Origin of the sequence: Ornithinibacillus sp. 4-3 (genome assembly GCF_040958695.1) — a bacterium.
Taxonomy (GTDB): domain Bacteria; phylum Bacillota; class Bacilli; order Bacillales; family Amphibacillaceae; genus CALAMD01.
The window spans coordinates 288,357-403,699 of sequence record NZ_CP162599.1; the positions used below are offsets into that span (position 1 = coordinate 288,357).

General features: G+C 35.4%; 104 protein-coding genes, 5 tRNA genes, 1 pseudogene and 1 riboswitch (2 of these 111 cut by a window edge). Of the genes and pseudogenes, 67 read left to right on the plus strand and 43 right to left on the minus strand.

Features of this window, described 5'->3' with window-relative positions; translation table 11 throughout:
• From AB4Y30_RS01535 to tnpA, 15 genes are all read left to right on the plus strand, one after another.
• Positions 1–4,977, plus strand: the 3' portion of a protein-coding gene (locus tag AB4Y30_RS01535; protein WP_368653769.1) for a peptidoglycan DD-metalloendopeptidase family protein. It extends 138 nt beyond the left edge of the window; only the last 4,977 of its 5,115 coding nucleotides appear in the window; its start codon lies off the left edge, out of view; it ends in the stop codon at positions 4,975–4,977.
• A complete protein-coding gene (locus tag AB4Y30_RS01540; RefSeq protein ID WP_368653770.1) occupies positions 4,970–5,647 on the plus strand; it encodes a LysM peptidoglycan-binding domain-containing protein in 678 nt (225 codons plus the stop codon). The genes AB4Y30_RS01535 and AB4Y30_RS01540 overlap by 8 nt, the downstream gene beginning before the upstream one ends.
• Positions 5,611–6,615 carry a phage portal protein gene (locus AB4Y30_RS01545; protein WP_368653771.1) on the plus strand — a complete coding sequence of 335 codons (1,005 nt, stop codon included), beginning with the start codon at positions 5,611–5,613 and terminating at the stop codon, positions 6,613–6,615. Before AB4Y30_RS01540 ends, AB4Y30_RS01545 begins: the two co-directional genes overlap by 37 nt.
• Entirely contained in the window at positions 6,615–6,998 is a 384-nt protein-coding gene (locus AB4Y30_RS01550) for a DUF2577 domain-containing protein (protein WP_368653772.1), read from the plus strand. The genes AB4Y30_RS01545 and AB4Y30_RS01550 overlap by 1 nt, the downstream gene beginning before the upstream one ends.
• Positions 6,999–7,014: 16 nt before the next feature.
• Positions 7,015–7,425 (plus strand): DUF2634 domain-containing protein, encoded by a 411-nt coding sequence (locus AB4Y30_RS01555; protein ID WP_368653773.1) that lies wholly within the window; start codon positions 7,015–7,017, stop codon positions 7,423–7,425.
• Between the two features lies 1 nt (position 7,426).
• A complete protein-coding gene (locus AB4Y30_RS01560; protein WP_368653774.1) occupies positions 7,427–8,521 on the plus strand; it encodes a baseplate J/gp47 family protein in 1,095 nt (364 codons plus the stop codon).
• Positions 8,505–9,092 carry a putative phage tail protein gene (locus tag AB4Y30_RS01565; protein ID WP_368653775.1) on the plus strand — a complete coding sequence of 196 codons (588 nt, stop codon included), beginning with the start codon at positions 8,505–8,507 and terminating at the stop codon, positions 9,090–9,092. Before AB4Y30_RS01560 ends, AB4Y30_RS01565 begins: the two co-directional genes overlap by 17 nt.
• Positions 9,085–9,366 (plus strand): ketopantoate hydroxymethyltransferase, encoded by a 282-nt coding sequence (locus AB4Y30_RS01570; RefSeq protein ID WP_368653776.1) that lies wholly within the window; start codon positions 9,085–9,087, stop codon positions 9,364–9,366. Before AB4Y30_RS01565 ends, AB4Y30_RS01570 begins: the two co-directional genes overlap by 8 nt.
• A gap of 1 nt (position 9,367) precedes the next feature.
• On the plus strand, positions 9,368–11,146 hold the full coding sequence (locus AB4Y30_RS01575; protein ID WP_368653777.1) for a hypothetical protein: 1,779 nt from the start codon (positions 9,368–9,370) through the stop codon (positions 11,144–11,146).
• Entirely contained in the window at positions 11,147–11,395 is a 249-nt protein-coding gene (locus tag AB4Y30_RS01580; protein ID WP_368653778.1) for a hypothetical protein, read from the plus strand.
• A gap of 73 nt (positions 11,396–11,468) precedes the next feature.
• Positions 11,469–11,729 (plus strand): hemolysin XhlA family protein, encoded by a 261-nt coding sequence (locus AB4Y30_RS01585; protein WP_368653779.1) that lies wholly within the window; start codon positions 11,469–11,471, stop codon positions 11,727–11,729.
• A 1-nt stretch (position 11,730) separates the two neighbouring features.
• Positions 11,731–11,958 (plus strand): phage holin, encoded by a 228-nt coding sequence (locus AB4Y30_RS01590; RefSeq protein WP_368653780.1) that lies wholly within the window; start codon positions 11,731–11,733, stop codon positions 11,956–11,958.
• A gap of 48 nt (positions 11,959–12,006) precedes the next feature.
• Complete coding sequence (locus AB4Y30_RS01595; RefSeq protein ID WP_368653781.1) at positions 12,007–12,903, plus strand: peptidoglycan-binding protein; 897 nt, start codon at positions 12,007–12,009, stop codon at positions 12,901–12,903.
• Between the two features lie 104 nt (positions 12,904–13,007).
• The gene (locus AB4Y30_RS01600) at positions 13,008–13,940 is read left to right on the plus strand and encodes an AEC family transporter (RefSeq protein ID WP_368653782.1); all 933 of its coding nucleotides are present in this window, start codon (positions 13,008–13,010) and stop codon (positions 13,938–13,940) included.
• 441 nt (positions 13,941–14,381) lie between these two features.
• Positions 14,382–14,852: an IS200/IS605 family transposase gene (gene tnpA / locus AB4Y30_RS01605; protein ID WP_368652045.1), complete on the plus strand. Its 471-nt coding sequence runs from the start codon at positions 14,382–14,384 to the stop codon at positions 14,850–14,852.
• A gap of 113 nt (positions 14,853–14,965) precedes the next feature.
• On the opposite strand, the gene AB4Y30_RS01610 is transcribed toward tnpA, so the two are convergent.
• From AB4Y30_RS01610 to AB4Y30_RS01620, 3 genes are all read right to left on the minus strand, one after another.
• Entirely contained in the window at positions 14,966–15,229 is a 264-nt protein-coding gene (locus AB4Y30_RS01610) for a GlsB/YeaQ/YmgE family stress response membrane protein (RefSeq protein ID WP_368655144.1), read from the minus strand.
• Between the two features lie 45 nt (positions 15,230–15,274).
• Entirely contained in the window at positions 15,275–15,448 is a 174-nt protein-coding gene (locus tag AB4Y30_RS01615) for a CsbD family protein (protein WP_368653783.1), read from the minus strand.
• Positions 15,449–15,643: 195 nt separating this feature from the next.
• On the minus strand, positions 15,644–15,925 hold the full coding sequence (locus tag AB4Y30_RS01620; RefSeq protein WP_368653784.1) for a hypothetical protein: 282 nt from the start codon (positions 15,923–15,925) through the stop codon (positions 15,644–15,646).
• Between the two features lie 116 nt (positions 15,926–16,041).
• On the opposite strand from AB4Y30_RS01620, the gene AB4Y30_RS01625 reads away from it, so the two are divergent.
• Entirely contained in the window at positions 16,042–16,452 is a 411-nt protein-coding gene (locus AB4Y30_RS01625; RefSeq protein ID WP_368652992.1) for an HTH domain-containing protein, read from the plus strand.
• An 89-nt stretch (positions 16,453–16,541) separates the two neighbouring features.
• Here the strand turns inward: AB4Y30_RS01625 and AB4Y30_RS01630 are convergent, their stop codons facing one another.
• The gene (locus AB4Y30_RS01630) at positions 16,542–17,726 is read right to left on the minus strand and encodes an IS110 family transposase (RefSeq protein ID WP_368655145.1); all 1,185 of its coding nucleotides are present in this window, start codon (positions 17,724–17,726) and stop codon (positions 16,542–16,544) included.
• 311 nt (positions 17,727–18,037) lie between these two features.
• On the opposite strand from AB4Y30_RS01630, the pseudogene AB4Y30_RS01635 reads away from it, so the two are divergent.
• Positions 18,038–18,967, plus strand: a pseudogene (locus AB4Y30_RS01635) (IS3 family transposase); the annotation flags it as partial.
• 178 nt (positions 18,968–19,145) lie between these two features.
• On the opposite strand, the gene AB4Y30_RS01640 reads toward AB4Y30_RS01635, so the two are convergent.
• Together AB4Y30_RS01640 and AB4Y30_RS01645 are read right to left on the minus strand one after the other, a co-directional pair.
• A protein-coding gene (locus AB4Y30_RS01640; protein ID WP_368653572.1) for an IS3 family transposase occupies positions 19,146–20,299 on the minus strand; the annotation gives its coding sequence in 2 pieces (ribosomal slippage) (positions 19,146–20,047 and positions 20,047–20,299; 1,155 coding nt in all).
• A gap of 282 nt (positions 20,300–20,581) precedes the next feature.
• Positions 20,582–20,752, minus strand: a complete 171-nt coding sequence (locus AB4Y30_RS01645; RefSeq protein WP_368653785.1) for a hypothetical protein — start codon at positions 20,750–20,752, stop codon at positions 20,582–20,584.
• Positions 20,753–20,894: 142 nt separating this feature from the next.
• Here AB4Y30_RS01645 and AB4Y30_RS01650 point away from each other — a divergent pair, with 142 nt between their 5' ends.
• Entirely contained in the window at positions 20,895–21,311 is a 417-nt protein-coding gene (locus AB4Y30_RS01650; protein WP_368653786.1) for a hypothetical protein, read from the plus strand.
• 566 nt (positions 21,312–21,877) lie between these two features.
• Here the strand turns inward: AB4Y30_RS01650 and AB4Y30_RS01655 are convergent.
• Complete coding sequence (locus tag AB4Y30_RS01655) at positions 21,878–22,393, minus strand: type 1 glutamine amidotransferase domain-containing protein (RefSeq protein ID WP_368653787.1); 516 nt, start codon at positions 22,391–22,393, stop codon at positions 21,878–21,880.
• 128 nt (positions 22,394–22,521) lie between these two features.
• A complete protein-coding gene (locus tag AB4Y30_RS01660) occupies positions 22,522–23,514 on the minus strand; it encodes an LLM class flavin-dependent oxidoreductase (RefSeq protein WP_368653788.1) in 993 nt (330 codons plus the stop codon).
• 185 nt (positions 23,515–23,699) lie between these two features.
• Here AB4Y30_RS01660 and AB4Y30_RS01665 point away from each other — a divergent pair, with 185 nt between their 5' ends.
• The 4 genes from AB4Y30_RS01665 to AB4Y30_RS01680 all read left to right on the plus strand — a co-directional run bounded on the left by AB4Y30_RS01665 (position 23,700) and on the right by AB4Y30_RS01680 (position 29,748).
• Positions 23,700–24,311: a class I SAM-dependent methyltransferase gene (locus tag AB4Y30_RS01665; RefSeq protein WP_368653789.1), complete on the plus strand. Its 612-nt coding sequence runs from the start codon at positions 23,700–23,702 to the stop codon at positions 24,309–24,311.
• A gap of 509 nt (positions 24,312–24,820) precedes the next feature.
• A complete protein-coding gene (locus AB4Y30_RS01670; protein WP_368653790.1) occupies positions 24,821–26,428 on the plus strand; it encodes an ABC transporter substrate-binding protein in 1,608 nt (535 codons plus the stop codon).
• Positions 26,429–27,099: 671 nt separating this feature from the next.
• Positions 27,100–28,683, plus strand: a complete 1,584-nt coding sequence (locus tag AB4Y30_RS01675; RefSeq protein ID WP_368653791.1) for an ABC transporter substrate-binding protein — start codon at positions 27,100–27,102, stop codon at positions 28,681–28,683.
• A 90-nt stretch (positions 28,684–28,773) separates the two neighbouring features.
• The gene (locus tag AB4Y30_RS01680) at positions 28,774–29,748 is read left to right on the plus strand and encodes an AbgT family transporter (RefSeq protein WP_368655146.1); all 975 of its coding nucleotides are present in this window, start codon (positions 28,774–28,776) and stop codon (positions 29,746–29,748) included.
• Between the two features lie 94 nt (positions 29,749–29,842).
• On the opposite strand, the gene fabI is transcribed toward AB4Y30_RS01680, so the two are convergent.
• Positions 29,843–30,616, minus strand: a complete 774-nt coding sequence (gene fabI / locus AB4Y30_RS01685) for an enoyl-ACP reductase FabI (protein ID WP_368653792.1) — start codon at positions 30,614–30,616, stop codon at positions 29,843–29,845.
• A 138-nt stretch (positions 30,617–30,754) separates the two neighbouring features.
• Here fabI and AB4Y30_RS01690 point away from each other — a divergent pair, with 138 nt between their 5' ends.
• From AB4Y30_RS01690 to rocF, 12 genes are all read left to right on the plus strand, one after another.
• Positions 30,755–30,910, plus strand: a complete 156-nt coding sequence (locus AB4Y30_RS01690) for a DUF1540 domain-containing protein (RefSeq protein WP_368653793.1) — start codon at positions 30,755–30,757, stop codon at positions 30,908–30,910.
• Positions 30,911–31,063: 153 nt separating this feature from the next.
• Positions 31,064–31,135, plus strand: a tRNA-Glu gene (locus tag AB4Y30_RS01695).
• Between the two features lie 34 nt (positions 31,136–31,169).
• Positions 31,170–31,245, plus strand: a tRNA-Thr gene (locus AB4Y30_RS01700).
• Positions 31,246–31,293: 48 nt separating this feature from the next.
• A tRNA-Tyr gene (locus tag AB4Y30_RS01705) sits at positions 31,294–31,375 on the plus strand.
• Between the two features lie 27 nt (positions 31,376–31,402).
• Positions 31,403–31,477, plus strand: a tRNA-Gln gene (locus AB4Y30_RS01710).
• A gap of 107 nt (positions 31,478–31,584) precedes the next feature.
• Positions 31,585–31,657 (plus strand) — tRNA-Lys (locus AB4Y30_RS01715).
• A gap of 512 nt (positions 31,658–32,169) precedes the next feature.
• On the plus strand, positions 32,170–33,465 hold the full coding sequence (locus AB4Y30_RS01720) for a hydroxymethylglutaryl-CoA reductase, degradative (RefSeq protein WP_368653794.1): 1,296 nt from the start codon (positions 32,170–32,172) through the stop codon (positions 33,463–33,465).
• Positions 33,455–34,435, plus strand: coding sequence for a mevalonate kinase (gene mvk, locus AB4Y30_RS01725; RefSeq protein WP_368653795.1), 981 nt, complete (start codon positions 33,455–33,457; stop codon positions 34,433–34,435). Before AB4Y30_RS01720 ends, mvk begins: the two co-directional genes overlap by 11 nt.
• 19 nt (positions 34,436–34,454) lie before the next feature.
• The gene (mvaD, locus tag AB4Y30_RS01730; RefSeq protein WP_368653796.1) at positions 34,455–35,432 is read left to right on the plus strand and encodes a diphosphomevalonate decarboxylase; all 978 of its coding nucleotides are present in this window, start codon (positions 34,455–34,457) and stop codon (positions 35,430–35,432) included.
• Positions 35,433–35,444: 12 nt separating this feature from the next.
• The gene (locus AB4Y30_RS01735; protein ID WP_368653797.1) at positions 35,445–36,545 is read left to right on the plus strand and encodes a phosphomevalonate kinase; all 1,101 of its coding nucleotides are present in this window, start codon (positions 35,445–35,447) and stop codon (positions 36,543–36,545) included.
• 296 nt (positions 36,546–36,841) lie between these two features.
• Positions 36,842–38,956: an MMPL family transporter gene (locus AB4Y30_RS01740; RefSeq protein ID WP_368653798.1), complete on the plus strand. Its 2,115-nt coding sequence runs from the start codon at positions 36,842–36,844 to the stop codon at positions 38,954–38,956.
• 303 nt (positions 38,957–39,259) lie between these two features.
• Positions 39,260–40,156 (plus strand): arginase, encoded by an 897-nt coding sequence (rocF, locus tag AB4Y30_RS01745; RefSeq protein ID WP_368653799.1) that lies wholly within the window; start codon positions 39,260–39,262, stop codon positions 40,154–40,156.
• Between the two features lie 149 nt (positions 40,157–40,305).
• On the opposite strand, the gene AB4Y30_RS01750 is transcribed toward rocF, so the two are convergent.
• Positions 40,306–40,491 carry a Spo0E family sporulation regulatory protein-aspartic acid phosphatase gene (locus AB4Y30_RS01750; protein ID WP_368653800.1) on the minus strand — a complete coding sequence of 62 codons (186 nt, stop codon included), beginning with the start codon at positions 40,489–40,491 and terminating at the stop codon, positions 40,306–40,308.
• Between the two features lie 239 nt (positions 40,492–40,730).
• Between AB4Y30_RS01750 and cdaA the strand changes: the two genes are divergently transcribed.
• From cdaA to glmM, 3 genes are all read left to right on the plus strand, one after another.
• Positions 40,731–41,552, plus strand: a complete 822-nt coding sequence (gene cdaA / locus AB4Y30_RS01755) for a diadenylate cyclase CdaA (protein ID WP_368653801.1) — start codon at positions 40,731–40,733, stop codon at positions 41,550–41,552.
• Positions 41,542–42,768, plus strand: a complete 1,227-nt coding sequence (locus tag AB4Y30_RS01760) for a YbbR-like domain-containing protein (RefSeq protein WP_368653802.1) — start codon at positions 41,542–41,544, stop codon at positions 42,766–42,768. Before cdaA ends, AB4Y30_RS01760 begins: the two co-directional genes overlap by 11 nt.
• Before the next feature lie 65 nt (positions 42,769–42,833).
• Positions 42,834–44,183, plus strand: a complete 1,350-nt coding sequence (gene glmM, locus AB4Y30_RS01765) for a phosphoglucosamine mutase (RefSeq protein ID WP_368653803.1) — start codon at positions 42,834–42,836, stop codon at positions 44,181–44,183.
• Between the two features lie 357 nt (positions 44,184–44,540).
• On the opposite strand, the gene AB4Y30_RS01770 is transcribed toward glmM, so the two are convergent.
• The gene (locus AB4Y30_RS01770) at positions 44,541–45,419 is read right to left on the minus strand and encodes a TetR/AcrR family transcriptional regulator (protein WP_368653804.1); all 879 of its coding nucleotides are present in this window, start codon (positions 45,417–45,419) and stop codon (positions 44,541–44,543) included.
• A 172-nt stretch (positions 45,420–45,591) separates the two neighbouring features.
• On the opposite strand from AB4Y30_RS01770, the gene AB4Y30_RS01775 reads away from it, so the two are divergent.
• Positions 45,592–47,106, plus strand: coding sequence for a DHA2 family efflux MFS transporter permease subunit (locus AB4Y30_RS01775; RefSeq protein WP_368653805.1), 1,515 nt, complete (start codon positions 45,592–45,594; stop codon positions 47,104–47,106).
• A gap of 40 nt (positions 47,107–47,146) precedes the next feature.
• On the opposite strand, the gene AB4Y30_RS01780 is transcribed toward AB4Y30_RS01775, so the two are convergent.
• From AB4Y30_RS01780 to AB4Y30_RS01790, 3 genes are all read right to left on the minus strand, one after another.
• Positions 47,147–48,382, minus strand: coding sequence for a serpin family protein (locus tag AB4Y30_RS01780; protein WP_368653806.1), 1,236 nt, complete (start codon positions 48,380–48,382; stop codon positions 47,147–47,149).
• Positions 48,383–48,498: 116 nt separating this feature from the next.
• Positions 48,499–48,918, minus strand: a complete 420-nt coding sequence (locus AB4Y30_RS01785; RefSeq protein ID WP_368653807.1) for a universal stress protein — start codon at positions 48,916–48,918, stop codon at positions 48,499–48,501.
• Positions 48,919–48,934: 16 nt separating this feature from the next.
• On the minus strand, positions 48,935–50,371 hold the full coding sequence (locus tag AB4Y30_RS01790; protein ID WP_368655147.1) for a SulP family inorganic anion transporter: 1,437 nt from the start codon (positions 50,369–50,371) through the stop codon (positions 48,935–48,937).
• Positions 50,372–50,465: 94 nt separating this feature from the next.
• Here AB4Y30_RS01790 and AB4Y30_RS01795 point away from each other — a divergent pair, with 94 nt between their 5' ends.
• From AB4Y30_RS01795 to AB4Y30_RS01820, 6 genes are all read left to right on the plus strand, one after another.
• Positions 50,466–51,014: a recombinase family protein gene (locus AB4Y30_RS01795; protein ID WP_368653808.1), complete on the plus strand. Its 549-nt coding sequence runs from the start codon at positions 50,466–50,468 to the stop codon at positions 51,012–51,014.
• Between the two features lie 170 nt (positions 51,015–51,184).
• Positions 51,185–52,318: an IS200/IS605 family element RNA-guided endonuclease TnpB gene (gene tnpB / locus AB4Y30_RS01800; protein ID WP_368653809.1), complete on the plus strand. Its 1,134-nt coding sequence runs from the start codon at positions 51,185–51,187 to the stop codon at positions 52,316–52,318.
• A gap of 268 nt (positions 52,319–52,586) precedes the next feature.
• Positions 52,587–52,919, plus strand: a complete 333-nt coding sequence (locus AB4Y30_RS01805) for a PadR family transcriptional regulator (RefSeq protein ID WP_368653810.1) — start codon at positions 52,587–52,589, stop codon at positions 52,917–52,919.
• On the plus strand, positions 52,916–53,548 hold the full coding sequence (locus AB4Y30_RS01810) for a hypothetical protein (RefSeq protein ID WP_368653811.1): 633 nt from the start codon (positions 52,916–52,918) through the stop codon (positions 53,546–53,548). The genes AB4Y30_RS01805 and AB4Y30_RS01810 overlap by 4 nt, the downstream gene beginning before the upstream one ends.
• Positions 53,549–53,659: 111 nt before the next feature.
• Entirely contained in the window at positions 53,660–55,105 is a 1,446-nt protein-coding gene (locus AB4Y30_RS01815) for a DUF4153 domain-containing protein (RefSeq protein WP_368653812.1), read from the plus strand.
• Positions 55,098–55,847 (plus strand): isoprenyl transferase, encoded by a 750-nt coding sequence (locus AB4Y30_RS01820; protein ID WP_368653813.1) that lies wholly within the window; start codon positions 55,098–55,100, stop codon positions 55,845–55,847. Before AB4Y30_RS01815 ends, AB4Y30_RS01820 begins: the two co-directional genes overlap by 8 nt.
• Before the next feature lie 92 nt (positions 55,848–55,939).
• On the opposite strand, the gene AB4Y30_RS01825 is transcribed toward AB4Y30_RS01820, so the two are convergent.
• The 3 genes from AB4Y30_RS01825 to AB4Y30_RS01835 all read right to left on the minus strand — a co-directional run bounded on the left by AB4Y30_RS01825 (position 55,940) and on the right by AB4Y30_RS01835 (position 57,793).
• Entirely contained in the window at positions 55,940–56,458 is a 519-nt protein-coding gene (locus AB4Y30_RS01825; RefSeq protein WP_368653814.1) for a hypothetical protein, read from the minus strand.
• Positions 56,459–56,564: 106 nt separating this feature from the next.
• Positions 56,565–57,113, minus strand: a complete 549-nt coding sequence (locus AB4Y30_RS01830) for a hypothetical protein (RefSeq protein WP_368653815.1) — start codon at positions 57,111–57,113, stop codon at positions 56,565–56,567.
• Between the two features lie 83 nt (positions 57,114–57,196).
• Complete coding sequence (locus AB4Y30_RS01835; RefSeq protein WP_368653816.1) at positions 57,197–57,793, minus strand: hypothetical protein; 597 nt, start codon at positions 57,791–57,793, stop codon at positions 57,197–57,199.
• A gap of 190 nt (positions 57,794–57,983) precedes the next feature.
• Between AB4Y30_RS01835 and AB4Y30_RS01840 the strand changes: the two genes are divergently transcribed.
• Entirely contained in the window at positions 57,984–58,931 is a 948-nt protein-coding gene (locus AB4Y30_RS01840) for a threonine/serine dehydratase (protein ID WP_368653817.1), read from the plus strand.
• A gap of 173 nt (positions 58,932–59,104) precedes the next feature.
• On the opposite strand, the gene AB4Y30_RS01845 is transcribed toward AB4Y30_RS01840, so the two are convergent.
• Positions 59,105–59,977, minus strand: coding sequence for a TetR/AcrR family transcriptional regulator (locus AB4Y30_RS01845; RefSeq protein ID WP_368653818.1), 873 nt, complete (start codon positions 59,975–59,977; stop codon positions 59,105–59,107).
• 186 nt (positions 59,978–60,163) lie between these two features.
• Between AB4Y30_RS01845 and AB4Y30_RS01850 the strand changes: the two genes are divergently transcribed.
• Together AB4Y30_RS01850 and AB4Y30_RS01855 are read left to right on the plus strand one after the other, a co-directional pair.
• A complete protein-coding gene (locus AB4Y30_RS01850) occupies positions 60,164–61,633 on the plus strand; it encodes a DHA2 family efflux MFS transporter permease subunit (protein WP_368653819.1) in 1,470 nt (489 codons plus the stop codon).
• A gap of 99 nt (positions 61,634–61,732) precedes the next feature.
• Complete coding sequence (locus tag AB4Y30_RS01855; RefSeq protein ID WP_368653820.1) at positions 61,733–62,242, plus strand: hypothetical protein; 510 nt, start codon at positions 61,733–61,735, stop codon at positions 62,240–62,242.
• Positions 62,243–62,608: 366 nt separating this feature from the next.
• Here AB4Y30_RS01855 and AB4Y30_RS01860 read toward each other — a convergent pair whose 3' ends face one another.
• Entirely contained in the window at positions 62,609–63,415 is an 807-nt protein-coding gene (locus tag AB4Y30_RS01860; RefSeq protein ID WP_368653821.1) for a dihydrodipicolinate synthase family protein, read from the minus strand.
• 204 nt (positions 63,416–63,619) lie between these two features.
• On the opposite strand from AB4Y30_RS01860, the gene AB4Y30_RS01865 reads away from it, so the two are divergent.
• The 3 genes from AB4Y30_RS01865 to metA all read left to right on the plus strand — a co-directional run bounded on the left by AB4Y30_RS01865 (position 63,620) and on the right by metA (position 66,143).
• Positions 63,620–64,174 carry a LemA family protein gene (locus AB4Y30_RS01865; protein WP_368653822.1) on the plus strand — a complete coding sequence of 185 codons (555 nt, stop codon included), beginning with the start codon at positions 63,620–63,622 and terminating at the stop codon, positions 64,172–64,174.
• A 133-nt stretch (positions 64,175–64,307) separates the two neighbouring features.
• Positions 64,308–65,186: a zinc metalloprotease HtpX gene (gene htpX / locus AB4Y30_RS01870; RefSeq protein WP_368653823.1), complete on the plus strand. Its 879-nt coding sequence runs from the start codon at positions 64,308–64,310 to the stop codon at positions 65,184–65,186.
• Between the two features lie 48 nt (positions 65,187–65,234).
• Positions 65,235–66,143: a homoserine O-succinyltransferase gene (gene metA / locus AB4Y30_RS01875; RefSeq protein ID WP_368653824.1), complete on the plus strand. Its 909-nt coding sequence runs from the start codon at positions 65,235–65,237 to the stop codon at positions 66,141–66,143.
• 221 nt (positions 66,144–66,364) lie between these two features.
• Here metA and AB4Y30_RS01880 read toward each other — a convergent pair whose 3' ends face one another.
• From AB4Y30_RS01880 to modA, 3 genes are read right to left on the minus strand one after another with little or no spacing between them, the layout of a single operon-like run.
• Positions 66,365–67,009: a sulfate/molybdate ABC transporter ATP-binding protein gene (locus tag AB4Y30_RS01880; protein WP_368653825.1), complete on the minus strand. Its 645-nt coding sequence runs from the start codon at positions 67,007–67,009 to the stop codon at positions 66,365–66,367.
• A 22-nt stretch (positions 67,010–67,031) separates the two neighbouring features.
• The gene (gene modB / locus AB4Y30_RS01885; protein ID WP_368655148.1) at positions 67,032–67,709 is read right to left on the minus strand and encodes a molybdate ABC transporter permease subunit; all 678 of its coding nucleotides are present in this window, start codon (positions 67,707–67,709) and stop codon (positions 67,032–67,034) included.
• A 33-nt stretch (positions 67,710–67,742) separates the two neighbouring features.
• The gene (gene modA / locus AB4Y30_RS01890; protein WP_368653826.1) at positions 67,743–68,504 is read right to left on the minus strand and encodes a molybdate ABC transporter substrate-binding protein; all 762 of its coding nucleotides are present in this window, start codon (positions 68,502–68,504) and stop codon (positions 67,743–67,745) included.
• 158 nt (positions 68,505–68,662) lie between these two features.
• Here modA and AB4Y30_RS01895 point away from each other — a divergent pair, with 158 nt between their 5' ends.
• The 3 genes from AB4Y30_RS01895 (at position 68,663) to AB4Y30_RS01905 (ending at position 72,839) form a co-directional block, all read left to right on the plus strand.
• Positions 68,663–69,568 (plus strand): substrate-binding domain-containing protein, encoded by a 906-nt coding sequence (locus AB4Y30_RS01895; protein ID WP_368653827.1) that lies wholly within the window; start codon positions 68,663–68,665, stop codon positions 69,566–69,568.
• A gap of 75 nt (positions 69,569–69,643) precedes the next feature.
• Positions 69,644–70,084: a MarR family winged helix-turn-helix transcriptional regulator gene (locus AB4Y30_RS01900; RefSeq protein ID WP_368653828.1), complete on the plus strand. Its 441-nt coding sequence runs from the start codon at positions 69,644–69,646 to the stop codon at positions 70,082–70,084.
• Positions 70,085–70,193: 109 nt separating this feature from the next.
• On the plus strand, positions 70,194–72,839 hold the full coding sequence (locus tag AB4Y30_RS01905; RefSeq protein ID WP_368653829.1) for a calcium-transporting P-type ATPase, PMR1-type: 2,646 nt from the start codon (positions 70,194–70,196) through the stop codon (positions 72,837–72,839).
• A 52-nt stretch (positions 72,840–72,891) separates the two neighbouring features.
• On the opposite strand, the gene AB4Y30_RS01910 is transcribed toward AB4Y30_RS01905, so the two are convergent.
• Together AB4Y30_RS01910 and AB4Y30_RS01915 are read right to left on the minus strand one after the other, a co-directional pair.
• Positions 72,892–73,410, minus strand: a complete 519-nt coding sequence (locus AB4Y30_RS01910; protein WP_368653830.1) for a GNAT family N-acetyltransferase — start codon at positions 73,408–73,410, stop codon at positions 72,892–72,894.
• A gap of 17 nt (positions 73,411–73,427) precedes the next feature.
• Entirely contained in the window at positions 73,428–73,880 is a 453-nt protein-coding gene (locus AB4Y30_RS01915; RefSeq protein WP_368653831.1) for a MarR family winged helix-turn-helix transcriptional regulator, read from the minus strand.
• A gap of 153 nt (positions 73,881–74,033) precedes the next feature.
• Here AB4Y30_RS01915 and AB4Y30_RS01920 point away from each other — a divergent pair, with 153 nt between their 5' ends.
• Positions 74,034–74,660 carry a YitT family protein gene (locus AB4Y30_RS01920; protein WP_368653832.1) on the plus strand — a complete coding sequence of 209 codons (627 nt, stop codon included), beginning with the start codon at positions 74,034–74,036 and terminating at the stop codon, positions 74,658–74,660.
• 165 nt (positions 74,661–74,825) lie between these two features.
• On the opposite strand, the gene pstB is transcribed toward AB4Y30_RS01920, so the two are convergent.
• The 6 genes from pstB to AB4Y30_RS01950 all read right to left on the minus strand — a co-directional run bounded on the left by pstB (position 74,826) and on the right by AB4Y30_RS01950 (position 81,637).
• The gene (gene pstB, locus AB4Y30_RS01925; RefSeq protein ID WP_368655149.1) at positions 74,826–75,629 is read right to left on the minus strand and encodes a phosphate ABC transporter ATP-binding protein PstB; all 804 of its coding nucleotides are present in this window, start codon (positions 75,627–75,629) and stop codon (positions 74,826–74,828) included.
• Between the two features lie 37 nt (positions 75,630–75,666).
• Positions 75,667–76,551, minus strand: coding sequence for a phosphate ABC transporter permease PstA (pstA, locus tag AB4Y30_RS01930; RefSeq protein WP_368653833.1), 885 nt, complete (start codon positions 76,549–76,551; stop codon positions 75,667–75,669).
• A 1-nt stretch (position 76,552) separates the two neighbouring features.
• Positions 76,553–77,509: a phosphate ABC transporter permease subunit PstC gene (gene pstC, locus AB4Y30_RS01935; RefSeq protein WP_368653834.1), complete on the minus strand. Its 957-nt coding sequence runs from the start codon at positions 77,507–77,509 to the stop codon at positions 76,553–76,555.
• 125 nt (positions 77,510–77,634) lie between these two features.
• Positions 77,635–78,642, minus strand: a complete 1,008-nt coding sequence (locus AB4Y30_RS01940) for a PstS family phosphate ABC transporter substrate-binding protein (protein WP_368653835.1) — start codon at positions 78,640–78,642, stop codon at positions 77,635–77,637.
• A gap of 206 nt (positions 78,643–78,848) precedes the next feature.
• Positions 78,849–80,180 (minus strand): RNA polymerase factor sigma-54, encoded by a 1,332-nt coding sequence (gene rpoN / locus AB4Y30_RS01945; RefSeq protein ID WP_368653836.1) that lies wholly within the window; start codon positions 80,178–80,180, stop codon positions 78,849–78,851.
• A gap of 92 nt (positions 80,181–80,272) precedes the next feature.
• Entirely contained in the window at positions 80,273–81,637 is a 1,365-nt protein-coding gene (locus AB4Y30_RS01950) for a sigma-54 interaction domain-containing protein (RefSeq protein WP_368653837.1), read from the minus strand.
• A 248-nt stretch (positions 81,638–81,885) separates the two neighbouring features.
• On the opposite strand from AB4Y30_RS01950, the gene pruA reads away from it, so the two are divergent.
• The 7 genes from pruA to AB4Y30_RS01985 all read left to right on the plus strand — a co-directional run bounded on the left by pruA (position 81,886) and on the right by AB4Y30_RS01985 (position 92,628).
• Positions 81,886–83,433 carry an L-glutamate gamma-semialdehyde dehydrogenase gene (gene pruA, locus AB4Y30_RS01955; RefSeq protein WP_368653838.1) on the plus strand — a complete coding sequence of 516 codons (1,548 nt, stop codon included), beginning with the start codon at positions 81,886–81,888 and terminating at the stop codon, positions 83,431–83,433.
• 157 nt (positions 83,434–83,590) lie between these two features.
• The gene (locus AB4Y30_RS01960; protein WP_368653839.1) at positions 83,591–84,598 is read left to right on the plus strand and encodes a dipeptidase; all 1,008 of its coding nucleotides are present in this window, start codon (positions 83,591–83,593) and stop codon (positions 84,596–84,598) included.
• 41 nt (positions 84,599–84,639) lie between these two features.
• Positions 84,640–86,199: an ABC transporter substrate-binding protein gene (locus tag AB4Y30_RS01965; protein ID WP_368653840.1), complete on the plus strand. Its 1,560-nt coding sequence runs from the start codon at positions 84,640–84,642 to the stop codon at positions 86,197–86,199.
• Positions 86,200–86,335: 136 nt separating this feature from the next.
• Positions 86,336–87,349, plus strand: a complete 1,014-nt coding sequence (locus AB4Y30_RS01970; protein ID WP_368653841.1) for a dipeptidase — start codon at positions 86,336–86,338, stop codon at positions 87,347–87,349.
• Between the two features lie 148 nt (positions 87,350–87,497).
• Complete coding sequence (locus AB4Y30_RS01975) at positions 87,498–88,622, plus strand: IS4 family transposase (protein ID WP_368652633.1); 1,125 nt, start codon at positions 87,498–87,500, stop codon at positions 88,620–88,622.
• Positions 88,623–89,219: 597 nt separating this feature from the next.
• Entirely contained in the window at positions 89,220–90,815 is a 1,596-nt protein-coding gene (locus tag AB4Y30_RS01980) for an ABC transporter substrate-binding protein (RefSeq protein WP_368653842.1), read from the plus strand.
• A 34-nt stretch (positions 90,816–90,849) separates the two neighbouring features.
• A complete protein-coding gene (locus AB4Y30_RS01985; protein ID WP_368653843.1) occupies positions 90,850–92,628 on the plus strand; it encodes an alpha/beta fold hydrolase in 1,779 nt (592 codons plus the stop codon).
• An 86-nt stretch (positions 92,629–92,714) separates the two neighbouring features.
• Here AB4Y30_RS01985 and thrB read toward each other — a convergent pair whose 3' ends face one another.
• From thrB to AB4Y30_RS02005, 4 genes are all read right to left on the minus strand, one after another.
• Positions 92,715–93,614 carry a homoserine kinase gene (gene thrB / locus AB4Y30_RS01990; protein ID WP_368653844.1) on the minus strand — a complete coding sequence of 300 codons (900 nt, stop codon included), beginning with the start codon at positions 93,612–93,614 and terminating at the stop codon, positions 92,715–92,717.
• Entirely contained in the window at positions 93,611–94,675 is a 1,065-nt protein-coding gene (gene thrC, locus AB4Y30_RS01995; RefSeq protein ID WP_368653845.1) for a threonine synthase, read from the minus strand. Before thrC ends, thrB begins: the two co-directional genes overlap by 4 nt.
• 3 nt (positions 94,676–94,678) lie before the next feature.
• Positions 94,679–95,974 carry a homoserine dehydrogenase gene (locus AB4Y30_RS02000; protein ID WP_368653846.1) on the minus strand — a complete coding sequence of 432 codons (1,296 nt, stop codon included), beginning with the start codon at positions 95,972–95,974 and terminating at the stop codon, positions 94,679–94,681.
• Between the two features lie 232 nt (positions 95,975–96,206).
• Positions 96,207–96,698, minus strand: coding sequence for a QueT transporter family protein (locus tag AB4Y30_RS02005; protein WP_368653847.1), 492 nt, complete (start codon positions 96,696–96,698; stop codon positions 96,207–96,209).
• Positions 96,699–96,705: 7 nt separating this feature from the next.
• Positions 96,706–96,750: riboswitch (PreQ1 riboswitch) on the minus strand.
• 215 nt (positions 96,751–96,965) lie between these two features.
• Here AB4Y30_RS02005 and AB4Y30_RS02010 point away from each other — a divergent pair.
• The 3 genes from AB4Y30_RS02010 to AB4Y30_RS02020 all read left to right on the plus strand — a co-directional run bounded on the left by AB4Y30_RS02010 (position 96,966) and on the right by AB4Y30_RS02020 (position 99,805).
• Positions 96,966–97,352: a DUF4429 domain-containing protein gene (locus AB4Y30_RS02010; protein WP_368653848.1), complete on the plus strand. Its 387-nt coding sequence runs from the start codon at positions 96,966–96,968 to the stop codon at positions 97,350–97,352.
• 238 nt (positions 97,353–97,590) lie between these two features.
• A complete protein-coding gene (locus tag AB4Y30_RS02015) occupies positions 97,591–97,863 on the plus strand; it encodes a hypothetical protein (protein ID WP_368653849.1) in 273 nt (90 codons plus the stop codon).
• Between the two features lie 358 nt (positions 97,864–98,221).
• Positions 98,222–99,805: an ABC transporter substrate-binding protein gene (locus AB4Y30_RS02020; RefSeq protein WP_368653850.1), complete on the plus strand. Its 1,584-nt coding sequence runs from the start codon at positions 98,222–98,224 to the stop codon at positions 99,803–99,805.
• 114 nt (positions 99,806–99,919) lie between these two features.
• On the opposite strand, the gene AB4Y30_RS02025 is transcribed toward AB4Y30_RS02020, so the two are convergent.
• The 9 genes from AB4Y30_RS02025 to AB4Y30_RS02065 all read right to left on the minus strand — a co-directional run bounded on the left by AB4Y30_RS02025 (position 99,920) and on the right by AB4Y30_RS02065 (position 110,291).
• Positions 99,920–101,092, minus strand: a complete 1,173-nt coding sequence (locus AB4Y30_RS02025) for an amidohydrolase family protein (RefSeq protein ID WP_368653851.1) — start codon at positions 101,090–101,092, stop codon at positions 99,920–99,922.
• Positions 101,093–101,496: 404 nt separating this feature from the next.
• Positions 101,497–103,083, minus strand: a complete 1,587-nt coding sequence (locus AB4Y30_RS02030; protein ID WP_368653852.1) for an ABC transporter substrate-binding protein — start codon at positions 103,081–103,083, stop codon at positions 101,497–101,499.
• A 152-nt stretch (positions 103,084–103,235) separates the two neighbouring features.
• Positions 103,236–104,807, minus strand: coding sequence for an ABC transporter substrate-binding protein (locus AB4Y30_RS02035; RefSeq protein ID WP_368653853.1), 1,572 nt, complete (start codon positions 104,805–104,807; stop codon positions 103,236–103,238).
• Between the two features lie 127 nt (positions 104,808–104,934).
• Positions 104,935–105,777 (minus strand): peptidyl-alpha-hydroxyglycine alpha-amidating lyase family protein, encoded by an 843-nt coding sequence (locus tag AB4Y30_RS02040; RefSeq protein WP_368653854.1) that lies wholly within the window; start codon positions 105,775–105,777, stop codon positions 104,935–104,937.
• 60 nt (positions 105,778–105,837) lie between these two features.
• Positions 105,838–106,659 carry a 6-bladed beta-propeller gene (locus AB4Y30_RS02045; RefSeq protein ID WP_368653855.1) on the minus strand — a complete coding sequence of 274 codons (822 nt, stop codon included), beginning with the start codon at positions 106,657–106,659 and terminating at the stop codon, positions 105,838–105,840.
• A gap of 33 nt (positions 106,660–106,692) precedes the next feature.
• Positions 106,693–107,391 carry a DUF2848 family protein gene (locus AB4Y30_RS02050; RefSeq protein ID WP_368653856.1) on the minus strand — a complete coding sequence of 233 codons (699 nt, stop codon included), beginning with the start codon at positions 107,389–107,391 and terminating at the stop codon, positions 106,693–106,695.
• A gap of 13 nt (positions 107,392–107,404) precedes the next feature.
• Positions 107,405–108,136 carry a carbon-nitrogen family hydrolase gene (locus AB4Y30_RS02055; RefSeq protein ID WP_368653857.1) on the minus strand — a complete coding sequence of 244 codons (732 nt, stop codon included), beginning with the start codon at positions 108,134–108,136 and terminating at the stop codon, positions 107,405–107,407.
• Positions 108,137–108,161: 25 nt separating this feature from the next.
• Complete coding sequence (locus AB4Y30_RS02060) at positions 108,162–109,490, minus strand: IS3 family transposase (protein ID WP_368652467.1); 1,329 nt, start codon at positions 109,488–109,490, stop codon at positions 108,162–108,164.
• 168 nt (positions 109,491–109,658) lie between these two features.
• Positions 109,659–110,291 (minus strand): GntR family transcriptional regulator, encoded by a 633-nt coding sequence (locus tag AB4Y30_RS02065; RefSeq protein WP_368653858.1) that lies wholly within the window; start codon positions 110,289–110,291, stop codon positions 109,659–109,661.
• A gap of 524 nt (positions 110,292–110,815) precedes the next feature.
• On the opposite strand from AB4Y30_RS02065, the gene AB4Y30_RS02070 reads away from it, so the two are divergent.
• The 3 genes from AB4Y30_RS02070 to AB4Y30_RS02080 form a co-directional block, all read left to right on the plus strand.
• Positions 110,816–112,438 (plus strand): ABC transporter substrate-binding protein, encoded by a 1,623-nt coding sequence (locus AB4Y30_RS02070; RefSeq protein WP_368653859.1) that lies wholly within the window; start codon positions 110,816–110,818, stop codon positions 112,436–112,438.
• A gap of 106 nt (positions 112,439–112,544) precedes the next feature.
• Positions 112,545–113,711, plus strand: coding sequence for an NAD(P)/FAD-dependent oxidoreductase (locus AB4Y30_RS02075; RefSeq protein ID WP_368653860.1), 1,167 nt, complete (start codon positions 112,545–112,547; stop codon positions 113,709–113,711).
• 523 nt (positions 113,712–114,234) lie between these two features.
• Positions 114,235–115,343, plus strand: partial view of an amidohydrolase family protein gene (locus AB4Y30_RS02080; RefSeq protein WP_368653861.1) — the 5' portion only. It continues 106 nt past the right edge of the window; 1,109 of the gene's 1,215 nt are visible here — the first part of the coding sequence; the start codon lies at positions 114,235–114,237; its stop codon lies off the right edge, out of view.

The following is a 115,343-nucleotide window of genomic DNA, read 5'->3' on the forward strand; positions in this document are numbered from 1 at the left end:
GCAACTAAAAACTTAACAAAAATTCATAGATTTGTTCTTAAAGAGATAGCAAAGAAACATACAATGCTTGTTACATTAAGAGATCAAGCGACTAAACCTTTAAATAAACTTAATACATTTTTGAAGCGGAAAATGCCGAGGACTCACGATTTAATAGTAAAGGCACAAGATAGAACGAAAACAGTTCTTGAAAAAATACGAAAATATTTAGGAAAAAATATATTAGGTATCCACATGCTCGAAGTAGTGGCACGTGATAAAGCAATGCCTACTTTGCATAAAATAGCTAATTATGCAAAGAGAGCTTTGTCTAAGGGTTATAACTTCTCTGTCCGAGCTATCGACATAGCTACTAAAACAGTCGGTCGAATAGCTTCATTTGCACGAACATCCATACCCAAGTATCGTGACTTTTCCATAAGAGCTTTCGATAAAACTGCAAGAATAATTGGATCAGTTAAAAGAGCCTTGTTTTCTATTCCTACCGTAATCACTGTAACATTGGCTGCAGTAGGAGTCAGTAAATTAAAAGATGCTACCCTTGGTGCTTCAATGAACTTTGAAGGATACCGTACATCGATGGAACATTGGCTTGGAGGTAATACAAAACAAGCTGATGAATTGGTTACATGGATGGGTCAGTTTGCAGATAAAACACCATTTAGCTCGCCTGATTTATTCCCAGCCTTAGCAAGAGGTGTTGGATTAGCAGGAGGAAATGTTTCAGAAGCTCAAAAATTACTAACGATTGCAACGAATATGGCATCATTGACACCTGGTCGGACTGTAGAAGACGCCATGGAAGCACTTGGTGGTGCTCAAATGGGCGAATTTGAAATGCTCAAGGGTTATAACATTAAAATGAGCAAAGATAAATATGACAGTATAGGTGGATGGGATGGATTAGTTAAAGAAATAGACAGCAAATTTGAAGGTGGTGCTGAAAAGCTCTCCGCAACATCAGCTGGTATTCTTGCAACTTTAGCTGGATATCGTGGTTCTATTTTTCGTTCATTAGGTGATGGTCTTTTAGAGCCAATGAAACCTAGATTAAATGCAATTAGTGATTGGTTAGATAATAACCAAGAAACATGGGGCAAATGGAAGAAAACAGTACAGAAGGCAGGAGAAGATGCATCTGAATGGCTATTTTCCAAACTTGAAAATGCTTTCTCTCATATCCGCATTAATTATCTAGAAAATGATGACTTTAAAAAGCTGGATTTTGAAGGCAAGGTCAAATTTATCATGGATGACCTAAGTGTTTGGTGGGATAAAACTGGAAAACCGCTACTTCTTGATATATCAAAGAGTGTTGGAAAAGCTGTGTTCGATGGTGTTGTCTGGGGTATATCAGAAGGATTTAAAGGGTTAGGTAGTATGTGGGCCGATGCATTTAAGGATCCTAGTGTAGGAGGATTTACAAGTGCTGGGTTAGCTACTGCTGTTGCTGGTTCCATTCTTTCTTTAGTTTTAGGTCCATTATTTAGAGGAATAAGCGGTATATTTAAGGCTGGAAAATGGTTTTGGGATCAAGGTAAGAAGGTTGGTGGATTATTTAGTAAAGGCACTCGAAAAACACCACCAGTTGTAACTCCAGTACCTAAAGGCAAAGGCGGTAATATACCAAAAGGTGGTCCTATAGGAAAGAGAGGTAAGCCTGTTTATACACAGCCTTGGTTTGGTAAAGGAAATAAAGTTGACTTACCAAATGCTAATGATTTTAAAAATGTATCTAAACTAGGTGGCTTAGGAAAGGTTTTAGGAAAACTAAAAATACCTGTTATTGGTACAACGCTAGGTACACTATCCTTATTTGGTGCTGATAAAGGAGAGATACCAGGTATCCTTGGAGGTATGAGTGGAGGTATCGGTGGATCATCTCTAGGAGCAACAATAGGTACTGCTATAATGCCTGGTATTGGTACACTTATAGGTGGTTTATTAGGTGGCGTATTTGGATCGTTTGGTGGTGAAGCAATCACTACTTGGGTAGCTGATAACTGGTCGAACATTACAACATTTGTATCAGATGCAGGTACTTTCATCAAAGATGGATTTAGCAAAACTACTGAACTTATATCAGATACTATTTTTAATGGGTCATGGTGGTCCGATAAATGGCAAGATATTAAAAAGAAAACAGAAGGTACTGTGTTTGACGGTGCTTGGTGGACTGGCAAATGGGACAAAATTAAGGAGAAAACAGAAGGTACAATATTTGATGGATCATGGTGGAGTAGTAAGTGGGACGATACCAAAAATTGGGCATCAGAAAAATGGAGTAATGCTACCGATTTATGGAATAAAACAAAAGAAACCATAGGAAATACTTTATTTAGCGGAGACTGGTGGTCCAAAAAATGGAACAATGTAAAAGACTTTGCAACTTCTACTTTTTTAAGTGCCAGTTGGTGGGCTGAACAAGCTGGGTTTGTTTGGGGTTACCTTGAAGGTACAATATTTAGTGGAGAATGGTGGTCTGGTCATTGGGATAAAGTCAAGGAGCTTACCGAAGGAACTATTTTTGATGGAGCTTGGTGGAGTGAAAAATGGACTGCTGTAACTGACTGGGCTTCTGAAAAATGGGAAGGCGCTCAAGCAATATGGGATTCTATCACTACAAAAATTGGAGAAACTGTTTTTAACGGCGAGTGGTGGAGAGGTCACTGGGATTCTGTAAAAGCTTGGGGTCAGGAAAAATGGGACTCCGCCCAAGAAGTTTGGGATTCCGTTAAGGAAAGAATGAAAAATACCATCTTCAACGGCGAGTGGTGGCTAGGACATTGGGATTCTGTAAAAGCATGGGCTCAAAAGAAGTGGGACTCTGCACAGGAAATCTGGGATTCAGTCACTACTAAGATTAATGAAACTATCTTCAATGGTGAGTGGTGGAAAGGTCACTGGGACTCCGTAAAAGGTTGGGCACAATCCAAATGGGACGAGGCTCAGGTAATATGGGACTCAATTAAGGAAAAATGGGAAAAATCCATCTTTCATAAAGATTATTGGATAAAGAAATGGGATGACGTAACTGCTTGGACCGCTGACAAGTGGGACAAAGCCAAGGAAATTTGGGAAAATGTAAAAGAAGGTTTAGGCAACACACTATTCAGTAAGGATTGGTGGGTTGATGGTTGGAATGATGTAGTAGGCTGGACTCAGAAAACACTAGGTAAAGTAGGTGACTGGGTTGGCGGTCTAATTGATGGTGTTAAAGAAAGTTTTGCAACTGGTAGAGAAAAAGGAAAAAAGGCAGCTAAAGGAGAATCTAAACCATCTCCAAAACCGACAAGTAGTGGAATCGGAGTTGGAGCTATTTCAGGAATTTCACCTTCTAAACAATATGCTAATGGAGGTATGATTAATCGTCCACATCTTGGATTAGTCGATGAAGCAGGACCTGAGATGATTATTCCTCTATCCGAAAGTCGTAGAAATAGAGCAATGGATCTCTATAACCAAACTGGAAAAATGTTAGGTGTTCGTCCTTATGCGGATGGCGGAAAAGTTGGAGGTTCTGTTGTTACTCCTAAAGCTCAAACTTTAGAAGCGTCCGTTAATATTGGCTCGTTATCTGTTCGAAGTGTGAATAAAGAAGCTAAATTATATGGAGAAGCATTTACTGGTTCAGTTGCTAAAGGTATTAACAACAACATAATATCCTTGAACAATTGGAAGAAAAACAACATCGAAAATCCAATGCAAGGTGTTATTCAAGAAGCAGTAGGTTTCGGATCTAGTACTGTTACCTCTTTTAGTCGTGGACAAAATACAACACCTACCAAAACTAATGCATACCTGGATAAACAAGTGAGAAATCCGTTTAAAGTTATTGAAGGTGGAGCTTCAGCTCATGGGTCTAGTACAATATCCAAATTCCGTGCTGGTCAAAACGCAACACAGACTGGAACAAGACTATATTTAGTATCTAATGTGCATACTCCATTCGAGGAAACGAAAGCAAAAGGATCTGGATGGGGTTCTGGTGCAATCGGTGAATTTGTTGCTGGAATGAAGTCGAAAGCAGTTGATGTAGAAAAAACAGCTAGTATACTAGCTGAATCAGTAGAACAAGCATTTCGGAGAAAGTTAGGTATTCATTCCCCATCAAGAGTTTTATATGGACTAGGGGTCGATTCAAACCAAGGTTTTGTTAATGGATTGGGTGCAATTGATCTTGAGAAATTTGCAAATAAGCAAGTAAGTGGATTAATTGGTGTGTATGCTAGTCAAGCTCCTAATTTTGGCTCAGCGTTTACCATGTCAAGTGGATTTGGTCCACGTAAGAGCCCTGGTGGTATTGGTTCGACGAATCACAAAGGTGTAGATTTTGCTGCTTCTATGGGTACACCAATACCTGCACAAGCACCAGGAATGGTATCGTTTGCAGGGTGGCAAGGTGGATACGGTAATATAGTAAGAATTACTGGCATTGATGGTATGGAATACCTGTATGCGCATAATTCGAAAAATCTTGTTACTAGAGGAGATATTGTATCAAAAGGACAAATCATAGGATTAGTCGGAAGCACAGGAAATAGCACTGGTCCTCATGTCCATTATGAAACACGAAGAAATGGCCAAGCTATTAATCCTATGGCGATGGCTGGATTATTTAATACTTCGAAGGTGAAAGGCTATTGGACCGGAACAAGAGGACCATTGCGTAGTGGCCAAACTGCTTGGGTGGGTGAACGTGGTCCAGAACTGATTAACTTACCTAGAGGGTCTGAAGTTCTTTCAAATCGTGAAAGTAAACGTGTCTCATCTGATCACGTTGCAGCTGCTACAGGAGTGTCTAGAGGAAGGTCTTCTTCAGTGAAAAAAAGGGATATTGTTATCCAGTTTAATGGAGATAACAACTTATACAATGATCAAGATACAGACAATTTTGTAGGTAAAGTGAAGAAAGCAGTTGAGGAAATATTAACTGATGAGTACAACGAGGGAGGGGAACTGGTCATTAATGAGTAAAAGTGTATATGAAATTTGGTTATCTACAGCCGACAATAAGGAAAGACTGCGCTTGCCAGTTCTTCCTTCGTCGGTTTCTTTGTCTATTGGAAATAAAAATGAATCGGTTGATATTTCTAATTTAGGTGAAATTACTATTATTCAGGATCCAGCACCTAAAACGATTCAGTTTTCATCATTTTTCCCTGCACACAAAACACCATTAGTGGAATACAACAATTTTCCAAAACCATGGGATGCTGTGCATAAATTAGAAAAGTGGCAGAAAGATAAAAAACCGCTTCGTATTGTTGTGACTAAAACTAAAATAAATATACCAGTATCTATTGAAAGTTTTGATTACAATGAAACTGCTGGTGCGGTTGGTGATATCTCTTATGATTTATCATTAAAAGAATTTAAGTTTATTTCTATTAGAAAAATAAAAGTAAAAGTTCAGAAGCCTAAAAAGCCAAAGCCTAAACGACCTAATCCTAAACCAAAACCACGAACACATACAGTTAAGCGTGGAGACACGTTGTGGGATTTAGCAAGAAAATACTATGGAAACAGTCTAGAATGGCGAAAAATATGGAATGCCAATAAGGATATGATGGTTAAACGGGATAAAAGGAATCTAAAGCAGCCAGGTCATTGGATATTTCCAGGACAGAAGTTGAAGATACCATGATTGAATTATACCTAGTAAAACCTAATGAAATGATTGAAATTCCTACTGAATCTATTACATGGACTGGTCAGCGATACAAGGCAGCTAGAAAAATCATGGCTAATGTTCTATATACTGACAAAGGCGGTTTACAATACACGAAAGTGGAGGAAGGCAACACCGTTCTTTTTAAATGGAAAGGTAAAGAATTGTTCCGTGGAACTGTGTTTAGTAAGAATAAATCAAAAAGTGGTCTACTTAACCTTGTTGCCTATGACATGCTCCACTTTTTGCTTGTAAACAAGGATGTCTATGTATTTAATAAGCGACGTGCTGATCAGATCATTACTCGTATTTGTCGAGATTTTCAGATTCCATATGCTTCAATCGCTAATACTGGTACTGTATTAAACGAAATTCACACAAATGAAATGACATTATATGACATGGCTCTCAGTGCAATAATAAACACTGAAAAGCAGAGTGGGATAAGATATAACCTTCTTTCAGAAAAAGGAAAATTAATACTAGAAGAACAAAAGATACCTAGTGATCAATGGGTATTGGAAACAGGTGTTAATTTAATAGATTACAACTATTCCACATCGATTGAAGAAACGGCAACACAAGTTAAATTAGTCAGTGGAGATGAGAAAACCCCTATATCGGTTACAGTGACTGATAGTGATGGTCAAAAGAAATTTGGTGTATTACAGCATTTTGAGAAAGTGACTGATCAATTAAATAGAGCGCAGATGACAAGCAGGGCAAATACATTACTAAATCAAAAGAAGGGTATCCAAAAAGAGTTAGATACTACTTCCTTGGGAATCCCTGAGATTATCAGCGGGAAGCCTATCTATGTTATTGAAAATGAAATAGGTGTCAAAGGCACTCATTATGTTGACGAGGATACCCATACTTTCAAAGGGGAACATCACGAAATGCAATTGAAATTGATAACTCGAAATACAAGGGCGGTATTGTAATGGCTAGTTTAGGACAATTAATAAAAAAAATGGCAAAAGAATCTATGGAAGCGGGAAAACCATTGCAACTTGTTGAAGGTGTGATTCAATCTACATCTCCTATCACATTAAAACTGAAACAAAATGAAAAGCTGATTATTCCCAGCGATTTTATTCTTGTAGCACATCATTTAAAAAGCCATACAAGAGTAGCAACAATATCAACTTCCAGTGTTGGCGAAACAATGACAGAGGCAGGGGATCCAAATCATACACATAACATTCAATCGATAACATTGAACAATGCCCACATACAATTTGCAAGTGCATTACAAACAGGTGATAAAGTAATGGTTGCTGTCATTCAAGGCGGGCAATCATTTTTTATTATCGATAAATTTTAGATGGTGAGGTGGAAAAATGCTGTCACCAGAAATTGAGATAGAAGATTTTGATAGTGATGAATTGGAAGAAGAAACATCCAGAACATATCGAATTGATTGGGAAAAAGGGATCATCACCAATGAGTTGATATCTGGACAAGAAGCCATATTGCAATACATTTATATTTCCTTAAGAACACCAAGGTTCGCTCATTCTATTTATTCAGATGAAACTGGGTCTGAATTGGATGAACTTCTATCAGATAAAGAAGTTTCTCCTGATTTCATAGAAATGGAGATTCCAAGGATAATTGAAGAGGCTCTTATTTTTGACGAACGTATAGATAGTGTTTCGGATTTTGAATTGAAGAGAATCGATGATGAATTGCATGTTAAGTTTACTGTTACCTCCATTGAAGGAGAATTGAACATAGAGGAGGTGCTTTAATTTGGATGAAGAACAAAGTTATGAAGCTATATTAGAACGTATGCTTGAGAGAGTACCTGCAGACATCGATAAACGTGAGAATAGTGTAATATGGAATGCTTTAGCTCCAGAAGCAGCTGAATTGGCTATGGTCTATATTTGGATAAGGCAGATACTGAATTTAATATATGCAGATACAGCTGAAGGTGAATACCTAGAACGGCGAACTGCTGAATTCGGTACCAATCGTAAAAGAGCAACAGTAGCCATTAGAAGAGGATTATTTTTCGGAGAAGAGGAGATACCATTCGACATTCCTATAGGAAGTCGTTTTTTTATTGATAATTTATATTATGTGGCTACAGAAAGGTTATCATCTGGCCAATATACTCTTGCTTGTGAATCCCTAGGAGAACAAGGAAATAATCCCAGTGGTGAACTTTTATCATTAAATACTATTCCAGGTCTAGAGAAAGCTATCATGACTGATATCATTGCTGCTGGCGAGGAAGAAGAAGCAGATGAATCTTTAAGAACACGCCATTATCAAATGGTTAATGAACCAGCATTTGGTGGTAACAAATCTGATTACCGTCATAAAATCAACGCTATTAACGGTGTGGGAGGAACAAAGGTTATACCAACATGGAATGGTGGTGGAACTGTTAAATGTGTGTTGATTGGGGCTAATTTTTTAAAACCTGACCCAACGCTCATATCATCAATCCAAGAAATAATAGACCCTGAAGGTAATCAAGGGCAAGGTATTGGTGTTGCTCCTATTGGTCATGTTGTAACCATAGAGGCGGTTGAAGAAGCTCCGATTGAAATTGAAACTTCTCTAACTTTAGAAAGTGGTGTATCTATTCGGAGTGTAGAAGATAACATCAAAGAAGTATGTGAGCAATATATGCATGATCTGCGGATAACATGGCAGGATCGGGATGAGTTAGATTTAGTAGTAAGAATTAGTCAAATCGAGTCCCGAATACTAAATGTATCGGGTGTTTTGGATGTGGCTAATACACTATTAAATGGACAAGGATCTAATATTGAAGTTAGCTCAGATAATATTCCTATTTTAGAAGGAGTGATATTGAGTGAATCGACTTCTTGAGAGACTACCTATTTTTCTTCATAATCTTAGAGAATTTAAAGTTTCAACTGAGATAGGATCAAAAGAGTTTGATCAGTTAGAAGCGAAAATTAATCAAATACTTGATGATCAATTTATTGAAACATCTTCACTTGAAGCAATTGAACGTCGAGAAAATATGCTCAAAATCATTGCTGATCCATCAACAGAATCTTTAGAGAATAGACGGATAAGGGTACTAAATCGATATCAAACAAAGCCACCATTTACTAAACGATATCTGCAGCAGCAATTAGATACGTTGCTTGGTATAGCCAGATCAAATGTAACAATAAACCCAGAAGCATTCATCTTAACTGTAACTACTAGTATAGATGATGCTTTTTTATTCAAAGAAATGGAGTACACCATAAATACCGTCAAACCTGCAAATATGCTCTATCAGCAAGAAACATCGCTTAGGGATAAGATCATCATAAAAGAGTCAGCCAAGAAACAGGTGCTTACTCGTAATACAAGGCTAGGTACGACATGGAAGCTTGGAAGAACACCGTGGGCTGATAGAGGAGAAGAGGTGGTCATATTTGATTAACCATTCATTTATAAATGATGTGGCAAATTATATTGAACAACGGATATCATCTGTTCGTCTAAACAATTCTTATATTATCGATCAATTTGTTGTTAAAGAATCTCAAAATTGTTGTGTGGCCATGGAGATATTAGTTCCGTATGGCAGTGTAGATACAATTAATGTAATTGATTTGTTGGACGAAAACGGTGAGGTCATAAGTACAAACGATGTAGTAGTACCAATCACATCAGATACGGTAATATTACACGTATTTGAAGTAGAGGAGGGATAACGTGAGCTTCGAAAAGAAAGAATGGAGTTTTGATGATACACCAACTGAAGAAGATGCAAATCGTTGGGAAAAAGGGATTGATGATGCACATCAATTGGTTGAAGAACATAAGGAAGATAAAGATAATCCTCACGGAGTTACTTCTGAACAAGTAAACTTACTCAAAAATCTCCCTGAAGAAGATATTCCTTTAAGTGGATATCCATTAGGTCTTTCAACCTTTGAAAGAAGTCAGACTATATCAGGTGTAGCCTATACTTATACCTTTAATGTCACTAAAACATCAGATACAAATGGATTGATGGAAATCTTTACTTTAGATAGTGAAGGTGGCAAGCGTAGAGTATTATACAGATGGGATAATGATAACCATAGTTGGGATTTAGGCACTATGGTGTATGACCAAAAAAATAAACCAAGTAAATCTGACGTTGGCCTTGGAAATGTACAAAACTATTCAATAGCTTCACAAGCTCAAGCAGAGGCAGGGACTTCTAGTACTGTATATATGAGCCCACTTAGGACAAAGCAGGCAATTGAAGCATTAGCGACAAGTTCACTTATAACTTATATTAATACTATTCCTTTTGATGCTCCAGGCGATGAATATTCCCAAGGTATTACTTGTATGTATGCTGGGAATGGTTGGTCTACAGCATTATATAACGCTGTGGGAGCAGGAAATGTTATAAATATTGCAACTAATAATCAATATATTACTCAAATTTATTTACCTAAAAGTATAAACTCTTATAGTGATGCTCATGTTAGATATTTTGCATCTAGTCAAGAAGGAACATGGACAGAGTTTGAGCCAATTAATAAAGTCAAAAGTGTTAATGGAAAAACTGGGAATGTAACAATTAATAAACAAGATGTAGGTCTTGAAGGAGAAGGCGCAAAGAATGTGGTTTTAGGAGAGAACGCAGTTTCCTCAGCACAGGACACAGGGGTAGTGATAGGAACCGATGCCTCTACCAACAAGCGTCGCTCCATAGCGATTGGCTTTCGTGCCCAATCATTATCCGTGAATGGCGTTGCTATCGGTACTGATTCCGCTGTAGGGGATTCCTCTGTGTCGAATAGGGGAAGTGTAGCTATCGGATACAAGGCAACTTCTGATGGAGCTGGTGTTTCCCTCGGCACAAACGCATTCTCTCAGATGAATGATTCTCTTGCTCTCGGCACAGATGCGCGTGCAGAAGGAGTTGGCTCTGTAGCGATCGGTCGCCTCTCATCGACCTTGAACAACGCCGAAGGAGTACTAGGTACAGCGACAACCCCAGGAGTGAATAACTGGATTGTGCGGGGTAACCTCAATGTCAATGGCACTAAAAACTTTGAAATGCCACATCCTAAGCCAAGTAAAAGAGACACCCATGTAATAAGACATTCTGCAGTAGAATCTCCAACAGCAGGAGATAACTTATATCGCTATAAGGTTACAGCATCAACAGATAATGATATACAATACATTGACTTACCAGATTACTTTGTACACCTAAACAAAGATGTGCAGATATTTGTGACTGGTCAAGGACATTTTGGTAATGGATATGGCTTGCTTAATCGAGAGACAGAGCAATTAGAAATACATTGTCAATTACCAGGAGCATACAATGTACTTGCAATTGGTACTCGTAATGATGACCATCAATCTGTACAGGACTGGGATATTAAGGGTCTCGAGCGAGAGATAGGAGAATCATGGACAGGTGAAACGTATGTCTTTGAAGATAATGAAATCATATCAGATGAAGAAATTGTAGGAGGGTATTAAATGTCAAAAAATATTATTATAGAAAGAACAAGTATTCAATGGAAAAGTCCAGTTCCTGGAACACCCACTCGAAGAGTTCCAGATCATTATTATGGGCGTACTATCCATGCACTAGTAGACGGTGGAGAAAATGTTTATCGTTTAAAACCAGATGAAATTCCATTAGAAGCCACAGAAGAAGATATGATTAGTGTTATTGAACAACGGTTAATAGAGGAAGAACAAAATCAAGAAGAGCAACAAGAATGAGAGGAAAATGATCAGGAAAAAGAAGAACAAGCCGAATAGGCTTATTTTTTATGTCTAAAAACAGGAGGTAGAGATGCCTTATACACCAGAACAAAAATTATTAATGGATATACACGATAAAGTAGCACGTATCGATGAAAAGGTTGGACGATTAAGCGAAATTGAAAAAACAGCAGACGATGCATATCAAATTGCTAGAGATGCGAAAGCAAGTACTAGCTCAGCACATAAGCGACTAGATAAGGTAGACAAAACTATCTTTTGGGTTACGACAACCTTTATAGGAGCAATGATATTGGGCGTTGTTAATTTATTATTTGCAGGAGGTAATTGATATGAAACAAGCAATTACAAGGTTAGTAGTTTTAGTTATTTTACTAATTAACCAAGCACTTATTACGCTTGGTTGGAATCCACTACCATTTAGTGAAGAACAGGTTTATGAAGCTATATCCTCTGTGGCAATGGTAGTTGTAGCTATCTGGACTTGGTGGAAGAATAACAACGTTACGAAAAAAGCAATTCGTAATGATCAACATTTAAAAGATATGGGATTGAAATAAGAGTGGCTTAACAGCTACTCTTATTTAATTTATGGGAGGTAATTAAGCATGGTCAAAGTAATAGACAGACGTAAACAAGCTATGGGTGGTTATAGTAAACGATCAGTAGCTCAAATTAAAAATATAGCTGTACATTACAGCGCAACAACATCAGGTAATACATCAACGTTTGAGAAACATTGGAAAGGTGTACGAGGATGGCAAACAGGTGGTTATCATGAAGTAGTTTTACTAAACGGAGATGTCGAGCTTAACTATGACCCCACTGTTATTAGTAATGGCGTGTATGGTCATAATACAGAGACTTATAATATCTGTTATGTTGGTACATCTCAACCAAATGATAAACAGCTTAAATCACTACGTCAACGTGTTAAACGTGCTAAGAGTGCGTATGGTATTAAGGATAATAATATTAAAGGTCATCGAGAGTTTAGTGGTCAATCTACATCCTGCCCTAAAGTAAATGTGGCAGCAGCTATTGTAGGGGCATTGGGTAGTACGATTGTACAAGATACGATTAATAAGGTTAAACCTAAGCCTAAACCGAATGTAGATGGTTATACTGCACGCATCCAACGTTGGTTAAATGGTTATAGCTTTAATAATATTGCTGTAGATGATAAGTATGGACCATCAACACATAAAGCGCTTGTTAAAGTGTATCAGTATGAGTTAAACAAGCAATTTAATGCAAAATTAGTTGTTGATGGTATACCAGGAGCCAAAACAGATGCAGCTGCTGTTACAATCTGTAAGGGTGCTAAAGGTAACTTAACTTATGTATTACAGGCATTTCTATTTGTTAAAGGGTATCAATTAAGTGTAGACGGTATTTTTGGAGATATTACTACAGAGATGGTAGGAGCATTTCAGCGTAATAACAAATTAACTGTTGACGGTGTGTCAGGTAAGGATACTTTTAAAAAGTTGATTAGGAGATAAAAATAAGAGCGCTATTGACGTGTTTAAGAAATGATTACCTTCCTAAAATGAGTAGTAGCCGCTTTACTTTTGTATTCATATAGTAAAGCATAGGAGGGGAGTATGTGATTGTAGAATTAATTCAAGAGATGATGGTTCTTTATGGTTTTGCAATAATAGGGTTTACTGCAATGAAATTTAATATATTAAATAAAAGTAGTATAGATGTTTTGTCAAAACTAATTTTGAATGTTACGCTACCATGTCTTATAATTCACTCTTTGGATAAGACATTTACATTTACAATGTTAAAAGATTTTATTTGGTTATTGTTAATATCCTTGTACGTATTAGCCGTAGCCACTTTATTGGCTCATTGGATGGGTAAGCGATTACAGCATAATAAGAATAAACGAGCAACATACGAAAGTTTGATAATTTTTGGAAACCAAGGATTTATAGGGTATGCAGTTGTTATGGCCTTATTTGGCGAAGAAGAGATTATTTATTTAGTTATATTTAATATATTTTATTTAATTTTAATTTGGACATATGGTATATATTTATTCACAAAAAATAACGGAGAATTTACAATTAAAGGGTTATTGAACTCTGGATTAATGTCTACAATAATTGGTATTATTATATTATTACTTCCAATAAAGCTTAATTTTATAATATCAAAGACACTTGAAGAAGTGGGAAATATCACTGTCCCACTTTCAATGATATTTATTGGTAGCTTATTGGCGGTTGTGAAATATAAAGATTTATGTAGAATGATAAAAGATATTTATATTTGGTTAGCAACTATATTAAGATTAATAGCTATACCTATTCTAGTTTTACCTTTTTTATATTTATCAATCCATCCTAAATTAATAATGATTGCTTTTATTGTATCTGGTATGCCATCGGCACCCACGACATCACTATACGCACAAAAATATGGTGGAGATATACAATTCTCTTCAATAGGAGTACTACTTTCAACAGTTCTTAGTTTAATTACAATACCTTTATTAATATCGATAATTAAAACATTAATAAAGGTATAATGTTTTTTCACACTTAGATTATTCCTAAATCTATTCTCGCTGTATAACACTCCAATCCCAGGCTATACTATACCCAATAAAAGAGTCACTAATACTCTGATGGCAAAGACAAGTGACTCTTTTATATACAGCCAAGCCTGCAACAATAAGATTAATCATCATAAGCTGTAGTGTGCGAAGTGGAGTTATTTAGTCGTAACTAGTCTCCTTTGTACGGTAAACTGTCTCTAAATCCATGTTACAGCTAAAATAATTTCATTTCTCACCATGACAAAGACCGCTCAATGGCGGTCTTGTTATTTTTATGATTTTAGAAAACCCCTGGCTATGCCGGGGGTTCTAAAGAGCTTCAAGCGTGGGGTCAAAAAAAGCCTCTCTTCATGGTAAGCTAAGGTTGGTTTCCCGACCACCAAAACTCACCAAAGAAGGAGGCAAAGCCCTATGCAGGACAAGAATAGTTTAGCACATACAAAGTGGAGATGTAAGTATCATATAGTATTTGCTCCAAAATATAGAAGACAAGTGATTTATGGAAAATACAAACAAAGTATTGGAGAAATTATAAGAGAGCTTTGTGAAAGAAAAGAAGTTGATATACACGAGGCAAATGCGTGTAGAGATCATATTCATATGTTAGTGAGTATACCACCGAAATTAAGTGTATCTTCCTTCATGGGATACTTAAAAGGAAAAAGTAGCTTAATGATATTTGATCGTCACGCGAATTTAAAGTACAGATACGGTAATCGAAAATTCTGGTGTCGAGGCTACTTTGTAGATACAGTGGGAAGAAATAAAAATCAAATACAAGAATACATAAGAAATCAGCTTAAAGATGACTACATGAGTGATCAATTAACTTTATTCGAAGAATTTGATCCATTTACAGGGAAGAAAAATAAAAAGAAATAAGAGATTCTTTTAGAATCAGTGAGTAAGTGTGGTGCAAAAGGGAAACCCATTCAGTGGGCCTTTAAGGCCAAGGCCGGTAACAGAGGCTTCTAGCCGCAGAACAAACCACCAGTTCACACTGGTGGTTTTGATTTCTTAAACATATTTAAAATTATAGTGACGATTATAATCAAGATTATTGCACCTAATAGTGCTGGGATGATATAAAAATCACCAATTTCGGGTCCCCAAGAGCCTAACAGAAGTGATCCTAAATATCCACCTATAATACCTGCTAAGATATTACCAATAATACCACCTGGGATATCTTTTCCTGTAATTAATCCTGCAAACCACCCAATGATACCACCAACAATTAATGTCCAAATAACACCCAGATAGATCACATCCTTTGTATGTTGTATAGGATTTGATTATTTTAATTACTTGTCCAATTTGTCTTTTACATCACTAATTTTATCCTTAGCTTCGCCTTTTGCCTTATCTAATTTACCTTCAGCAACTTTAGCTTTATCATCAGTCATTTTACCGTATAATTCTTTTGCTTCACCTTTTACCTTATCTTTAGCACTTTCCACTTTATCTTTGAAACTCATTTAACATCACTCCTTTTGATATTTAAGGGTCTATTCCCAATTATTTCTAAATATAAACATTTTCCTGTAATAAAAAGTACCTACAGTTAATTGCATTCTAGATCAAATAAGGATTGTTGAATATATGGATATGTTAAAGTGGTTTGATTAAGGTCTAGTGATATAAATAAGCCTCTCACAATCAATGTGAAGGGCTTATTCCAATAAATTATTCTCTTTTAGTATCTGAATATGTTTTTTGAAACGTTTTTGTTGGTTAGCTGAATAAAGTGTAACTATGCTATGTCCCTTTCCACGGTGAGTAATAATAATTGTTGATAAATCTTTACTGATATACCCACCCTGTAATGCATTAAAATTATAGCCTAATTTATTAAAAATACTGTTTTTTGGGTTTTCTGAAATACCTTTTTTTATTCTGTATGCTTTATTATTCATTTTTAACATCATTCTCCTATTAGCATCTTTATTACTCATAAATAAACACTGCTTACCTATTTAAAATGTACCCTATAAGATAGACACTTTAAAAAGTCTCTCTTATGGGGTACTTTTATTTATAATGAAAGAAATTGCGAATGGGGCGGATGAAAATGTCGAAAATATTATTTACAGATCAAGAACAGTACTTATTGATGAAACATCCTTATGTAAAAGCGGTTAGTAAAAAGGCAATTACATACACGGATGAATTTAAAGCAATAGCTGTTAAAGAATATGGAGAAGGAAAATTTCCTCGTCAAATATTTGAAGATGCAGGATTTGATATTGAAATCGTTGGGATTGAACGCGCTAAATCGGCTTTAAAAAGATGGCGTACTGCCTATCAAGAAAAGGGTTTGGAAGGGCTTGAGGATTCACGTAACTCTTCTTCAAGACGTCTTCTTGCGCGTGAATTAAGTATAGAAGAAAAGTATGCTCGATTAGAAGCACAAAACGCATTATTACGCGCAGAAAATGAATTACTAAAAAAGATCGATCTAGCAGAAAGACTAACTATATAAAGTCAAGTGGAAAAGTAAAGTGATTTTTAGAAAAATGTATGGAAAAAACTCATGTCAAATAAGCATCAGATAAGCTGCCTTTTTTTCGCTTACTGACGAATTTCATAAGGTTCATTTTTAGTTAATATCGCATGAATGATGTAACAGAGTTTTCGAGACACGGCACCTATTGATGTGAGATGATGCTTTCCTTCAGACCGTTTTTTCTCATAAAAAGCTTTCAAAACAGGATCACTTCTTGAAGCGACAATGGCAGCTTGAAACAGTGCTTTTCTAAGATAAGGAGAGCCACGCTTGCTCATGACATTATGGGTTGAGTCAAATTGGCCGGATTGTGATACAGATGCATCAATACCAGCATAAGCGACTAATTTTTTAGGATTAGAAAATTTGTGAATATCACCAATTTCTCCTAATATCGTTGCACCAATTACTGGACCGATACCTGGAATCGTTTCAATAACTGAGTCAATAGATGTCATCAATTGGTTTATTTCTTCTTCTGTTTGTTTTATTTGCGTTTCTAGAAAATTGAGCTGTTCAATCATGGAGCGGAATTGGAAAGTAAATGCATCCTGTGCAAACCGAATTCCAAAGGAGTTTGAAGCTGCTTTCTTTAGCGCTTCGGCTTTAATTAACCCCACACGATTACGGCTTGCTAAACCGAGTGTTTCAGCAAGCATATCGGCTGTAATTTCATTAAATGCATCCGGTGTGGAATATTCAAGTAGAGCAGCTCTTGAAGCTTTCCCAAACACACCAACTTTAGAAAAAACGGTATCGTATTCGGGGAAGATTTGATCTAAAACAGCAATGATTTTACGTTTAAAATCACCAGCAGTTCCAACGAGGTAAGAACGATAACGCGTCAATTGACGTAAGGAGAACATATCCTCATTCGCTAAGGTAGTGTCTTCAAATGAACCGTAACGAATAAGATCGGCTATTAATACCGAATCAATGATGTCAGTTTTTCGCTTTCGAATTTCAGTCCCTTTCCTCCAACCATCAGTTTGGATGGGGTTAATGACATGGACGAAATAATTGGCTTCTTCTAGGAAGGAAAAAAGAGCGAGCCAATAATGACCGGTCGCTTCCATTCCTGTAAGGAAATATGATGGATCATCTGAAATAGCATTTAAACGAGTGAGTAATGAGTGACCGCCTTCAAGTGTGTTAGGGAAAGAAAATCCTTTTAAGACTACTTTCCCTGCATCGTCCATAACAGAAGCAACATGTGTACGTTTACCAATATCAATACCAAGATAAAACATCGCTTCACCTTCTTTACTTGTTTTGGATTGAATGCCACTCAACTGAAAAGCGTCACGACCTTGTGCTAAATACGGAGTAAGGCAATACGCCTTCAACATCTAACTCATTCGCAATCAGCTTAACAGAGAGAGGGATCAGTCTTTCGATAACGAGTTTTATCACCCAAGGTTGGAACGATCCACCTCTCAATCCATTAAGTATATTTTCTCAAATAATTGAGGAAATACCAACTTAGAAACAACTTAGGTTCATAAGGTTTTCCTTTCAAAGTCGGGAGACTAAAACCTTAAATATAATATACAAGGTTGTTGATAAAGGAAAAGAAAAACTAACTGCGGAACAGAAATTTCAGTTAGTCCAATTCGTCATTGAAAAATACGGTTTAAATCGAATGGTGAGGTATCTTTGTGAATTAGTTGGCGTCTCTAGATCAGGTTATTATCGTTATTTTTCAGAAGAAGCACAACTGAATAGACAAGCACGAGATAAAGCAGATGAAGAAGTAAAGGCAATCATTTTAAAAGCGTTCAATTTCCGCCGTCGTAAGAAAGGTGCACGTCAAATCAAAATGACATTAGAACATCAGTATCACATTACCTATAACTTGAAACGCATTCGTCGTATCATGAAAAAGTTTCAAATTATTTGTCCCATTCGAAAAGCCAATCCTTATCGAAGAATCGCGAAAGCAACGAAAGAACATAGAACACTACCGAACCTATTAAACCGTGAATTTAAACAAGGAATCGCTAGAAAAGTATTATTGACAGACATTACCTACTTGAGTTATGGAAAAGGAAAACGTGCTTACTTATCCACTATCAAAGATGCCGAAACCAATGAAATTTTAGCCTATGAAACATCTGATAGAATCACCCTAGATATTGCATTAAATACAGTCAAGAAGTTAAAAAACAGTAAGATAAAGTTGGCTGAAGACGCATTCATTCACTCAGATCAAGGAGTTCACTATACGAACCCCCATTTTCAAAAGAAGGTGAAGGTAATGGGGCTAGGTCAGTCAATGTCCCGCCGTGGAAACTGTTGGGACAATGCCCCTCAAGAATCATTCTTTGGGCATTTTAAAGATGAAACAGACTTTAAATCGTGTGAAACATTAGAAGAGGTAAAAAGAGAGATTAAGAGTTATATGATTTATTACAATCATTATCGAGGTCAATGGAACTTAAAAAAGATGACGCCTGCACAATACAGTCATCATCTTCTTCAAGTTACTTAATTCCCTAGAGTCTTTTTAAAAATGTCCTTTACAAAGGGTACACTTTAATTGTATCAGATGGGATTTATAGTGTTAAGGTTGTGTGAAAATTAGTCCATTAAAAAGCACCTACAATTAAGTAAGTGTGGACCTATGTCAATATCTTGGACACAAATAGCTTAAGTTTTTAATGATATTTTCAGCTGATATTTCGGCAGATATTTTCTACCTCTTGTGGTGTCATATAATTTATACTCCCATGAATTCTTTTGCGATTATACCAACCTTCAATATACTGAAATAACGCTATTTTCGCTGAATATTCATCTAGATACTGAACATGATTGACTTCTTCCTTTTTTAAAATGGCATGGAACGATTCAATGCAAGCATTGTCATAAGGGCTACCTTTATAGCTAAAAGAATGCTTTATGTTAAATTCGGTGATCAAAAATGCGAATTCATCGCTTGTATATTGACTACCAAGGTCTGAATGAAAGATAAGTTCTTCACAGGGTTGTTGCGTTTCATATGCATTTCGTAATGCGGTGCTTATTAATTCCGTTGTCATTGTGCGTCCAAAAGAATGGCCAACAACCTTTCTTGAATGCAAATCCAAAACAGTTGCCAGATAGCACCAACCCTGCTTTAAGGTGTGGATATAAGTAATATCTCCAACCCATTTTTCATTGATTGTTTTCGTCTCAAAATCACGCTCTAAAATATTCTCACGTTCTATTATCTTTTCTTTACTCGGTGTCGGACGGAATTTCTTCGTTGTGATGGACCTGATATTTGCCTTTTTCATCAGGCGTTGCACACGTTTTAAACTTACATGATATCCGGCCAACTCTAATAAATGGTGGATTTTTGGTGCACCATAACGTTGTTTACTGTCGTTAAAAATTCGGATGATTTCTTTTGTTAGTTGTCGATTTTCCTGTTCTTGTTTTGAGATAGAAAACGTTAATGATTGATAGTACGTGCTCCTAGGAACACCAAGCACTTCACACAATGTATGAACAGGGTAATATTCTCTTTCTTGCTCGATGAAATCCGTAATATCGTTGTCGGTTACTTTTTTGCGAATATGGCCATAGCTTTTTTTAATATTTCGTTCTCCTGTTGTAACTTAAGCATTTCTTTTTGCATCTTTGCGTAATCATCTGGTGTTACGGATGATCCATCTTCTAGCTCTACTGGATTGAATTTTTTTATCCATGCATAAATAGTTACTTCTGAAACGCCATATTCACTGCTTAATTCCCTAGCTGATTGACCTGAACGATATAAATCAACAACCATCTTCCTAAAATCATCATTGTAACGTTTACCATGTTTGTGATTTGCCATTGGACACAACCCCCTAGTAATAATTTTAAAGACTTAACTAAGTTGTGTCCATGAAACTATACTAGCATCAGTGCTTGAATCGGATCTGAGTCAATATTTTGTCATATTATTATTTTAAAATTATAAACTTAGCCTTATATGTTATAATATGCTATGGATTGAGATTATTTAGTCGTAACTGTATGCATCGACTACAAGAGATTGTTTAGTTACCTCCATGAAGCTAACTTTCTCTATATCCTGTGTTATAGCTAATATAATTTCATTCTAATGAAAGACCGCTTAATGGCGGTCTTGTTTCTTATTATTTACTTTTACTTTATTTATGTAATTTAGAGTTTCTCTACTTAACTGTAAATCTACAGTGTATTCTTCACACCATGGACAAAACCCATTCCCATTCTTCATTTTAGCAACAGCTACTTTTAACCCACAATTAATACAATACCGCATCTGATCACCTTCTTTTTACCTATTGTATCAAATAGTATTCATAGTGTTAAGGATGTGTATTTAATTATTCCCTAAAGATTCCACTTGTGATTAAGAACAAATGTTCCTATAATAAAAGAAAATATTTGAAGGTGGGAGCACTATGAGACAATTTTCAATACCAAAATATAATATTATAAGAGTGACCCCCGAACAGTTTGGCTATAAGGACAGAGGAATACTGAAATGGCAGGGAATGATACTATCTGATCATACAGATGCGCTAAAAAGAGAAAAGCTAAACGAACATTTGTCAGAAGTTGAAGCAAAAGAGGGAATGTCAGAAGAAGGCATTTCAGAGGCTTTGTACAATGCATTTGTTACAGCTACACCAGTATTAATTCAAGCCAACGTTATAAATAATGGAAGATATTACAACGATTTAGAGTGCATAATCTTAGGTTATGAAGACAATCAAATTTATTTGAAATTAAAAGATGGCCGTACAACCAATTGCACTCTAGATCAAATAAGAAATGTTGAATATATGGATATGTTAAAGTGGTTTGATAAGGTCTAGTAAAACTAGTTTCTTCTATTATATATAAAAAATAAAGAGAGCTGATTTTTTGCTCTCTTTATTTGTGTGAACTAGTTTCTTCTATTATATGGAGATATAAAGAAAAAATTGTTACAAGGGTGCCAGAAAGGTGCCAAAAAGTGTCATAAAGGTGATAACAGAACATTTTTATTTATTATTCTTGAAAATATAGTTATGACCATTAACTCGTAATGACAACAATTGAAAGTCATTGAAAGTGCATGAAAGTATAGTCGAACTTCATGGTAAGGATGAGGTCATCGGTTCGATCCCGGTTGGGAGCTCTTGCGCAAACGCTTGATACATAAGGTATTGAGCGTTTTTTTATTTAAGTCATTTTTTAGTAAGAAAGTACACAAAGGCTTTTATTGTTATTTAACATAATCAAATAGTCCATATCCAATTTAGTTGAATCACTATGAAAACATTTAATTAGGGAGAAAAATAATTACCCTATTAGAATAAAATAATATTTTAAATTTCAGTATAGAACCAAAAAGAAGTAGCCTCCGAGTCAATGAAGGCTACTTCTTTTTGGTTGTTGATTAACCAAGTACCTTAACAGATTCACGATTAAATGCAGGAAGGTCATCTGGTGTACGACTTGTTACTAATTGGTTTTGACAAACAACTACCTCTTTGTCTGCGTAGTCTGCGCCAGCGTATTCCATATCCACTTTGATTGATTTATAACCAGTTGCATCGCGGCCTTCTAATGTTTTGGCTGTAATAAGCAATTGTGGACCATGACAAATTGCCATAACCGGCTTTTTCTTGTCCATAAAATGTTTGGCAAATGCTACAAAGCGTTCATCTGCACGTAATATATCCGGAGAAAAACCACCAGGAATAAACAAAGCATCAAAGTCTTCTGGTTTCACATCATCAATACCTTTATCAATGGTTACTTTTGTACCTTCTGATTTACCTGTTACCGTATTTCCTTTTTCTTTTTCGATAGTAACTAGCTCATGACCAGCTTCCTCTAATGCCTCTTTCGGACTTGTGAATTCTACGTCTTCAAATAAGTCTGTAATGACTGTTGCGACTTTTTTACCCATGAATTGACACTCCTTTAAAAATGTTTACACTCACTATATTCCCCAAAAATATTTTTTTAAAAATAAAATTTTAAATTCGTTCCGTAAATTAGAGCTCTATTCAAAAGCAAATAAAAATTTCCTCCAAGCTAAAGTATTGTTTCTGCCAATAAACGATAGGATTTTTTCTTCGCTTCAAAGTCAAAGATATTTGTAATAATCATAAATTCATCTGTTTGGTAGATTTTTTGTAAAGCTATTAATTTCTCTTTTACTAGATCTGGTGTTCCAATAATACATCGGTTGCGGTTCTGTTTGATTGTAGTTAAATCCTCTGGGCTAAATGTAGAGCTATTAATATCTTCTTTGGGCAATACTAATGTACCTAATCCTTTTCCAACGTTTAATAGCCATTTGTCCTGTGTTATTGCTAGTTCTTCCGCCTCTTCTTCTGTTTCTGCACAAATAACAAAGATGCAAACAATGGATTGTGCCTCGCTACCAGTTATAGAAGGGGAAAAATAGTCATGATATATTTTTAATGCTTCTATTCCCTGACTTGGATCAATAAAATGACCAAATACGAAGCCTAATCCCATTTCTGCTGCTTGTCTAGCCGAACGTTCTGATAAACCTAACAACCAGAGAGGGGGTGGGTTTGCAATTCTCGGACCAGCTTTGACTAGCCTAAATTCATGATCACGGGGTAAAGTATTATGTAAAAATCCTTGTAAATCTGCAACTTGCCTTGGGAAGTCATGAAGATTTTTATTTTGGTTATCTGTTAACGCAGATCTCGTTAGCTGGGAACCACCTGGTGAGTTACCTACACCAATATCAATACGATCTGGAAAGAAAGCAGCTAATGTATTTGCGTTTTCAGCAATTTTATAGGGGCTATATTGTGGCAAAAGTATGCCACCTGAACCAACACGAATTTGATTAGTTACAGAAGCAATTCTTGTCATCATAATTTCGGGAGAAGAGCTTGCAAGACCGTTACTGTTATGATGTTCAGCAACCCAATAACGATGATAGCCTAATTTTTCAGCCCATTGCGCTAACTCCAGTGTATGCTGCAATGTTAGTTCTGAAGTATCTCCTTTGGATATGGGAGCTTGATCTAATACACTTAATTTCATCACTTATAACTCCTTTTCTCAGCAAATCTATAAACGTATAGACAATTAAAAGGTACAACAATTTTTTATCAACAAAAATGCTTCTGATTGTAAATCGTAATTCTTACGATTATAATGCGGTTAAGACCTGATTCAATTAGAATACATTTACGGATTGATAGTGTAAAGAGAGGAGACATCTACAAATGATAAATAATTCATGGGATGAACGTTTTAATAAACAGGAGTATATATACGGAAAAGAGCCCAATGTCTTTGTTAAATCAATGCTGCAAGACCACCCTAGTTGCGATGTACTGACCATAGCAGAGGGAGAAGGACGTAACGCAGTCTATGCAGCAGAATTAGGGCATCGTGTTACGGCTTGGGATTATTCGTCTGTAGGTTTAGACAAACTACATCAATTTGCTGATTCTAGAAACGTTAAGGTTAAAACAAAATTAGTTGATTTAGCTCAAGAAATCGATTTTAGAGAAAATCAATGGGATGTGGTTATGAATGTTTTTGGTCATATTGGAGATGCTTCTGTTCGTCAACGTTTAATGAAAGGAATCAAAACAATGCTCCGTCCAGGTGGAGTTTATATTATGGAAGTCTACTCCGATCGTCAACTCCCTTATCGTAGTGGGGGAGGAAAAGATATTCGTCTTTTATATACGCCATGTGAAGTGCTTCAGATTTTTGCTGACTGGCAAATCAAATATTTTTATTATGGTGAAGTGGAGCGATATGAGGGAAAATTACACACGGGCTTAGGACATGTCATTCAACTCGCAGTTTATAAACCAACTGATTAAATTTTTCAGTTGGTTTTATTTGTTACTAATAGATAAAGGGGATGATGAAATAATTTTAGATTCCTGTTTCTAACCGATGACCACTCCTTACCATGGACATACTCTACCTATTGAACTATGTGAGCCAGTTATCAAATAAAAATTTATTAAACTTCTTAGAAAAAAATTTACAAACAATAAAAAATAAGATAGAATATTAGGAATACACTAATATTTACGCTGGTCATTCCCATTCTATTATTTAACTGAATTTTCTGTCCATAGACAACCCTCTTATCTTCAAGTTCTACCCACAATAAATGAAATAATAGCTAGTTCCGGTTAAATTTCCATACTCAAATTTAATTTCCATATATTTAGTTCTTTATTTGTTACATGATAATATACTAGTTGAAACTCTAAAGGAATCTGTAACTTAGTCACTACAATATAAATAAAAGATAAGCGTTTATATTGAAAAGTCAACTAATGTTAGTTAATGCAATACAAACTATTAGGGAGGAATAAATATGAAATTAATCAAAAGTATTTTATTTATGATGTTTCTCATATTATTAACCACAATAGTGGGTTGCAGCTCAGATTCAACAAATAAGGATACACCAAATGATTCAGGAGATAATCAGAATGAAGAAGAAGAGACTCAAACAGGTGGGGTTTTAAAAATTGCGATTGATGCGGCTCCACCAACACTAGATCAACCAACAAGTACAACTACAGCTACAAGAGATGCATCTCGATTAATTTTTGAAACACTTATAACAACAAACTCAGATTTCGAAGCGATTCCTATGTTAGCCGATTCTGTTGATATAAGTGATGATGGTAAAACATACACATTCAATTTAAGGCAAGGCATTAAGTTTCACAATGGAAAAGAAATGATTGCTGAGGACGTTGTTGCTTCAATGGAACGTTGGTTAGAGAAATCTACTATTACGGGCAATGTATTCAATGATTCAAAATGGACCATTGTCGATGATTATACAGTGAATTTAGAATTACAGGAACCGTCATCGATCACACTCGATACAATGGCTTCTGCGAAAACAGCTCCTGCTATTATGCCAAAAGAGATCATTGATGCAGCACCAGAAGAAGGAGTAGATGAGTATATTGGTACAGGACCTTTTAAGCTCGTTGAGTGGAAGACTGATCAGTATATTCACTATGAAAAATTCGATGATTATTCCCCAGTTGATTTTGAAGCAGATGGTTTATCCGGTAAAAAAGAAGCGTTAGTTGACGAAATATTTATCTATATTGTTCCAGATACTTCTACACGTTTAGCGGGTCTACAAACAGGTGAGTATGATTTTGCTTATGGTGTTTCTTATGATAGTTATGATCAACTACAAGAGGATCCAAATCTGGAACCGATTTTAGCTCCAAGTGCTAATGCTGTTATCGTGTTTAATAAACAAAAAGGTATTGCCTCTGATGCAGCCTTTAGGAGAGCAGTGAATACTGCTTTAGACGCAGAAAAAGTCATGATGGGTGCTTTTCCAAATCCGGACTTTTTCTGGTTAGACGCCGGTTACATGGATATCAATATTAAGAGATGGGCAAGTCAAGCTGGAAGTGAGTTTTATAACCAAGCTGATCCAGAAAAAGCAAAACAGATGTTAGAGGAAATGGGATATAATGGTGAAGAGTTTAGACTGATGGCAACTCGTGATTATGATCATCATTATAACACAGCTGTTGTAATACATGAGCAGCTTCAACAAATTGGAATTAATTCAAAATTAGAGGTGTATGACTGGCCAACTGTTACAGAACGAAATGGTGATCCTGATGTTTGGGAAGCGTATATTACAACATTTTCTACAGTTAGTACACCACCACAGTTGCTTCATGTGAGTCCTAAAGCTAAAGGTAGTATTCCGGAACCGTATATGGATGATAGAATGCTGGCCCTTGAAACAGCTCCTACCGAAGAGGAAGGTTTTGCATTATGGGAAGAGATCCAGCAGTTTGCTTGGGAAGAATATGTACCAGTAGTTCAGTTTGGTGGGTTTAATAGCTTATACGGAGTTAATAAAAAGGTAGAGGGAATTACTATTAATACAGGTCCAATCTTCTGGAATGTTACTGTATCAGAAGGAGCAGATTAACTGTCTAATATGTTAAGGGTTTGGTAAAAGCCCTTAACATACTTTTTACCTAATTTATCGTGTATTTGATGACTCTAGTGGATACTATTTGGTAAAAGGCGTTAGAGTCATGATTAGTAGCGCGTCTACTTTTTGTACCCAATTTGATTTTTAAATCTATATATGGTATAGTATTTTGAAACGTATTTCGGAATGTATATTGAAATAAATTATTTTTTAGACTTATTCACACTGGCACAACTTAGGGGTTGTAAGGATGTATGAGAAGGTAGGGCATACATTGTTTGGGTTCATTAAATTAATACTACCGCGGCAATTTATTTTAAAGATTCGAAGTATATAGCGCCCACGTGGCACTTTTTATAATGCGTCCTATTATGTAGGGCGTATTTTTTATGGTTATAAGATCCAGAGTTTCAAGAAATTTGAATCATAACATTTTCTTGGTTAAAATGCTTTAATAACAGGAAACTTTAGTAAAAGTAGCTGGATAATTTGTATGAATAGTTTATAATAGTAAGGTATTTCTTTTTTCGAGATATCGGAATATTTTAATTGATTATTTAAAGGTAGTTTGTACTTTAAATAGCTGACTCTTCTTTATAAAAACTTGGCTTGTTTTTATATAAATTTGAAGAAATAAGTAATTAAAAACGGGGGGTTAGATTTTTATGAAAATGAAAGTAGTTTATGCGATGGTTTTAGCATTTATGTTGTCTATGCTAGTCGCATGTAATTCAGAATCGGACGATGATAATTCTGCTGATGAATCAAATGGTGGAGCGGATAATCAAGAGGTAGTTGCTGGTGGAGAAATGAGAGTAGCTGTACATGCTCAACCGCCTACTATTGACACGCATATTACAACTGCAACGATGGCACCATTTATTATGAGAAATGTATTTGAAACGCTTTTTACTCAAAACGAAACATTTCAGCCTACTCCAATGTTAGTTGATTCTTTTGACTTAAGTGATGATGGTAAAACATATACATTTCACCTAAGAGAAGGAGTTCAATTTCATAACGGAAACGAAATGACTGCAGACGATGTTGTTGCTTCAATGAATCGTTGGATTGAAGTAACGAATGTAGGGTTAGATGGAGCTGTATTCGAAAAAGTTGATGATTATACAGTAGAAATGATTTTAGAAGAACCAAAAATTGATACACTAGATATTCTTGCTGACCCTAGCTTACTAGCGGCTATTATGCCAAAGGATATTGTTGAAAATGCAGATAGCACAGGTGTGACTGAATTTATTGGAACAGGTCCATTTAAATTTACTGAATGGGTACAAGACCAACATATTCAATTGTCTGCATTTGGAGATTATCAACCAGTTGATGCACCAACTGATGGTCTAAGTGGAGCGAAGGAAGCTTTACTAGATGATATCTATTTCGTGTTTGTACCAGATGCTTCTACGCGAATTGCTGGGATACAGAGTGGTGAATATGATGTGATTACAAATGCGCCATATGATAATTATGATCAATTAATGGCTGCGGATAATGTAGAAGTTATAACATTTGAATATGGAACTCAATGGGCAGTTTACAATAAGGCACAAGGTGTATTTGCTGACCCTAAAATGAGACAAGCTGTAAATGCAGCTTTTGATTTAGAAAGTGTAATGCATGCTGCTTTTGCAAATACTGATTTTTATGAGCTAGACCCAGGATATATGAATAATAGCTCAGAGAATTGGTATAGTGATGCTGGTTTAGATGCTTATAATCAAAATGATCCAGAAAAAGCAAAACAATTACTTGAAGAAGCTGGATATGATGGGGAATTAGTTCGAATTCTTACCTCTCGTGATTATGATAGACAGTATAATGCAGCTGTAGTAATGAAGGAACAGTTAGATGCTATTGGTATGAATGTGGAGCTTGAAGTTTTTGATTGGCCAACATTGACTGAACGTAGAGAAGATCCAGAAAACTGGGAGATTTTAACAGCATCTGGTCCTTTCTTTGCAACGCCAACAAAACATGTTTTATTAAATCCTAATTGGGCTGGTTGGACAAGTGATCCATATATTACAGAGTCACTTCAAGAGTTAAATGTTGCAGCTTCTCAAGAGGAAGCTAAAGAAATTTGGAATGAAATTGAAGGATTCTTATGGGATGAATATTTACCTGCTACTATTTTAGGTAAGTTTGATGAGATTGTTGCTACAACAGATAAAGTACAAGGATTTTCAGAGTTTCTAGGTGGTGTATTCTGGAATACATCTGTTAGTGAATAAATAGCATTAAAAAATATTCCGTGTAATGATTAGGAAAGAAAAATACTTTTGAGAGTCAGCTATCGATTATTAATCGATAGCTGACTTTTTATTGCAGGGACGGATGTTTTATTAGCAGGTATTTCTACTGAGGCAGTTAGAATTCTTGATGATTCAATGGTTGTTAGTCCATTGTCAAACTGGTATTTCAATATAGTATCTGTTTTTGTTTTAACCGTTGTTGGTGGTCTGATTACCTCAAAATTTATTGAACCTCGTTTAGGGAAATACGAAGGCGATAAGGTGGAAGAGGATGATGTTGAGGACCATCCGAAAGCTGGAAAAGCATTGCGTAATGCAGTACTTGCAGGTGGAGGATATATGTTACTAATTTTTGTAGTACTTATGCTTCCGAATAGTCCGTTAAGAAGTGAAACAGGTGGAATTGCAGACTCCCCATTTATTGATGGGATTGTTCCACTTATCTTAATATTATTCATTCTTGTGGGACTTGCTTATGGAATTACTGTAGAGAAGATCAAGTCTGGTAAAGACGTGAGTAAGTACATGGGAGAAGCAATTAAAGATATGTCAGGCTATATCGTTTTAGTATTTGCCATTGCACAATTTATTGCATATTTTAACTGGTCAAATATTGGGACATGGTTAGCTGTTAACGGTGCAGAATTTTTAACAAGTATTAACTTTACAGGATTACCATTGATTCTTGGTTATATTTTATTTACAGCATGTTTAAATTTCTTGATTACATCAGGATCAGCGAAATGGGCTATTGAAGCGCCGGTATTTATCCCAATGTTTATGCAGCTAGGATATCATCCAGGATTTATCCAGGTAGCATACAGAATTGCAGATTCATCGACAAACATTGTTACACCTTTATATCCATTAATGATTATTATTTTAACATTAATGCAAAAATATGATAAAAAAGCTAATATTGGTACGTACATGGCATTGATGATTCCATATTCTCTTGGATTTTTATTAACTTGGATTGTGCTAATTCTAATTTTCTATTTCACAGGTTTACCATTTGGACCTGGTGTATACACACATTTATAAATAAAAGAAAAAAGGTCTCGAGGTACTGTCTTCCAAAAAATAGAGGAATAAATCTAGTTTTTGGGAGGGTACCTAACGAGACCTTTTTATATTTTTAACCGATAATATGAAAACCAGAGTCGACATGTAGTACTTCTCCAGTAATACCTCTTGAAAGGTCACTGATGAAGAATAATGTAGCATCTCCTACTTGGTCTTGATCTACATTTCTACGTAGTGGAGCTTTTTCTTCAATTACTGCATTAATTTCATTAAAGCCAGATACACCTTTTGCGGATAGTGTACGAATTGGTCCTGCAGAAATAGCATTTACGCGGATTCCATCTTTTCCTACATCTTCAGCTAAGTATCTTACACTTGCTTCAAGGGAAGCTTTAGCTACTCCCATCACGTTGTAATTTTTCACAACGCGTTCAGCTCCTATGTAAGACTGTGTTACGATGCTTCCGCCTTCAGTCATTAGTTTTCTAGCTTCTCTTGTAACTGCAACGAGTGAATATGAACTAATATTCTGAGCTAATAAAAAGCCATCACGTGATGTATCAGCAAATGTGCCTTTTAAATCATCACGGCTTGCAAAAGCTACAGAATGAACTACACCATGAATAATTCCTACTTTCTCTTTAATTTCAGAGAAAGCTTCAACTATACTTTCATCACTAGCTACATCACATGAAACTACGAGCTTAGGTGTGATGCTATTATCTTCTAATAATTTTATTAATTTTTGTTGCGAACGTTCTTGTCTATTTGTGAAAATTAAGTTAGCACCTGCTTGATGCAGAGACTTCGTAATCCCCCAGGCAATGCTTCGCTCATTAGCAACACCCATAACAACTATATTCTTTCCTTGTAATAAACCTGACACTTGAGCACCTCCAAGATAAATATGTATAACATTATATCTTATTTGAAAGAATTTCGCGATGCTCTACTTTATTACTCTTAGCCTAATGTATGGATGATATGTATTTCGTTCATAATAAGTAATGAGGAGGTGATGGGTTTGGCACAGGATGTTCTTTGTGCAGTTTCAAGTTGCTTCTTCTGGGAAAATGGGAATAAATGTGGTGCAGATTCTATTTATGTAGTTAGTCAGCTTGGGAATGAAGCTTCTCATAGCTCAGAAACAGATTGTAAGACATTTGTTCCTAAATCATAAGTTAAAACAGGCGTCTCTAGCTTAAAAAAGTGTGGAGACGCCGCTTTATGAGTATATGTAAAAAAACGTAAAAAAATTACTAGAAAATAGAAATATTCTCTTTACAAAACAGTTGAAGCTATATATAATAAATTTTGTTGGCTTTTTATACATGGCCCGTTGGTCAAGCGGTTAAGACACCGCCCTTTCACGGCGGTAACACGGGTTCGAATCCCGTACGGGTCATAACCATTATACTTATTTTTTAATAAGTATATGTGCCGGTCTAGCTCAATTGGTAGAGCAACTGACTTGTAATCAGTAGGTTGGGGGTTCAAGTCCTCTGGCCGGCACCATTTTTTTTATTTTAAATTGAATAAAATGAAAAATGTGGTTAATAATACGGAGGGGTAGCGAAGTGGCTAAACGCGGCGGACTGTAAATCCGCTCCCATCGGGTTCGGCAGTTCGAATCTGCCCCCCTCCATACTTTATATTATATTTTTTTCACAGTTGGGCTATAGCCAAGCGGTAAGGCAACGGGTTTTGGTCCCGTCACTCCAAGGTTCGAATCCTTGTAGCCCAGCCATTTTTATGTCTATTTTTAAGTGAAGTATATATTTTTTGCATAAACAATCTAATGTAAGGTCTGTTTAGATGAACGCTGGATATCATGAAAGTAAGATTAACAAAAATGAGCCATTAGCTCAGTTGGTAGAGCATCTGGCTTTTAACCAGAGAGTCGAAGGTTCGAGTCCTTCATGGCTCACTACATTTTTTAACAAAGAAGCACGACAAAAAGGATACTCTAGTATCACCGTTGTTCAAAGGTTATGATTGTAATCTATGTTAATGGTGTATAGCTAAGTCAAACCTTAGCCTTTATTGGCTGGGCTTGTCAAGTTTTCTTTAGATATGAATATGGAAAAAATGGTAAGCAAGGTGACTCTAGTAGGAGATAGCCTTGTTTATTTGCATTTTAGGTCATTCTTTTACATAATAGAAGCAGTAATTTTATTTCATTTTCTTTGAATTTAAAATGAAGAATTATGTTTACTGTTTCTAAAGGGAGATACAAATTTATAGTCATACTAAAGGCGAATCCTTGATATTAACTAGTATGGCACTTTGCAGAGAATGAATTCGTGTAAAAATAACTAGCTCTCTAGTGGATTATATGGAACTACGTATACATCATCCATTCTGAGACACGACAAATAAATGCTTAATTATAAGAATAACTTTAATTGATCTATCTGAAAATATAAAGGATGCGATACCATGACAACTTCTAGAATTCCTGGTTTTTATAAAATGTCTATTGATGAACGTAGAGAGCTTATTGCTCAATTGCATTCTTTTTCTGAAGAGGATGTTAAGGAGTTAGCTTCTAGAGAGACATTAGCTGTTGAGACAGCAGATAAGATGATTGAGAATGTCATTGGAACTTATCCGCTTCCACTTGGACTAGGACTTAACTTCCTCATTAATGATAAAGAATATGCAATTCCTATGGCTGTAGAGGAACCATCTATTGTTGCATCGGCAAGTTATATTGCAAAAATTGTCCGTGACGCTGGAGGTTTTCAGACAGAGGCGACAGACAGAGTGATGATTGGGCAAATTCAAGTAGTAGGTTGTTCAGATTTTCATGCAGCGAAAGAGGCGTTAATGCGTGAAAAAGAATTTATTATAAAAGAAGCAAATAAAGCTTACCCAAGTATTGTTGCTAGGGGTGGCGGTGCGAATGATATTGACATTCGAATTTTAAATGAGGATGCAGAATCTACTTACAATAAAATGTTAGTTCTGCATATTTATATCAATACATGTGATGCAATGGGTGCAAACATCATTAATACGATGGTGGAATCTGTTGCGCCAGAAATAGAACGTATTGCAGAGGGAAAAGTATATTTACGAATTTTATCGAATTTAACTGATCGTTGCCTCGCACGTGCAAAATGTGTGATTCCAACACATTTACTTGGTTCTGAAGGGTTCACAGGTGAAGAAGTAAGAGATGGAGTTATTCATGCATATGAATTTGCTGCTGCAGATCCATATCGTGCAGTGACACATAATAAAGGAATTATGAATGGTATTGATCCTGTAGTTATTGCAACCGGAAATGACTGGCGTGCAGTCGAAGCTGCGGCACATGCTTATGCAGCTAGAAGTGGGCAGTACAGTTCGATGACAAAATGGTATGCAGATGAAGCAGGGAATCTTGTTGGTGAACTGGAATTACCAATGTCTATAGGAATTGTTGGAGGCTCCATACGAGTTCATCCAATGGCAAAATTAGCACATAAAATTCTTGGTATTGAATCAGCAGGGCAACTAGCACAAATTATTGTAGCAGTTGGATTAGCGCAAAATTTAGGTGCATTAAAGGCTTTGGTAACAGATGGTATCCAAAAGGGGCATATGGCGCTCCATTCTCGCTCTGTAGCGATTGCAGCAGGAGCGACAGGGGAATTAGTGGATATCATTGCTAATGAACTTGTTAAGCTGAAGGATATCCGTGTCGGAAAGGCTGAACAATTATTGGGAGAATACAAAAATGAGCATTGAAAAAATTAGAACTGAAAAAGTAGCTGTCGGTGTAGCTCATAGTAAGCTAATTTTAGTTGGTGAACATGCAGTAGTACATGGTCAACCAGCAATTGCAGTTCCATTCCCGTTAGTGGGAGTAGAATCAGAAGTGGAATATGTTTTAGGTGCTGTGAAAATTGATAGTACATTTTATCACGGACCTATTGATTCAGCTCCAGCTTCTTTGGATGGAATTGTTGCATGTATTAAAGAAACACTGCGTGTACTAGACTTACCATGTCAGGATTTATTAATTCGCATCCGTTCATCTATCCCGCCAGGAAAAGGGTTAGGTTCTAGTGCATCTGTAGCGATAGCAGTTGTAAAATCTCTATTTTCTTATGTGGAACGGGAATATACAATGGATCAATTGCTTCATCTAGCAAATGTATCGGAAAAGCATGCCCATGGTTCCCCAAGTGGAATAGATTCATTAACAATTACATCTGATTGTCCTGTTTGGTTTGAGAAAGAGTCTCCTGTTGGATATATTAAACCGAAAAGTGATTTTCATTTTATAGTGGCAGACACAGGGAGAATGGCAGATACCCGTTCTGCAATTGACTCAGTGACAAGACTACTAAAGAAAGCACCTCAGAAAATTCAAGAAAAATTTGAGCGTTTAGGGGAAATTACACATCAAGTACGTGATGCGTTAGAGAAAGCAAGTAAACAATTATTAGGTCAGTTATTAAATGAAGCGCAGAAAGAGCTAGAAGCATTAGGAATAAGTGATGCTGGACTGAATCGTTTGATTTATTATGCGCTCCAAGAAGGTGCATTAGGAGCTAAACTCACTGGTAGTGGTAATGGGGGCTGTATTATTGCGTTAGCAGAGAATGAGCTACATTCCCATCAACTAATGGAGAAATTGAAAAAGCTTGGTGCTCATGCAGTTTGGTCATTCGTATTACGTAAAAAAGAGGAAAATGAAGAAGTAATGAAATAGGTAAAAAGGGGATAGCATGATGAAGGCAACAGCAAAGGCACATACGAATATTGCCTTAATCAAGTATTGGGGTAAAAGAAATGAAAAGCTTATCCTACCAACAAATAGCAGCTTATCTTTAACCTTAGATGGCTTTTATACAGAAACAACAGTTAATTTTAATGAAGAATTAACAGAGGATACTTTCTCATTAAATGGTACAACAATTACTGGTAATCAATATGATCGTGTTTCAAAATTTTTACAGCTAATTCGTGATCATGCAGGGATACCGAATGTATATGCAGATGTTCATTCGATTAATCATGTGCCGACAGCTGCGGGCTTTGCATCCTCTGCATCTGGTTTTGCAGCATTAGCAGGAGCGGCTACTAAAGCATTAAATCTAGATATTAGTGATGAGGAACTTTCGAAAATTACTCGTCAAGGCTCAGGTTCAGCTTGTCGCTCGATTTATGGTGGCTTTGCGGAATGGCAAATGGGTGAGAAGGAAGACGGTTCTGATTCCTTTGCTGTTCCTATCGTGCCACCTGATCATTGGGATGTGCGAATGGCAGCGGTTGTTTTATCCGATACAATGAAAGACATTTCTAGTCGTGTTGGCATGAAGCGTACGGTTGATACTTCTGTGTTTTACGAAGGCTGGTTATCGGCTGTTCCACATGATTTAGCAGAAATAAAACAAGGAATTATCGTTAAAGATTTTGAAAAAGTTGGAGCAATTGCTGAATCGAACTGCTTGAAAATGCATGCCACAACATTAGGAGCAGACCCGCCATTTACTTATTGGTTAGATAAGACAATGAGAGTAATGCAAAAAGTTCGTGAAATCCGCGCAATGGGTATTCCAGCATATTTTACAATTGATGCTGGACCAAATGTCAAAGTACTTTATTTACCAGAATATGAATCGAAAATAGAACAGATTCTACGTGAGATTCCTGGTGTATCCAATGTGACTTTGAGTAAACCTGGGCAAGGAATATCCTATTTGTAGGAGTTGAGGAATTTGAAACCACAAGGGCGATTCTGTATAAAGGTTCCTGGGAAATTAATGCTGGCTGGTGAGTTTGCTGTATTGGAACCTCATCAGCCTTTAGTTGTAACAGCAGTAAATCGTTTTATTTATGTAACTTGCGAGACTAGCGAAGAAGGCTCTTTAACTTTAGAAAGTTTTCAGTTAGACCAATTAAACTGGAGTTATGCGAATAAGCGTGTGACGGTGTTATCAGATGATAAGCGAATTCGTTTTGTACAAGAAGCAATGACAATAACATTGAATTATTTGCATGAGCAAAATATTAAAACCACTCCATTTTCTTTAGCGGTTCGTAGTGAGTTAGATGATCGTCCAGGAGTTAAATATGGTCTCGGCTCAAGTGCGGCTGTTGTTACAGGTGTAGTTACGGCTATTCTAACAAAATTCTTACCAGGGGAACCGGCGAAGGATGTTATTTTTAAATTAGCAGCAATTACCCATTTTAGCATACAGGGAAATGGCTCTTGCGCTGATATAGCGGCTTCAACATATGGTGGATTGGTGAATTATTATGCCTTTGACGGAAATTGGTTATATCATGAAATTATACAGCTTGATTCAGTGCAGTCACTTGTGAATAAGGAGTGGCCATGCTTACGGATAGAAACAATTGAAGTGCCAAAAACATTATTATTATGTGTTGGCTGGACAGGTTCGCCAGCTTCTACCTCTCATCTTGTAAAAAATGTAAAGAAGCTACAAACAGAAAATGAAACACAATATCAGAATTTCCTAAAGGAAAGTAAAATAGCTGTGGGGCTGTTTGCAAAAGGATTGAAAACAGAGGATATGTCTCTTGTGTTTCAAGGGATTAGGAAAAATCGTGCAGCTTTAGTTACATTAGGAAAGCATGCAAACACGGCGATTGAGACTCCATTATTAGAAGAACTCGGAGATCGTGCAGAACAATTAGATGGAGCAGGGAAATCTTCTGGGGCTGGTGGCGGAGACTGCGGGATTGCCTTTGTTTCGACGGAGAATGAAGCTGATAGATTGAAAGAGTTATGGCAAGAAGCAGGAATCTTCCCATTAGAAATGAATATTTATCCACTAGGGGCACATGTAATTTAACATATATTCACCGATTTGAGCGTTAAGACACTTGATAGGTCGTAGTTATTGCTACACTATCAAGTGTTTTTTATTATCTAAATAATCAAGTGAAATATTATTTACAGCAATATTTCATGGGTTTAACCTCTTTCTAATTCACACGCTCGAAGTTAGGCAAGTTACAATGTGGTAAATGTTTAACACTCTCCATCAAGAAAAGAGAGTCATAATTTTTATCTTTCTTCTATAAAAGGAGTATAGAGGTATAATATGGAAAGAAGATAGGTAAAGATACAATAAGGAGCTGGAACATGATGAAAAAGATTGTTCATAGAATTACGAATAATGTTTCCACGATGAAAGGTGCATGGTTGACTGTTATTGCTTGGGTCGTTATTGCTATTTTATTAACATTATTTTCACCCAACCCTAAGGATTATAAAGTATCTAGTCTCAGTACGTTACTCCCGGCAGATAAAGCTTCTGTGATTGCGGAGAAAAAAATAGAAGAGTATTTTGTAGATGTAGATGGTATACCAGCTATTCTTGTGTGGGAATCTGAGAATGGCGAAATAACAGCAGAAGAACTTGTACCGATTGTCACAGCAATTGAGGAAGCGAAAATTAAAGAAATCAAGGAAATAGTGCCACTAGCAAAATTACCGCCTGAAGCACTCGGCAATTTTCTATCTGAAGATAAGAAAGCTGGTTTTGTGCCGTTCACGCTAACGGCAGATTTAGATACAAAGGAAATTAAAGTAGTTTTAGAACATATTTACAATATTGCTGAAAAAGAATCCGATATTCCAATGTACATTACGGGTCCGGCCGGTATTGCTGTAGACACATCGAATTTATTTAGCCGAGCAGATTTTGTGCTTTTATTTTCTACAGTAGGAATTATTCTTGTTCTATTAATTTTCACCTATCGATCTCCATTATTAGCATTAATTCCATTGCTTGCAGCTGGATTTGTTTACCAGGTGGTTAATCAAACACTTGGTTTTATAGGCGTAGCTGGTATTGAATTAGCAAGTCAATCTTTATCGATTATGATGATTTTATTATTTGCGGTTATTATTGATTATTCTTTGTTTATTTTCTCTCGCTTTCAGGAAGAATTGAAGAAGCATGAGAATAAATACGAGGCGATGCGTCTAGCAATGCGTGAAATTGGTGTTCCTATTTTCTATTCAGGAACGACAATTTTATTAGCGATGCTCATTTTATTTTTCGCTCAATTTGGCGATTACCGGAATTTTGGTCCTATTTTCAGTGTGGCAGTATTAATTGTTATGATAGCTGCCATCACCTTAGTTCCTGCTTTATTTACGATTTTCGGACGTACTTCCTTCTGGCCAAAAATTCCTCGTGTTGGTGATGAGCATATGAAGGCAAGTTCATTTTGGAGTAAGGTTGGCTCTTTGGTTGTTAGGAAGCCAGTAGGTTCTGTTATTATTGTGCTTGGGTTTTTATTGTTATCAGCATTTAATTTATTAAATATAAATAATGAATTTGATACGATGAAGTCTTTTCCAGAAGATATGCCTTCCCGTTTAGGTTATGAAGTTCTTGAGGAACGCTTTGATAAAGGAGACTTAGCTCCAACATCTGTGCTATGGGAGTCTGATAAGGCTATTTCCGAAGAAGACCGTCAGATCATCATGCAACAACTTCAAGAACAAGATTTAGTAAGTACAGTAAGTATTAATAATATATCGGAAGATGAGCAAGCTATATTGTATCGTTTAACCTTTGCAGAGGGTCCATATGATGTAGTCACAATAGATGCACTGCAATCCATCAGAGAAAAATCTAATGACATCATTAGTGATGCAGAATTAAAAGGTGAACTTCATTTTGCAGGAGAAACAGCTTATACATTGGATCAACGTTCTGTAAGTAATCGAGATTTAATCCTTATTGTAGTTTTAGAAACAATATTAATTTTTAGTATGCTTATCTTTTTAACAAGGTCATTCCGAATTACTTTGTTTATGATGGGGACAATTTTATTCTCCTTTGGAGCTGCTTTAGGTTTAGGAATATTTTTGGTAAATATACTATTTGATATTGATACGATTAGCAATAGGGTACCTGTGTATGCCTTTGTCTTCCTTGTGGCTTTAGGGATTGATTATAATATATTTCTTGTATCACGTTATTTAGAGGAAAGAAGGCTTCATTCTGTTAAAGAAGCAGTACAGATTGCTGTTGCTCATACTGGAGGAGTAATTTCATCTGCTGGAATTGTTCTTGCCGCTACCTTTGCTGTATTGATGACACAGCCAGTCGAAGTACTTTTTGTATTTGGATTTATTGTTGCTTTAGGAATATTAATGGATACTTTCTTGATTCGAGGGATATTAATGCCAGGGTTATTGGTTCTTTTTGAAAAGGAGAACGAAAAGCGCAGAGCGTCCGGTTAAAAACGTAGAGATTGGAGTGGCGCAACCGAGATAAAGGAAACACGGTGAGGTAACGAACCGATGTTGACTTATTGTAGGGCGTGACGCGAAATCTCTACGTTTTTGGCGCTCGAAGCTAGACAGCGCTAGCTCTGAATGAGAATAAATTTTTGCAAACTTTTATACTTTCTTATCCCATAGAAAATAAATCTGTTTTCTTGTCATTTCCCAGGAAATGATTGTATATATATGCAATGTTTTGTCGAGTTGAGTCAGCGACCCTTTATTAGGTAAAATAAGAGATATAGAGGGGAGGCTTTTATGATGAAAAAAATTTCAATTATTGGAGTGCCGATGGATTTAGGCCAAAGTCGCCGTGGAGTAGATATGGGTCCTAGTGCGATTCGCTATGCGGGATTGGTTGAAAGGTTAGAAAATTTAAATTATCAAATTGCCGATTTAGGAGATATTGCAATTTCTCGACCTGATTCTAAGGAAGAACAAAACAAGAAATTACGTAATTTAAATCAAGTAGCAGAAGCAAGTGAATTATTAGCGAAGATGGTGGATCAGGAAAAAGAGAAAGGCCATTTTCCACTTGTGTTAGGTGGAGACCATAGTATCGCGATAGGTACACTTGCTGGTGTTGCAAAGCATTATGATAATTTAGGTGTTATTTGGTATGATGCGCATGGTGATTTAAATACAGATACAACATCACCAACTGGAAATATTCATGGGATGCCTTTAGCAGCAAATTTAGGTCTTGGTGATAAACATCTGACTAATGTATTAGGATATGCTCCAAAAATTAAGCCGGAAAACGTTGTTATTATTGGTGCACGTGCTCTAGACGAACCAGAAAAAGAGTTGATTGAAGAGATCGGAGTTCGTGTATATACGATGCATGAAATTGATCGTATGGGAATGCCAAAAGTGATGGAGGAAGCTATCGAATTTTTGAAGGGACGTGTGGACGGTGTTCATCTAAGTCTTGATTTAGATGGATTAGATCCTTCAGAAGCTCCAGGTGTTGGGACTCCTGTGTTAGGTGGAATGACTTATCGTGAAAGCCATTTGGCGATGGAAATGCTTGCAGAAGCAAACTTCCTCGTTTCAGCGGAGTTTGTAGAGGTTAACCCTATTTTAGATAATCGCAATAAAACTGCTACATTAGCTGTAGCATTAGTAGGCTCTTTATTTGGTGAAAAATTAAAATAAATAATTAATATTTTATGCCAGCTGCTGGGTAAGGAGCTGGTTTATTACTTTTCCAAGAAAAACATAAGTCCCTAATCTTATTACCTTTTGATAAGTAAAAAATAAGGGACATTTGCTTTATTTGGAAAGCTATTTATAAATCTTTTGTTTTAAGAATTGATGTTACATTGTTTTGATTTATCTTCATTTTTTATAATATGCTGATACTCATTAATCAAACCATCAAGTCGTTTACTTGTTTGGAGGACAATTTCCGAGGACATTCCGTGTAAATCACTCAAAATCAACATTTCTTCCCGAACTTGTTCAATTTTTTTCAGTATGGATTTACGCATTGGTACCCCTCCTTTGAGAATATACTATGGAATTACCCAGCTAATTGCAACTATAAACAATAGTTTTTTATATTATTTATGATTCAGAAATATTTTAAACATAAAAATCAAAATAAGAAACTACATTTTTAAATTAATATATTTCAACTGTAGTATTTCAGACGAAGTTGAGAATAGAATATGTTATAATATAGGATGATATAATTTAAAACGGACAGGGGAAGTAAGGATGTGTGAACATGCTTGATGGGGATTTAAATATTTTAAATATTATTCGAATAGTTGTCGATGTTACTCTCGTCTGGTATGTTTTATATAAATTGATCATGTTGATCAGGGGAACGAAAGCAATTCAATTATTAAAAGGAATTGTTATTGTTCTAGGGGTAAGGATGGCTAGTGTCATTCTTGATTTACAAACCCTCCAATATATTACAAACCAAGCGATCCTATGGGGATTCCTAGCAATCATCATTTTGTTCCAACCTGAATTACGACGTGCGCTAGAACAACTAGGTCGGGGAAGTATTTTTTCTAGAAGTCATAAATCCGTAGAAGAAATGTTAGAAAACACGATAGATGCTATTGTGGCTTCATGTAATTATATGGCCAAGCGTCGTATCGGTGCGATTATTACGATTGAACGTGAAACAGGAATAGATGATTATGCAGAGACAGGAATACCAATTAATGGTCAACTGACTCAGCAATTATTAACAAATATTTTTACACCAAACACACCTTTGCATGATGGAGCGGTAATTGTGAAAAACGATCAGATAGTTGCTGCGGCTTGCTATCTTCCATTATCAGAAAGCCCATTTATTTCTAAAGAATTAGGAACTAGACACCGGGCAGCAGTTGGGATTAGTGAAGTAACAGATGCATTAACAATAACTGTTTCTGAAGAGACAGGAAATATTTCTTGTACAAAAAATGGTGAGCTACGTAGAGAGTTAAATTTAGAACAGCTACGTGAATATTTAGTAACGAATTTATCAATAAGTGCGAAGACCCCTGAGAAAAAAATGTGGAATTGGAGGGGTAAAAATGATGGATAAATGGTTTAATAGTAAATGGTTTGTGCGTGCTGTATCTTTAGCTTTTGCAATACTTATCTATGTATTTGTAAATATTGAAGTAACAACATCACAATCACAATCTGAATCCCGAATTCCATCTGCTTCTGAGGAAACACAAACTCTAAATGATATCCCGCTTGATATTCGTATTGATAGTGAAAAATATGTAGTTAGTGGTGTGCCAGAGTATGTTACAGTTTCTTTAGAAGGACCAACCGCAATACTTACTTCTACAGTAATGCAGCGGAACTTTGATGTCTTTGTAGATTTAACTGACTTAGGTGAAGGAACACATACAGTAAACATAGAGCATTCGAGAATTTCTGAAGATATTAACGTGTATATTGATCCAAAAACAATTGTTATTCGAATAGAAGAAAGAGCCATGGAAGAGTTTCCAGTGACAGTTGACTTTATTAATCAAGACCAATTGCCAACAGGCTATGAATTGGGCGAAGTAACAATTGAACCTGAAACAGTACAAATTATTAGTTCAAGAAGTGTAGTGGATCAAGTGGCAATGGTTAAAGCGTATATTGATGTATCTGGATTAAGAGAATCTGTAACGAATAGAGAAGTGCCAGTAAATGTATATGATAGCCAAGGAAATGGTTTAAATGTACGAATTGAGCCGACTTCAGTAGTTGTTTCGGTAGATATTCAACAAAATAGCAAGACAGTGCCGATTGAAGTAAATACAACAGGTGAATTACCTGAAGGATTTGAACTAATTTCTGCAGAGGCTAGTGCAAATGAGGTAGAAGTATTTGGTTCAAGAGCAGCTTTAGCAGAAATTGAACAGATTAATACAGAGGAAATTGATTTATCAGAGCTGAATGAATCTGGTGAAATAGAGGTAAAACTAGATTTACCAGAGAATACTGTGGTAAATGAAGAGAATATTGCCATCGATGTTGAATTAGCAAAGCCTAAACTATTTGAAGACATGGCAATTAGTGTAAAGAAAACGGATGATCAGTCATTCGAATTCTTGGAACCTACAAATGAGAGAATTACTATTCGTGCAGTTGGAAGCGATAAGGTGATTGATGACTTATCAGCTGATCAAATTAAAGTATCTGTAAATATTGAAGGATTAGTAGCAGGAGACCATCAGTTAGCAGTTGATATTGAGGGTCCAGATGATATGGAATATACATCAGAAGATGGAAAAGTAAGGGTAAGAGTGCAGTAAGTTTAAGAATAACAGGAATTTTTCTTACGTTCATCTTAGCCGCTGATTAAAAAGGAGAGGTATAAATGGGCAAATATTTTGGAACCGACGGAATAAGAGGAGTTGCCAATGAAGGGCTTACTCCAGAATTAGCTTTTAAGCTAGGCCGTGTTGGTGGATATGCCTTAACAAAGGAAGTTGAAAAGCCAAAAGTATTAATTGGCAGAGACACGAGAATTTCTGGTCATATGTTAGAAGGAGCGTTAATCGCTGGATTATTGTCTATTGGTGCAGAAGTAATGCGACTAGGGGTTATTTCAACCCCTGGTGTCGCTTATTTAACGAAAGCAAATAGTGCGAGTTTGGGAATAATGATTTCAGCATCCCATAATCCAGTAGGCGATAATGGAATTAAATTTTTCGGACCAGACGGCTTTAAGCTTTCTGATGAACAGGAATTGGAAATTGAAGCGCTATTAGACAGTGAAGAAGACAATCTTCCACGTCCTACAGGAGAAGATGTAGGTGTTGCTAATGATTATTTTGAGGGTGCGCAGAAATATCTCTCTTATTTAAAAGACACGGCACCTAATGACTTTGAAGGGTTACATATTGCATTAGATTGTGCACATGGTGCAACTTCTGGTATTGCAACGCATTTGTTTGCAGATTTAGAAGCAGATATCTCAGCAATTGGTTCATCACCAAATGGATTAAATATCAATGATGGTGTTGGTTCCACGCATCCGGAGAAGCTACAAGAATTTGTTGTAGAAAAGAAGGCAGATATTGGACTAGCATTTGATGGTGATGGGGATCGTTTGATTGCTGTAGATGAAAAAGGAAATATTGTTGATGGCGATCAAATCATGTTTATTTGCGCAAAATACATGAATGAAAAAGGCTTTTTACACAAGCATTCTGTTGTTTCTACAGTGATGAGTAATTTGGGATTTTATAAGGCCTTAGAAGAAGCTGGAATAAAGAGTGAGAAAACAGCTGTTGGTGATCGTTATGTAATGGAAGAAATGCGCAATGGCGGTTTCAACTTAGGTGGAGAACAGTCGGGGCATATTATTTTTCTTGACTTCAGCACATGTGGAGATGGAATGTTAACTGCGATTCAGCTAGTTAATGTGATGAAAGTTACAGGTAAGCCTTTATCAGAATTAGCTAGTGAGATGACAGTATATCCGCAGGTATTAAAAAATGTCCGTGTAACAGATAAAGAAAGAGCATTGAATGATCCAACTATCCAAGCTAAAATTGCGGAAACGGAAGCGGAATTAGGAGATTCAGGCCGTATTCTTGTACGACCATCTGGAACAGAGCCATTAGTCAGAGTAATGGTTGAGGCTCCATCGCCAGAGGCGTGTGAAGACCATGCAGCCCAAATTGCTCAAGTAATTGATGATCTTCTAGGTATAAAAGAATAAAGAACGAAAAATGAAAGTTACGCCCTTACAGGCTAAGAACGCGACGTCACGGGCACAACGTCCTGCACTAGCACGTCCTGTGCGTCGTAAAAACGTAGAGATTGCGCCCACGTTCTTTGGGGGCTTCGACGTTAGTCGAACTTCCTTTACCCTCGAGATAAAGGAAACATGCCCCCTTTAGGGGTATCCAAGTTGGGGTGTGACGTGAAATATCTTAGTTTTTGGCACTTGGAGCTAGACATGACTAACTCTGAATAAACATTAATTTGCGTAAATTTTATATGCTTTCTTACTTAATGATAAAAGCTCCTATTTTTGGATAGGAGCTTTTATGATGGATAAAATAATAAAAGTTATTTAATTTTTTCGATCTTCTATATATGCAAAAATATTTGTAATCAACTGTCTCATATCATATTGCAACGTTGTTTTTTCTGCAATGGTCCGAAGTGTTTTGGTAGTTGATTCGATTAAAATAAACCGTGGTTTCTCTGTACTTAGCTCCGTGATCAGGAATGAAAGTATTTCATTTCGCTGTTCTTGTAATTCATTCTTTGGTTTATTTATGAGCTGTTGTATCTGAGAGATGATTTCTTCTTTTGTAGGGACAGTTTTCACATGAGCTTTTGCGAAAGCGCATGTTGGTAGAAAATGATCCTTTTCTTTAATCATATCGGCAAATAATGTATCCATTCTTCTTAGGGCAAAGGAGATAAGCTTGGGGAAATCAACTTTCTCTGTAGAAATTGCTTTACTCAAACGAGCCATATTTTGAATAATACTATAAAATATTATAGCTCCATCATTGGCATAATCTTCTGCTTCTTTCCCATAAATATCAATGAAACGCTCACGTAACCAAGTTAAATACACAAGAAAACGACGTTCTACATATTCTTTTAGCTCAACTTCTTCTGAATGAAAAATAGCCTCAAATATAGACAATAGATTAAATTCACGACTAATCTCAATTCGTAGGAGTATTTGCTTAGCAAAAATCTCCTTATTCTGTTTGTCCTTTCCAATCAGTAGTTCTTTTCTACGCCAGGTTTCTTCTTGATCAGCATATTCAAGAAGGGCTTTTGAAAATTCATTTTTAGAAGAAAAATAATTATAAAATGTACCTTTAGAAATATTTGATGCTTCAATAATATCTTGTATAGAAGTTGCTGCATATCCCTTTTTTTGGAATAAATTTAGCGCTGCAATAATAACTTGTTGTTTACGATTCTGCATTTTCATCTTCCTTTTGGACTATAGGTATAAAGGTATTTTACATTTAAAATATTGTAATATCAATATTTTTTGCAATTTAGAATTAAGCTATTGATTTATTTGTACTAGAGGTATAAAATTTGTTAAGGAGTTTAAAATTTTAGGAACGATTTGTTTGAAAGAGGGATGATGGATGGACATCAAAGAATTACAAAAGAATCCCCCATATGGAATGGTTTTCATTCTTTTTATTGGGGGATTTATTACTTTATTAAATAACACACTATTGAATATTGCATTGCCAACAATTATGGAAGAGTTTGATGTAAAGCCATCTATAGTTCAGTGGTTAACTACAGGATATATGTTGATTAATGGAATCTTAATACCGGCAAGTGCTTTTTTTGTCCAAAAATTTACGAATAGAAGTTTATTTATTATTGCAATGACGTTATTCACGTTAGGAACTGCATTAGCTATTTTTGCACCTACATTTTGGTTAATTGTATTAGCACGTATGATTCAAGCTAGTGGATCTGCAATGATTATGCCATTATTAATGAACATTATGCTAACGGTTTTCCCAGTGGAAAAACGAGGAACAGCAATGGGATTCTTCGGTCTAGTAATGTTCACAGCACCGGCAATTGGTCCAACATTATCTGGTTGGATTATTGAGCATTATTCATGGCAAACATTATTTATGATTATTTTACCGTTTTCTATTGCCATCTTAGTGTTTGCTATTTTTAAATTGAAAAATGTAACGCCAAACCGTGCTATCTCTTTAGATATTATTTCACTTATTCTATCTAGTATTGGATTTGGTGGAATGCTATATGGATTTAGTATGGCAGGTGAGCATGGCTGGACCAAGTTCTTTGTGTACGGGCCAATTATAATTGGAGCAATTTCCTTAACTGTGTTTATTCTTCGTCAGTTGAAAATGGATGAACCAATGCTGGATTTTCGCATTTATAAACACCCGATGTTTGCTCTTTCATCTGTTATATCCATTGTATTGTCCATGGCGATGTTTTCAGGGATGATTTTAACCCCGCTCTATGTACAAACAGTTCGTGAAATCTCACCTTTTCACTCGGGGATTTTAATGTTGCCTGGTGCAGTAATAATGGGGCTTATGTCGCCAATAACGGGAAGATTATTTGATAAATTTGGAGCAAGAGGATTAGCAGTTACCGGATTAGCCATTACACTTACTGCTACTTATTTATTAAGTAATTTAACATTTGAATCAGGGTATTATTATTTAATGATGATTTATACAATCCGAATGCTTGGAATGGCTCTAGTTATGATGCCAGTAATGACAAATGGATTAAATCAATTACCAATGATGTCTAACCCACACGGTACAGCAATGAATAACACATTGCAGCAGATTTCAGGTGCAATTGGTTCTGCTTTATTATTAACCATCATGACCAAAAAGTCTGAGCAAGTAGGGGAAACTTTATTTGCAGAAGCGCAAGCGGCAGGAGAAGTACCTACTGATGCAACAGAATTAATGGTGTTCAATATGGATATAGGCAAAACCGCAATGTTAGATGGAATTAATTTTTCATTTTTTATCGCTACACTTATCACAGCTGTCGCGTTAATCCTTGCATTCTTTATTAAACGGGTTAAACCACCAGAAATCCCGATCCAACCTTTTGCAGATGAAAAGGAAACAGAAAAAGAATAAATCAAAAGCTGGCATGATTAAGTTCATGCCAGCTTTTGATTTACTCAGGCTGATAGATTGCTCCCATAAATAAAATAGCGTTCGTATCATCTGTAATCATTAGATAAAACGGTCGGTTAACTTCCATATAAAAAGGTCCATCTATTGGCATAGATGTTGTTTTTATTTCAGCTGAAGTTGCTCCAGCGGCTTCTGTACCTTTTTCATGGATATCTATAAATGTTTTCTGTTTGACTTGGCTTAACCAAAGCTCCTTATCTTCTTGTACCATGTTTGAGAAATTAGCTTGATTCGGGTCAAAAGCAGTAGTGATGCCTAATTCCTGTAATAGATCATTTAAAGTGATTTCATATTCTAAAGTGAATTTTGGTAAGAATAATGTACCTTCCTTTGATTCGAATTCTGTATCCCATGTTTCCCAGTTTTCTATTGTTAATTGTTCAGAAAATGTATCTAATCCCACCTCTTCTTTAGGGAGAAATATATTCATATTCATTTCCCCGTCACCATAAGGGATTTTTATTGCTTGAAAAAGGTCGTTCTCTAAATAAGGAAATTCCTTCGTCATTGTCATGAATGGAAGTTCCACTTCTTGATCCTCGTCTCCATAGAATGGATGTTCTGTTGTTAATGCTTCATCGAAGGAATCTGTCCAAGCTCCGTTGAAATAAATAGTGTTGATTAAATAAGCGACCGTATCTTGGTCCAATGGTCCATCGATGATTTCTGATATTTTATCATTTGTTGCATTAGCTACCCAATCATTAATTAGATCAGGAGTTTTCGCATCTAATACATCAATTTCCTCAAGTTCTGCCTGATAATAGCTTTCTATTTGTTCAGCGAATGCCTCTGTAAAATGAAAATCTTTATTTAACCAGATAGAGTTTGCGATATTTAGCTCTATTTCCTCTGATGCTTTTGTAAGCAAGTTCATTAGAGAAGCGTTTGCCTTATTTAATTCCTCTATCTGCATTTGTTTTTCTGTTAATAGATTTGCAATTTCTTCTTTCGTATCCCCATCTGCTCCGTTATAGAGCATAGATAAAGCAATCATTAAGCTTGTAGGAGAAATGAAAACATTATCCTGCTCCTTAGCTGTCAAATTATGGATCATTTGAAATCCGAGATTATTATTTGCGGAGATAAGTTTCATATAATCAGCCTTTTCAGCGTTTTGCTGTGTATTTTTATCTTCACCTGTGTTATTTTCTGTTGTTCCACAGGCTGTTGTAAAGGTCATAAGGATAATAAAAAGGATTCCTATTTTTTTCATCATATTTGCCTCCTTACATAATTAGTCTAATTTCTTTTAAATAGGTTACACTTTTCTCTGCTTATTAAACCTATAGATATAAGAAAACCCAACTGGATATCCAGTTGGGCATATTTTTATTTCACAATAAGAGCAGGGCAGTTCACACGTTTCATTACTTTATGACTGACACTACCAAGCACCATTTCCTGCAAGCTATTTAACCCTCTGCTTCCAATAACGACCAAATCCACAGCATTTTCATTCGCATATTTCACAATTTCAGGACCTGGTGTACCGTGTAAAATAGTTACTTTATAATTGATATTTGCATCAATGATAAGCTTTTCAACATTATAAATTTTCCTACGACGTTCGAGATGTAGTGCTTCATTGGAAGTAGTATGTAATATCTCAGATTTAACCTTTTGATAATCAGCAACATATACAATGTCTATGAGAGCTTCCTCATTATTTGAGGCAATTTTTATCGCCTCTTTTGCTGCTCGAACAGCATTTTCTGAGCCTTCAGCTGCTAATAAAATATGATTATACATATTATCTCTCTCCCATCTAATTTGATGATGAAATACCTTCTAAGTGTTTCATGATTTTTTGACTAGAAGCATCCAATCCAGTAATATCTACATCAATGCCTTTTTCCCGTAGTAAATCCAATACTTTATATAAAGCTCCTACACCAGAATCATCCCAAATGCGACTATTAGAAAAATCAATGCTAATTTCAGAATTGCTAAATTCATTATTTTTAAAGTAATTAATAAAACTTTCTGTAGATGCAAAGAATAGCTGACCTTCTATTTTATAGGTATTCCCATGAGGGTATATCTTTAATGTGGAAATTTTCATCACAAAGAAAATAGCACTTAAAACAACACCGGCAATAACCCCTTTGGATAAATCATGTGTATAGACAACAATAATGACTGTTGTCAGCATGACGATAGCGTCTGTTCGAGGAGCCCTTATTAAATATTTGAAAGAGCCCCAATCAAATGTACCGATACTAACCATAATCATAATTCCTACTAATACAGGCATTGGAATTTTGACAACCAAATCTCCGAGCACAATGATTAAAAACATAAGAAATGCCCCTGCGACTAAGGTGGATAGCCGTCCACGACCTCCGGATTTAACATTAATAACAGATTGACCAATCATTGCACAACCAGCCATTCCCCCAAAAAATCCATTTACAAAGTTAGCGATTCCTTGCCCTCTTGCTTCTTTGTTTTTATCACTTTCTGTTGCTGTCATATCATCTACAATTTGTGCTGTTAATAGAGATTCTAATAATCCAACAATAGATAATGCTAAGGCATAAGGAAAAATAATTTGTAATGTTTCAAATGTAAAAGGTACATTTGGAATCAAAAATGCTGGAAGTGATTTAGAAATTTCCCCTAGATCGCCAATGGTTCTTAATTCCACTCCGCTATAGATAGCAATAATACTTAAGGCAACAATAGCGATAAGTGGTGCTGGAATTACTTTAATAAATCTTGGTAATGTATAGACTAAAATTAAAGTGACACCGACGAAAACATAGGTCATTGTAGAAATTCCAAGAAAATGTGGAACCTGTGCTAAAAAGATTAAAATAGCTAATGAGTTTACAAAACCGATCATTACAGCCTTAGGAATAAACTTCATTAGCTTAGCCACTTTACATACACCGAAAATAATTTGAATGATTCCTGTTAAGATAGTAGCGGCTAGTAAATATTCAAGTCCATGCTCTTTTACTAATGGGAGCATTAATAGGGCCATAGCACCTGTTGCAGCTGAAATCATTCCTGGTCGTCCACCAACAAATGCTATAATTACAGCAATACAAAATGATGCATATAATCCAACCATTGGATCAACACCTGCAATAATAGAAAAAGCTATTGCCTCAGGTATAAGAGCAAGGGCAACAACAATTCCAGATAGGATGTCACCTCGAATATTGCCAAACCATTGTTGTTTTAAAGTTTGCATGATAATCTCCTTCAATGTTAAGATTCTATGCATATTATTATAACACCGCGTTTCCCATAAAGGAACCTTTTTGGGAAAATGGAAAGGAAGCGTTTTGGTGATTTATGGTTATGCAAGACCTTTATATGATGATAAAACATGTGAAAGACAGATAGAATTATTGTCTAATCGGTGCGATACGATTTACGATGAAGCACATGGAAAGCCTAAAAAACGAATGAAGCTAGAAGAATTACTGATGGCCTTAAAACCAGGAGATACCATTGTGGTTGAAAGGATGTTTGTTTTAGCGGATACCATTCGACATCTTGATGAAATTGTAAGCGTATGTGAGAGGGATGAGGTATCCATTCATTTTCTTCAGGAGGATATTTATAGTGATAAAGTATTCTCTAGATCCTTACAAGATATGTTGAAACACTTTATTCAACTGCAAACAGATCTTGCTAAGCAATCAGCAGAAAATGGCATTATAGATGCTAAAGGAAGAGGAAAAGCGATTGGTAGACCAAAGAAACCAGATGTGAATATTCAAAAGGCAGTTTCCATGTATCATTCAGGTGATTACACATTACATGATATTAAAAGTGAGACAAATATCAGCAAATCTACGCTATACCGATATTTGGAAATGCTTGAAGATTAGAAAGCTTAGATGATTCTTATGAAAAATTTATCGTGTTTCCGACAGAAGACTCCCACTTCAAAGAACGAGAAGGGCAATAGCCCAGTGAGTAAGTAGGAGATGAATGTTGGTAAAACACGTGCTTTTGTGATAAAATAGGAACATACATTCCTAATCTGTGAGGTGAGGTCATGTTCGTTCACAAGGCATACAAATTCCGTATCTATCCAACCAAAGAACAGGAAATTCTACTTGCTAAAACAATCGGATGCAGTCGTTTCGTATTTAATCACTTTTTAAGGCAATGGAACGAAACCTACAAAGAAACAGGCAAAGGATTAACGTATCATGCTTGTTCATCCGAATTAACCAAATTGAAAAAAGAATTGGTATGGCTGAAAGAAGTGGATAGTATTGCCCTTCAATCCTCCCTTAAAAATCTTGCTGATTCCTATACAAGATTCTTCAGGAAGCAAAATAAAGCACCACGCTTCAAGTCTAAAAAGAATGACGTACAATCCTACACAACGAAAGAAACAAATCATAACATTGCTATGGTAAACAATCGAATCAAGTTACCGAAACTTGGTCTTGTTCGCTTTGCCAAAAGCCGTGATGTAGAAGGTCGAATCCTAAATGCGACAATTAGACGTAATCCTAGTGGCAAATACTTTGTGTCCATTCTAGCTGAAACAGAAGTGCAGCCATTGGAGAAAACAGATGCATCTATCGGTATAGACTTAGGCATCACGGACTTTGCTATTTTTTCTGATGGTCGTAAGATGGACAATCATAAGTTCACCTCAAAAATGGAAAAGAAACTAAAACGTGAACAGCGAAAGCTTTCAAGACGTGCATTACAGGCGAAGAAAAATGGCATGAACCTGCTTGATGCAAAAAACTATCAGAAACAAAAACGTAAAGTTGCTAGATTACACGAAAGAGTAATGAACCAACGTGACGATTTCCTTAACAAGTTAAGTACAGACATCATCAAAAACCACGATATTATCTGTATCGAAGACTTGAATACCAAAGGAATGTTACGTAATCACAAGTTAGCAAAATCAATCTCTGATGTATCATGGTCTGCTTTTGTATCGAAATTAGAATACAAAGCTAAATGGTACGGGAAAACCATCGTAAAAATAAGCAGATGGTTTCCGTCTAGTCAAATATGTTTCGCTTGTGGACATCAAGCTAACAAGAAAACACTTGACATGAGAAAATGGACTTGTCCTGTTTGTCATGCACAACACGATAGAGATATCAATGCGAGTAAAAATATCTTAGCGGAAGGTTTAAGCATCTTAAACTCCGCTTAAATGAAAGATAGAACCGTAGGAATTACGGGGATAGCTTGGTTCATAAGAGAAACCGCTGTTGGCAAAGAAATAGGTCAACAAGTACGCTCTGTTCCCAAGAATCTCCCACTTCCATCAGATCGTGAGGTCGATAAGTGGGGGTAGTTTAATAAACGGAATTAGCAGAGTGGCTACATCAAGTTTAATTTGAAATTTAAAAAATAGCTTTACATTGTATTTTGTTTTATGTATATTGAATATACCTAATAATTCTAGGTAGGTGAATAAAATGTTTAATCGTGAACTTGTTAAAGGCAGTACATCCATCTTAGTATTACAGCTACTAGCTGAGCGAGATATGTATGGCTATGAGTTGGTTAAAGAAATTGAGCAACGCAGTGATAATCATATTCAGATGAAAGAAGGCACATTATATCCAGGTCTTCATAAGCTGGAAAAACAAGGGTATATAGAGCATTATTGGCAGCAACAAGAAAAGGGACCAGGGCGTAAATATTACAGAATTACTGCAGAGGGTTGCGAGATGTTATCTGAGCGTACATCAGAGTGGCATCGTTATGTGCAAATTATGAATGGCTTAATTGGAAGAAATGAAGTATGAATCCAGATGGAGAGAAATTTCTTCAAGAGCTAGAAAAAGAAATTGGTAATCATCCAAACAAACAGGATATTATCGCAGAATATAAAGGGCATGTATATGAATTGCTGCAGGAAGTTTCTGATGAAGAGAAGCTTTTATATGATGAATTAATAAGTCGCCTAGGTACACCACAAGAAATCGCCAAGTTATGGAAGCAAGAAAGTGGCGTTACACCAAAGAAGGTTCAATGGTTGTTTGTCGTTTCTAATATTATTATTTTTGTCGGCGGTTCCTTGCTGACAATCGTGTACAATTTCTATAATTGGAGTTGGATTGAAAATATCTGGAATATGCTGACACAAGTACCAACCATTCTATTTATTGTGTACATATTATTCTGGGCATTGCTCGGCTATGAAATTGGCAAAGAGTTTGGGTATAAAGGTTATCGCATTTTACAAAAGACGTTTTTATTATCGATTATTCCTAATTTAGTGTTGATGTATTTGGTTATTTTTAAGATACTTCCACACGAATGGTTTCAACCATTACTGAATATACCGTTTATCGTCATGTGTGTTTTGTTTACAGCAATACTTTATCCAATAAGCTTGTTAGGGTATTATTGGGGAAAGAAAGTTTCAGTCTAAATCAATGGAATAAAAAATCAATAGGAACGACTAGACATTGTTCCTCGTTTTTTATAATTATATACATAGAATTTCTATGTATATAGCATTTCTATGTTGGGAGGGTTAAAAATGGAGATTAAAATTGAGAAGAGAGATATGCTGTTTTTATTGATTTGTTTAGGATTAGGATTATTAGCAGAGCTTACTTTTTTACACGGGGTTATAGGAATTGCGTATCCGATATTTATTCTTGGTTTTTATACTGTACTATTTATGAAGTTTCGTCTAAGATTTCATCACCGTCGCATAGGATTATTATTTATGGCGGCAATTTGGATGCTAAGCATGAGTTTTGTATTGTATGATAATTTTCTGTTTTACCAGTTAAATATCTTGTTAATTCCAATCTTAGTATTAGCACATATCGTTTTAATCACTAGCCCAAATACATACGAATGGAACACACCAAAATTTATTTTACTTGTTGCTGCAAAGCTTGGAAGAGGAATAGAGTATAGTGCGAGCTTTGTAAAAGCAGCATTAAAGAAAGCTGGAAAGACGGAAGAAGGGTGGAAAACGTGGCGACTTGTTTTTATTGGTATATTAATTAGTACACCACTACTTGTGGTTATTTTAAGCTTATTAATGTCTGCAGATGCTGTATTTAATGATATGATGAGTCGTTTCTTTCCGTATATTTTCGAATTTACGTGGGTGGAAGATGCCTTTCGTATTGTTTATGTCATCATTGCAGGGATGCTGTTTTTTGGCGTATTTCAAGTGCTTACAAAGCAGTCGAGATTAATTAAAGCAGAGCCAGTAGAAAAGAAGGTGCATGAGTGGTCAAGTGTTATTGCAATTACGATTCTAGTCATGCTTAATGCTGTATTTGTTCTATTTGTTGCTATTCAGTTTACATACTTCTTTAATGAAAACCTAATCGAAGGATTTACTTATGCTGACTATGCACGTCGAGGATTTTTTGAATTAGTATTTGTAACGATGATTAATTTTTCTTTGTTAATATTATTTTTAAAGCTAGTAGTTACACCAAAAAAAGGTGAGAAGCTTACTTTAAAAATTCTATATTCTTTATTAGTTGTTGTGAGCGGAATTATGCTTATTTCTGCATATCAGCGTTTGAGCTTGTATGAAGAAGCATATGGTTTTACCTTTGATCGCTTATTAGCACGCACCTTTATGATTTTCTTAATTGTCATTTTTGCATATACCTTTATTCGCATTTGGTTAGAGCGTTTATCATTAATTCATTTCTACTTAATACTTGGTTTGTTTTATTATGCATTTTTGAATGTGATTCATTTAGATCAAATTGTGGTGAATAAAAACTTAGAGCGCTATGAAGAGGTAGGGAAAATTGATATTTATTATTTAGAATCTCAATCCTATACCGGAATTGATGGATTGATGCGATTATATGAAAAAGATCCAGATTACCCTGAACTAAAGCAGCTCTTACAAAGGATTGAACTAGAAGAATTACCAAATTGGCAATCCTATAATATTACAAAACATAAAGTAACGAAAAAATTTAATGAAATGACGTTTGAATAATGAGAGGAGAAAAAAGCTCATGAAAATTATTGCTCCACAACATATTGCGATTACGATGGATGGAAATGGTCGATGGGGAAAAGAACGTGGAAAAACCCGTAGTGAAGGACATTATGCTGGTGCGCAAACAATGGAGCACATTATAGAAGCAAGTAGAGATCTAGGAATTAAAATTCTTACACTCTATGCATTCTCTTCAGAAAACTGGAAACGTCCATTAGAAGAAGTAAATTATTTAATGTTTTTACCAATTAAGTTTTTCAAACAAAAGCTACCGATTTTTATGAAAAAAAATATTAGAATTATGATTTCAGGGGATTTAACCAAGGTTCCAAAGCGAACTCGAAATGCAATCACAAAAGCGATTGAAAAAACAAAACATAATACGGGAATTATTGTTAATTTTGCCTTTAATTATGGGGGACGTGATGAAATTCTCCAAGCCATGCGTCGAGTCATTCAAGAGGTGAGAGAGAATAAGGTGCACCCAGAGCAAATTGACGAAGAGCTAGTGCAGCAATTTCTCTATACCAGTGAATTACCTGATCCTGATTTATTTATTCGTACAGGAGGGGAAAAGCGATTGAGTAATTTCTTGCTTTGGCAAGCAGCTGATGCGGAATTATATTTTACAGATCAATATTTTCCGGATTTTACAAAGGATTTCTTACTCGAGGCCATTTATGAATGGCAACGCAGAAAAAATATCGATCAGTATGATGTGTTGAGAAATACAGTGTGATTGGAAGGGCATGGATTTAATTCCGTGCGTTTCTAAAAAGATAAAGTGTTAAAGTACTTTAAACAAGAAGGAACTTTAACACTTTTTTAACATCAATCCTTGGGAGCTATACGATCGATGTTTTCACACATGGGGTTTTCATGATCCTGAAAAATGTAGCTTTCTTCTTGTGGTTCTTCTGCACCGCGATTCCAAATAATTTTTAATGTAAATTGATCAAAACAGACTTCCTCTATTATTCTTTGTTGATCTAATTTGACTTGATATTCATCTTGATTTTGGGAAAAGATGGTTTTGTTCAACGGCGTTACAGTATATTTTATAGGATCACCATAAATCATTTCAAAATTAAAACCTATCGAATCATCGACTCCTTTTAGACGATTAAATCTAAAAATATTTTCCTCCGTAAATATATGTTCTGTTTGATATTCTTTAAGATGTAATCTAACCTCCCAATTCTCTGATTTATCTTGGAATTTTTTTTCATATAATTCAACTTCCTCATTTTCTGACTCCATTTCTCCAACTTCTGGTCCAAGTTCTTTTAGACTGCAGGCGCTTATAACCAATAAAATTATAATGAACGGTAAGGCAACCCTTTTTTTCATGAAAAGCATTCCTTTCGATGGGTTCTCTTCTTTAGCACTGAATCTTATATTAGAGGATTTTATTGAAGCATCAAAAATATGAAGAATCCACACAGTTTAGTTGATGTCACCAGTTGAGATTACTTCTAGGGGCCATAATAACGATGTGTTCACACTGTGGATTTTGATCATCTTGAAAAACGAAGCTTTCCTCTTGTGACTCACCCTCCTGATCTTCCCAATGAATTTTTAAGGTCAATGTACCAAAACATACTTCTTCTATCATTCTTTGTTGAAATGCTGTGTCTATAAACTCTGCTTGATTCTGCAAGGTAATTCTATACCCTGCCCCTATACCTCCCCTCATAGGGTCTCCATAAATCCAATCATACTGAAAACCTAATCCTTCATCTATTTTTTTTAAATATTTAATGGTTAAAGTATCTTCTTCATAAGGTGCTTGGTTTCTTCTATAAGAGCTCCAAGTCTCGCTTAATTCTCTAAGATGTAATTTAACCTCCCAGTTTTCTGATTGATCTATGAATTCCTTATCATATAATCCAACTTTTTCATCTTCTGGTTTCCTCTCTTCATCTTTTAAACCAAGTTCTTTTAGACTACAGGCGCTTATAAAAAATAAAATGATAATGAGCGGTAAAACAATCCTTTTTTTCATGAGAAGCATTCCTTTCCATGAATTTTCTCATTGGGTACTGAATTGTATATCGGGAGATTTTGTGGAATGTCTGTTGGAGTATTTTAAGAGTTATTTTCAATAATATCTTCTGCTAGTGCTTTAGCTTCTTCCTGAATATTATCAGATTGACCACGATTAAGATATTCTATACTATAACCTACATCGTCAAAATTTATAGTCATTATTACAAAATCAAAATCTCGTCCATCTCCTTTTTCATAGTATACGTATTGGACGTCGTGTCCTAAAATATCAATGACTTCTCCATCCTGCATATTAATTCCTTCAGGATATATTTCTATGAAAATAATCCTACCTTCCAGATACATATCACCATATAGAAATTTTCTATTGAGAGGGTCATTTTCTTCAAATTCTTTTCTCATTTCTTCGTCTAACGTCTCTAACTCATCCAAAGACTCAAAGTAACTTATGGTTGCTTTATGAGGTTCTTCATCTCTAACACCTTCGGGAAAATATTCCAATAACACGGTGCCAAGTTCATAATCTGTCTCTGGAATATACGGTGAAATGCCCAAATGTTCATTGATGATTGCAGATACTTCTGATGTATCCGCGCCCTCGCTGGTACTTCCTGTAGTGCCACAACCTGTCACCACAAAAACAAATGCTATAAGTACACCAATCATTTTCTTCATAATTCTAAAACCTCCTTTCCATCATTTTATTTATAATGATTATTAAATACTATTATTTCATAATTATTAGTCAAATCCAAACATCGCAAATGTTTGAGACAGTCATTTAAGAAGAAATAATATCCATGATTATCAACATAAGATATAATAGAGAAAAGATTGAATTTTACGAAGAAGAGGAGTGTGGCATTTGATTACGCTACAAGATGTAAAAGCCGCTCAAGAGAATATTGCTGACATTACCCGGGTAACACCAATCTTTACTTCGGAACAATTATCAGAAGTATGTGGAATGGAGATGTTTTTAAAATCGGAGCACTTACAAAAGACAGGTTCTTTTAAAATACGTGGTGCAACAAATAAAGTGAAGCAAGCTGTAAAAGAAGGTGCAAAATATATTACTGCAGCTTCGTCTGGTAATCATGGTCAAGCTGTTGCATATATTGCAAATCAATTAGGTGTTCCTGCCACAATTGTTGTTCCAGTGGATGCTAGTGAATGTAAAATTAACGCGATTAAAGCATATAATGGAAAAGTTGAGAAGTGTGGCACAACTTCAGCAGAACGCTTGCCAAGGGCAATGGAGCTTGCTGAGGAAATGGAAGGTGTATTTATACCACCATATGATGATCCATTAATTATGGCAGGACAGGGAACAGTTGGTTTGGAAATCTTAGAACAGGTGAAGGGTGTTGACGCAGTATTGATTCCTGTTGGTGGTGGGGGATTAATTGCTGGAAATTTAGTAGCCATTAAGGAATCTAATCCTAATGTGAAGGTTATTGCGGTAGAGCCAGAAATTGCACAGGATACCTATTTATCGATACTAAATCAGAAAATCACAGCAATTCCAGCGACAAATACAATCGCAGATGGCTTAAGAACAAGCCAACCAGGAGAATTAACTTTTCCAGTATTACAAAAGTATTTAGATGATATTGTGCTTGTTAGTGAAGAAGAAATTCGCAATGCCTTTTCTTTTGTAATGGAGCGTATGAAGCAGCTGATTGAGCCCTCAAGTGCCACAACGATTGCTGCAGCTATGCATCATAAATTAGATTTAAAAGGTAAACGTGTAGTGAGCTTGATCTCAGGTGGAAATGTAGATTTAGAAAAAATATCTGGATTATTGAAGTAGAAAATTTAGGCTGTTGTACAATGAGGAAACTTATTGTGCAACAGTTTTTTTATGAACGCAAAAAGCAAGCAGACTCTAAAAGCATGCTTGCTTGTATTCTACAAACTTAATAAAAGGTCCCTATTTTGATTAGAACGTTTAATTTAAATAAATCTTTAGCTTTAATTCAGTTATTAGTTTGCCTTTAAATAAGTCCAAACCGCATTGGTAAACAATTGTACCTGTGCTATAAATGATTCCCCTTCAAATGAGGTTAGAAATGGTTTTAATAGGTTTTGTACAACAACTTTGCGAATAGGCTCTCGTTCTAGTTCAGATATAATTACGTCAAATAGATTCTGTTGATCCTCATTGAAATCATAATGTGTTTGCAATTCTTTTGCCATAGCTAATAGTTCGGTGTGAGTCATTAATTTTTTATACACATTCGTTGTTAGTAAATCGATTGAGAACCTATTCAATATCGTGTATTGAGTTTTTTCCATTTGAGAAATTAATAATTCTACATAAGATAATAATGTTTCTATTAACTTGTGTGAAGAGAATTGGCTATTGGTAACATTTAAGGTGAATAACATATGTTGAAGCATTCCAAAATAAAGGATTGTTGCCTCTGTTGCGTACTCTCTAATATCTTCTCCCATCACATCTACTAAACGGTTTGCCATCCATTCCATTTCAATCACTCTATGCTGCATGACCAGTTTTTTTAAATCAGCTTGATCGGAGGATAAAATATTTTCAAATAAGGTACGTAAATTATTTTCCTCATTTAACTTCATGATGATTGTAATTTGCTCGATTAAGACATCACGATCTTTTTCGTCCTGACCGATTTGCATCGCAACACGTCGTTGACTGGCATCATAGCGAATATTTTCTAATATTTCTGCGATACAATCATTTTTTGAAGAAAAATAATTGTAAAAGGTTCCTTTAGATATTTCTGCTTTATCAATAATTTCTTGAATGGATGTATTCTGAAATCCTTTATCAATAAATAGCTTTAATGCAATATCAGCTACTTTTCTTTTCCGTTCATTCATTTGATCACCCTGTCTTTCTCTACCTATAGTATACGTTTCCGAATGATAAAAAACAATTTTTTGAACTAATGGTATAAAATAATTGAAATAAATATACTATAGGTATAAAATGTGTAAGTGCGAAACATTTTAGTAAAGATTAGAGGGAAAATGATGACTACACAAACAAATTAAACACCATATGTGATGCTTAGTATTTTGTTCGTTGGAGCTTTTGTTTCTTTTTTGAATAATTCATTACTAAACGTAGCTCTTCCATCCATTATGGTTGATTTAGAGATTGAGAATTATTCGACTGTGCAATGGTTAGCAACAGGTTATATGCTTGTAAGCGGGATTTTAATACCTGCTTCAGCTTTTTTAATTACACGCTTTTCGAATCGGAAGTTATTTATTACAGCTATGGCTATATTCAGCTTAGGTACAGCTCTTGCGGCTTTTGCACCTAACTTCGGTATGCTACTGGCAGGGCGGATGGTTCAAGCGGCAGGTTCTTCTGTAATGGGGCCTTTGTTAATGAATATTATGCTAGTTAGTTTTCCACGTAATAAACGTGGTACAGCGATGGGTGTGTTCGGTCTGGTTATGATTGTCGCACCAGCAATTGGTCCAACGCTGTCAGGATATATTGTTGAGTACCATAACTGGCGAGTGTTATTTGAAATGATTTTACCACTAGCTATTATCAGTTTAGTATTAGCTATTTGGAAGTTCCGTAATGTGATGGAGCAGGATAAACAGGCTTCACTTGATTATTTATCACTTGTTTTATCCAGTATCGGATTTGGTGGCTTGTTATATGGAGTAAGTAATGCTAGTGCCCATGGATGGAGTGACTCTATTGTTTTGACTACGATAATTGTTGGTGGGATCGCCTTGATTCTATTTGTGATTCGTCAGTTGAAGCTAGAAAATCCATTATTGGATTTACGTCCATATAAATATCCAATGTTTACTCTAGCTTCAATTATTATGGTAGTAAACGCGGTAGCGATGTTTTCAGGGATGATTCTAACACCTGCTTATATACAGGATGTACGTGGAATATCTCCTATGCATTCAGGTCTAATGTTACTACCAGGTGCTGTAGTTATGGGTATTATGTCACCAATTACAGGGCGATTATTTGATAAATTTGGACCTCGTGCTTTAGCTTTTGTGGGGCTTACGATTACAGGTGTATCTACCTTTATGCTGGCCCATCTTCAGGTTGATTCGGGTTATGCGTATATTGTGACTGTATACACTTTAAGAATGTTAGGAATGTCCATGGTTATGATGCCGATTATGACAAACGGCTTAAATCAATTACCAACTAGTTTAAATCCACATGGAACAGCGATTAACAACACAGCGCAACAAGTTTCAGGTGCACTAGGTACGGCAGTAATGATAACAATTATGAATTCAGTTACTACAACAAAGGGAGAAACATTAATGCAAGGCGTAGATCCATCTACTTTAAATGAAGCGGCCATGATGTCTGTGTCTCAAGAAGCATTACTGGCTGGTATCCAATATTCCTTCTACGTTGCCTTAGCTATTAATATATTAGCATTAATCTTATCCTTGTTTATGAAACGAGTCGATACAAGTGATCAGGCAGTGAAGAAAATTGAAAAAGAAGAAGGTGTAGTAAAACCTGCACTAACTTAAAACTGGCTGTTGTACCAATCAAAATGGTGCAACAGTTGTTTTTTTGTAACTTTTTCGATTCCTGATAGTCTAACTAAATATAAAGGGGGAGGGCTTAGGATGAAAAAGTGGAAGTTATTAAGTTTGTTCAGTGCTTTTCTATTTTTATTTATGATTATTCCAGCTGTTATTTTTGCCTGTGATTGTGCAATATCAGAGAGTCCAACAGAAGAATTAGAGAGAGTGTCCTCTGTTTTTTCAGGGAAGGTTATTGAGATTTATGATAAGAATAGTTCAAATCCTATCCAGTCGACTGCAGATGAATTAGTAATTAAAATAGAAGTCGATCAAATTTGGAAGGGACTAGAACAATCAGAAGTTCTTGTTTATACAGAAAGAGACTCCGCAAGTTGTGGGTATCCTTTTAGCGAGGGAAAGGAATATTTGATTTATGCAGTAGAGGATCAAGATGGTGATATGCGCGTATCTTTATGCTCGCGTACAGCAGAATTAAAGGATGCCACACTTGACTTAGAGGAGTTAGGGGAAGGTATAGCGCCAACAGAGGAAGTAAAGGTGGACATTCCAAAATCAGTTGTGGCTGAAAAATATTTTCTCCTATTGTTGTGATAGTTATCGTAGGAGTACTGATTATCAGTGTATTATTTTTACGTGCAAAACGGAGAAGGAATTAAAATTGTTATTTTCTTATAATTTATAATCTTTTACCATCTTATCCACATCATCCCCAGGGTTATCCACATGAAAAAGGGGATAACATAGCTTTTTTCTTTAGTTTTGCACAGTATCCACAGAAAATGGCAAAGTTATGCACATATTATACGCACAAAAAGAAGGTTGATTTGATAAGATTTTAAGATTTATTTCCCCAAGATATAAAAGTGCTGTGGATAATCTATAGATAAGTTTTGAACGAGAAAATTGAAAAAAATAACTCTGAAATGCATAAGTTTATATACATTTTCAGAGTTATTTTTAAATATTAGTAATAGGAGCGCGGCAAATACCAGCATGAATACTAAGTTGATTAAAATGATTTTTCACAAAAATCACAGCTTGTTTTTCATTTACTTCATTGATAAGTTGGTTAATCGAATCATGATCTACTTGTCCACTATTTAGTAGCTCGTCCACTGCCTGTTTGATTTCTTGTGGATAGACATTGGCAACAATGCTAGAAAGTCCATTAAATCCATGTGGAAAATTTGTAGCGAAATTCATGTCTGCGGCATGGAACATTATAAATCCTTCTGGAAAAGAATTTATTTGATGCCGATGAATATCTCCACTTTCTTTTAAACCTAATATATTAGGGTGCTTTTGGATTAAGGTTTGTACGGAATCTGCTGCTAGGTCAAAGCCTGTTCTTCCGGGATTATTATATAGAGCAACTTCTTTTGTAGAATATTGCATTAATGTATCCACATAATGAATAGCTTGTTCTTGAGTAGGACGGATATAAGGTGGGAACCCAAGCATAATAGCATCAAAAATAGTATTTTCTAGAGCTTGAACGAGACGAATAGCATCTTTTGTCCTTGTTGCAGCTACTCCGAAGATAAGCTCTACATCGTGAAATTCTGCTTGATGACTTTGAAAATAATCAATAATCTGTAGCCGTTCGTCGATGCTTAATGAATGTTGTTCTCCTGTAGAACCTGAAACAAGAAAAGATTCAATCCCATTTTGTTTTAGATGTTTAATAATATCTATAAAGACAGGGAAATTTATTGTTTCATCTTCATGAAAAGGTGTAGGAATTGCTACATTTAATGCTTTCAAATCGATATCCCCCTTTAAACTTAGTAGTTAATAACAGCATATCACGTCAAATAAGAAATGAGTATGAATTTTAGAAAAACTACTTTAAAAATATGAAGGAGCTTGTACTTTCTTCAGCTAGTCAATAACGAATTCAATGAACAAACGTACAGATAAGGAAACACTTTATGTTATACTATGGTTAATAAACAACACGTAGAAGGGATGATACATGTGGGATTAATTATTGGTATTGCAGTAATAGCTATCCTAGTGATTTATGCTATTGTTACATACAATAGTCTAATCAAATTTAGAAACTGGATTCAAGAAGCATGGAGTCAAATTGATGTTCAATTAAAAAGAAGACATGATTTAATTCCAAACCTTGTAAATACAGTAAAAGGCTATGCTACTCATGAGAAAGAAACATTAGAAAAAGTAATTCAAGCGCGTAGTCAATTAGTGAGTGGTAGTGCACAAGATCGAATTGATGCAGATAATGAAATTCAACAAACTTTAAAATCTATTTTTGCCTTAGCAGAATCTTATCCAGATTTAAAAGCGAATCAGAATTTCTTAAGTTTACAAGAAGAACTAACATCTACAGAAAATAAGGTTGCTTATTCTCGTCAGTTATACAATAAAACAGTAGCAGAATATAATATCAAGCGTGAAACTTTTCCAACAATCATTTTAGCTAATATGATGAATTTTAAGCGACAAGAACAGTTAGAGATTCCTGAAGCAGAAAGAGAAGTACCAACTGTTGAGTTTTAAGCTTTTAAATATCAATTGCTTTTTGAAATGAGTATTTATATTTGGGTAAGTGATCTAGAATATTTCTGTTTTAATCATAATAATGCTTATAAACAAAACTTCTCATCATATGTGTGTTCAAAAGGAGGGGCATATGCTTTATAAACAAATTCAAACAAATAAACGAAAGACAATGCTCTTGCTCTCATTTTTCACATTAATAGTTGTTGGAGTTGGTTGGGCGATAGGCTATTTAGTCAATAATGATTCTTTAACGGGGATCATTATTGCGCTTGTTATATTAGCTTTTTATCTGCCGATTACATATTTATCCGCAACATCACAAGTGCTATCCATGTCTGGGGCAAAAGAAGTGACAAGAGAGGAATATCCACAGCTGTATGCGGTTGTGGAGGAGCTTTGTATCGCTTCTAGGCTACCAATGCCGAAAATTTATGTGATAAATGATCCATCACCCAATGCTTTTGCTACAGGATTAAAGCCTGAAAAAGGTGTTGTTGCTTTTACAACAGGGTTATTGGAGACATTAAATCGCGAAGAATTAGCTGGGGTAGCTGCACATGAGTTAGCCCATATTCGAAATTATGATATTCGTTTGATGACTATTTGTATTGCGTTAGTTGGTGTGATTGCTATTCTTGCTGATTTCGGTACGCGAATGATGTTTGGAAGAAGACGTGGTAATCAGAAGTCTCATCCTGCATTACTTATTATTGCACTAGTATTTGTCATATTATTACCATTTGTATCACGATTTGTTCATCTTGCAGTTTCGCGAAATCGCGAGTACTTAGCTGATGCAACAGCTGTTGAATTTACCCGAAATCCAACAGGACTAATTAACGCATTAGAGAAGATAAGTGCAGATCCTAGGGATGTAAAAAAAGCGAAATCTGCTACAGCGGCGATGTATATTGATCGACCGACTGGACGTAAATCAAAAAAACGCTCTAGCTGGTTTGCGACACATCCCCCAATGGAAAATAGAATTGAAAGATTACAGAATATGTAATAAGGATAAGTAGAGTCCGGAAAAATATTGTATCAGGAGAAGATAATAGTGCCTATTAAGATACCTTTACAATTACCTGCAAATGAGAAATTAAGACAAGAAAGAATATTTGTGATGGATGAGGAACGAGCACGAACTCAGGATATTCGTCCATTAAATATCGTGATTGTAAATTTAATGCCAGAAAAAGAAAAAACAGAATTGCAGCTTTTACGATTGTTGGGAAATAGCCCATTACAGGTGAATGTAACCTTTATGCATGCTGCAACACATCAGTCTAAAAATGTAAGCAAATCACATTTAGATACATTTTATACGACATTTGATCATATCAAGGATCGTCGCTTTGACGGAATGATTATTACAGGAGCACCAATTGAGCATTTAGAATTTGAACAAGTGAATTATTGGCCAGAGTTAACGAAGATCATGGATTGGTCTAAGGAAAATGTTACTTCCGTTCTGCATATTTGTTGGGGAGCACAGGCTGCACTTTATCATCATTATGGTATTAAAAAATATGATTTATCTGCAAAGTGTTTTGGTGTGTACCCACATGATGTGAAGGATCCAAAAATAGAGCTTGTTCGTGGCTTCGATGAGCAATATTTTGCACCACATTCACGTCATACCTTTGTATCTAAAGAAGAAATAGAAAGTAATCCAAATTTAATGATTTTATCGGAATCAGAGGATGCTGGAGTTTTTCTTATCAAATCAGTAGATGATAAGCATGTGATGGTGACAGGTCATTTAGAGTATGAAGCAACAACTTTAGCAGAAGAGTATCAACGTGATATAGATAAAGGGCTAGAAATTGATGTTCCAGAAAATTATTTTAAGAACAATGATCCAGCTGTGCGCCCGCTAAATACATGGCGATCACACGCACATTTATTATTTTCAAATTGGTTAAACTATTATGTTTACCAAGAAACACCATATGTTTGGGAATAAAAATAAGGATTCAGAAAATCAGTCTATGCTGATTTCTGAATCCTTTTTTACTGAGTAAGAAAAGTATATAAAATTTACGCAAATTAGTGCTTATTCAGAGATAGAGCTGTCTAGCTCCGAGCGCCAAAAACTAAGAGATTTCGCGTCACGCCCTACAATAAGTCAACATCGGTTCGTGACCTCACCGTGTTTCCTTTATCTCGGTTGTGCCACTCCAATCCCTACGTTTTCAAACGGGCGCTCTGCGCTTTTCTTATCAGCTTACCGTCTTGCATATAAAGGATGCGATTGGATAGCTTTTTTGCTTCCTCATGATTATGTGTGACCAAAATAATCGGTATTTGCCATTGTTGATGGATACGAAGTAATTCCTCATGACTTTTGAATCTGTTTGTCTCATCTAGAGCAGAAAACGGTTCGTCCAATAATAAAATCTCTGGCTCTGTTGCTAACGCGCGAGTAATAGCAACGCGCTGTTTTTCTCCTCCAGATATTTGATGAGGGTATTTTTCTGTTAAATGTTCAATATGAAGTTCTCTCATTAAATCTTGAGCAAATGCTTCAGACTTCATTCCATAAGCAATGTTTTTCCATACTGTCATATGTGGGAACAGGGCATAGTCTTGAAAGAGATAGCCGATTTTTCGATTTTGTGTAGGAAGAAGGACCTTCCCATTTTGAAAGAACACCTCATCATTCCATTGAATTACTCCACGCTCGGCTTTACTTAATCCAGCAATGCAATTTAAGATAGTTGTTTTGCCAGAACCAGAAGGGCCAAATAAAGAAATAATTTCATTTCCAACCGTAAATTCTACATCGATTGAAAAATGGGCTAATGATTTATAAAGTTGAACATGTAACATGCTCTTCACCTCTTCCTAGCTACTATCGATGATCATTGTATTTCATCATATTTCGGCGGCTCCACCAGTTTAACCATAGCATTGTACTAAAACCTAATAAAACAATAATAATGACCCAGAATGTTGCTTTTTCCATATTTCCAGACTCTACTGCAAAATAAATGGCGAGTGGAATGGTATCTGTCACATTTGGAATATAGCCAGCAATCATCAAGGTAGCACCGAATTCTCCAAGTGCTCGGGCAAAGGCTAGGACAAGTCCGGCAAGTAACCCTGGCCAAGCTAGCGGGAAGGAGATTGTCCAGAAAACTTTCCATTTAGAGGCTCCCATCGTGAGTGCCGCATTTTCAACATTTGGATCATATTTTTGAAAGGCTGCTGCCGCGCTTTGGTACATTAATGGAAAGGATACAACGACAGCAGCAATAATCACAGCATACCAGGTGAAAACAACTTGAAAATCGAAAAATTTTAATAAGAATTGACCAATAAATCCATTTTTACCAAATAAATAAAGTAGCCCAAATCCAACTACAGTTGGCGGAAGAACTAATGGGAGCATAAAGATAGCTTCTAAAATACTTTTTCCACGAAAGGAATTGCGCGCAATAAATCTTGCTAGAAAAACACCTGTGATAAAAACAATAATTGTTGCGATTGCCGCTGTTTTAGCGGATAACCATAAAGGGGACAAATTCATATCCAGCATCTGCAATCACCTATTTTCTAATACCTATTTTCTAAAACCATATTTTGCTAAGATTTCCTGTGCTTCATCAGAATTCATATAGTCTACGAATGCCTTCGCTGCTTCTTCATGCTTGGTCTCTTTAATCACTGCAATTGGATAGGTGATCGGTTCATGAGATCCAGCTTCTGCTGTTGCTAAAATCTTAATCTCATCAGACTGTATCGCATCACTCTCGTATACGAATCCAATTTCTGCATTACCTGTCTCTACATATGTAAGCACTTGACGAACATCTTTCCCGAATACAAACTTTTCTTTTAGTGTATCCCATATATTTAAGTAACGTAAAGCTTCTTCTGTATATTCACCAGCAGGCACACTTTCCGGATTTCCAATAGCTATTTTTTCTACATCATCAGGTGCGATTTCCGTAAATGATTGGTATGCTATAGGAGAGGATTCTTCAGCAATGAGGACAAGATTATTTCCAGTTACATCAGATCGTGTATCTGCTAAAATAAATTCTTCCTCTGCTAGTGTATCCATCCAAGTTTGATTAGCAGAAATAAATACATCTGCAGGTGCTCCTTGCTGAATTTGCTGAGCAAGTGATCCAGAACCTCCGAGATTAAAGGTAAGTTCTACATCATGTTCTTCCTGATAAATTTCTTTAATTTCTTCCAAGGCATCTGTTAAACTGACTGCTGCTGAAATCGTTAAGGAAAATTTTTCTGTTTCCTCATTTTGATTTGCGCAACCTATTAAGAGAATGATTAGCATGATAAAGATGTAGCTTTTTTTCATATACAAAACCTCCTAGAAATATAGTTCTAATCGATTGGGTGAAGATAAGAAGATAAGCTTATTTATAAAACTAAATATAACTAATTATGTCTATTTATAACTAATTATAACTATTTTATATTTTTTCGTAAATAAAATAAATTTTTTGGAGTGTTGATATGGTACAAAATGAATCATATACACCAGAGGAAATTGCGAATTTACTGAAGGTTTCTAAGTTAACTGTGTACGATTTAATTAAAAAAGGAGAAATTATTGCTTACCGAGTAGGAAGGCAAATGCGTGTAGAAGCAGAAGAATTACAGCGCTACAAAAATCGTGGGCAAACAGCTAATACGCCACCAAAGCAGACAGAAGAAAAATATTCATCCTTTGTAATAAGTGGATTAGATACAAGCTTAGATATTTTAACTCGCGCATTAGAGGGTAAATTATTAGAAAGACAAGTTCTACGTTCTTATATGGGCAGTATGGATAGCTTGATTGCCATGTATAAGGGGCAGGCTGATATTGTAGGTACACATTTACTGGATGGAGACACAATGGAATATAATATTCCATATGTTCGTAAGCTTTTGGTGAGCCAATCATTTGTAGTGATACGCTTTATTCAGAGACAAGTTGGCTTTTATGTAGCAGAAGGAAATGAAAAGCAAATCAAAACATGGGAAGATTTAAAAAATCCTGGTGTGGTAATGGTCAACCGTGAGCCTGGAGCAGGAGCAAGGGTTTTATTAGACGAGAATCTTCGGTTAGCAGGAATAAATCGTCAAGAAGTAAAGGGGTACCATCAAGAATTGACAAGTCATATTGCAGTTGCCTCCGCTGTAGCTAATGGAAGGGCGGATGTTGGGATTGGTATTGAACAAACAGCCAAGCTAATGCCTGTTGATTTTATTCCACTCACAACAGAAAGCTATGATCTAGTAATGTTAAAAGATATGAAAAATACAAAGCTGATGGAATATGTGATTTCGATTTTACAAGATGATTATTTTCAGGAGGAAGTTCGTTCGTTAGGATATGATATCAAAGAGATGGGAACAATTATTTATGAACAATAATTTTCAAGTTTGACGAAAGTAATTTCTTATATTAAAATTAATTCGAGATATACTAATTTAAAGGATTTGATAAAGATGAGTAATAAAGAAGAGGAGCTTTCCTTAAAGCTATTTGTTGTTCTTTCACGTGCTTATCAGGCGATTCAAAAACAAGTTGCTAAAGATATTAAAAACTATGGTTTGAATCAAACTGAATTTGCTGTATTAGAACTGCTTTACCATAAAGGAGAACAACCGATTCAAATGATTGGACAAAAAGTATTACTAGCAAGCAGTAGTATTACGTATGTTGTAGATAAATTAGAAAAGAAGAATTTTTTAGAGCGTCGTGCATGTCCAACAGATCGTCGAGTGACATTTGCAGTGATTACAGAAGATGGAAAAAAACATATGGATCAACATTTTCCGAAACACCGTGAGGCACTGAATGAAATTTTCGGAGGCTTATCAGACGAAGAGAAAGAAACAATGATTAAACAGTTAAAAAAATTAGGATTTCACGCAGAATCTTTATAAGACGATGCGTGAAATCCTAATTTTTTTGTTTTTCATGCTGACAAAACTAACGAAAAAAACTTAGCTATGGCATAATATTAAGAAAGAATATCTGAGAAGAGGCGGTAGGATGACGGAGAAAAATGATGAAGTTATCAAGCAACTAGATACCAATCTACAAACAGGATTATCTAGTAGTGAAGCCAGAAGAAGATTAGATAAAAATGGACCAAATCAATTTGAAGAAGCAAAGGCTGCATCGATTTTTAAATTAATATGGGACCAAATGAATAGCTTGTTGATTTACATACTAATTATTGCTGCAGTAATTTCTGGTGTTGTTGGAGAACTGAGCGATGCTCTCATTATCTTTTTCGTTATTGCATTAAATGCTGTTATTGGTGTTATTCAAGAATCAAAAGCTGAAAAAGCATTACAAGAGCTAAAGAAAATGTCAACACCAAAGGCAGTGGTAAAAAGGGATGGAATTATTCAAGAAATTTTATCCGAAGAGATTGTTGTTGGTGATGTTGTGGTATTAGATGCAGGGCGTTATGTGCCTGCAGATGTATTATTAATAGAAGCTGCTAATTTACAAATTGAAGAGTCTTCTTTAACAGGAGAATCTATTGCTGTTGAAAAATCTACAGATACAATTTTGGATGAATCTGCACCATTAGGCGATAGAAAAAATATGGCGTTTATGTCTACTTTAGTTACTTATGGTCGTGGTGTGGGAGTTGTTCTACATACAGCAATGGATACAGAAATTGGAAAAATTGCTCGAATGCTAGGAGAACAGAAGAAAGAAACAACACCATTGCAGAAAAAACTTGATGAACTAGGGAAAATTTTGGGAATCGCAGCGATTGTAATTTCTATTATGATTTTTTTAATTGGTTTTTTCCAGGGACGCGATGTGCTAGATATGTTTCTTATTGCAGTTAGCTTAGCAGTTGCAGCAATTCCTGAGGGTTTACCTGCTATTGTAACGATTGTGTTAGCACTAGGCGTACAGCGTATGATTAAACGAAATGCCGTTATTCGAAAATTACCTGCTGTAGAGACACTGGGATCTGTAAGTGTCATTTGTTCAGATAAAACAGGAACATTAACTGAAAATCGTATGACAGTAACTCATGTATATACAAATGGTTTGTACACCCCTTTAAACGAATTAAATCAAGATCAACCGACAATATCCCGTTTTCTTACCGCCATGACATTATGTAATGATGCAACCGTGATAGGAGATAAAAAATCAGGTGATCCAACAGAAATAGCTCTTATTGAAGCAGCAGGTGCACATGGAGTGAGTAAGGAAGAGGTAGAGAAACAACAGCCGCGTATCGATGAAGCGCCTTTTGATTCTGAGCGAAAAATGATGTCTACCGTGCATCAAACAGAAGAAGGGAATTTCGTATATGTAAAAGGAGCAGTAGAAAGTATTTTACCTCGATTAACAGGGATAGATATTGACGGTGAAATACAGAATTTTACAGAACAAACTCAAGAAGAAATCTTAAAACAAGTAAATGAGATGTCAGAACAAGCATTACGAGTTCTAGCCATTGCTTATAAGCCTATTGATGTGATAAATCATGAATCTATTGAAGAAAACTTAGTCTTTCTTGGGTTAACAGGAATGATTGATCCGCCACGTGAAGAAGTGAAAGCATCCATTGATTCATGTAAAGAAGCAGGTATTCAAGTGATTATGATTACAGGGGATCATCATAAGACTGCTTTAGCGATTGCAAAACAATTGCATATCGCAACGCATGAGGATGAAACTATTACTGGTCAGGAATTAAATCAAATGAGTGATTCGAAGCTGAGAGAAAAGGTAGCATCCATTAGCGTGTTTGCTCGTGTATCTCCAGAGCATAAGGTTCGTATCGTTCAGGCATTAAAGGATAGAGGTAAAATTGTTTCGATGACGGGAGATGGCGTAAATGATGCTCCTTCACTAAAGCAAGCAGATGTAGGAGTTGCGATGGGAATTACTGGTACAGATGTTGCAAAAGGAGCGGCAGATGTTGTATTAACAGATGATAACTTCTCAACCATTACAGCGGCAGTGGAGGAAGGCAGAAATATTTATCAAAATATTAAGAAGTCCGTGCTTTTCTTATTGTCTTGTAATTTAGGAGAGTTAGTTGCGTTATTCATCGGGATTCTAATGGGCTGGCCAGCACCATTAACTGCAGTACAAATTTTATGGGTGAACTTAGTAACAGATACTTTACCAGCAATTTCTTTAGGAGTAGATACACAGGATCCTGACATTATGAAAGAAAAGCCACGAAAAGCAAAGGAAAAAATCTTATCACGAAAAAATGTATTCTTTAGCCTTTGGAACGGATTATTAATAGGTTTATTAACATTAGTTGCATTTACAGCAGGTCTTAAGGTCTACTCTGGTGCAGATTCATTATTCACGATGAATTTCGCTGACATTTCTGGAGAAGCATTGATCCATGCACAAACGATGGCTTTTATCACTCTGAGTGTAGCCCAATTATTCCATGCCTTTAATGTGCGAAGTGAAAATAAATCTATTTTCCAAGTAGGATTATTTTCAAATCGCTTCTTAGTTGGTTCAGTATTAATCGGACTATTGATTCAGGTGATTCTTGTTCATACACCGTTCTTTAATGATCTATTTGATATCCAGGCATTAAGTCTAAAAGATTGGATGTTTATATTAGGGTTATCTATTATCCCAGTAGTAGTGAATGAGGTAGTAAAAGCAGTTCGTCGTATTTCTTTATAAGACAACGCCCATTGGAAATCATTGTTTTAGATTTCCAATGGGGGTTTTTAGACTATATATCTTTAGACATTATAAAATCAACCTGTTCTTCATCACCCATATGGAAAGTATGCTCGCCAACCTTTGTAAAGCCAAATTTTTGATAAAAGGCAATGGCATTTTCATTCTTTTCCCATACACCGAGCCATAGTTTTTGCTTATTATTTTCCTTTGCAATATCTAGGGCCTTTTGAAAAAGTAATTTTCCTAAACCGTGCTTTTGGTATTCCTTTTTCACATAGATTCTTTCAATTTCAAATGATTCGTCACCCATTTCTTCTGATTGGGCATCGTACATATTTACTTTCAAATAACCAGCTAGTTCTGTCTCATTCAAATAAATAAAATAAAATTGGGAATGAGGCTGATTGAATTCCCGTTCTAGCTTTTCTATAGTGAAAGCTTCTTTTAAGTAATTTTGTAGATTTTCAGGTTTGTTTTGGTCCTTAAAGGTTTCATAAAATGTATCATAACTAATATCTTTTAATAAATGTAAATCTTCTAATGTACAAGGTCTGATAGTTGTTGTCATAAAATAATGCCACTCCTCTAGTAAATTCTGCGATTTCCTTTTTTAACATACTCCCAATCCTGCTCGATATTTTCACGCATCTTTTGTAGGAGCTGTGTAGCTATTTCAATCTCTTTTTTAGAGAATCCCTCTATGGCAATGCGTTCGGAGTAGTCATTTTCCTTTTTGATAGCAGGATAAATGTTTTTTCCTTTTTCAGTTGGATAAAGCTTTTTAATTTTTTTATTATGCTTATCATTTTCTTTTCGAATAAATCCATTTAGTTCAAGTTTTTTCACTGCTCGGGCTACAGTCGTTCGATCAACCTTGATTAATTCCGAAAGCTTCTCTTGAATAATCCCTGGATTTTCGTAAATACGCACAAGGTATAAATATTGCCCTTTTGTAAGATTATATTCTTTAAACTCAATATTACTGATAGAATCTAATGCTCTAGCAATCATACCAATCTCGCGAAGAATTTTCGTCATCTTTTTATCTCCTCATATTTAATTGGAGTAGCAGAAAACTTTCATGTATTTTTCTGATTTCATTAAAATATGTTGCAAATACAACAAAATAGAATTATATTTAGTATAGATGACTTTTGTTGCAAATGCAATAAAAAGATGGGGGAGTATAAAATGAAATATTGCATTTATGTCATAGGCTTATTCATCTTAACATTAGGTATTTCCTTAACTATTCAATCAAGTATAGGGACCTCACCATTTGATGCTTTACTAGTAGGAATGTCTAGAAATATCGGTTTAACCGTAGGAAGCTGGGAAATCATTATTGGGGTAGTGTTACTTGGTTGTAATGCACTTTTTAAAAAGCAAAAACCAGAAATATTAGGACTAGTGACCGCATTTATTACAGGAATAGGTATCGATATGTGGTTGTTCCTATTTAGTCATATCTTAATCCCTGAATTATGGTATACAAAAGCTATATGTTTTGGAATTGGTTTAATTGTTGTAGGATTAGGTACCGCCATTTATTTGTATACGAATTTTGCAGCGATACCAGTAGATAGATCCACTTTAATATTGCAAGAAATAACAGGGAAGAGTATCTTCTTCGCAAGAACTACTATTTATTTGATCTTTTTAATCTTAGCTTTAATCTTTGGTGGTCCAATTGGAATAGGAACAGTATTAAGTGTTTGTTTCGGAGGAATTATTTTAAATTTCTTTATGCCACTTACGAAGAAAATGCTCAAGCCAATTCTTGTTGTGCCTGTTGCAGCAAGTGAACAAAAAGCATAGAGCATCTGTACAAACTAAGAACGCGACGTCATGAGAGCAACATTCGCACTAGTACATCCTATACGTCGAAAAACGTAGAGATTGGAGTGTGGCGCAATCAACCTTAAAATAAAAACGCTAGTAGAGTCTATTATGACTTTACTAACGTTTTGATAGAGAAAGAGATTAACCAAATTTCCCATTGATGTAATCTGATGTACGTTGATCTCTTGGAGAATTGAAGATGATATCTGTATTGTTGTATTCAATAACTTCACCATTTAAGAAATAGGCTGTTTTGTCAGAGATACGTGCAGCCTGCTGCATATTATGTGTCACAATAACAATAGAGAATTCTTTTTTCAATTCTTGAATAAGCTCTTCGATTTTTAATGTTGATTTTGGATCAAGGGCAGAAGTTGGTTCATCCATTAAAATTAATTCAGGTTCAATGGCTAAACAACGCGCAATACATAAGCGTTGCTGTTGACCACCTGATAATCCGTAAGCGTTAGAATGTAGACGATCTTTTACTTCATCCCAGATATATGCTTTACGAAGACTTGTTTCTACGATTTCATCTAAGACTTTTTTAGAACGGATTCCATGAATTTTTGGACCGTATGCAATATTGTCATAAATTGATTTAGGGAATGGGTTTGGCTTCTGGAAAACCATCCCTACACGTGTTCTTAAATCTTCCACTTTATAAGACTTAGCTAAAATACTTTGATTATTAAAGAGAATATCACCAGTAATTTTCACACCAGGGATAAGCTCAACCATACGGTTTAATGTTTTGATATAAGTAGATTTACCACATCCAGAGGGTCCGATAATTGCTGTCACCTCTTTTTCATAAATAGATAGATTAATATCCTTTAAAGCGTGGGTATCTCCGTACCACAAATTTAATTTATCCGTATCATAAATGATTTTGTTCACAGGTAGAAAGCTGTTTGTTAATTGAATATCTGGCTGCTCTTTCATTGCTACTGCACTCATTATTTATTCCTCCTTTTATAATTTAATACCTTGTTTGGTATTTGTTTCGAATTAAAATAGCTGTTAAGTTCAAGATAATTAAAATCGAAAGTAATACAATGATTGTTGCTGCTGCTAAGTTGGCATATTCTGCAGTTAGGGACGAGTCAAGTGTCCAGTAATAAATTTGCATTGGTAAAACGGTAAAACGATCAAAGAATCCACCAGGGAATGGGATTAGCAATGCAGGGATACCGATCACTACTAATGGTGCTGTTTCACCAATTGCTCGAGAAAGAGATAAAATAGCGCCTGTTAAAATCCCAGGTAGGGAAGCGGGTAAAATAATATTTTTAATGGTTTGCCATTTTGTTGCTCCCATTCCATAAGAAGCTTCACTTAGATGATTAGGTACTGCGCGAATAGCTTCTTGACTTGCTACAATTACAATTGGTAAAACGAGTAGGGACATTGTCAAGCCCCCAGCTAATACGACACTTCCTAAATCCAATGTTCTTACAAAGACAGTCATCCCCAAAATTCCATATACTACAGATGGAACACCTGCTAAGTTAGCGATATTTGTTTGGATAAAAGATTTAAACCGTCCTTCTTTTAAATAAAGCTCTAAATAAATTGCTGTACATACACCTAGAAAAACGGTTACTGGAATTACAACAGCCATAAGCCATAACGTTCCCAGAATAGCTCCCATAATTCCAGCACGTTCAGGTTGAGTAGAGAGCTTTCCAGTTAGGAAGTCGAAGTTGATCCAACTAAAGCCTTGCTGAAATACTTGTATGAATAATGCTCCAAGCACAATTAAGCCAAAAATAGTTGCTAAGAAAAAAATAACTTTTGCGATATGGTTCATAAGGACACGAGGGCCCATTTTCTTCTGAACTTGCGAATGATTCACATAGCTCATTTTAATATTCCTCCCTAAATTTACGAGAGATGTATCTAGCAAGTAAATTCATAATTAATGTAAATACAAACAATGTCATTGCAACGGCATATAGACTGTAATAGATGGTTGAACCAGCTGGAGCATCTCCACCAGTTACCTCAACAATATAAGCAGTCATTGTTTGCATCGATTGAGTTATATCGAAGGTAAAGTTTTTGGAACTACCACTCGCAATCGTTACAATCATCGTTTCTCCAATCGCACGAGAAACACCTAATACAAATGATGCAATAATTCCTGATAATGCAGCAGGAATAATAACTCTAAAAGTCACTTCCAATTTTGTCGCTCCTAAGGCTAAAGCTCCTTCACGCATCGAATTAGGAACAGAGCTCATCGCATCCTCTGACATCGAAGCAATCATAGGAATAATCATAATTCCCATTACAATTCCTGGACTTAGAATGTTAGTTGCTTCTAAGCTAGGAATCATGTGTTTTAATAATGGTGTTACAAAAGTAAATGCGAAAAAACCATATACGATAGTAGGGACACCTGCTAAAACCTCTAATAATGGTTTTAACACTTTTCGTACCCTGTCTGAGGCATATTCACTTAGGTAAACAGCCGACATAATTCCAATTGGCGCTGCCACAAGCATGGCAATGGCTGTAGAAACCAATGTACCAGTTAATAGTGGGAGCACTCCAAATTCAGGATTTTGACTTAACGGCTTTAATACAGTACCTGTGAAGAAGTCTAGAAACGGAACATGTTTAAAGAATGTAATCGTTTCTGTGAATAATGTAAGAATGATACCAATTGTTGTTAGAATAGATACAGAAGCGATTAATAGTAGGATAGTAGGTATAGATTTTTCCGCTGTTGCTTTGATATTCTTTTTTCTCTTTTGTTGCTCGATTAGGTTGCGAACATCTAATTTTTTCTTATTGTTCACTGAATTATTCATTTCCATTATGTTGAATACACACGCCTTTCAGTGTATAAAACTGACAATAAGATGAGTACTGACTAAGGTACTCATCTCTCATTGTCTAGTTATATAAAATGGGGGGGAGAACCCGTTAAATAGCTAATTTTTTATTTTAAACCCTCTAAGAAGCTAATACTTTCTTCTACTTCGGCATCAGGAATTGGAGCAAATCCCACTTCACCAGCAAAGTTATTAATATTGTTCATAGCGAATATTGCATAATCAAGAACCTGTGGCTTTTCTTTTGCTTGATTTACATTTAAGTAAGTGAACACTGGTCTTGTGAATGGAGCATAATCTCCATCTTCAGCAATTGTATCTAGAGTTGGTTCAACTGGACCTTCACCAAAGTCTACATGAACAGCTTGTAATTTATCTGTGTTATTTGTGTAGTAACCAAATCCAAAGAAACCAATACTGTTTTCATCCTCAGAGATTAATGTTACAAGTGTAGAATATTCTTGCTGTAAGTTAATTCCTTCAACTAAATCTTGCTCTTCTAAAATCGACTCGTAGAAGAATTCATATGTTCCGTGGTTTTCATTCGGTCCATATGTTTTAATTTCTTCATCTGGAAAATCAGGGTTAAGGTCAGACCATTTTGTAACTCCACCATCTGCTAGGAAAATTTTCTTTAAATCCTCTGCTGTTAATTCTTGTGCCCAATCATTATCAGGGTGTGTTACAAAAGTTAATCCATCTAAAGCCACTTTTAATTCTTTTACTTCAATGCCAAGCTCATCTGCTTTTGCTTGCTCTTCATCCTTAATATTACGAGAAGCGTCATTGAAATCTGTTCCGTTTTCTACTAGGAATTTTTCAAATCCAGCACTTGTTCCAGAACGACCTACTTCAACGGAAACTCCTTCTTGTTCTGTAAGCATATATTCTTCAGCTAAACGTGCCATTAATGGGAACACTGTTCCAGAACCATCAATTGTTACACTTCCTTCGAGTTCAGCTGTTTCGTTTTCATTTCCACTTTCTGATTCTTGATTCTCTTCATTTTGTGAAGTATCCTCTGGATTTTCATCATCTTCATTTGTACCGCATGCTACTGTGAAAATTGCCAATGCAGCAAGTACTAATAATAAGAGATACTTTTTAAACTTCATTCAATTGCCCCTCCTAGGTTAATCTGTTTTTGTTTTTTTATCTTACAGTTATTACTATAAAAGAGAGTTATAAACTGTATATAAATAGAATGTAAACGATTTGTAAATTATTTTGTAAGTATGGAAGGAGAGGGGGGTAAAAGAAATGTTATAAATGGAAAAGAACTGAATTTGACTATGCAAATTCAGTTCTTTTCCATTCCTTATTAAATGATTAATTTTCTTTTACTAGAAGGAAGTATATTTAATTCATCTCTATATTTTGCAATGGTGCGCCTAGATACTGAAATTCCTTGCTTATCCTTTAAAAACTGAACTATTTTTTGATCAGAGTATGGTTTTCTTTTATTTTCTTTTTCAATAATTTGCTTTAATAGTATCTTTATCTTCATCGAGGAAATATCACTTCCATTATTTTGTTCTAATTTGGAAGTAAACAAGGTACGGAGTTCAAAAGTTCCTATTGGTGTATGAATAAATTTATTATTTGTTGCACGACTGACAGTAGATTCATGTATACCTAATTCATCAGCTATTTCCTTTAATGTCATCGGTTTTAAAGCTTCATATCCATATTCTAAAAAGTGCACTTGCTTTTTTACAATAACATCCATGATTTTCAATATGGTTAATCGTCTTTGTTCGATGCTCTTAATCAGCCAATTGTATTTTTGCTCTTGCTTTGAAAGGAATTTCTCTGTTTCATGGTTTTTTGATTTAAGATCGTTGTACTGCTTATTAAAATATATTTTTGGTAAATATGTATCGTTCATAGAAATCGTGTATCCAGCCATCCGCTTTTCAATGATAATATCAGGAATGATATATGGTGTATTAGCAGATATAAAAGCTGATCCTGGCTTTGGATTTAAAGATTGAATAAGTGTAAAAACATTTTCTACTTCATTTAATGAAATATTTAATTCCCCAGCAATTTGCTGCCACTTTCTCTCTCCAAGTAAATCCAAATAATGAGAAATAATAGGCACAATAAAGCCTTCCTGAGGGAATAGTTCCTCTGCCTGTAAAATAAGACATTCTTTTAATGTTCTGGCACCTACTCCTATTGGCTCTAACCTATGGAGGATATGAATACACTTATGAATAAATTGTTCCTCTTCCTTTAAATGGAGCGCAATATCTTCACAAGTAAGAGTTAAATATCCATTTGCATCTAAATTTAAAATTAAATAACGTAGAACAGTCAACTGGCGTGGAGTAATATCCAACCATCTAATTTGTTCTAATAAATACTCTGATAAGCTTAAGTCTTTATTAGTTGAAATATGATCAACTAAGTTTATTTGTTGCTCATTGTTCGTATTGCTTCTGCTTTTGTGACGATATGTTTGTGATGCTTCCGAAAAATTAACTTCAGGTACTTCTTCTTCCAATTCAATAAATGGGTTTTCAAGTGCTTGTTCTTTTATAAACTGCGCTAGTCCAAGAGTTGAATATTGTAATAGATTAATTGCTTGTCTAAGATCAGGAGTCATAACAATATTTAAGGATTGTTTTTGGGAAAGTTCAATGTTCATTATTTTTCCTCCTTCTCATTACTTTTATGAATCCGCTTACATTTTGGGTTTAGAAAATTAAAACTATAATTATTTATATCAAGTATATCATTTTATGTTTTTTTAATTTTTTTATAGAGTGTTGCTCGAGACATACCAAGGATTTGAGCAGCTGCAGTTTTATTACCATATGTGCTATGAAGCGCTTCAATCATTCGTTTCTCCTCTAAATCTTCCTTTTCATCTAAAAATGTACGTGGTGTAGATGGCGCAGGAGTAGTTTCATGAATAGGTAAGACTTGAATAACATCAGAAACATTAATTTCACCAGTTTCATTTAAGATAACAAGTCTTTCTAAAATATTAAGTAATTCCCGAACATTACCTGGCCAATGATATGTCATCATATAATCTAAAGCATCCTGATGAAGGATTGGAGGAGTCTTTTGATGCTTTTCACGTAATGTATATAGAAAATCATAAATCAAATCTGGTATATCGTTGATTCGTTCGCGTAATGGAGGGATAGAAATTGGAAACACATTAAGACGATAAAATAAATCGGCTCGAAATGTTCCAATGTTTACCATCTGTTGCAGGTCTCGATTTGTCGCCGCTATAATGCGAACATTAATGGGTCTTGGAACTGTACCACCAATTCTATATATTTTATTTTCTTGAAGGGCACGAAGCAATTTTACCTGCATATCAAGTGGTAACTCTCCAACTTCATCTAAAAATAATGTTCCGTTATCTGCTAATTCTATTTTTCCAGGTTTACCATGCTTGGATGCACCTGTATATGCGCCGCGTTCATAACCAAATAACTCATTCTCAAATAAGGTTTCAGGAATTGCTCCACAATTTATAGGAATAAAGTTATTTTTCCGTCGTAAGCTTTGCTCATGAATCGCTTGAGCGAAAATTTCCTTTCCTACGCCACTTTCTCCTAAAATAATAACTGTTGCATCCGTCCTGGCCACTTTTTCTGCTAATTGGATGGTTTGTTTAATTTGAGGACTACTTCCTTTGATACTTGAGAAAGCACTACTTAACCCGTTATTCGAAACTTTCTTTTTTAAAAGCTGCAATTCCTTTGATGTGTGGGATAATTGTTTATTTAATATAATGGTTTGCGTAATATCTTTATCAACAGTTATAGAACCTATAAGTTTATTGTTTTCATCGTAAATAGGGGAGGAACTAATTAGTACATGCTTATCGGGTCGAGGTTGATGATAGACATCTTGGATAGTTTCTTTTGTCGTAAGAGTTCTTAGGATCATCAAATCTTCCTTATTAAAAAAATCATAAATTTTCCTTCCAATAATCTCCTCGCTCTTTATGTGATACATCTTCTCTGCACCTTCATTCCAATAGAGTACGTCTGCTTCTGCATTGATAACTGCTACAGTATCTTTAATTGTAGATAGCAAAGTATGTAAAATAAGCTCATTTATTGTTGTTTTCTTCTCCACTATTCGATACCTCACTTCATTATCTATTAATTTTTAATAATAATTGTCAACAAAGAATACATAGAAAATACACAATTGTATAAAAATTATACACAACTATGGATTAAGTGTAAAATAGATTCCCTTTTTAAAGCAGATATATTGTTAAATAAAGTTGGCATGATTAATGCATAGATAAGGATATAGAACATGATATTTCAAATCTGGTCAAGAATCGCCAACAAGAAAGGGGGATCAGACATAAAACAATGACATATTTATACAAACGCGAACCATTTACAGACTTTACGCTGTCCCAGAACAAAAAGGAATTTCAAAATACTCTTGAAAAAATCGAAAAAGAGCTAGGTGTGCATCACGATATTTTAATTGATGGAGAACGGATAACAACAATTGATAAAATTACATCTTTTAACCCAGCAAATAAATATGAAATTGTTGGCACTGTAGGAAAGGCTGATACAGATCTTGCAGAGACAGCAATCATGTCTGCTAGAAAATCCTTTCAAGTTTGGAGAGATTGGCAAGTAAAGGATAGGGCAGGCATATTGTTTCGAACAGCAGCGATTATTCGTTATAGAAAACATGAATTTTCCGCTTACCTTGTCAAAGAGTCAGGAAAATCATGGCAGGAAGCTGATGCAGATGTAGCTCGAGGAATTGACTTTATGGAATATTATGGGAGGCAAATGATTGATTTAGAGGAAAGAGAAGAAATTAATAGATCTCTGATTAAATACAATCAATACCTTTATCAACCATTAGGGATCGCTGTTACAATTTCTTCAAGTTATTTTCCTTTTTCAACTATGGTACAAACTACTGTAGCTCCCCTAGTTACTGGAAACACAGTCATATTAAAACCATCTAGTTCAACACCAATCATAGCTGCGAAATTTGTAGAAGTGTTAGAAGAAGTTGGAATTCCCAGTGGAGTAATTAGTTTTCTTCCTGGAAGTGGAGAAGAAGTAGGTGATTATCTTGTTAATCATCCTAAAACCAATCTTATTATATTTACAGGATCAAGGGATGTAGGAATTCGTATTTGGGAACAAGCTGCAAAGGTACATCCAACACAAGCACATTTAAAACGAGCTATCGTTGAATGGGGAGGAAGAGATACGATTATTGTAGATAATGATGTAGATATTGATATGGCTGCTGAAGAACTAATTGCCTCAGCATTTGGATTCTCAGCTCGCAAACGTTTCACTGGATCTCGCGCGATAATACATCAAGATATTTACAAATCATTATTAGAAAGAGTGATTGACCTTACAAATAAATTAAATGTAGGAGACCCTTTTTTTCCAGATAACTACATGGGGCCAGTCACCAATCAAAGAGCCTATCTCCATATCATGTCTTATTTGGAAGTCGGAAAAAAAGAAGGACGTTTAGTTGCTGGAGGTATTGGAGATGATTCTCAAGGCTATTTCGTACGACCAACGATCTTTGCGGATGTTCAACCAGAATCGCGAATTATGCAGGAAGAACTTTTTGGCCCAGTTATCGTTTTCTGTAAAGCAAATGACTTTGAGCAGGCACTAAGTATCGCAAATAATACAAAATACGGTGTAACGGGCGCGCTTATTACCAATAACCATGATCATATGGAACGTGCGAGATATGACTTTCATGTAGAGAATTTATATGTTAATCATAATTGTACGGAGAATGTTTTTGGAAATTATCCATTTGGTAGCTTCAAATCATCGGGAACAGATTCTAAACTGGGAGAACAAAATTATTTACACCTTCATATGAGAGAGAAGGTTGTGTTGAAGAAGTTGTGAGGGTAAAAAGTCATATTGTAGCTTAAAATAGATCATCATGATATGAGAAAATGAATGGTGTTAAGTAAATAATGAGCTTTATTCAGTCATGAAGAACAATGTTGTTAGGATATTTAAGTAACGTCATTAAATATTGGACTATAAGGAGAGGTTCGCAGTGAATGAAGTTAGTAAAAATTTACATAAAGATTTAATTGTTATCGACGGTACATGCCCGTTAGGTCAAGATGAGAAACATATGTTTAGATGGAAAAAGGGTGGAGTTACTGTAATGGCTCCTACCGTCGCTGTTAATGAGAATGCTCAGGAGACAATGTATAAAATAGGAACTTGGTATAAAAGATTTCATACCCATGAATCTCAACTAATGCATATTCGGTCTGTAGATGATATTTATGAGGCAAAACGTTTAAATAAATTAGGGATTTTGTTTCACTTTCAGAACTCTTTGCCAATAGAACGGAATATAGATCTTCTTGCTATTTATCAAAAATTAGGAGTGCGAATAATTCAGCTTTGTTACAATCAAAAAAATCATATTGGTGATGGATGTGATGAAAGAACAGACAGTGGATTAAGTGAATTTGGTGTTCAAGCAATAAAAGAAATGAATCGTTTAGGAATAGTAGTTGATGTATCACATACAGGATATCAAACAACAATGGAAGCGATTGAAATATCTGAGAAGCCAGTGATTGTAAGTCATGCAAATGTACATAAACTTCATCCTGTTGCTAGAAATTTGAAAGATGATCAAATCATTGCTCTAGCCCAAAAAGGTGGAGTTATAGGAATAAATGGATTTCCAGGATTTGTATCAAATAAAAAAAATCCAACACTGGATGATTTTGTCGATCATATTGATTATATTGTGGATTTAGTAGGAATCAATCATGTAGCTATAAGTCTCGACTTTTATGAAGGTATGTCTAGTATTATGAATGATTCTGAAGCTAATCAAGTCTATAATCAGCAACTTTCTGATGGAAGATGGAAAAAAGAGACTTATCCTGAACCGCCTTGGAATTACCCTAATGGATTAACATTGCCAGATGAATTTCCTAATTTAACAAAAATATTGTTAGAAAGAGGATATGACGAAGAAGATATTAGATTAATTATGGGAGAAAATTTTATAAGAGTTTTTAAAGATGTTTGGAATTAAGCTCTAGTTTCTTTGATAACATTAGGAAAGGAGAATTCAATATGCAAAATAAAACTATGTTTCTTTTAATGCTAGTAATTACTTTTATAATTTCTGGATGTAGCCAGACTGAAAATCAAGCAACAAATAAACAAAATAATGAACAAAATTTAAACGTTGCTTTTTCTGGTCAACCTCCATCGCTTGACCCACATATCACAACAGCTACGGAAGCTCTTGAAATTGCAAGGAATATTTTTGAGACCCTTGTTACATTGAATGAAAATTATGAACCTGTTCCTATGTTGGCAGAGTCGGTTGAAAGCAGTGAAGATGGGAAAGTATACACATTCCATTTGCGTGAAGGAGTAAATTTCCATAATGGTGAAGAAATGACATCAGAGGATGTTGTTGCTTCGATGAATAGATGGCTGGAAAAAGCCTCTGTAGCTATCACATTTTTACCAGGAGCAACTTTTGAAGCAGAAGGGTTACATACAGTAGTGTTGAAATTGGAAGAACCTGCAACAGATGTACTGGATATAATGGCTGGAAGAAGTCAATTTCCTGCTATTATGCCAAAAGATATAATAGATTCTGCCCCTGCTGAAGGTGTTTCAGAAATTGTGGGTACAGGTCCATTCGAGCTTAAGGAGTGGAAGCAAGATCAACATATTCATTTAAAGAAATTTGATAATTATTCAATGTTGGATGAAGAACCGAGTGGATTAGCAGGAAGAAAAGAAGTATTTTTCGATAATGTATATTTCAAGGTTGTTTCAGATTCTTCTACTAGATTAGCAGGCCTTGAAACAGGGGAATATGATGTTGCTATCCAAATCCCTCATAATAACTTTGAGAAAGTTAATAATTTACCAAATGTGAACGTTTACCTTGATTATTCTGGAACAAATAATGTTTACTATAATCGAAAAGAAGGACCTATGGCAAATGAGAAAATGAGACAAGCAGTGAATATAGCATTAGATCTTGATGAAATTATGTTAGCTGCATTTGCTGATGAAGAATTGTATGAGGTAGATCATAATTATATGAAGCCCGACCAAACAAATTGGAACGGTGAATCTGGTAAAGAATCTTTTAATCAAAAGGATACTGAAAGAGCAAAAGAGCTTTTAAAAGAAGCAGAATATAATGGTGAAGAGCTTATATTGTTAACAAGTAGAACATATGATTATCAATATAATTCTTCAGTAGTATTAAAAGAACAGTTAGAACAGATAGGAGTTAATATTAAATTAGAAGATTATGATTGGACAGGGTATCAGGATAGAAGAAATGACTTATCAAAATGGGATCTAGTGTCTGTTGGTGGGCAAGGACTACTTACGACTCCGTCACAATTATTAGCATTAGACTCTGCATTTGCTAGTGGTTCAGATCATCCAAAAATCACTGAACTTTTAAAGTTAATAAGAACTGCTGAAACTCAGGATAAAGCAAGAGAGCATTGGGATGAACTACAAGGGTTTCTGTGGAATGAATATGTACCAATTACAATTTATGGTCATCAAAATTCAATTGTAGGTACAACTAGTAAATTGGAAGACTTATCTGTTTTGCAGGGTCCGATATTTTGGAATACTAGAATGGCAGAATAGAATATTTTTAACTTCAAATGATGATTCCCATCTAGATATTTAGATGGGAATTCATATATCTATTTTAGGTGATTTGTGGGTTTTAAATATAAAAGTAACTGTTATTTGATCTGGTTTTAAAAGGAGAAGAAAGTAAATGAATTTATTAGAAAAGGAATCTAAGTTATTACATAAAAAAACTTTACTAGCCGAACTTCATTCAGATTATCCAGTAGACCTTATTCGTAGAAAACGATCTGGTGAAGAAAATGTATTAAGAAGAATATGGTTTCCTAAAATAGCAGAGGGAGGTGTCAATGTATCTAATTTTATAGTGGGTGGCGATACATTGGCATCAGGTAAAACAGTAGAAGATGTTTTAGAGGCTATTTCTTATTTAGACTCGGAAATAAGTTTAGATAAGCAAATAGAAATTTCAAAAACAGTAAATGAGATTAGAGACAACTTTTCAAAAGGGAAGACTTCAATAATTTTAGGTCTAGAAGGTGTTACCCCTATAGGAACAAAAATAACAAATTTACAGGCTTTTTATAAGCTGGGACTTAGAATTGCTCAGTTAACTTGGAATAAAAGAAATATGGCTGCTGATGGATTCGCTGAAAGTCGAACAAGAGGAGGGCTAACACATTTCGGAGTGGAGCTAGTGAAAGAAATGAATAGATTAGGAATTATGATAGACATGTCCCATCTTTCTCCCCAAGGAGTGTCAGATGTTTTGCAGACATCCAGAGATCCTGTGATTTGTTCACACTCAAATTGCCTTAGTCTATGTAACCATCCTCGTAATATAGATGATGAAACAATAAAAAAGATAGCTGATAAAGGTGGATTAGTTGGAGTTGCTTTTTATCCTAAATATTTACGTAATGACTGGCAACATACTAGTTTAGATGATGTAATTACACATATAGATTATCTAAAATCGCTTGTTGGTGAAGATTATATAGGTTTAGGTCCAGATTTTATTCATTTTTCACCAGAGCTAATTCATGAATCACCTATCCCAAATTATCCTGAGGGTCTTCAAGAGGTTGATCAATTACCCAATTTGACTGTGGAGTTAGTGAGAAGAGGTTATACGGAAACTTCTATTGAAAAGATATTTGGTGCTAATTTTCTTAGAATTGCAGAAGAGATTTGGGGAGAATGACATATAAATAATTTCACTAGCGTCGCATTAAAAAACAAAAGTATAAAGTAAAATACTGAATTTTCTTTAACTATATTTTTCCATAAAAAAATCCTTTATAATGGGGTTTGGTAGTAAACTATCCAAATCCAATATAAAGGACATACACATGGATAAGTTTACACGAAAAACATCATTTGAACAATGGTTTTCACCGATTTCGACTGAACTTTTTAATGAAATGGTTGGAAACTTTCAATTAGATTACTATACAAAGAAGCTTTATATGGCGCCATTCATGAAGTTACTGCTGTTTGCGCAACTTCATGGTACCGAAAGTTTACGGGCGTTAGCTGACGCTGTTTTTTCAGATGATCTTCAAAAAGCAGTTGGGTTTGAATCCATTAGCTTTTCACAATTAGGCAGAAGACTAAATGAAGTGCCTACTTCTTTTTTTGAAGCCATCTTCTTAAATCTAGTAGCGAAAATTCATGAAAAAACAGACTTTCAGCACAGAAGAAAAACGTCTACACCTTGGATGTTGATTGATTCTACCACATTACCTTTAAATTTAACGAATCACAGATGGGCTGAATTCCGAAAAACAAAGTCTGGCGTAAAGCTTCATCTGCGCCTTGTATTTATGGAAAAAGGCCTTTCTTATCCGGACAAAGCAGTCATGACGAACGCAATAGAACACGACCGTGGACAGTTAGAAGTATTTGTTGACGATAAAGAATGCATGTACGTTTTTGACCGTGGCTACTTGGATTACGAGCGTTTCGATCGCATGACAGATGACGGCTATTTCTTTGTATCACGTTTAAGGAAAAACGCTGTCGTTCGGGTAATTAAAACACTTGAAGTTCCATCAAACTCATCTATTTTATCAGATGAAATGGTCGTTCTCGGATCAACTCAAAACCGAACAGAACACGTTTTTCGTAAAATAAAAGTACTGGATGATAAAGGGAAAGAACTCACGTTAATTTCAAATCGGTTTGACATTAGCGCAGTTGAAATCGCCGATGTTTACAAGTCCAGATGGGCAATCGAACTCTTTTTCAAATGGATGAAACAACATCTCTCAATCAAAAAGTTCTACGGGCATAGCGAACAAGCAGTCCATAATCAAGTGTACGTAGCGATGATTGTCTATTGTTTAAACGTACTCGCGCAGCTAAGCACAAACAGCTCGCGGACTTATCTCCAAATCAGTCGTTATTTAAAAGCCGCAATTTGGAAATCTGCCCATATTTGGATTCGTAAAATCAAAGGAAAAGGTGTCCCGTAAAACTTTTTAATTTTTGTCGCACTCGTCTTTGGCTATAGTCAAAAAAATGGATGTTTACTACCTTTGTTTAGGTGCTTTCAATTTTTTCTTTAAAACCAGAAATGTAGTTCAGAACATTCTGCATTTATTTATGCGACGCTAGTGAAATAATTTAAATTTATTGAAACTGCAATTTCTTACTAATAGGAAAAGAACAATAACTATATTAATTCTTTTTGAAAAAAATGGAGCATAATTATTTTATGAAATAAGTGGCGGAAATTAATTAATCAGACTCCGCTGGCAGGTATAAATAATGGCATAAGAAGAAATTGCATTGAAAGCAAAAACAAGCTATCAGTTTATCTGATAGCTTGTTTCAATTTATCCAATCTGCAAATAATCAAAAATTATTTCATGCAAAACGGAAAATATGTATCATTTTCATTTTCTTTTCCTGTTTAGTAGAATTAAAATAGTTTGATAATTTATTTAAAAGGAATATTCATGCAATATTAGTACCTAAACAAATAGAAGGAGGAAAAGATTTGATTAATAAGAGTTAGATAGAAACATTGAATTCCTAGCTCCAAATGAAAATCTGAGAGGAGAACAGACATGAGGAATAAAATAATAGGATTACTTTTTTTAGTGATGTCCGTGTTATTAATTGTTGCGTGTAGTTCTAAATCAAATGATGATTCAAAGGCAGATGATTCTAGTGAAGGAGGGGAAACAGAAACGGGCACAGAAACGGGTGGTGAATTGAAGATTGCTGTATCAGCACAACCACCATCATTAGATGCACATATTAGTTCTTCTTCAGCTTCATTAGATATAGGACGGATGATCTTTGAGACATTGATGACATTAAATGAAGACCATCAATCAGTACCTATGTTAGCTGAGTCAATAGAGGAAAGTGAAGACGGAAAAACATATACTTTTAAATTACGTGAAGGAATCAAATTCCACAATGGAGAGGAAATGATTGCTGAAGATGTGGAAGCATCTATGAATCGTTGGTTGGAAAATTCCCCAAGAGCATTATTACTTTTAGATCATGCTAATTTCGAAGCAAAGGATAAATATGTAGTCGAATTAACATTAGAAAAACGTGTTTCAGATGTGTTAGATATAATGGCAGGACAGGGACAATTTGCAGCTATTATGCCAAAAGAGCAAATAGATACTGCAACTCCAGAAGGTGTATCAGAGATTATTGGTACTGGACCATTTAAATATGAGGACTGGAGGCAAGATCAATATGTTCATTTAGTAAAATTTGATGATTACCAATCTCGAGATGAAGAACCGAGTGGATATGCGGGACGTAAAGAAGCGTTGGTAGATGATTTATATTACTATTTTGTACCGGATTCTTCCACGCGAGTAGCTGGGCTTCAAACTGGAGAATATGATATTGCAGAGCAGATACCTCAAGATAGTTATGAACGACTTGAAGAGATGGATGGAGTTCAAACACATGTTTATTATTTTGGAACATTGAATATGTTTTATAACAAAAAAGAAGGAATCATGTCAGATCCCAAAATGAGACAAGCAGTAAATATTGCTTTAAATATGGACGAGATTATGTTAGCCAGTTATGCAAATGAAAATTTATTTAAGGTTGATCATAACTACATGAACCCTGATTCGGTTGGATGGGCAAGTGATGCAGGTAAGGATTTTTATAATCAAAATGATATAGAGAAAGCAAAAGAGCTATTAGCAGAATCAGGCTATAACGGTGAAAAGGTTAGATTATTAACAACACGTGATTACGATGATTATTATAGTGCAGCAGTTGTTGTCCAAGAACAATTAGAGCAAATAGGTATGAATGTGGATTTAGAAGTATTTGATTTAGCAACATTATATGATAATAGAGCGGAACCAGATAGATGGGAAATGTTCTTTGGAGGGGTAGGCTATAATACCTCGCCGTCACAATTACTAGCTATCAACCCAACATATCCTGGTTGGACAGAAGATCCTAGAATCACAGAATTATTAGCTGAAATGGGAGCTTCTACTTCACAGGAAGAAGCAAAACAACATTGGGATGAATTACATGAGTTTCTATGGGCTGAATATTTACCAGCAAGTATATTAGGGCATTATACGAATATTATAGCAGTGTCTGATAAAGTAGAGAATTTGACCATTTTTCAAGCAACTGTGCCATGGAATACAAGGAAAGCAAAGTAATACTTAAATAATTTATCAAGGAAGGTTGAGTTTAATGGATAATAAAATACTAGCTTATATGAATCTAAATACGGCGTATCGACCTAGAGCAATACCTAAATCGGGAAGATTTACTTTTCTGTCCAAAGTATCAGGAATGCCGCAAGTGTGGACATTGGATAAGGATAATAAACCGATACCGTATGCTGAATTTGATGATACAGTGATTGGGGTATATCATTCACCTAATGGAGATATGTCTGTTGTTGGGAAGGATAATAATGGAAATGAAAAAGTACAACTTTATTTATTATTAAAAGATGGTCAGGAAACAGAAACGCTAGTAGAATCCCCTGAACACTTTCATGATTTTGGAGGTTGGTCTCCAGATGGTAAGTATATCGCTTTTTCTAGTAATCGTAGACATCCAGGATTCTTTGATGTATTTATTCAAAATGTGATAACTAAAGAAATAACAAAGGTTTTTGAAAACGATGATATTTGTTCTCCTGTTACTTGGCTTCCAGATGGTGAGCATCTGCTCATTGATATTCCTGAGAATAGCCTAGATCAAAATTTGTTTAAATTAAATATCAAGACTGGAGAAACAATAAAAGTTGGAGAGAAAGATGTGCCAGCTCGCTATCAATCCTTTACGTTTACAAAGGATAAACAGGCTGGGTATGTCTTAACAGATTTGAATGAGGAAATGATGTATATTAGTAAGTTCTCCTTGAATAATTTAAATAGTTTTGAAAAAGTTGTCCATGTATCTGAATGGGATATAGAGGAATTTAAATTATTTTCTAATCAACAAAAAATGGTCTATACAATCAATGAAGGGGGCATATATAAGCTATGTATATTTGATTTGAATACTCAGGAAAACAAGGAAATAGAAGGGCTTCCTAAAGGTGTTATTGATTCGATTGCATGGGTAAGTGAAGACGAATTTGTATTTGGTGTTAATACACCTACTTGTCCAGGTGATATTTGGAAATATACGTTGTCTAATGACCAAGTAGAGAGACTAACATATATTAGTCATTCGGAAGAAGTAACATTAACAGAGCCAAAAATATGTACATATCGTTCTTTTGATGGTTTAGAGGTACCATATTTTTATTATGAGAAGAAGCAGAGCGAGAACAAGTCTGCACTTTTGTATGTCCATGGTGGACCAACAGTGCAAACACGTGCAGAGTATAATTACTATATCCAATATTTAGTAGATCAAGGGTTTGCAGTAGCTGCACCTAATGTTCGGGGAAGTAGTGGATATGGGAGAACCTATATGGGACTTGATGATGTTAGAAACAGAATGGATTCTGTAAAAGATCTTGTTTCTTTAGTTGATGATTTAGTGAAGACACATAAAGTTAATCCTCACAAAGTTGGAATTATGGGAAGAAGTTATGGAGGATTTATGGTAAATGCTGCGATATCTCACTACCCTGACCTATGGGGAGCGGCAGCAAGTATTGTAGGGATATCTAGTTTTAAGACATTTATGAACACAACAGGGCATTGGCGTAGAAAATTAAGAGGATCAGAGTATGGAACAATTGAAGAAGATTTAGCATTCTTTGAAGAAATAGATCCATTACTTCATTCGCATAAAATAAAAGCGCCATTATTAGTTTTCCATGGATTAAATGATTCACGTGTTCCAGTGACTGAATCTATCCAATTAGTAATGGCAATGAAGGAAAGAAGACAGGATGTAGGCTTAACTATTTTCGAAAATGAAGGGCACTTTACGGAAAAAATAGAAAACCATATTAAGATGCATGGTAACATTGTAAAATTTATGGAAAAGCATTTACTAGATTAAGCTAATAAAAACCAGGAATAAGCTCTTTCGTTGTTAGAAATACTTTTAACAATTGAAAGTAGGCTTAGTTCCTGGTTTTTAAATGATTAATCCATAAATGAAACACAAAGACCTGTATCATCAAGTAGGGCATTAGAAACATCATAGTTTTCTAGTTTAGCTTGCATTGCTTTGGCCAGCTCTGTTCCTTTGTTTTTTTCAACAAAGGAAATCATTGTAGGTCCAGCACCACTGATGACAGTTCCATATGCTCCAAGTTTTTTTGCTTCGGCTTTTATGAAATCATAATTTGGAATGAGTTTTGCACGATATGGCTCGTGGAATAAATCTCTTTCCATCATTTTTCCAGCTAGTTCATAGTTTTTTTCCATTAGAGCAGTGAGCATTAAGTTGCTGATTCCACTTGCTGCGGTAGCGTCACTACGAGAAAAACTATCTGGCAAAACCTTACGTGATTCAGATGTTTTTAGTTCAACATTTGGAATATAAATGACGGTATCTAGTTCTAGTTTAGGTAATTTAATATAGTCAATATCATCGTTTGAAAACTGAGCAGAGATAACGAAACCACCAAAAATAGCTGGGGCGACATTATCTGGATGCCCTTCAAAAGAAGTGGCAAGCTTCAGCTTATCTCTATCAGTAAGCCCTAGATCACATAGCTGATTAGCTAGCTCAATACCTGCTACAACCGCTGAAGCACTGCTTCCAAGTCCACGTGCTAAAGGAATGTCACTTGTGACAATAACTTTAGCAGGCGGAAGATCTTTATCATATTGTTTTGCAATTTTATTCGCAATAAAGTAAATATAATGTTTCTCAGCCTGGGGATTTGGTTCTAAATAAGGTGAATCATGTTCAAATACCCAGTGGTTGCTTGGTTCCACATGAAGCTCTAAATAACGGCTAACAGCAATACCAGTTGAATCAAATCCTGGTCCATTGTTGGCTGATGTTGCTGGTATAGTTATTGAAAATTTCCTCATTGCTCAACAACTTCTTTAATATAGGAAGTAATCACATTTTTATCATTTGGTAGTGAAACAGGGTCTACATTATATTGTGCGATTGCAGTATCTGGATCTTTTAGGCCATTACCAGTTAATACAGCAACAACTTTTGTTCCAGGTGCAATAGTACCTTTTTTCACTTGCTGAAGGACACCGGCAATAGATGCAGCAGAACCAGGCTCTGCGAATATTCCTTCTTTACGTGCGATTAAACGGAATGCATGTAAAATTTCTTCATCTGTAACAGATTCAATCATTCCATTTGATTCATCACGAGCACCTGTTGCTAAATGCCAGCTTGCAGGGTTTCCGATTCGGATTGCTGTAGCAACTGTTTCTGGCTGTTCAATGATTTGATCCTTCGTAATTGCGGCTGCACCTTCTGCTTCAAAGCCAAAAATACGAGGGAGGCCAGTTTGTTTAGATTCATTATATTCTTTGAAACCTTTCCAATATGCGCTGATATTACCTGCGTTACCTACTGGGATTGCAAGAATATCAGGAGCTTGACCACCTAATTGATCACAAATTTCAAATGCTGCTGTTTTTTGTCCTTCTAAACGGTACGGGTTTACAGAATTCACTAATGCAATTGGTGAATTTTCACTTACGTTTTTAACAACTTCTAAGGCGTCATCAAAGTTTCCGTCGATTTCAACAATTTCTGCTCCATACATGATTGCTTGTGCTAATTTCCCAAGTGCAACTTTTCCTTTAGGAATAACGATAATTGCTTTTAGTCCTGCTTTTGCAGCATAGGCAGCTGCTGATGCAGATGTGTTTCCTGTAGATGCACAAATAACAACTTTACTTCCTTCTTCTGCTGCTTTAGCAACAGCCATTACCATCCCACGGTCTTTAAAAGAACCTGTTGGGTTAGCTCCTTCTACTTTCGCATATAGCTCAATCCCAAGTTCTTTCGATAAATTAGGAAAATGTACAAGAGGGGTGTTTCCTTCTTGTAATGTTAATCTAGGTGTCTGATCTGTTACAGGTAGTAAGGATTCATATTGCTTAATTAATCCTGGCCAATTCATTACTTATGCATCTCCTTCAACGCGATAATAACTTTTTATTGCTTCAACAACATTTAATGCTTTTAATTGTGTTAATGCTTCTTCAAAGTTTACTTGAGAAGCCATATGTGTAACCAAAATAATCTCTGCAAGTGAATTTTCATTACTTGGCGCTTGAATAATTTGATCAAAACTAATATTTAGTTTATTAAATAGATCTGAAATAGTCGCAAATGTCCCAGCTTCATCTTTTGCATGAAGGCGTAAATAATATTTGCTTGTACGCTTTTCAATAGGCGTAATTTCCTTTTTGAAGCGTGTTTCAATAAATTGTTTCCCGCTTGTTCCGAGCTTCATGTTTTTAATTGCAGATACAACATCAGACATTACTGCTGTTGCAGTAGGTAAGCTTCCAGCACCTGGTCCGTAGAACATGGTTTCTCCAACTGCTTCTCCGTTAACATAAACAGCATTATACTCATTATGTACGCCAGCAAGAGGATGGTTATTAGCTAATAAAGTTGGTTGAACGCTAACTTCAATTTGGTTATCTACACGGTTTGCATAACCAATTAGCTTCATTGTATAGCCGAGCTTTTTCCCATATTGTATATCTACTAAATCAACAGAAGAGATACCCTTTGTTTCTACATCCTCTAATGGAACATTTGTTAAGAAAGACAGACGTGTTAAAATAACCATTTTACGTGCAGCATCTAAGCCTTCAACATCAGCAGTAGGATCTGCTTCGGCAAAACCTAACTCTTGTGCTTCTTTTAAAACATCCACATAGCTTGCGCCTTCTTGATCCATCTTCGTTAAGATAAAGTTAGTTGTCCCATTTACAATACCCATTACCTTCTGAATACGATCTGAAACAAAGCTACTAGTAATGTTGCGTAGGAGCGGAATACCTCCACCAACACTTGCTTCATAGAATAAATCACAAAGATTCTCTTTTGCAGCAGCTTCTAATTCTGGTCCATGTAAAGCAATTAAATCTTTATTTGCTGTAATTACATGTTTCTTCTCTGCAAAAGCTTCTAATAAATATTGAAAAGCTGGTTCAACGCCACCCATTACCTCTACAATGACATCAATTTCTGGGTTCTTTAATACATCATCAGGATTTGTCGTTAATAGATTTGCATCGACATCGACTTGACGTGCTTTCTCGATATTACGAACAAGCACTTTCTCTACCTTTACATTACAATCCAATTGATGTACAAGACTTTCTTGATAATCATTAATTAGTTTGATGACTCCTGACCCAACTACACCTAAACCTAATAGTCCAATAGAAACGTTATTTTTCAAATCTACACCTCATTTGTATGTTACAAAAATACATTTGTTTTCGCTTAATAGACATTATAAACTTGAACAATAGTGGTTAGCAATAGAAAATCCACTTCTTTCAATAAAAAGACATAGATGTTTATAACTATTTTATAAAAAATAAGAACATCATCTATTCTAACATAGTGACATTAGGATGACGTAAATAAACTCCACTTTCTCTAAGAGGAAAAGTGGAGTTTAATAGAAGTTAAACCCATTTAGTAAAATTAATTCGTTTATGGATTGCATACATTAAGAACATTCCTAAGAACATAACTGTAAATTCTTCTAGAGCTAAAATTCCCCATAGAACTACGAAAACATCAGGTACACCAATAGCTAATTTTAACATCCATGCGATAAGGAACATGTTAATAGAAAACGCTACAGTGTTAATTCCCATAAGTATCCACTTATTTTTAATGTATCGACTGAAAAAGATGGTTATTCCTAATGAAATAACAGAATGGGATAATCCAAAGATAAATTCATATGCTCCTAGTGATGAGAAGAATAAATTTGCTAAGAGGACTCCTAATACAATTCCGAAAAAGTATTTTTTATTAAACACAATGAGATGATTAAACACCTCGGAAATCCGGAATTGTAACTGGTTGAAGGCGAATGGAGCAATCAACCCGGTAACTGCAATATACAAAGCAGCTATTAAAGCATTTGTTACTAAAGTTTTTACTTTCATTTTGTTTCTCTCCTTAGTTTTTTTACGTTGGATGGTTTCGAACAACGTGTAACGTTCCCTATTATACAAGCAGAGTTATCAATAAGTAAACTGTAATTTGTGAAACATTTAATAAGTATTTGTTTCTAAGAATATATTAGGTCAAGATTATTGAATAATTGCTATTTCTCTATCATAATAAAAAGAAAAGGAGGGATCGGATGGCAGAGTTTTATTTTAAGTCTAATGGTAAATTTATTGTTCAAGTTGAGAACGGTAATGTAAAAATTGCAAGAAAAGGAATACAAAACTTCCTTAATCAAGGTTCTAAAGGAGAGAAAAGTACCGATTAAATCACTTACAGCGATCCAACTAAAAGAACCAAGATTAACAACTGGTTTCCTTCAATTTGCATATAGCGGTTCTAATGAAAGTAAGGGGGGAGTTGTCAGTGCAGTAAAAGATGAGAATACCATTTTATTTACTAAAAAAGAGTTAAATCAAGCGAAAGAATTAAAAGCCTTGATTGAAAAATTACAAAATGAAAGTAAAGTTCCTAATATCTCTCAAACGAGCGCAGCTGATGAATTGAAGAAATTTAAAGTATTACTTGATGAAGGTATTGTTAACGAGGAAGAATTTCAAGTGAAGAAAAAGCAATTATTAGGAATTTGATAGAGGCATCTTTTAAAACTAGTTTTTCTTCTTAGTTTTATGTCAGAATATTCAACCAACTGATTGTGCGGTTAGATTAAAAAGAAATATAAAGGTAGTTGAACTCTTATTTTCCATTTAGCAGAATTACAAATTAGTAAACATTCATGTATGAAAAAAGCAATGGTGGATTTTAACAGAAAAAAGGACTTTCTTTTTGTATGTCGAATTACCATGATAGAGAAGGGAGAAGGTCAGATTGATTTCTAAGTTTGAAAGTATACTTTTAGATACTGGAGTCATTCGTAATATGGACACTGGAATCATGGTCTATGAATCAAATGGAAGAGAAATTAAGGTAAACTATCTAATATTAGAGTATAGTGATACAAAAGAAGTTTACTTATATAAATTTGATGATACTAATCCACCTTATCATGATGTTTTGGCTAAAGGAATGTCTGAATGTCTAGAAATCGCTAGAGAGTTAGCAATTTTAGATTTAAATAAACAAATAAAGAATTATCATTAAAAATATTTATAGATATAACGCTCGTATGGGCGTTATTCTTATGTGTAATTTTACTTGCATAGCATTGCTGAAATTCCTATCTCTATAAGTGATAGATAAGTGCGACTAAAATTCACCTAATACAATTCGCCTAATTCGCAGTTTTTATATCGGAAAAGTATGTTATACTAAAAATAGTAATGATGTATATAACATATGAGATTAACTAAAATAAAGAGTAAACAAATGCATTTACTTAAAAAGCTAGAAGTATGAAATCCATTAGTAGAAAACCTTAAATAAAATCAAGCTTATTTTTAATAATGTTAATCAATAGCTAAGCATACATAGATTAAACAACTGGGAGGAGAACAAAATAATGAAAAATAGATGGATAGGTAATTTAATGATAGTAATAATCCTAGGATCATTACTTGCAGCATGCAGTACAGACTCAAAGGAGCCAGCAAATGAGCAGGATGCTCTAGAGGCAGAGAATGAAACTGGTGGAGATTTAAATATTGCTGTTACTGCCCAACCGCCTACACTGGATACACATTTAACGACAGCAACGATTGCATTACAAATAGGGAGAAATATATTTGAAACACTTGTAACCCAAAATGAAACATATGAGGCTGTTCCTATGCTAGCAGAATCAATAGAGAATAGTGAAGATGGTTTAACATATACATTTAATTTAAGGCAAGATGTCAAATTTCATAATGGAAAAGAAATGACTTCTGAGGATGTTGTTGCATCTATGAATAGATGGTTAGAGCAATCATCGCGAGCAAAAATGTTATTAAGCGGGGCTGTATTTGAAGCTGAAGATTCTTATACAGTCATCTTGACACTAGAAAATCGCGCTTCTGATGTTTTGGATATTATGGCTGGGCAAGGCCAATTTCCAGCAATTATGCCGAAAGAAGTGATTGAATCTGCAAGCGAAGACGGAATCAATGAATATATTGGCACAGGACCATTTCAATTTGAGGAATGGAGACAAGATCAATATATTCATTTAGTAAAATATGAAGATTATCAGTCTGTAGATGGGGAGCCAAGTGGTTTGGCTGGGAAAAAGGAAGTACTAGTAGATAATCTGTATTATCAGATTGTAACGGATTCTTCCACTCGCATAGCTGGTTTGCAGACAGGAGAATATGATGTTGCAGAAGCAATTGCACCTGATAATTATGAACAGTTAAAATCGATGTCTAATGTAGATATTCATCTCTATCTTTCTGGATCAAATACTATGTTTTACAACAAAAAAGAAGGAATTATGACAGATAGAAAAATGAGGCAAGCCATTAATGCAATATTGGATATGGATGAAATTATGTTGGCTAGTTTTGCGAATGAGGACCTATACGTAATGGATCCTGGATATATGAGTCCTGACCAAACAAATTGGTCTAGTGATGCCGGAAGTGAATCGTTTAATCAAAAGGATCTGGAAAAAGGTAAGAAACTATTAGAGGAAGCTAATTATAATGGGGAAGAAATTAGATTAGTTTCAACTCGTGACTATGATTATAATTATAACGCTGCTATCGTTGTGAAAGAACAGTTAGAACAGGCTGGAGTAAATGTGAATTTAGAAGTGTACGACTGGACATCATTGCTTGAGCATATAGCAGATCCAGAAAATTGGGATATCCGATTTGTTGGAATCGGTTATGTCACAACACCATCGCAATTATTGCCTTTAAGTGCTAGTAATCCAGGGTGGCCAGACGATGAGAAGGTAACAGCATTGCTTGATGAGATTAGAGGCTCAGCTACACAAGCGGATGCAGAAAATTTATGGGATGAGCTACAAGCATATTTATGGAATGACTATGTACCAATTAGTTTATTTGGACATTACAGTGCAATTATTGGAGCAGTAGATAATCTAGAAGGATTTAAGACATTTCAGGGGTCTATTCCTTGGAATACGAAAGTTATAGAATAAGAAGATATGTATAAGTAATGAGTGTAGAAGGGAAGAGCCTGCCACAATGACAAACATTGATGGTAGGCTCTATTGAATTTTATTTTTTTAGATAAACGGCTATTTCCAAAAATGTCATTGAACGAACTTACCATTTTTTATTACTTGATTTCTATTCTTTAGGGTGTGTAGGTTTTCTAATGGATTTTCATTGAGAATTAATAAATCTGCTTTTTGTCCATTAGTTATAGTACCGCGATCTTTCAAACCTAGGCATTCAGCTGCAATTTTTGTAGAAGACTTGATTACTTCCATTGGAGTCATACCAGCATCCTCCATGATGGTTAATTCATCAAAGTAATATTCAGGCGGGGTTACGGGAGAACCACAATCAGTACCTGTTGCTATTTTTACGCCAATTTTTATTGCCATTTCTAACATTTTTTGATGGGGCTCCACTACAGCTTCGGCTTTTTCACGAAGCCATTTAGGTACTGCTTCACTAGTTGCCAGTCTTTGCATAACAATGATGGTAGGCACTAGAAAAATGCCTTTTTCTTTCATCAAATAAAGAGCCTGTTCATCAGCATAGATTCCATGTTCGATTGTATCAATACCAATGTCAATACAGTTCATTATCCCTTCAAGCCCTTGAGCATGTGCAGCGATCATTTTGTTCTTCTTATGGGCTTCTTCTTTTGCAGCACTTAATTCTTCTACCGTTAATTGTGAAGAACCAGGTGTTTCACCATGTGTTGCTATACCACCAGTGGCCATTACTTTAACGAAGTCTGCACCATCCTTTAATACTTTTCTTGTGGCTTTTCGCACCTCAGCTGATCCATCCGCCTCAATGCCTAAATAGTGGACATGCCCACCAGTCATGCATACGGCAGGACCTGAAGCAAGAATTGTAGGGCCAACGAGTACATTATCATTTATTGCATCTCTTAAATTTATTATCGTGCGACCGGGTGACGCTAAGTCTCGAACGGTTGTTATGCCTAGTCTTAAAGTATCTAAGGCACTTTTATAAGCGTGTAAAGTAACCATTTCATCATCAGATGCCATTATCATGGATTGAGGGTCCTTTCCACCATCACAGACTAGATGGACATGACAATCAATTAAACCAGGAATCACATATTTTCCAGTACAATTTAAAATCAGATCATCATCACGGACGTTTTCTAAATTCCCTACTGTAACATTTTCTATTTCATCATCTTTAATAAAGATATGAGCATTACGTATCGGATTGTTTTGAATGCCATCGATTATATTACAATTTTTTATAACCGTCCTCATTTTGGTATCATTCCTTTCAAAATGCTCAAGACACAAAATCGTAATGAAAGTAATTCCTTTTATATCCAAAATTGCTATAATATAGTTGGATAAGTAGATATACTACAAAGCACGCTAGGGATAAGAGGTCCAATTCTATTGCCCGCGTTTTAAGTTGTGTTGGTTTGTTATTTTCAATTACAGATAATTGTGCCGCCTGAGCATGTGAACAATTTTTGTTTATTATCTGGCAAAAAAATCAATGTCTGCTTTATCCGTTTATAAACTTAGGTAGGGTTCAGTCATCGGATATTCGGTTTGTTTTCTGTATTATTTTTTCAGTCAGATTATTTTCAATTTGCTCTATTTCTGATTGGGGGATTAGAAATAAGTGAGCTGTTGAAACAATGAGAAAGTATCTTGAATTACTCGCTGATAGAAACGTTCCAAAGTACAGGTCTGTTATTAAATTGAATATTTTTCACTTTTGTGTGTGCAGCGTTCCTAAGTTTATAATCTCCTACTTTTACAACTGGCATATAATCCCAAAACCATGTTTGTAAATCATCGTATGCTTCTTGTGCCGCTTCTCTAGATGTTTGACTTCTAAATTCGCTGATAATTTCTTTGAGTTCAGGGCTATTTGTCCAACCTGGATAATCTTCTAATAGGTATAAGTTTGAGCTTGGTTCAGGAACAACAATGTCACCTATTACAAACATATCATAAGCATTTTCATCCCTATGTTTTTCTAATGCAGTTGGCCAATCATATACTTCTAATTTTATATTCATGCCGATCTTTTCCAGCTGATCCTGAATGACTACGCCTGTATTGTAATGTATCTCGAAATCTCGATCGACTACAAAGACAATTTCTTCGCCGTTATAATCTGTTTCGCTTAAAAGCTGCTTTGCCTTTTCTAGATCATTTTGATTGTAGTTCTCTTTTCCAATATCGCTGTACCATTGTTTGCTTAAATGGGACATCATCATCGTATGGTCAAGTGTATAATCTTCTGGATTTGAAAAGGTTGCTGCTAATATATCATCCATATTTAATGCTGTGGCTACTGCCTTACGAGCATTTACATCTTGGAAAAGCCCTTCTTTTTTATTGAAATAAACGTTAAGTGATGCTGCAGAATAAGGAGTCACCTGAATATCTGGATCACTTTCAAGCTGATCATCACCTGCATATGGAAGTTGCCAAACCATATCATACTCACCAGACATCATCCCAGCTAATCGAGTCTGTGAATCAGGAACAAATTGAAAATATATATCATCGAGAAGGGCTTCCTTTTTACCTGCTAGACCATCTGCAGGTTCACTCCGGGCTTGATAGTCATCAAATCGAGTAAGATGGATATGTTGATCACGTTTCCACTCGTTGAATTGATATGGGCCTGTTCCAATAATCTCTTCAACACCAGTCTCACCAGCACCCTCGATCACTTCTTTTGGCATGATAGCTGCATAACCAGCTCCTGAAGAAGCAAGTCTATCAAATGCAACTGACAATGGCTCTGGTAATTTTAACACTACCGTATAATCATCTGCCGCTTCAAAGGTAGCTTCCGTAAATTGTCCACCAGATCCAACTTCATCTTTCCATCTATTCATTGATGCAACAACGTCTTCAGAAGTCATTTCCTTTCCATTATGAAACAGAACTCCCTTTCTTAAGTGAAAAGTAATTGTTTTACCGTCGTCGCTCTGCTCATAAGATTCAGCTAACATCGGCTCTGGACTATATTCGGAATCAAGTGTTAATAAGGTTTCAAAGATAAGTCCCATCGTCGGGTCTATGGTAGCACCTGCTCCACTTATGTGTGGATCAAGAGAAGGGGGCTGACTTGCATACGCAATTTTCAATTCTCCACCTTGATTTGTCACTTCTTCTTTTTCATTGTCATTTTCAGTTGTTTCTGTTGTTTTACCGCTACAACCAAAGAGCGTAATCAATAACAAAGAGATAACCAAAAAAACTACAATTTTTAAACTGTTCAACATCGTAACCTCCTTATTTTAAATAATAAGTTGATAAGGTTAGTCCACATGAAGGATGGGTCCCCAAGAATTATGCAGGTACCATTTTATAATGTAGTTAACTCATCATGACATGAATGATCTAGTGTTAATGGTTTCTTACTTGCTAGTAATTACTTTACGTTTTTTACATTCCAAATGAGGGGGCCATCTAAATAATTTAATCCCTCCACATCTTTAGAAGTTACAACTAAAGTTGTTTGATCACCAATTTTTATAATTGGAACACTTTCATAAAGCTCGGTTTGAAGTTCATCAAAGTATTGCTTTGATTCTTCAGGAGAAGTAGAATTTCTTATTTGGTCAAGTAATGAATCAATGGTAGGGTTGTTTGTCCAACCATCCCAATCGTTTTTTGAATCTAGAAATATAAATTGTGTTGGGTCTGTAAACGGTGCAAAGGTTGTAAGAAAACCTTCGTATGCTGACGGATCTGCTCTTCGTTCTCTAAGAGTAGGTGAATCATATACTTCTAATTCTACTTTCATTCCTACCTTTTCTAGTTGCTCTTGAATAATTACAGCTGCTTTATAACTATACTCAACATCGCGAGTCACAATCAGTCTAATTGGTTCACCGTTATAATCTGTTTCTTCTAATATTTCGCGAGCCTTTTCAGGGTTATTCTGGTTATATGATTCTTTTCCAGATTCACTGTACCAATCTTTTTGTTCAGGTCTCATTAAACCATGATCTAATCTAAAAAATCCCTCATCTCCAAAAACCCCATACATAATTTCTTCCATGTTTAATGCAGCAAGTGCTGCCTGTCGCATTTTTACATCAGATAAAGGGCCTTCTTTTTTATTTAAAACCAAGCCGATAAATGCATCATTGAAAGTTAAAGGAATCATGCTTTCATCTGTATTAAACTTTTCATAATCATCAAAAGGCATATCTACAGCTACATCATATTCTCCGGATTGAATACCAGCTACTCGAGTAGATGGGTCCGTTATCATCATAAAATATAGGTCGTTCACTAAAGCTTCTTTTTTACCTGATAATCCATCACTTGTATCCGAAAGGGCCTGATAGTCATCAAATTTTGTAAGTTTAATATATTGATCCTGTTTCCATTCTTCAAATTGGAAAGGGCCAGTTCCTACATATTCTTCTACACCTTCTTCTGTAGCAGCATCAATAATTTCCTTAGGCATAATAGACGGGGCCTGGGAGGTACCTGCTAACACGGACAAAGCAATTCCCGAAGGCTTCTCTAACTTAAGTAACACGGTATAATCATCTTGTGCTTCGAAAACAGAGTTACTAATTGCAGTTTTTGCTCCAAGAGATAGTTCTTTCCATCTATTCATGGATGCCACTACATCTTCCGCTTTCATTTCTTCGCCATTGTGGAACTTTACTCCTTGTCTAAGATGGAATGTTATCGTTTTTCCATCTTCACTTACATCGTATGATTCTGCTAACATTGGCTTAATTTGATAATTAGAGTCAATCGTCAAAAGTGTTTCAAACATTTGCCTACTAATATCTCTAGTTTGATAGGCCGTTGTAATATGCGTATCAAGTGTTGGGGGCTGTGCATTAAAAGCCACCCTAAGTTCGCTATTTGTTTCTTCTTTCGTGTCTTTATCGCCTTCATTTGTCTCGCTATTACATCCAATTAATGTAACGGCAATTAATACAATCAGTGCTTTGAAGAGCATATTTTTAATGTTCAATAGATTCAACCCCTATTCATTGAATTAAAAAGGTAAACCTTATTTCTAGTTAGTAAAAAAAGAAAAGCTAGTCCGTATAGGAGTGAGAAACTTTTATGATAGCGCTTACTTTTTGTGCGCTTTTTAATCAGTCCTTTATGAGACTTAGCTTTGTAATGTTTCCCTTATCTGGATACATTTCTCCGATATAAATATCCCCTGCTGAGTCAACTGCTAATCCATGACCATATGTTCCAAAAGTACGGCATCTGCCAAGTAATTCTCCATCAGCATTCAATAGATTTAGTGTTGGAGTTTGATCTGTCACGTAAATTAAGCCGCTTTTGTCTTCATCAATAGCCATTGGATGGAAAAAGTTGTTAATTTCCTTGATATATTTCCCATCTTGGTCAAAAATTTGTATCCGATTGTTTTCTCGATCTGAAACAAGCACACGATCTTGCTGATCAATAAGTACAGCATGTGGGGTAGAAAATTCACTTTTACCGTTTCCTGGTTCTCCCCATGATTTAATTAATTCTCCATTAGCGTCGAGATGATGAACTCTTGTGTTCCCATAGCCATCTGAAATGAAATATTCTCCTTGTGAATTCATGAAAACATCTGTTGGATGACTGAAGGGCATACCTAGTGAACCAGGTTTGTGTGAGGTTCCTATAATATTTAAGATTTCACCACTATCGTTATACTCGATAATTCTATGATTATCTCTATCGACAACCAAGATTTTATTATCTGATGTAACGCTAAAATAATGGCCATCAATTACTGTTTCGTCATACCATTTATCAATTAATTCACCTTCTGATGAAAATACCAGCATAAATGGATTACTACGTAATAGAGCATAAACTCTATCCTTATTATCAACCGCCACGGAAGAAATATCTTTTAGAGAGATATCCTCCGGGATTTTGGCCCAATTCTTTTCTACTTTATATTTTCTGTCACCTAAACCGAATACCAACAACAGAATTCCTCCCTTGAAGTACCTTTATTAAATAGAACAAGTAATTTTTAAAGCTTTCTTTTAAATCTTAACTAGCTTAGTAATTTTCTCAGTCTTCTTATTGGAAAGATAAACATTCCCATCCCTATCAACTGTTAATCCATGACCATTACTTAGACATCTACCAATTAATTTTCCATCAGGATGAAACATACTTAAGCTCGGTACTCGATCAGTTACATAAATAAATCCATAATTATCTTCATAAATAGCTGTTGGAAAATACAGGTTGTTTATTTCTTCAAGATAAATTCCTTCTTGATTAAATATTTGAATCCGATTATTTTCCCGATCTGACACGAGTACTCGACCTCGTTTATCTACTAAAATAGCGTGAGGTGTTGAGAATTCTCCTTGGTCGCTACCTAGTTTTCCCCATGATTTAATCAATTGTCCTGCAGAGTCAAAATGATGCACACAAGCATTGCCATAACCATCTGAAACGAAATATTCACCATTGGAGTTCATAGCAATATCAGTGGGATGATTAAATGGTTTACCCAGATCACCAGGAGCATTTTCTCTTCCTATTATTTGAATGATTTCACCTTTATCAGTAAATTCAATAATTCTATGATTATCCCGATCGACTACAAAGGCATGGTTGTCTTCACTTATTGTTAGATAATGACCATCAACTACAGTATGATCAGACCATTTGTCGATTAATTCACCGTCTGATGAAAATACCAGCATAAATGGATCACTACGTAACAGTGCAAAGACTCTGCCTTGTTGATCAACTGATACGGCAGAGATATTTTTTAGGGAAATGTCATCAGGTAACTTCGCCCAATTCCATTGTACTTCGTATTGATTTTCACCCAAACCAGAAAATAGCATTTACAACATCTCCATTTCAAAAATTAGATTCTATTATTCGATTGATTTGGGTAATATCGAAATATTGTAGGAATGTTTAATAGAACGTTGTAGAACAGGGTCTCTTAATTCATATTCATAACTTTCTGCAAAAGCTAATGTATTACTCTCTGTGTTTATAGTTGCAGAGTAGAAGACATTCCCATCTTCAGTAACATTTAATTGTGCAAAAAGCTCTTTCCATTCTTCTGGCTTCATCAAATCTGCACATGTTCCTTTTTGATAGAGTTCCTTCTTATCACCAGATTTCACCCAACAAATAAGCTCCAGCTGTTCCCAATGATTTTTAACCTCTTCATATCTCCAAGCATCTTTTGCAATAAAATTCGGATAAGCTTGCTTTGACATTGGAACACTAAATGTTTCCAACTCACGATCCGTGTGATCACTGCCGACTGTCACATATAAATCACCATTATGCCAAATCAGTACATATTCAATTTCTCCACTTGTTTTCTTATGCTGTACCTGTATTTCCGAGTCTGTCGTTACTAAATGGTTAGATACTGGAAAAAGAATCGGAGTTGTTTCTGGTGTAGGAACACCAAGTTTTGCTAACTCATCGATGTGCTCTTGTACTTTTTCTTGGTCACTTCCTGCATATCCCGCATTAAAGACATGGTTTATATTTACATCAATTGTTTTATCTGCGCCTTGTACATTTAGACTAATTTTATTTTCCAATTTATTCACACTCCGGTAATTTTTAATATAATTCTGGTACTCTACTAGAAAAAATCGGTACATCATTTCGAATCTTGGAAACGCTATCAATTTTAATATCTGCAATAAGTGTCTCTTCTGTATCCTCACTTCCCGTCTTCAACGGACTTCCCCATGGATCAATAATCATGGATGTTCCTGCAAATTCTTCATTATTATAAGTGCCTACTATATTAGAAGAAACAACATACATTTGATTTTCAATAGCTCTGGCTATCTGTAGGTTCTTCCAATGTTCTTTTCTTGTATTAGGCCATTCAGCTACGATGTGCAGTACCTTTGCTCCATCTAAAGCTAATTTCCTTGCTAATTCAGGAAATCTTAAATCATAGCAGATAATGACTCCCATTTTCACCCCCTCTAATTCAAATGTTTTAACCTTTTCTTTGCCACCAGCAAGATATTTATGTTCATCAAGCATTGGTACAAGGTGTATTTTGTCATATTGATAGACAATATTGCCCTGACGATCGACTACTAGACTAGTATTATAAATAGAATCGTCTTTTTTATTTGCTATAGAGCCACCAATGATATTTACTTGATATGTTTTTGCAAGATCTTTCAAAAAGGTAGTAGTCGGCTCTCCATTAACATCGGCAATATCTTTTAATTCAGGCAATGCAAAAGCAGTTGTCCACATCTCAGGCAATACAAGCACATCTGGTTTCTCATCTTGAACAACCTTATCAACCCATTTTAAACTGGCACCCATGTCAAGGACACAATAAAAAAAGAGACTAAGCAGTTAGAAGATGATTCCTATATTGAATAGGGGTCATCTTTTTTAAGTTCCATTGATACCTATAGTTGTTATAGTAAACCATGTAATGATTTATTTTCGCCTTTAGTTCTTTTAATGTTTTACAAGATTGATAGTCAACTTCATCTTTTAGATGACCAAAGAAAGACTCTTGAGGTGCATTGTCCCAACAGTTTCCTCTTCTAGACATAGATTGGCCTAGACCATATTTTTTTAATAATTTTTGATATCTTGGACTCGTGTAATGGCTTCCTTGGTCCGAGTGGATAAAGGCATCTTTGTGTAAAGTAACTTTTTTGTTATTAACTAATTTATGGATCGTCTGAGTTGCGATGTCTAAAGTGATGCGATCTGAAACATGGTAAGCTAGGATTTCGTTAGTGGACGCATCTTTTACGGTCGACAAATAAGCCATACAATTACCGTTATATGGCAAATAAGTAATGTCCGTTAATAACACTTTTCCAGGTACTCCTTGCTTAAATTCTCTGTTTAACTTGTTTGAAACGACCTGATGCTCCTTGGTTGCTTTCGCAATTTTTTTATAAGGATTCGCCCTTCTATGAGGACAGACAATTCCATATTTATTCATGATTCTTTGAATCTTTTTACGACTAAAGATAATGTTATAGTCATTCTCCAGTATCATTTTAATGGAACGTGACCCTTTCTTATACCCCCGTCGATTAAATGCCTTTAGTATGATTTTTTTCGCTTCTAAGTCCAATTTTTCTCTTGCTTCTCGTCTTTCAGCTGCCTCTAGATAGCTATAATAGCCTGAACGCGAAACCTCTAAAAGGTCACAAAAATACTTTGTCATTCGCTTAAATTGATTTTGTTCAATGGTCTCATAAATCAACTGATATATTCTACTCGGTTCTAGACTTTCGCTTGCGTTTAGCAGCCTCCTTTCTGTCACTTCTAGCTTTTTTAATAGTTCTACTTGTCCCTCCAGAAGCTTAATTCTTGCCTCTTGTCTTTCCATCACTTCGGATGGTGTAAGTTCCCGTTTTAATGGTCTGCCCGAACCCGTTTTCCTTGAATCTGTAAGACCGATTAACCCATTCCTTTCATAGGCTTTCTTCCACCTGTGAGCTGATTGTTCAATTCGCTTTATCCCAATAACGTCCACATCGAAGCCATTTTCATCAAAAATTTGTCGAGGGAGTTTGCCAGCTAGGTACTCCTCCATAAATTTATTTTTAAAAGCGTCGGTATATGTAATGGACCGTTCGCTAACACGTTGTACATTTGGATTCTTTTGTAGTGTTATTATCTCTTTAGTTGAGAATGTTATTTTACTCATAATTGTCCCCAATCCACATATCTTGAAATTTAAGTATATAAAAAAATACCTATAGATTAAACACTCTTTTTCAAGTGCCCTATCTATAGGTACCATATTAATTTTTTACTTTTTCTTTGTTTTCCTGGGGATTTTTAGCAACTAAGTTCATTTGATAAACGGCATATTTCAATATAATCCCTCCATTTTCTCACCGATTCTTTTATAAGATTCCATGGTGTTTTGAAGATGTGTTAGCATGCTATTTTTTGCATTTTCAACATCTCCTTTTTCTATTGCTGCAATAATGGTTTCGTGCTCCTTGATTACCCGATCCATTCTGCCATCTTCTCTAATTGCTTGGTGACCAATCACGACAGTCAAGTCATGAAGCTCTTTATAAAATTCTCCTATTAGCTCATAATTCGTATGTTGGAGAATGCTATTATGAAATTTTTGATCAAATTGAATAAATAATTTTTTGCTATTTTGATCAATAGCTTCTTTTTGCTTCAGCACTATTTCCTTTAAATTATTTATTTGATCATTAGTAACTGTCTTCATGAATTTTTCTAAAACGATGCTTTCAACGGCTTCACGTAATAAAAAGATTTCATCAATCTCTGATTCAGAGAACTTTCTTATGATGACTCCTTTTCTCGGAACTGAAACGAGTAATCGTTCATAAACCAATCCCTGAATAGCCTCTCTTACAGGAGTTCTTGAAACACCCAAAACTTCCGCAAATTCCTCTTCCGTATAGTATTGGTAAGAATTTAATTCATTAGAGAGGATTGCAGACTTAAGCCGTTTATAGGTCATTTCATATACTGTTTCCTTCTTAATCGTATTTCCAATATTTATTTTCCTTTCAATGATTAACGCCTCCTTGAATTAATAAAAAAACACCGTATACATATACTGTATACATTCAATGTATACAGTATATAATATTCTGAAAAAATGCAAACAATTTTTTATTTTATCTACTATCAGTCATCAAGCTTTGTTGAAGATTAGTAGATAAAGTAATTGGGGGGTGGTTGTGTGGAAGTTCAATTTATCCGTTTTATTTCATGGTTTTTAGCATTCCCCTCATACTCTATATTGTAATAATTCTGGGAGGGCAAACAGCTATTTTAAATGAGTAATATTAACAGCACTAAAGCAGTATAAATAGATATAACAAGTGAAAAATCTAGTTCTTACTGAAAATCCTAAAGGACTACGATTGCTATGAAGGAGGGAGTCTTTTCATAAAAAGAGAATTGCAGAAACGGATAGATTTAGTTATTTCATTTTCGACAGACTAATAAACTTTCGATGTTATCGATAAATATGGAGGGATGGATATTAAAAATATAAAAGCTCCATTATTGATTGTTTTGTTAATGATGTTCTTTATTATCATCGGGTGTAGCAAAAAAACAGAAGAAACCATTACAGAAGAAAATGAAAAAGAGGATGAAGTAACGGAGGAAACAAAAGAAGATACAACAACATCTGAAAATTCCGTATTAAATATTGCTATAGATACAACACCGCCTACACTTGACCAACCAATCAGCACATCGGCATCTACCCGAGATGTTTCTAGATTAATATACGAAAGTCTTGTAACAACGGATGCAGATTTTAAACCAATCCCAATGTTAGCAGAATCTATTGATATTAGTGATGATAACAAAGTCTATACCTTTCATTTAAGAAAAGGCATCAAATTTCATAATGGAGAAGAAATGATTGCCGAAGACGTGATTGCTTCTATGAAGCGCTGGGAAGAAAAAACGGCTTTATCAGGAGAAATATTCAATGGAGCAACATGGGAAGAACAGGATGAATATACGGTTGTATTAACATTAACAAATGCTTCCCCACTTACACTAGATACCATCGCTACCTCAAAGCATGCCCCAGCTATAATGCCGAAAGAAATTGTGGAATCAGCTCCAGCAGAAGGGGTTAACGAATATATTGGGACTGGTCCTTATAAACTGACGGAATGGAAAGAAGACCAGTATATTCATTTTACGAAGAATGAGGATTATTTGACTTTAGAAACAGAAACTAACGGGTTAGGTGGGAAAAAGGAAGCTTTGATAGAAGATATATATTTTCGCCTTGTACCAGATAGTTCTACTCGATTAGCTGGCATATTATCAGGAGAATATGATTTTGCATATGGAATACCCCAAGATAATTATGATCAATTGATCAATTCAGATAGTGTAGAGCCAGTTCTTGTTCCAGGGTCGAATACAATTATTAAATTTAATAATGTAGAAGGAATTGTTTCAGATTTTGAATTTCGAGAAATCATCAATACAGCTTTAGATTATGAACAGATTATGATGGCAGCTTTCGCCAGTGAAGAATTTTATGAGCTTGATTCTGGTTATATGCATAAGGATGTGACAGCATGGGCTAGTCAAGCAGGAAGTGAGTACCATAACATTAATGATCCAGAAAAGGCGAAACAGATGTTAGAGGATTATGGCTATAACGGAGAAGAAGTTGTTATCATGACCACTCGAGATTTCCAATGGATGTACAATATTGGTGTTGCTGTTGATGAACAATTGAAAAGACTAGGTATTCAGTCGAGACTAGATGTTTATGATTATCCAACCTTTAGTGATACTGCAAATAAAACTGATTTATGGGATATCGAAATACAAGGTGCCACTATGGTAAGTACACCACCACAATTAATTACATTAAGCACAACCTGGTCAGGAGGTGTAAACGACCCTCATATTCCAGAAAGTTTAAAAGCGATGGAAACTGCTTCTGACCTAGAAGATGCTTATCAAATATGGGATGAACTGCAACAATACGTATGGGAAGAGCATCTGCCTATCATTAACTTAGGGCATAGTTACGCATTATATGGAATAAACAAAAAGGTGCAGGGGATTGAAATGTCTACTGTCGGACCTGTGCTGTGGAATGCGACAGTAAGTGAATAAATAATAATTTGCTGCTTTTAGAATCGGTGGATGAAAAAGGGCGCAGGTTAGAATTCAGAGGATATAAATATTTTTTCAAATCAATTAATTAAGGGGATGAAAGAGAATGGCAGCAGACGTCATTGTTATTGGTGGAGGAATTATTGGATCATCAATAACTTATCATTTAGCTCGTGATGGTGTAAATGTAAAACAATTAGAAAAAGGGAGTATTGCCAATCAGGGAGCTGCATCTAGAGTAAGTGCTGGTGGAATACGGCTAAATAATCGTGACCCTCGTGAGCTCGATTTAGCAAAGGAGAGCATTAAACGCTGGGAATCTCTTGAAGAAGAATTAGAAGCTGATCTGGAATACGGATCGGCAGGCCAAATCATGTTATTTGATGATCGCTACATTATGGATGCTCTTGAAAAACAGGTAAAAGAAGATCTAGATAATGGGATAGAAGCTAGAATTGTAACTGGTGAAGAATTAAATGAATTAGTTCCATCTCTGTCTCCTTCTATTAAGAAAGCAATATATTATCCGAGTGGTGGTCAAGGAAATGGATTATTAACAACAGTTGCTTATACATCTAAAGCACGTCGCTTAGGTGCGGAGATTATCACTGGCGTTGAAGTATACTCTATTGTTAAGGAAAATAATAAGGTTGTTGGCGTAGAAACAAGTGCAGGATTTATGAGTGCGAATATCGTTATTAATGCGGCTGGAGCATGGGCACCTGTATTACATGAAACATTAGGACTCTCACTTCCTCAAGTAACTCCTTATATTCATCAAATGTCTGCAACAGATCCAGCACCTTTATCAGTTTTGCCAGGACCAACAATTAGTTCTAGAGGAACTAAAATATCTCTCAAACAAACCATCGATGGGCGAATCCGGGCCGGTGGTGGCTATGCAGCAAAACCAGGTCCGAAAGAATATACAGGCCGTTTTAACGAGATAGATCTTGAAAAACAACGAAAAACGGTGCTATCAATTATTCCATCCATAGAAGAATATGATGTTGATTTTACCTATTATGGAATAGAAGCGCATTGTGTTGATAATATTCCCATATTAGGACCAATTCCTGAAGTAGAAGGATATTTAATAGCGGCAGGGTTTAGTGGGCATGGATTTACCCTATCTCCTGCAATAGGGATGGTTATTGCTGAAGTAGCTCAAGGTAAACAACCTTCCATTTCAATTGATGCGTTTAGAATTGCCCGCTCCTATGATAATAGAAAAGAAAGTGAAATAGACACTGTACGTAATGTTCCAGGTTGAAAAAATATAGGTTAAAATAAGAAATCCCTTTTAGGTAAACGTGAAAGAAAGAGAACATGTGATAATGTTCTTGAACGTTTATCTAGAGGGGTTTTTATTATGAAAATTAACCCCAAAATAAAAGGTGTTTCTTTTAAGAGTGTTCTGATATTGATTAAAGTATAAAATTTTACAGTTTTACAAATCTACAAATAAAAAGGTTTTTAGGTTGTTTAAATCAACCTAAAAACCTTTTTATTTTGAAATTAATTTAGCATAAAAGTAATTTATCAAAGATACGATAACCTTTCAAAAGTTGGCATGATTATTGCATTAAATATAATGAGTCAACAAATAGAGAAATTAAGTTTCTTTTTTATTGATATCAATAAAATTGGAGGTGGTGCATTGTAAAATTGAAATTTCTAATACCATCAATATGTAAAAATGGCTTTTTGAATAGATACTTAAGTTATTTTTTCTATTGAATACTCAGCTTATTTTCTATTAATAAAATTTTTATAATTTGAAAGGATTGAATCTAATGACACTAAATTTTGATCACTTACCTTTTTTTGACCACCATACTCATCTACTATTTACTGATAAAACGAAAATTACAGCTAAAGAGCTATCAATGAATTTTCTTCATGGTTATCAGGACATGGATCCTTTTGAGCAAGGATTAGATGCTACATATGCCCATGGTAGAGCTTCTGAGAGACAGCTAGAAAATATTGAGAATTTGGGTGTAGTAAAAACAGTTGTTAATTATATGTCTCAGTTTTTAGGTTGTGAACCCACGATTGAAGCAGTTGTTGAAGCAAGGAATGAGCGTATTAAAGATGTAGAAGGATTAAAAAAATATACAAAAGATCTTTATGAGGATCAAAATATTGTTGGAACATTAGTAGACTGGCCCTTCAATGAAGATGTAGAGAATGAAAGCGTATTCCCGGTGCCTGTATATAGAATGTACAATTACGAGGATGTGTATTTCGAACAACTAAAAACAGCCTCTTCATTTGAAGAATTAATGACCGTACTTACTAAAAGTGTTCGAAAAGCTATCAATGAAGATGGTTATATTGCTTTAAAATGTCATGTTGCAGAACATTACACAATGGCAGTGCGTAATGTTACTGATGAAGAAGCGGCAATTCAGTTTGTTGCTGCTCAAAATGGAGATTACACGGCGCTTGAAAATGTTTATTTTGCGGCTTTCCGTAATCTAATGTTCGAAGCTCAAGACTTAGATGTTCCTATTCATATTCATGTTGGATCTACCGGGTTTAATCGTCAGTCAGCAGCATTTGTTCCAGAAATGGATCCATTTCAGTTTGCTCCATTTCTTGTCTCAGATCCACAATATGTAAAAACAAAAATTGTTCTCCTGCATCAAGGGTATCCATATACTCGTCATGCTTCATTAATGGCTTATTCGTTTCCTAATGTCTATGTTGACATGAGCTGGACACTTCCTTGGGCATCGTCTATTTTTTGCAGTTGTATAGAAGATGTTTTAAGTACAGCACCTCATACTAAAATATTTTTCGGTACAGGTCAGCATGGACTGCCAGAGATTGCATGGACTGCTTCAAAAGTGGCCAAAACCTGCCTAGCAGAAGTGATGAACAAAATGGTTTCTTTAAA

Excerpts from the sequence above, each read along its gene's own strand:
- AB4Y30_RS01540 (WP_368653770.1), top strand. The coding sequence starts at position 4,970 with ATGAGTAAAAGTGTATATGAAATTTGGTTATCTACAGCCGACAATAAG.
- AB4Y30_RS01550 (WP_368653772.1), top strand. The coding sequence starts at position 6,615 with ATGGCTAGTTTAGGACAATTAATAAAAAAAATGGCAAAAGAATCTATG.
- AB4Y30_RS01555 (WP_368653773.1), top strand. The coding sequence starts at position 7,015 with ATGCTGTCACCAGAAATTGAGATAGAAGATTTTGATAGTGATGAATTG.
- AB4Y30_RS01580 (WP_368653778.1), top strand. The coding sequence starts at position 11,147 with ATGTCAAAAAATATTATTATAGAAAGAACAAGTATTCAATGGAAAAGT.
- AB4Y30_RS01585 (WP_368653779.1), top strand. The coding sequence starts at position 11,469 with ATGCCTTATACACCAGAACAAAAATTATTAATGGATATACACGATAAA.
- AB4Y30_RS01590 (WP_368653780.1), top strand. The coding sequence starts at position 11,731 with ATGAAACAAGCAATTACAAGGTTAGTAGTTTTAGTTATTTTACTAATT.
- AB4Y30_RS01595 (WP_368653781.1), top strand. The coding sequence starts at position 12,007 with ATGGTCAAAGTAATAGACAGACGTAAACAAGCTATGGGTGGTTATAGT.
- tnpA (WP_368652045.1), top strand. The coding sequence starts at position 14,382 with ATGCAGGACAAGAATAGTTTAGCACATACAAAGTGGAGATGTAAGTAT.
- AB4Y30_RS01615 (WP_368653783.1), bottom strand. The coding sequence starts at position 15,448 with ATGAGTTTCAAAGATAAAGTGGAAAGTGCTAAAGATAAGGTAAAAGGT.
- AB4Y30_RS01620 (WP_368653784.1), bottom strand. The coding sequence starts at position 15,925 with ATGAGTAATAAAGATGCTAATAGGAGAATGATGTTAAAAATGAATAAT.
- AB4Y30_RS01625 (WP_368652992.1), top strand. The coding sequence starts at position 16,042 with ATGTCGAAAATATTATTTACAGATCAAGAACAGTACTTATTGATGAAA.
- AB4Y30_RS01630 (WP_368655145.1), bottom strand. The coding sequence starts at position 17,726 with ATGTTTTATCTTGGTATTGATATTGGTAAACGTACACATGTTGCTTCT.
- AB4Y30_RS01645 (WP_368653785.1), bottom strand. The coding sequence starts at position 20,752 with ATGCGGTATTGTATTAATTGTGGGTTAAAAGTAGCTGTTGCTAAAATG.
- AB4Y30_RS01650 (WP_368653786.1), top strand. The coding sequence starts at position 20,895 with ATGAGACAATTTTCAATACCAAAATATAATATTATAAGAGTGACCCCC.
- AB4Y30_RS01655 (WP_368653787.1), bottom strand. The coding sequence starts at position 22,393 with ATGGGTAAAAAAGTCGCAACAGTCATTACAGACTTATTTGAAGACGTA.
- AB4Y30_RS01660 (WP_368653788.1), bottom strand. The coding sequence starts at position 23,514 with ATGAAATTAAGTGTATTAGATCAAGCTCCCATATCCAAAGGAGATACT.
- AB4Y30_RS01665 (WP_368653789.1), top strand. The coding sequence starts at position 23,700 with ATGATAAATAATTCATGGGATGAACGTTTTAATAAACAGGAGTATATA.
- AB4Y30_RS01670 (WP_368653790.1), top strand. The coding sequence starts at position 24,821 with ATGAAATTAATCAAAAGTATTTTATTTATGATGTTTCTCATATTATTA.
- AB4Y30_RS01675 (WP_368653791.1), top strand. The coding sequence starts at position 27,100 with ATGAAAATGAAAGTAGTTTATGCGATGGTTTTAGCATTTATGTTGTCT.
- AB4Y30_RS01720 (WP_368653794.1), top strand. The coding sequence starts at position 32,170 with ATGACAACTTCTAGAATTCCTGGTTTTTATAAAATGTCTATTGATGAA.
- mvk (WP_368653795.1), top strand. The coding sequence starts at position 33,455 with ATGAGCATTGAAAAAATTAGAACTGAAAAAGTAGCTGTCGGTGTAGCT.
- mvaD (WP_368653796.1), top strand. The coding sequence starts at position 34,455 with ATGAAGGCAACAGCAAAGGCACATACGAATATTGCCTTAATCAAGTAT.
- AB4Y30_RS01740 (WP_368653798.1), top strand. The coding sequence starts at position 36,842 with ATGAAAAAGATTGTTCATAGAATTACGAATAATGTTTCCACGATGAAA.
- rocF (WP_368653799.1), top strand. The coding sequence starts at position 39,260 with ATGAAAAAAATTTCAATTATTGGAGTGCCGATGGATTTAGGCCAAAGT.
- AB4Y30_RS01750 (WP_368653800.1), bottom strand. The coding sequence starts at position 40,491 with ATGCGTAAATCCATACTGAAAAAAATTGAACAAGTTCGGGAAGAAATG.
- cdaA (WP_368653801.1), top strand. The coding sequence starts at position 40,731 with ATGCTTGATGGGGATTTAAATATTTTAAATATTATTCGAATAGTTGTC.
- AB4Y30_RS01760 (WP_368653802.1), top strand. The coding sequence starts at position 41,542 with ATGATGGATAAATGGTTTAATAGTAAATGGTTTGTGCGTGCTGTATCT.
- glmM (WP_368653803.1), top strand. The coding sequence starts at position 42,834 with ATGGGCAAATATTTTGGAACCGACGGAATAAGAGGAGTTGCCAATGAA.
- AB4Y30_RS01770 (WP_368653804.1), bottom strand. The coding sequence starts at position 45,419 with ATGCAGAATCGTAAACAACAAGTTATTATTGCAGCGCTAAATTTATTC.
- AB4Y30_RS01775 (WP_368653805.1), top strand. The coding sequence starts at position 45,592 with ATGGACATCAAAGAATTACAAAAGAATCCCCCATATGGAATGGTTTTC.
- AB4Y30_RS01780 (WP_368653806.1), bottom strand. The coding sequence starts at position 48,382 with ATGAAAAAAATAGGAATCCTTTTTATTATCCTTATGACCTTTACAACA.
- AB4Y30_RS01785 (WP_368653807.1), bottom strand. The coding sequence starts at position 48,918 with ATGTATAATCATATTTTATTAGCAGCTGAAGGCTCAGAAAATGCTGTT.
- tnpB (WP_368653809.1), top strand. The coding sequence starts at position 51,185 with ATGTTCGTTCACAAGGCATACAAATTCCGTATCTATCCAACCAAAGAA.
- AB4Y30_RS01805 (WP_368653810.1), top strand. The coding sequence starts at position 52,587 with ATGTTTAATCGTGAACTTGTTAAAGGCAGTACATCCATCTTAGTATTA.
- AB4Y30_RS01810 (WP_368653811.1), top strand. The coding sequence starts at position 52,916 with ATGAATCCAGATGGAGAGAAATTTCTTCAAGAGCTAGAAAAAGAAATT.
- AB4Y30_RS01815 (WP_368653812.1), top strand. The coding sequence starts at position 53,660 with ATGGAGATTAAAATTGAGAAGAGAGATATGCTGTTTTTATTGATTTGT.
- AB4Y30_RS01825 (WP_368653814.1), bottom strand. The coding sequence starts at position 56,458 with ATGAAAAAAAGGGTTGCCTTACCGTTCATTATAATTTTATTGGTTATA.
- AB4Y30_RS01830 (WP_368653815.1), bottom strand. The coding sequence starts at position 57,113 with ATGAAAAAAAGGATTGTTTTACCGCTCATTATCATTTTATTTTTTATA.
- AB4Y30_RS01835 (WP_368653816.1), bottom strand. The coding sequence starts at position 57,793 with ATGAAGAAAATGATTGGTGTACTTATAGCATTTGTTTTTGTGGTGACA.
- AB4Y30_RS01845 (WP_368653818.1), bottom strand. The coding sequence starts at position 59,977 with ATGAATGAACGGAAAAGAAAAGTAGCTGATATTGCATTAAAGCTATTT.
- AB4Y30_RS01850 (WP_368653819.1), top strand. The coding sequence starts at position 60,164 with ATGCTTAGTATTTTGTTCGTTGGAGCTTTTGTTTCTTTTTTGAATAAT.
- AB4Y30_RS01855 (WP_368653820.1), top strand. The coding sequence starts at position 61,733 with ATGAAAAAGTGGAAGTTATTAAGTTTGTTCAGTGCTTTTCTATTTTTA.
- AB4Y30_RS01865 (WP_368653822.1), top strand. The coding sequence starts at position 63,620 with ATGATACATGTGGGATTAATTATTGGTATTGCAGTAATAGCTATCCTA.
- htpX (WP_368653823.1), top strand. The coding sequence starts at position 64,308 with ATGCTTTATAAACAAATTCAAACAAATAAACGAAAGACAATGCTCTTG.
- AB4Y30_RS01880 (WP_368653825.1), bottom strand. The coding sequence starts at position 67,009 with ATGTTACATGTTCAACTTTATAAATCATTAGCCCATTTTTCAATCGAT.
- modB (WP_368655148.1), bottom strand. The coding sequence starts at position 67,709 with ATGAATTTGTCCCCTTTATGGTTATCCGCTAAAACAGCGGCAATCGCA.
- modA (WP_368653826.1), bottom strand. The coding sequence starts at position 68,504 with ATGAAAAAAAGCTACATCTTTATCATGCTAATCATTCTCTTAATAGGT.
- AB4Y30_RS01895 (WP_368653827.1), top strand. The coding sequence starts at position 68,663 with ATGGTACAAAATGAATCATATACACCAGAGGAAATTGCGAATTTACTG.
- AB4Y30_RS01900 (WP_368653828.1), top strand. The coding sequence starts at position 69,644 with ATGAGTAATAAAGAAGAGGAGCTTTCCTTAAAGCTATTTGTTGTTCTT.
- AB4Y30_RS01905 (WP_368653829.1), top strand. The coding sequence starts at position 70,194 with ATGACGGAGAAAAATGATGAAGTTATCAAGCAACTAGATACCAATCTA.
- AB4Y30_RS01910 (WP_368653830.1), bottom strand. The coding sequence starts at position 73,410 with ATGACAACAACTATCAGACCTTGTACATTAGAAGATTTACATTTATTA.
- AB4Y30_RS01915 (WP_368653831.1), bottom strand. The coding sequence starts at position 73,880 with ATGACGAAAATTCTTCGCGAGATTGGTATGATTGCTAGAGCATTAGAT.
- AB4Y30_RS01920 (WP_368653832.1), top strand. The coding sequence starts at position 74,034 with ATGAAATATTGCATTTATGTCATAGGCTTATTCATCTTAACATTAGGT.
- pstB (WP_368655149.1), bottom strand. The coding sequence starts at position 75,629 with ATGAAAGAGCAGCCAGATATTCAATTAACAAACAGCTTTCTACCTGTG.
- pstA (WP_368653833.1), bottom strand. The coding sequence starts at position 76,551 with ATGAGCTATGTGAATCATTCGCAAGTTCAGAAGAAAATGGGCCCTCGT.
- pstC (WP_368653834.1), bottom strand. The coding sequence starts at position 77,509 with ATGGAAATGAATAATTCAGTGAACAATAAGAAAAAATTAGATGTTCGC.
- AB4Y30_RS01940 (WP_368653835.1), bottom strand. The coding sequence starts at position 78,642 with ATGAAGTTTAAAAAGTATCTCTTATTATTAGTACTTGCTGCATTGGCA.
- rpoN (WP_368653836.1), bottom strand. The coding sequence starts at position 80,180 with ATGAACATTGAACTTTCCCAAAAACAATCCTTAAATATTGTTATGACT.
- pruA (WP_368653838.1), top strand. The coding sequence starts at position 81,886 with ATGACATATTTATACAAACGCGAACCATTTACAGACTTTACGCTGTCC.
- AB4Y30_RS01965 (WP_368653840.1), top strand. The coding sequence starts at position 84,640 with ATGCAAAATAAAACTATGTTTCTTTTAATGCTAGTAATTACTTTTATA.
- AB4Y30_RS01970 (WP_368653841.1), top strand. The coding sequence starts at position 86,336 with ATGAATTTATTAGAAAAGGAATCTAAGTTATTACATAAAAAAACTTTA.
- AB4Y30_RS01975 (WP_368652633.1), top strand. The coding sequence starts at position 87,498 with ATGGATAAGTTTACACGAAAAACATCATTTGAACAATGGTTTTCACCG.
- AB4Y30_RS01980 (WP_368653842.1), top strand. The coding sequence starts at position 89,220 with ATGAGGAATAAAATAATAGGATTACTTTTTTTAGTGATGTCCGTGTTA.
- AB4Y30_RS01985 (WP_368653843.1), top strand. The coding sequence starts at position 90,850 with ATGGATAATAAAATACTAGCTTATATGAATCTAAATACGGCGTATCGA.
- thrB (WP_368653844.1), bottom strand. The coding sequence starts at position 93,614 with ATGAGGAAATTTTCAATAACTATACCAGCAACATCAGCCAACAATGGA.
- thrC (WP_368653845.1), bottom strand. The coding sequence starts at position 94,675 with ATGAATTGGCCAGGATTAATTAAGCAATATGAATCCTTACTACCTGTA.
- AB4Y30_RS02005 (WP_368653847.1), bottom strand. The coding sequence starts at position 96,698 with ATGAAAGTAAAAACTTTAGTAACAAATGCTTTAATAGCTGCTTTGTAT.
- AB4Y30_RS02020 (WP_368653850.1), top strand. The coding sequence starts at position 98,222 with ATGAAAAATAGATGGATAGGTAATTTAATGATAGTAATAATCCTAGGA.
- AB4Y30_RS02025 (WP_368653851.1), bottom strand. The coding sequence starts at position 101,092 with ATGAGGACGGTTATAAAAAATTGTAATATAATCGATGGCATTCAAAAC.
- AB4Y30_RS02045 (WP_368653855.1), bottom strand. The coding sequence starts at position 106,659 with ATGCTATTTTCTGGTTTGGGTGAAAATCAATACGAAGTACAATGGAAT.
- AB4Y30_RS02055 (WP_368653857.1), bottom strand. The coding sequence starts at position 108,136 with ATGGGTGCCAGTTTAAAATGGGTTGATAAGGTTGTTCAAGATGAGAAA.
- AB4Y30_RS02060 (WP_368652467.1), bottom strand. The coding sequence starts at position 109,490 with ATGAGTAAAATAACATTCTCAACTAAAGAGATAATAACACTACAAAAG.
- AB4Y30_RS02065 (WP_368653858.1), bottom strand. The coding sequence starts at position 110,291 with ATGACCTATAAACGGCTTAAGTCTGCAATCCTCTCTAATGAATTAAAT.
- AB4Y30_RS02070 (WP_368653859.1), top strand. The coding sequence starts at position 110,816 with ATGGATATTAAAAATATAAAAGCTCCATTATTGATTGTTTTGTTAATG.
- AB4Y30_RS02075 (WP_368653860.1), top strand. The coding sequence starts at position 112,545 with ATGGCAGCAGACGTCATTGTTATTGGTGGAGGAATTATTGGATCATCA.